General features: G+C 61.1%; 118 protein-coding genes, 4 tRNA genes and 1 pseudogene (1 of these 123 cut by a window edge). 88 read left to right on the top strand and 35 right to left on the bottom strand.

Annotated elements, in window-relative coordinates; translation table 11 throughout:
• The first annotated feature begins 157 nt into the window (after positions 1-157).
• The 3 genes from EJ075_RS29670 (at position 158) to EJ075_RS29660 (ending at position 2745) form a co-directional block, all read left to right on the top strand.
• Positions 158-589, top strand: coding sequence for a CBS domain-containing protein (locus EJ075_RS29670; protein ID WP_023798170.1), 432 nt, complete (start codon positions 158-160; stop codon positions 587-589).
• A gap of 163 nt (positions 590-752) precedes the next feature.
• Positions 753-2252, top strand: a complete 1500-nt coding sequence (gene gatB, locus EJ075_RS29665; RefSeq protein WP_126106755.1) for an Asp-tRNA(Asn)/Glu-tRNA(Gln) amidotransferase subunit GatB — start codon at positions 753-755, stop codon at positions 2250-2252.
• A gap of 4 nt (positions 2253-2256) precedes the next feature.
• The gene (locus EJ075_RS29660; RefSeq protein ID WP_126107510.1) at positions 2257-2745 is read left to right on the top strand and encodes a GNAT family N-acetyltransferase; all 489 of its coding nucleotides are present in this window, start codon (positions 2257-2259) and stop codon (positions 2743-2745) included.
• A 73-nt stretch (positions 2746-2818) separates the two neighbouring features.
• Here EJ075_RS29660 and EJ075_RS29655 read toward each other — a convergent pair whose 3' ends face one another.
• On the bottom strand, positions 2819-4261 hold the full coding sequence (locus EJ075_RS29655; RefSeq protein ID WP_164547219.1) for a glycosyltransferase family 39 protein: 1443 nt from the start codon (positions 4259-4261) through the stop codon (positions 2819-2821).
• A 434-nt stretch (positions 4262-4695) separates the two neighbouring features.
• On the opposite strand from EJ075_RS29655, the gene EJ075_RS29650 reads away from it, so the two are divergent.
• Positions 4696-5148 (top strand): phasin, encoded by a 453-nt coding sequence (locus tag EJ075_RS29650; protein ID WP_126106753.1) that lies wholly within the window; start codon positions 4696-4698, stop codon positions 5146-5148.
• A 5-nt stretch (positions 5149-5153) separates the two neighbouring features.
• On the opposite strand, the gene panC is transcribed toward EJ075_RS29650, so the two are convergent.
• The gene (gene panC, locus EJ075_RS29645; protein WP_126106752.1) at positions 5154-6005 is read right to left on the bottom strand and encodes a pantoate--beta-alanine ligase; all 852 of its coding nucleotides are present in this window, start codon (positions 6003-6005) and stop codon (positions 5154-5156) included.
• Positions 6002-6844 carry a 3-methyl-2-oxobutanoate hydroxymethyltransferase gene (panB, locus tag EJ075_RS29640; protein ID WP_126106751.1) on the bottom strand — a complete coding sequence of 281 codons (843 nt, stop codon included), beginning with the start codon at positions 6842-6844 and terminating at the stop codon, positions 6002-6004. Before panB ends, panC begins: the two co-directional genes overlap by 4 nt.
• A 403-nt stretch (positions 6845-7247) precedes the next feature.
• Here panB and EJ075_RS29635 point away from each other — a divergent pair, with 403 nt between their 5' ends.
• The 5 genes and pseudogenes from EJ075_RS29635 (at position 7248) to EJ075_RS29615 (ending at position 11169) form a co-directional block, all read left to right on the top strand.
• Entirely contained in the window at positions 7248-8222 is a 975-nt protein-coding gene (locus EJ075_RS29635) for an AraC family transcriptional regulator (RefSeq protein ID WP_245458236.1), read from the top strand.
• 203 nt (positions 8223-8425) lie between these two features.
• Positions 8426-9486, top strand: a pseudogene (locus EJ075_RS29630) (dienelactone hydrolase).
• Between the two features lie 144 nt (positions 9487-9630).
• On the top strand, positions 9631-10029 hold the full coding sequence (locus tag EJ075_RS29625; protein WP_126106749.1) for an NADH:ubiquinone oxidoreductase subunit NDUFA12: 399 nt from the start codon (positions 9631-9633) through the stop codon (positions 10027-10029).
• A gap of 316 nt (positions 10030-10345) precedes the next feature.
• Entirely contained in the window at positions 10346-10735 is a 390-nt protein-coding gene (locus EJ075_RS29620; protein ID WP_245458234.1) for a DUF2155 domain-containing protein, read from the top strand.
• Between the two features lie 65 nt (positions 10736-10800).
• On the top strand, positions 10801-11169 hold the full coding sequence (locus EJ075_RS29615; protein WP_126106747.1) for a hypothetical protein: 369 nt from the start codon (positions 10801-10803) through the stop codon (positions 11167-11169).
• 30 nt (positions 11170-11199) lie between these two features.
• On the opposite strand, the gene aat is transcribed toward EJ075_RS29615, so the two are convergent.
• From aat to EJ075_RS29585, 6 genes are all read right to left on the bottom strand, one after another.
• Entirely contained in the window at positions 11200-11817 is a 618-nt protein-coding gene (aat, locus tag EJ075_RS29610) for a leucyl/phenylalanyl-tRNA--protein transferase (RefSeq protein WP_095489490.1), read from the bottom strand.
• 29 nt (positions 11818-11846) lie between these two features.
• Complete coding sequence (gene accC, locus EJ075_RS29605; RefSeq protein ID WP_095489489.1) at positions 11847-13190, bottom strand: acetyl-CoA carboxylase biotin carboxylase subunit; 1344 nt, start codon at positions 13188-13190, stop codon at positions 11847-11849.
• A 19-nt stretch (positions 13191-13209) separates the two neighbouring features.
• Positions 13210-13668, bottom strand: coding sequence for an acetyl-CoA carboxylase biotin carboxyl carrier protein (gene accB / locus EJ075_RS29600; RefSeq protein ID WP_095489488.1), 459 nt, complete (start codon positions 13666-13668; stop codon positions 13210-13212).
• A 26-nt stretch (positions 13669-13694) separates the two neighbouring features.
• Positions 13695-14129, bottom strand: a complete 435-nt coding sequence (gene aroQ, locus EJ075_RS29595) for a type II 3-dehydroquinate dehydratase (RefSeq protein ID WP_126106746.1) — start codon at positions 14127-14129, stop codon at positions 13695-13697.
• Between the two features lie 144 nt (positions 14130-14273).
• Positions 14274-15077, bottom strand: coding sequence for a DsbA family protein (locus tag EJ075_RS29590; protein ID WP_126106745.1), 804 nt, complete (start codon positions 15075-15077; stop codon positions 14274-14276).
• A gap of 73 nt (positions 15078-15150) precedes the next feature.
• Positions 15151-16545 carry a M48 family metalloprotease gene (locus EJ075_RS29585; RefSeq protein ID WP_126106744.1) on the bottom strand — a complete coding sequence of 465 codons (1395 nt, stop codon included), beginning with the start codon at positions 16543-16545 and terminating at the stop codon, positions 15151-15153.
• Between the two features lie 190 nt (positions 16546-16735).
• Here EJ075_RS29585 and EJ075_RS29580 point away from each other — a divergent pair, with 190 nt between their 5' ends.
• Both EJ075_RS29580 and EJ075_RS29575 read left to right on the top strand, forming a co-directional pair.
• Entirely contained in the window at positions 16736-17884 is a 1149-nt protein-coding gene (locus EJ075_RS29580) for an aminotransferase class I/II-fold pyridoxal phosphate-dependent enzyme (protein ID WP_126106743.1), read from the top strand.
• 5 nt (positions 17885-17889) lie between these two features.
• A complete protein-coding gene (locus EJ075_RS29575; RefSeq protein ID WP_164547218.1) occupies positions 17890-18819 on the top strand; it encodes a glutaminase in 930 nt (309 codons plus the stop codon).
• 90 nt (positions 18820-18909) lie between these two features.
• Here the strand turns inward: EJ075_RS29575 and EJ075_RS29570 are convergent, their stop codons facing one another.
• Entirely contained in the window at positions 18910-21855 is a 2946-nt protein-coding gene (locus EJ075_RS29570; protein WP_126106742.1) for a ribonuclease E/G, read from the bottom strand.
• A gap of 674 nt (positions 21856-22529) precedes the next feature.
• Between EJ075_RS29570 and EJ075_RS29565 the strand changes: the two genes are divergently transcribed.
• From EJ075_RS29565 to EJ075_RS29540, 6 genes are all read left to right on the top strand, one after another.
• Positions 22530-23789, top strand: coding sequence for an N-acetylmuramoyl-L-alanine amidase (locus EJ075_RS29565; RefSeq protein WP_126106741.1), 1260 nt, complete (start codon positions 22530-22532; stop codon positions 23787-23789).
• 211 nt (positions 23790-24000) lie between these two features.
• Positions 24001-26457, top strand: a complete 2457-nt coding sequence (locus EJ075_RS29560; RefSeq protein WP_126106740.1) for a penicillin-binding protein 1A — start codon at positions 24001-24003, stop codon at positions 26455-26457.
• Positions 26458-26599: 142 nt separating this feature from the next.
• Positions 26600-27731, top strand: a protein-coding gene (gene prfB, locus EJ075_RS29555; RefSeq protein WP_101954579.1) for a peptide chain release factor 2 whose coding sequence is annotated in 2 segments (ribosomal slippage) — positions 26600-26665 and positions 26667-27731 — 1131 coding nt in all. Because the reading frame shifts where the segments join, the coding sequence is not laid out codon by codon here.
• Between the two features lie 445 nt (positions 27732-28176).
• Entirely contained in the window at positions 28177-28563 is a 387-nt protein-coding gene (locus tag EJ075_RS29550) for a hypothetical protein (RefSeq protein ID WP_126106739.1), read from the top strand.
• Positions 28564-28672: 109 nt separating this feature from the next.
• On the top strand, positions 28673-29041 hold the full coding sequence (locus EJ075_RS29545; protein WP_126106738.1) for a GFA family protein: 369 nt from the start codon (positions 28673-28675) through the stop codon (positions 29039-29041).
• A 279-nt stretch (positions 29042-29320) separates the two neighbouring features.
• The gene (locus EJ075_RS29540; RefSeq protein ID WP_095489478.1) at positions 29321-29971 is read left to right on the top strand and encodes an OmpA family protein; all 651 of its coding nucleotides are present in this window, start codon (positions 29321-29323) and stop codon (positions 29969-29971) included.
• Between the two features lie 107 nt (positions 29972-30078).
• On the opposite strand, the gene EJ075_RS29535 is transcribed toward EJ075_RS29540, so the two are convergent.
• Together EJ075_RS29535 and EJ075_RS29530 are read right to left on the bottom strand one after the other, a co-directional pair.
• A complete protein-coding gene (locus EJ075_RS29535; protein ID WP_126106737.1) occupies positions 30079-30351 on the bottom strand; it encodes a DUF2798 domain-containing protein in 273 nt (90 codons plus the stop codon).
• A 36-nt stretch (positions 30352-30387) separates the two neighbouring features.
• A complete protein-coding gene (locus EJ075_RS29530; protein ID WP_126106736.1) occupies positions 30388-31272 on the bottom strand; it encodes an NmrA/HSCARG family protein in 885 nt (294 codons plus the stop codon).
• A 127-nt stretch (positions 31273-31399) separates the two neighbouring features.
• On the opposite strand from EJ075_RS29530, the gene EJ075_RS29525 reads away from it, so the two are divergent.
• Positions 31400-32293, top strand: coding sequence for a LysR family transcriptional regulator (locus tag EJ075_RS29525; RefSeq protein WP_126106735.1), 894 nt, complete (start codon positions 31400-31402; stop codon positions 32291-32293).
• Positions 32294-32588: 295 nt separating this feature from the next.
• On the opposite strand, the gene EJ075_RS29520 is transcribed toward EJ075_RS29525, so the two are convergent.
• Complete coding sequence (locus EJ075_RS29520) at positions 32589-34229, bottom strand: DEAD/DEAH box helicase (protein ID WP_164547217.1); 1641 nt, start codon at positions 34227-34229, stop codon at positions 32589-32591.
• A 191-nt stretch (positions 34230-34420) separates the two neighbouring features.
• Positions 34421-35194 (bottom strand): NAD kinase, encoded by a 774-nt coding sequence (locus tag EJ075_RS29515; RefSeq protein ID WP_126106734.1) that lies wholly within the window; start codon positions 35192-35194, stop codon positions 34421-34423.
• 253 nt (positions 35195-35447) lie between these two features.
• Between EJ075_RS29515 and EJ075_RS29510 the strand changes: the two genes are divergently transcribed.
• On the top strand, positions 35448-35612 hold the full coding sequence (locus EJ075_RS29510; protein ID WP_245458044.1) for a hypothetical protein: 165 nt from the start codon (positions 35448-35450) through the stop codon (positions 35610-35612).
• Positions 35613-35650: 38 nt separating this feature from the next.
• Here EJ075_RS29510 and EJ075_RS29505 read toward each other — a convergent pair whose 3' ends face one another.
• Genes EJ075_RS29505 through EJ075_RS29485 form a run of 5 tightly spaced genes read right to left on the bottom strand, consistent with a single transcriptional unit; the run spans position 35651 to position 40267 of the window.
• Entirely contained in the window at positions 35651-36412 is a 762-nt protein-coding gene (locus EJ075_RS29505; RefSeq protein ID WP_126106732.1) for an MBL fold metallo-hydrolase, read from the bottom strand.
• A gap of 2 nt (positions 36413-36414) precedes the next feature.
• Positions 36415-37479, bottom strand: coding sequence for an ABC transporter ATP-binding protein (locus EJ075_RS29500; protein WP_126106731.1), 1065 nt, complete (start codon positions 37477-37479; stop codon positions 36415-36417).
• Entirely contained in the window at positions 37476-38258 is a 783-nt protein-coding gene (locus tag EJ075_RS29495) for an ABC transporter permease (RefSeq protein WP_126106730.1), read from the bottom strand. The genes EJ075_RS29500 and EJ075_RS29495 overlap by 4 nt, the downstream gene beginning before the upstream one ends.
• Before the next feature lies 1 nt (position 38259).
• Positions 38260-39147: an ABC transporter permease gene (locus tag EJ075_RS29490; protein WP_126106729.1), complete on the bottom strand. Its 888-nt coding sequence runs from the start codon at positions 39145-39147 to the stop codon at positions 38260-38262.
• Between the two features lie 13 nt (positions 39148-39160).
• Positions 39161-40267, bottom strand: coding sequence for a spermidine/putrescine ABC transporter substrate-binding protein (locus EJ075_RS29485; RefSeq protein ID WP_126106728.1), 1107 nt, complete (start codon positions 40265-40267; stop codon positions 39161-39163).
• 91 nt (positions 40268-40358) lie between these two features.
• Between EJ075_RS29485 and EJ075_RS29480 the strand changes: the two genes are divergently transcribed.
• Both EJ075_RS29480 and EJ075_RS29475 read left to right on the top strand, forming a co-directional pair.
• Positions 40359-40973: a TetR/AcrR family transcriptional regulator gene (locus EJ075_RS29480; RefSeq protein ID WP_126106727.1), complete on the top strand. Its 615-nt coding sequence runs from the start codon at positions 40359-40361 to the stop codon at positions 40971-40973.
• 89 nt (positions 40974-41062) lie between these two features.
• The gene (locus EJ075_RS29475) at positions 41063-41629 is read left to right on the top strand and encodes a DUF2569 family protein (RefSeq protein WP_126106726.1); all 567 of its coding nucleotides are present in this window, start codon (positions 41063-41065) and stop codon (positions 41627-41629) included.
• Between the two features lie 15 nt (positions 41630-41644).
• Here the strand turns inward: EJ075_RS29475 and EJ075_RS29470 are convergent, their stop codons facing one another.
• Positions 41645-41851 (bottom strand): hypothetical protein, encoded by a 207-nt coding sequence (locus EJ075_RS29470; RefSeq protein WP_337125761.1) that lies wholly within the window; start codon positions 41849-41851, stop codon positions 41645-41647.
• 221 nt (positions 41852-42072) lie between these two features.
• A complete protein-coding gene (locus tag EJ075_RS29465; RefSeq protein WP_126106725.1) occupies positions 42073-42318 on the bottom strand; it encodes a hypothetical protein in 246 nt (81 codons plus the stop codon).
• 524 nt (positions 42319-42842) lie between these two features.
• Between EJ075_RS29465 and EJ075_RS29460 the strand changes: the two genes are divergently transcribed.
• Positions 42843-43034 carry a hypothetical protein gene (locus tag EJ075_RS29460; protein WP_126106724.1) on the top strand — a complete coding sequence of 64 codons (192 nt, stop codon included), beginning with the start codon at positions 42843-42845 and terminating at the stop codon, positions 43032-43034.
• A 22-nt stretch (positions 43035-43056) separates the two neighbouring features.
• On the top strand, positions 43057-43248 hold the full coding sequence (locus tag EJ075_RS29455) for an RNA-binding protein (RefSeq protein WP_245458043.1): 192 nt from the start codon (positions 43057-43059) through the stop codon (positions 43246-43248).
• Here the strand turns inward: EJ075_RS29455 and EJ075_RS29450 are convergent, their stop codons facing one another.
• Positions 43249-43629, bottom strand: a complete 381-nt coding sequence (locus EJ075_RS29450; RefSeq protein ID WP_126106722.1) for a hypothetical protein — start codon at positions 43627-43629, stop codon at positions 43249-43251.
• 1040 nt (positions 43630-44669) lie between these two features.
• Between EJ075_RS29450 and EJ075_RS29445 the strand changes: the two genes are divergently transcribed.
• From EJ075_RS29445 to EJ075_RS29435, 3 genes are all read left to right on the top strand, one after another.
• Complete coding sequence (locus tag EJ075_RS29445; RefSeq protein WP_206437585.1) at positions 44670-45560, top strand: DDE-type integrase/transposase/recombinase; 891 nt, start codon at positions 44670-44672, stop codon at positions 45558-45560.
• Positions 45561-45610: 50 nt separating this feature from the next.
• Entirely contained in the window at positions 45611-46306 is a 696-nt protein-coding gene (locus EJ075_RS29440; protein WP_126106721.1) for an NYN domain-containing protein, read from the top strand.
• A gap of 96 nt (positions 46307-46402) precedes the next feature.
• Positions 46403-46636 carry a hypothetical protein gene (locus tag EJ075_RS29435; RefSeq protein WP_126106720.1) on the top strand — a complete coding sequence of 78 codons (234 nt, stop codon included), beginning with the start codon at positions 46403-46405 and terminating at the stop codon, positions 46634-46636.
• A gap of 346 nt (positions 46637-46982) precedes the next feature.
• Here EJ075_RS29435 and EJ075_RS29430 read toward each other — a convergent pair.
• Positions 46983-47058: transfer RNA gene (locus EJ075_RS29430), tRNA-Thr, on the bottom strand.
• Between the two features lie 158 nt (positions 47059-47216).
• On the opposite strand from EJ075_RS29430, the gene EJ075_RS33300 reads away from it, so the two are divergent.
• The 3 genes from EJ075_RS33300 to EJ075_RS29420 all read left to right on the top strand — a co-directional run bounded on the left by EJ075_RS33300 (position 47217) and on the right by EJ075_RS29420 (position 48407).
• A complete protein-coding gene (locus tag EJ075_RS33300) occupies positions 47217-47384 on the top strand; it encodes a hypothetical protein (RefSeq protein ID WP_095489459.1) in 168 nt (55 codons plus the stop codon).
• Between the two features lie 195 nt (positions 47385-47579).
• On the top strand, positions 47580-47885 hold the full coding sequence (locus EJ075_RS29425; RefSeq protein WP_126106719.1) for a BA14K family protein: 306 nt from the start codon (positions 47580-47582) through the stop codon (positions 47883-47885).
• A 165-nt stretch (positions 47886-48050) separates the two neighbouring features.
• Complete coding sequence (locus EJ075_RS29420; RefSeq protein WP_126106718.1) at positions 48051-48407, top strand: hypothetical protein; 357 nt, start codon at positions 48051-48053, stop codon at positions 48405-48407.
• Here the strand turns inward: EJ075_RS29420 and EJ075_RS29415 are convergent.
• Positions 48375-48869: a YbaK/EbsC family protein gene (locus tag EJ075_RS29415; RefSeq protein WP_126106717.1), complete on the bottom strand. Its 495-nt coding sequence runs from the start codon at positions 48867-48869 to the stop codon at positions 48375-48377. The genes EJ075_RS29420 and EJ075_RS29415 overlap by 33 nt on opposite strands.
• A 61-nt stretch (positions 48870-48930) precedes the next feature.
• Positions 48931-49815 carry an HTH-type transcriptional regulator BhcR gene (bhcR, locus tag EJ075_RS29410; RefSeq protein ID WP_126106716.1) on the bottom strand — a complete coding sequence of 295 codons (885 nt, stop codon included), beginning with the start codon at positions 49813-49815 and terminating at the stop codon, positions 48931-48933.
• A gap of 203 nt (positions 49816-50018) precedes the next feature.
• Here bhcR and gcl point away from each other — a divergent pair, with 203 nt between their 5' ends.
• The 3 genes from gcl to EJ075_RS29395 all read left to right on the top strand — a co-directional run bounded on the left by gcl (position 50019) and on the right by EJ075_RS29395 (position 53835).
• A complete protein-coding gene (gene gcl, locus EJ075_RS29405) occupies positions 50019-51800 on the top strand; it encodes a glyoxylate carboligase (RefSeq protein WP_126106715.1) in 1782 nt (593 codons plus the stop codon).
• A 110-nt stretch (positions 51801-51910) separates the two neighbouring features.
• Positions 51911-52708: a hydroxypyruvate isomerase gene (hyi, locus tag EJ075_RS29400; protein WP_126106714.1), complete on the top strand. Its 798-nt coding sequence runs from the start codon at positions 51911-51913 to the stop codon at positions 52706-52708.
• 239 nt (positions 52709-52947) lie between these two features.
• On the top strand, positions 52948-53835 hold the full coding sequence (locus EJ075_RS29395) for a 2-hydroxy-3-oxopropionate reductase (protein ID WP_126106713.1): 888 nt from the start codon (positions 52948-52950) through the stop codon (positions 53833-53835).
• A 79-nt stretch (positions 53836-53914) separates the two neighbouring features.
• On the opposite strand, the gene EJ075_RS29390 is transcribed toward EJ075_RS29395, so the two are convergent.
• Positions 53915-54766 (bottom strand): RNA methyltransferase, encoded by an 852-nt coding sequence (locus tag EJ075_RS29390; protein WP_126106712.1) that lies wholly within the window; start codon positions 54764-54766, stop codon positions 53915-53917.
• A 200-nt stretch (positions 54767-54966) separates the two neighbouring features.
• Here EJ075_RS29390 and EJ075_RS29385 point away from each other — a divergent pair.
• Positions 54967-55051 (top strand) — tRNA-Tyr (locus EJ075_RS29385).
• An 83-nt stretch (positions 55052-55134) separates the two neighbouring features.
• Positions 55135-55208: transfer RNA gene (locus EJ075_RS29380), tRNA-Gly, on the top strand.
• Between the two features lie 145 nt (positions 55209-55353).
• Here the strand turns inward: EJ075_RS29380 and EJ075_RS29375 are convergent.
• Complete coding sequence (locus EJ075_RS29375) at positions 55354-55821, bottom strand: YidB family protein (RefSeq protein WP_126107505.1); 468 nt, start codon at positions 55819-55821, stop codon at positions 55354-55356.
• 158 nt (positions 55822-55979) lie between these two features.
• Between EJ075_RS29375 and EJ075_RS29370 the strand changes: the two genes are divergently transcribed.
• The gene (locus tag EJ075_RS29370) at positions 55980-56237 is read left to right on the top strand and encodes a GlsB/YeaQ/YmgE family stress response membrane protein (protein WP_095489451.1); all 258 of its coding nucleotides are present in this window, start codon (positions 55980-55982) and stop codon (positions 56235-56237) included.
• A 158-nt stretch (positions 56238-56395) separates the two neighbouring features.
• Here EJ075_RS29370 and EJ075_RS29365 read toward each other — a convergent pair whose 3' ends face one another.
• Positions 56396-57067 (bottom strand): N-acetylmuramoyl-L-alanine amidase, encoded by a 672-nt coding sequence (locus EJ075_RS29365; protein WP_245458042.1) that lies wholly within the window; start codon positions 57065-57067, stop codon positions 56396-56398.
• A gap of 240 nt (positions 57068-57307) precedes the next feature.
• On the opposite strand from EJ075_RS29365, the gene EJ075_RS29360 reads away from it, so the two are divergent.
• Positions 57308-58123, top strand: a complete 816-nt coding sequence (locus EJ075_RS29360; protein ID WP_126106711.1) for a sulfotransferase family 2 domain-containing protein — start codon at positions 57308-57310, stop codon at positions 58121-58123.
• Here EJ075_RS29360 and EJ075_RS29355 read toward each other — a convergent pair.
• The 3 genes from EJ075_RS29355 to EJ075_RS29345 all read right to left on the bottom strand — a co-directional run bounded on the left by EJ075_RS29355 (position 58120) and on the right by EJ075_RS29345 (position 60699).
• Positions 58120-58554 (bottom strand): GFA family protein, encoded by a 435-nt coding sequence (locus tag EJ075_RS29355; RefSeq protein WP_126107503.1) that lies wholly within the window; start codon positions 58552-58554, stop codon positions 58120-58122. The genes EJ075_RS29360 and EJ075_RS29355 overlap by 4 nt on opposite strands.
• A 67-nt stretch (positions 58555-58621) precedes the next feature.
• A complete protein-coding gene (locus tag EJ075_RS29350; protein ID WP_126106710.1) occupies positions 58622-59509 on the bottom strand; it encodes a DMT family transporter in 888 nt (295 codons plus the stop codon).
• 68 nt (positions 59510-59577) lie between these two features.
• Complete coding sequence (locus EJ075_RS29345) at positions 59578-60699, bottom strand: glycosyltransferase family 87 protein (protein WP_164547216.1); 1122 nt, start codon at positions 60697-60699, stop codon at positions 59578-59580.
• 358 nt (positions 60700-61057) lie between these two features.
• Between EJ075_RS29345 and tuf (EJ075_RS29340) the strand changes: the two genes are divergently transcribed.
• The 12 genes from tuf (EJ075_RS29340) to rpoC all read left to right on the top strand — a co-directional run bounded on the left by tuf (EJ075_RS29340) (position 61058) and on the right by rpoC (position 77449).
• The gene (gene tuf / locus EJ075_RS29340; RefSeq protein ID WP_126106702.1) at positions 61058-62233 is read left to right on the top strand and encodes an elongation factor Tu; all 1176 of its coding nucleotides are present in this window, start codon (positions 61058-61060) and stop codon (positions 62231-62233) included.
• A 299-nt stretch (positions 62234-62532) separates the two neighbouring features.
• On the top strand, positions 62533-64065 hold the full coding sequence (locus EJ075_RS29335) for a hypothetical protein (RefSeq protein ID WP_245458041.1): 1533 nt from the start codon (positions 62533-62535) through the stop codon (positions 64063-64065).
• Between the two features lie 111 nt (positions 64066-64176).
• A complete protein-coding gene (locus EJ075_RS29330; protein ID WP_126106707.1) occupies positions 64177-64659 on the top strand; it encodes a group II truncated hemoglobin in 483 nt (160 codons plus the stop codon).
• A 162-nt stretch (positions 64660-64821) separates the two neighbouring features.
• Positions 64822-64897, top strand: a tRNA-Trp gene (locus tag EJ075_RS29325).
• 372 nt (positions 64898-65269) lie between these two features.
• The gene (gene secE, locus EJ075_RS29320; RefSeq protein ID WP_029352158.1) at positions 65270-65473 is read left to right on the top strand and encodes a preprotein translocase subunit SecE; all 204 of its coding nucleotides are present in this window, start codon (positions 65270-65272) and stop codon (positions 65471-65473) included.
• Positions 65474-65500: 27 nt separating this feature from the next.
• Positions 65501-66028: a transcription termination/antitermination protein NusG gene (nusG, locus tag EJ075_RS29315; protein WP_006333333.1), complete on the top strand. Its 528-nt coding sequence runs from the start codon at positions 65501-65503 to the stop codon at positions 66026-66028.
• Between the two features lie 172 nt (positions 66029-66200).
• Positions 66201-66629: a 50S ribosomal protein L11 gene (rplK, locus tag EJ075_RS29310; protein ID WP_023798121.1), complete on the top strand. Its 429-nt coding sequence runs from the start codon at positions 66201-66203 to the stop codon at positions 66627-66629.
• 4 nt (positions 66630-66633) lie between these two features.
• Positions 66634-67332 carry a 50S ribosomal protein L1 gene (gene rplA, locus EJ075_RS29305; RefSeq protein ID WP_095488825.1) on the top strand — a complete coding sequence of 233 codons (699 nt, stop codon included), beginning with the start codon at positions 66634-66636 and terminating at the stop codon, positions 67330-67332.
• 395 nt (positions 67333-67727) lie between these two features.
• Positions 67728-68246: a 50S ribosomal protein L10 gene (gene rplJ / locus EJ075_RS29300; protein WP_126106706.1), complete on the top strand. Its 519-nt coding sequence runs from the start codon at positions 67728-67730 to the stop codon at positions 68244-68246.
• A gap of 54 nt (positions 68247-68300) precedes the next feature.
• Positions 68301-68678, top strand: coding sequence for a 50S ribosomal protein L7/L12 (gene rplL / locus EJ075_RS29295; RefSeq protein WP_023680442.1), 378 nt, complete (start codon positions 68301-68303; stop codon positions 68676-68678).
• Between the two features lie 253 nt (positions 68679-68931).
• Positions 68932-73068 carry a DNA-directed RNA polymerase subunit beta gene (gene rpoB / locus EJ075_RS29290; RefSeq protein WP_095488824.1) on the top strand — a complete coding sequence of 1379 codons (4137 nt, stop codon included), beginning with the start codon at positions 68932-68934 and terminating at the stop codon, positions 73066-73068.
• Positions 73069-73252: 184 nt separating this feature from the next.
• A complete protein-coding gene (gene rpoC / locus EJ075_RS29285; protein ID WP_126106705.1) occupies positions 73253-77449 on the top strand; it encodes a DNA-directed RNA polymerase subunit beta' in 4197 nt (1398 codons plus the stop codon).
• A 210-nt stretch (positions 77450-77659) separates the two neighbouring features.
• Here the strand turns inward: rpoC and EJ075_RS29280 are convergent, their stop codons facing one another.
• Together EJ075_RS29280 and EJ075_RS29275 are read right to left on the bottom strand one after the other, a co-directional pair.
• On the bottom strand, positions 77660-78595 hold the full coding sequence (locus EJ075_RS29280; RefSeq protein WP_126106704.1) for a Gfo/Idh/MocA family oxidoreductase: 936 nt from the start codon (positions 78593-78595) through the stop codon (positions 77660-77662).
• Between the two features lie 170 nt (positions 78596-78765).
• Positions 78766-79047, bottom strand: coding sequence for a transcriptional regulator (locus tag EJ075_RS29275; RefSeq protein WP_095488828.1), 282 nt, complete (start codon positions 79045-79047; stop codon positions 78766-78768).
• Between the two features lie 463 nt (positions 79048-79510).
• On the opposite strand from EJ075_RS29275, the gene rpsL reads away from it, so the two are divergent.
• The 38 genes from rpsL to EJ075_RS29085 all read left to right on the top strand — a co-directional run bounded on the left by rpsL (position 79511) and on the right by EJ075_RS29085 (position 106927).
• Positions 79511-79882 (top strand): 30S ribosomal protein S12, encoded by a 372-nt coding sequence (gene rpsL, locus EJ075_RS29270; protein ID WP_006333356.1) that lies wholly within the window; start codon positions 79511-79513, stop codon positions 79880-79882.
• 85 nt (positions 79883-79967) lie between these two features.
• Entirely contained in the window at positions 79968-80438 is a 471-nt protein-coding gene (gene rpsG / locus EJ075_RS29265; protein ID WP_008875664.1) for a 30S ribosomal protein S7, read from the top strand.
• 30 nt (positions 80439-80468) lie between these two features.
• Complete coding sequence (fusA, locus tag EJ075_RS29260) at positions 80469-82559, top strand: elongation factor G (protein WP_126106703.1); 2091 nt, start codon at positions 80469-80471, stop codon at positions 82557-82559.
• 66 nt (positions 82560-82625) lie between these two features.
• Positions 82626-83801 carry an elongation factor Tu gene (gene tuf / locus EJ075_RS29255; RefSeq protein WP_126106702.1) on the top strand — a complete coding sequence of 392 codons (1176 nt, stop codon included), beginning with the start codon at positions 82626-82628 and terminating at the stop codon, positions 83799-83801.
• A 63-nt stretch (positions 83802-83864) separates the two neighbouring features.
• Positions 83865-84173 carry a 30S ribosomal protein S10 gene (gene rpsJ / locus EJ075_RS29250; protein ID WP_006205468.1) on the top strand — a complete coding sequence of 103 codons (309 nt, stop codon included), beginning with the start codon at positions 83865-83867 and terminating at the stop codon, positions 84171-84173.
• A gap of 94 nt (positions 84174-84267) precedes the next feature.
• Positions 84268-85014 carry a 50S ribosomal protein L3 gene (gene rplC / locus EJ075_RS29245; protein WP_126106701.1) on the top strand — a complete coding sequence of 249 codons (747 nt, stop codon included), beginning with the start codon at positions 84268-84270 and terminating at the stop codon, positions 85012-85014.
• Complete coding sequence (gene rplD / locus EJ075_RS29240; RefSeq protein WP_126106700.1) at positions 85014-85634, top strand: 50S ribosomal protein L4; 621 nt, start codon at positions 85014-85016, stop codon at positions 85632-85634. Before rplC ends, rplD begins: the two co-directional genes overlap by 1 nt.
• Complete coding sequence (locus EJ075_RS29235; protein WP_010909275.1) at positions 85631-85924, top strand: 50S ribosomal protein L23; 294 nt, start codon at positions 85631-85633, stop codon at positions 85922-85924. The genes rplD and EJ075_RS29235 overlap by 4 nt, the downstream gene beginning before the upstream one ends.
• Before the next feature lie 22 nt (positions 85925-85946).
• A complete protein-coding gene (gene rplB, locus EJ075_RS29230) occupies positions 85947-86780 on the top strand; it encodes a 50S ribosomal protein L2 (protein ID WP_095488566.1) in 834 nt (277 codons plus the stop codon).
• 16 nt (positions 86781-86796) lie between these two features.
• Positions 86797-87075: a 30S ribosomal protein S19 gene (gene rpsS / locus EJ075_RS29225; RefSeq protein WP_006205463.1), complete on the top strand. Its 279-nt coding sequence runs from the start codon at positions 86797-86799 to the stop codon at positions 87073-87075.
• A 2-nt stretch (positions 87076-87077) separates the two neighbouring features.
• The gene (gene rplV / locus EJ075_RS29220; RefSeq protein WP_006205462.1) at positions 87078-87467 is read left to right on the top strand and encodes a 50S ribosomal protein L22; all 390 of its coding nucleotides are present in this window, start codon (positions 87078-87080) and stop codon (positions 87465-87467) included.
• The gene (rpsC, locus tag EJ075_RS29215; RefSeq protein WP_095488567.1) at positions 87467-88192 is read left to right on the top strand and encodes a 30S ribosomal protein S3; all 726 of its coding nucleotides are present in this window, start codon (positions 87467-87469) and stop codon (positions 88190-88192) included. The genes rplV and rpsC overlap by 1 nt, the downstream gene beginning before the upstream one ends.
• A 27-nt stretch (positions 88193-88219) precedes the next feature.
• A complete protein-coding gene (gene rplP, locus EJ075_RS29210; RefSeq protein WP_023799290.1) occupies positions 88220-88633 on the top strand; it encodes a 50S ribosomal protein L16 in 414 nt (137 codons plus the stop codon).
• Between the two features lie 13 nt (positions 88634-88646).
• Complete coding sequence (gene rpmC, locus EJ075_RS29205) at positions 88647-88847, top strand: 50S ribosomal protein L29 (RefSeq protein WP_006205459.1); 201 nt, start codon at positions 88647-88649, stop codon at positions 88845-88847.
• A gap of 11 nt (positions 88848-88858) precedes the next feature.
• Positions 88859-89098, top strand: a complete 240-nt coding sequence (gene rpsQ, locus EJ075_RS29200) for a 30S ribosomal protein S17 (RefSeq protein WP_023799288.1) — start codon at positions 88859-88861, stop codon at positions 89096-89098.
• A gap of 71 nt (positions 89099-89169) precedes the next feature.
• Positions 89170-89538: a 50S ribosomal protein L14 gene (rplN, locus tag EJ075_RS29195; RefSeq protein WP_006205457.1), complete on the top strand. Its 369-nt coding sequence runs from the start codon at positions 89170-89172 to the stop codon at positions 89536-89538.
• Between the two features lie 12 nt (positions 89539-89550).
• Positions 89551-89865: a 50S ribosomal protein L24 gene (gene rplX, locus EJ075_RS29190; RefSeq protein ID WP_013531428.1), complete on the top strand. Its 315-nt coding sequence runs from the start codon at positions 89551-89553 to the stop codon at positions 89863-89865.
• Positions 89858-90436, top strand: a complete 579-nt coding sequence (rplE, locus tag EJ075_RS29185; RefSeq protein WP_095488568.1) for a 50S ribosomal protein L5 — start codon at positions 89858-89860, stop codon at positions 90434-90436. Before rplX ends, rplE begins: the two co-directional genes overlap by 8 nt.
• A 26-nt stretch (positions 90437-90462) precedes the next feature.
• A complete protein-coding gene (gene rpsN, locus EJ075_RS29180) occupies positions 90463-90768 on the top strand; it encodes a 30S ribosomal protein S14 (RefSeq protein ID WP_029352223.1) in 306 nt (101 codons plus the stop codon).
• A gap of 12 nt (positions 90769-90780) precedes the next feature.
• Entirely contained in the window at positions 90781-91179 is a 399-nt protein-coding gene (gene rpsH / locus EJ075_RS29175; RefSeq protein WP_006205453.1) for a 30S ribosomal protein S8, read from the top strand.
• Between the two features lie 41 nt (positions 91180-91220).
• Positions 91221-91754 carry a 50S ribosomal protein L6 gene (rplF, locus tag EJ075_RS29170; protein ID WP_023799285.1) on the top strand — a complete coding sequence of 178 codons (534 nt, stop codon included), beginning with the start codon at positions 91221-91223 and terminating at the stop codon, positions 91752-91754.
• Positions 91755-91839: 85 nt separating this feature from the next.
• Entirely contained in the window at positions 91840-92199 is a 360-nt protein-coding gene (gene rplR, locus EJ075_RS29165) for a 50S ribosomal protein L18 (protein ID WP_029352225.1), read from the top strand.
• 82 nt (positions 92200-92281) lie between these two features.
• A complete protein-coding gene (rpsE, locus tag EJ075_RS29160; protein WP_006333394.1) occupies positions 92282-92845 on the top strand; it encodes a 30S ribosomal protein S5 in 564 nt (187 codons plus the stop codon).
• Positions 92846-92869: 24 nt separating this feature from the next.
• On the top strand, positions 92870-93067 hold the full coding sequence (gene rpmD / locus EJ075_RS29155; protein WP_006205449.1) for a 50S ribosomal protein L30: 198 nt from the start codon (positions 92870-92872) through the stop codon (positions 93065-93067).
• 22 nt (positions 93068-93089) lie between these two features.
• Positions 93090-93563, top strand: coding sequence for a 50S ribosomal protein L15 (gene rplO / locus EJ075_RS29150; protein WP_126106699.1), 474 nt, complete (start codon positions 93090-93092; stop codon positions 93561-93563).
• 191 nt (positions 93564-93754) lie between these two features.
• Positions 93755-95095: a preprotein translocase subunit SecY gene (secY, locus tag EJ075_RS29145; RefSeq protein WP_095488570.1), complete on the top strand. Its 1341-nt coding sequence runs from the start codon at positions 93755-93757 to the stop codon at positions 95093-95095.
• Complete coding sequence (locus tag EJ075_RS29140; RefSeq protein ID WP_126106698.1) at positions 95092-95700, top strand: adenylate kinase; 609 nt, start codon at positions 95092-95094, stop codon at positions 95698-95700. Before secY ends, EJ075_RS29140 begins: the two co-directional genes overlap by 4 nt.
• A gap of 191 nt (positions 95701-95891) precedes the next feature.
• Entirely contained in the window at positions 95892-96260 is a 369-nt protein-coding gene (rpsM, locus tag EJ075_RS29135) for a 30S ribosomal protein S13 (RefSeq protein WP_029352234.1), read from the top strand.
• A 157-nt stretch (positions 96261-96417) separates the two neighbouring features.
• Entirely contained in the window at positions 96418-96807 is a 390-nt protein-coding gene (rpsK, locus tag EJ075_RS29130; protein ID WP_023799279.1) for a 30S ribosomal protein S11, read from the top strand.
• Positions 96808-96989: 182 nt separating this feature from the next.
• The gene (locus tag EJ075_RS29125) at positions 96990-98000 is read left to right on the top strand and encodes a DNA-directed RNA polymerase subunit alpha (protein ID WP_023799278.1); all 1011 of its coding nucleotides are present in this window, start codon (positions 96990-96992) and stop codon (positions 97998-98000) included.
• A gap of 96 nt (positions 98001-98096) precedes the next feature.
• Positions 98097-98528 (top strand): 50S ribosomal protein L17, encoded by a 432-nt coding sequence (gene rplQ, locus EJ075_RS29120; RefSeq protein ID WP_023799277.1) that lies wholly within the window; start codon positions 98097-98099, stop codon positions 98526-98528.
• 190 nt (positions 98529-98718) lie between these two features.
• Positions 98719-100206 (top strand): DegQ family serine endoprotease, encoded by a 1488-nt coding sequence (locus tag EJ075_RS29115; RefSeq protein ID WP_126106697.1) that lies wholly within the window; start codon positions 98719-98721, stop codon positions 100204-100206.
• A gap of 50 nt (positions 100207-100256) precedes the next feature.
• On the top strand, positions 100257-101567 hold the full coding sequence (locus EJ075_RS29110; RefSeq protein WP_126106696.1) for a replication-associated recombination protein A: 1311 nt from the start codon (positions 100257-100259) through the stop codon (positions 101565-101567).
• An 87-nt stretch (positions 101568-101654) separates the two neighbouring features.
• On the top strand, positions 101655-102032 hold the full coding sequence (gene crcB, locus EJ075_RS29105; protein WP_126106695.1) for a fluoride efflux transporter CrcB: 378 nt from the start codon (positions 101655-101657) through the stop codon (positions 102030-102032).
• Positions 102033-102164: 132 nt separating this feature from the next.
• On the top strand, positions 102165-103145 hold the full coding sequence (locus tag EJ075_RS29100) for an RluA family pseudouridine synthase (RefSeq protein ID WP_126106694.1): 981 nt from the start codon (positions 102165-102167) through the stop codon (positions 103143-103145).
• Between the two features lie 50 nt (positions 103146-103195).
• Positions 103196-104071 (top strand): DMT family transporter, encoded by an 876-nt coding sequence (locus tag EJ075_RS29095; RefSeq protein ID WP_164547328.1) that lies wholly within the window; start codon positions 103196-103198, stop codon positions 104069-104071.
• An 11-nt stretch (positions 104072-104082) separates the two neighbouring features.
• Positions 104083-104874, top strand: coding sequence for an ATP12 family chaperone protein (locus EJ075_RS29090; RefSeq protein WP_126106692.1), 792 nt, complete (start codon positions 104083-104085; stop codon positions 104872-104874).
• A gap of 163 nt (positions 104875-105037) precedes the next feature.
• Positions 105038-106927 carry an MFS transporter gene (locus EJ075_RS29085; protein ID WP_126106691.1) on the top strand — a complete coding sequence of 630 codons (1890 nt, stop codon included), beginning with the start codon at positions 105038-105040 and terminating at the stop codon, positions 106925-106927.
• Positions 106928-107017: 90 nt separating this feature from the next.
• On the opposite strand, the gene EJ075_RS29080 is transcribed toward EJ075_RS29085, so the two are convergent.
• Positions 107018-107212 (bottom strand): DUF2735 domain-containing protein, encoded by a 195-nt coding sequence (locus EJ075_RS29080; protein WP_126106690.1) that lies wholly within the window; start codon positions 107210-107212, stop codon positions 107018-107020.
• A gap of 317 nt (positions 107213-107529) precedes the next feature.
• On the opposite strand from EJ075_RS29080, the gene EJ075_RS29075 reads away from it, so the two are divergent.
• Together EJ075_RS29075 and EJ075_RS29070 are read left to right on the top strand one after the other, a co-directional pair.
• A complete protein-coding gene (locus EJ075_RS29075; RefSeq protein WP_126106689.1) occupies positions 107530-108567 on the top strand; it encodes a glutamine synthetase beta-grasp domain-containing protein in 1038 nt (345 codons plus the stop codon).
• A gap of 339 nt (positions 108568-108906) precedes the next feature.
• Positions 108907-111036 (top strand): P-loop NTPase fold protein, encoded by a 2130-nt coding sequence (locus EJ075_RS29070; protein WP_126106688.1) that lies wholly within the window; start codon positions 108907-108909, stop codon positions 111034-111036.
• A 132-nt stretch (positions 111037-111168) separates the two neighbouring features.
• Here EJ075_RS29070 and glnA read toward each other — a convergent pair whose 3' ends face one another.
• On the bottom strand, positions 111169-111301 hold the final stretch of the coding sequence (gene glnA / locus EJ075_RS29065; RefSeq protein ID WP_095488582.1) for a type I glutamate--ammonia ligase. Its footprint extends 1277 nt past the window's final position; the window shows 133 of its 1410 coding nt (coding positions 1278-1410); its start codon lies beyond the right edge, outside the window — the gene reads right to left on this strand; it ends in the stop codon at positions 111169-111171.

Genomic DNA, 111301 nt, shown 5'->3' with positions numbered 1-111301 from the left:
TACAGCGCCGCGCGTCCTCTTGGACGCGCAAAGGACGCTGTAGAAACTTTGATTTGGCGCATGATCTTTTCCGAAAATCGAGGCCGATTTTCGGGGTCATGCGCAGGAGGAAAGCCGGTCAGGGCAGGAACCGGCAAGTAAAACAGAGGAGGACGCCATGACTGTTAAGGCAATTCTCGAGCAGAAAGGCCATGACGTGTTGACGCTCGGGCCGAACGAAAAGCTGAGCGAGGCCATTCGCATCCTGGCCGAGCACAGGATCGGTGCGCTGGTCATCACCAATGGCGATCACAAGATCGTCGGCATTCTTTCCGAGCGCGACGTCGTGCGGGTCCTCGCCAGGGAAGGAGCCGCCGCACTGGACATCGCGGTGCGTTCGGCGATGACGCCCAAGGTGAAGATTTGCAATGAGAACCACACCGTCAACGAGGTCATGGAGATCATGACCAGTGGCCGTTTCCGCCATCTGCCGGTGGAAAAGGACGGCCTGCTCGACGGCATCGTGTCCATAGGCGACGTGGTCAAGCGGCGCATCGAGGATGTCGAGCGCGAGGCAGCCGAGATCAGGGCCTACATCGCGACGGCCTGAATGCGGCGAGAGCGACGGCGGCGGCGAGACTCGGTGCGAAAGCGCCAGCTTCGGCTTTGCGCTTGTCTCTTTTCGTGGTTTGCACTAGCGAATGACTTTCACGTCCGGCGTGGCGGAATTCACGTTCAGATGTGAATCCGCCACCGAAAGTTCGCAGGCCACTATGACCCTCATCGACACCCGCACGCCAGAAGCCAAACGCTTGATATCAGGCGCCACCGGCGACTGGGAAATCATCATCGGCCTCGAGGTCCACGCGCAGGTGACTTCGCAGGCAAAGCTGTTCTCCGGCGCCTCGACGGCTTTCGGCGCGCCGCCGAACGCCAATGTCAGCCTCGTCGATGCGGCGATGCCGGGCATGCTGCCGGTTATCAACGAGGAATGCGTCAAGCAGGCGATCCGCACCGGCCTCGGGCTGAAGGCCGAGATCAACCACAAATCGGTCTTCGACCGGAAAAACTATTTTTATCCCGACCTGCCGCAGGGCTACCAGATCTCGCAGTTCAAACAGCCGATCGTTGGCGAGGGCAAGGTGATCGTCTCCGTCGGTCCGGACCGGCAGGGCGAGTTCGAGGACATCGAGGTCGGCATAGAGCGCCTGCACCTGGAGCAGGACGCCGGCAAGTCGATGCACGACCAGCATGCTACGATGTCTTACGTTGATCTCAACCGCTCCGGCGTGGCGCTGATGGAGATCGTCTCCAAGCCCGATATGCGCTCCGCCGACGAGGCCAAGGCCTATGTCACCAAGCTGCGCACCATCGTGCGCTATCTCGGCACTTGCGACGGCAATATGGACGAGGGCTCGCTGCGCGCCGACGTCAACGTCTCGGTGCGCCGGCCCGGCGGCGAATTCGGCACGCGCTGCGAGATCAAGAACGTCAACTCGATCCGCTTCATCGGCCAGGCCATCGACTACGAGGCGCGCCGCCAGATCGCCATTCTGGAGGACGGCGGCAAGATCGACCAGGAAACGCGGCTATTCGACCCCAACAAGGGCGAGACGCGCTCGATGCGTTCCAAGGAAGAAGCGCATGACTACCGCTATTTCCCGGATCCCGACCTTCTGCCGCTGGAATTCGACCAAGCCTATGTCGATGCGCTGGCAAAGGATCTGCCTGAACTGCCCGACGCCAAGAAGGCACGGCTGATCTCCTCGCTCGGCCTGTCGACCTACGACGCCTCGATCCTGGTATCGGAAAAGGCGGTTGCCGACTATTTCGAGAAGGTGGCCGCTGGTCGCGATGGCAAGCTTGCCGCCAACTGGGTCATCAACGATTTGCTGGGTGCGTTGAACAAGGCCGGCAAGGGTATTGAAAATGCTCCGGTTTCGCCTGATCAGCTCGGCGCGGTCATCGACCTGATCAAAGAGGGCACTATCTCCGGCAAGATCGCCAAGGATCTGTTCGAGGTCGTCTGGAGCGAGGGCGGCGATCCGCGCCAACTGGTCGAAAGCCGCGGCATGAAGCAGGTCACCGACACCGGCGCCATCGAAAAGGCGGTCGACGAGGTGATATCAGCCAATCCCGACAAGGTCGAGCAGGCGCGCGCCAAGCCGACCATGGCCGGCTGGTTCGTCGGCCAGGTGATGAAGGCGACAGGCGGCAAGGCCAACCCCCAAGCGGTCAACGACCTCGTCAAGGCCAAGCTCGGGATCGAATAGGATGATGTTCGTTCGCACCGCCGGCGAGCGCGATCTTGCCGCGGTCCGCGCGTTGCTGGTCGAAACGTGGCACGCCACCTACGACAACATCTATGGTGCTGCCAAAGTCACCGAGATCACAGACGAATGGCATTCGATCGCCTCGCTCAAGGCGCGGCTGACACGGCCGAACTCCGAATTCCTGGTCGCGGACGACGGCAAGCGCATCGGCGGCATGGCTTTCGCGGCAACCACCAAGGATGCGAAGATCGTCATGCTGAACCAGCTCTACGTGCATCCGGCCTGCCAGCGGCAAGGGATCGGCCAGGCGCTGCTGGAGGAGGTCGAGGCCAGCTTTCCGGAGGCGCGGACGCTGCGTGCCGAAGTGGAAGAGGCAAACGCTCCGGCCGTCGCCTTCTACCGCTCGCAAGGGTTTTTGCCCGCCGGCAACACCACCGACTGCGGCGGTGGCTCAGGGCTGCCGGCGCTGATTTTCGAGAAGACGATCGGCTAGACTTGTCTGCCGGACACGTCGCAGTCGGTTGCGTTTCATGGGCAGCGCCGGTCGATTGCGGGCAGCCACGCCGTCAGTGTTGGCCCTTGAGGACGACAAGATAGCCTCGTTCGACGCGAACGCGGAAAGCGATTTGCTCCGATGTCCCAGGGTCCTTGGATTTGTCGATGACATAGCCGCCAGGATGGGAACGAAGCCATTCCTCGGGATTGTCGGTGCTTTCGAACGGCTTCTGCAATCGGGCAAGGAAGCCGACCTCGTCCTGGTAGTCGAAGGCGACAGCCCAATCCGCATTCTTTCGCTCGTCGATAAAGTTGGCCAGCGGCATGAGATCGTCACGTTTGAAAACGGTCGCTGATGCTACGGCATGGCCGATGCCGAAAATGGCAAGCAGGATGAAGGCCGAGTTTCTGAGCCTCGCTAGTGGGATCTCCGCCATGAAATACCCGAACAGGATGGTCGCAAATGGCAGGATCGGCACCACATAGTGAGGCTGCTTGCCGGATATCGCGCTGAAGACCAGTAAAACCGCGACGAACGAGAACGACAGCAGGCGCAGCGCGCGCAGGTCTGGCGATCTCGTGTCGATTAGGCCACGTATCCGGGCGCCCAGCCTCAGCCGCCATATTTCGGGTATGAAGATCCACGGTATGAGCATGATCGGCATCAGCACGACGTAGAAATAGAACGGCCGGTGATGGGAGTTGTGCAGATTGCCGGTGACACGCCCTGCCGACTGGTTCCAGACAAGGTCGTAGACGAAGTTGCCTTTGGTCAGGATGGTCGCCGGCACTAGCCACATCGCCACCGGGATCAATGCGGCGAGAATTGCCAGGCCTACCCCAGCGAAGAATTTCGGCGTCGCCAGTCCGGCCTGCCGATCGCGCCAGAATGGATGGAGCAGGATGGGGGCGCCGACATGGATGAGCACCACCGGACCTTTCGTCAAGACACCCAGCCCGATGAATAATCCCGCCAGCACGGCGTGCCAGCGGTTGCCGCTCCTGGCAAAGGCAAGCAACGACAAAAGCGCGGCAAGCACGAAGACCGTCAGCAGCATGTCGAACAGGATCAGGGTCGAATAAATGACGAAGACGATGCTTCCCGCGACCAGCCAGGGGACACGGCCTGCGATGTCGTCGCGTCCGGGAAAGAGGGTTTTTGCCAGACGAGTCGTCAGCCAGATGACGAGCGACGAGGCAACGAAGATAACGAGCATCGCGGCAACCCGGCTTACGCCAAAAATGTCCCAGACCAGATCGATAAGCCAGAACAGCAGCGGCGGCTTTTGCAGATAGGGCGCGAAATTCATCGTCGGAACGAAGATCTTTCCGCTCAGATACATCTCCCAGGTGACGCTGAGATATCGCGTTTCATCGACAGGCAGCAGCGGCCGGAAGGCGACCGCGATGCAGATCAATGCAAGCGCGAACAGATAGGGGAGCAGCCGCTCGACAAATGCTGGTATCAAGATTGAGGATCCGCGCCAGAAATCGTTCTCTTTCCAGCCGAGCATGATGCAGCGCTCCTGGAGCGCGCAGGACCGCACCATGATTTTGGCCGAATTGTAACGGAGCCGGCCTGATGCTGCGGATTTTGGGAATCAGCCATGCATCTTTGTCCCAGAAAAGCGTGGCAACGGTGTCACACCCGATCTTCCGCCGTGGCATCTGTTACGGCTCAAGTCCCCCACATCGCCGGGCCGAACCGTGTGTCGGACAGGCGCGCTTGAAGCGGGCCACTGTTTTGCAATTCTTGCCTGAATACTTTCTCAGCTGTCGTCCGCAAAACACGCCCGGTAAGAATTCAGCAGTGGCTAACGCTGAGGCAAAAAAGGCATGGTGCGATGCACAAAAATATTGCAATGCACTGCAGATGCCGTAACGTCAGGTTCCTAAATGAACGAGACGGCTTTTTCTAAAAGGCCGCCCACTGCAAAGGATGGAAACTATGACCAAGACCGCCGACAAAACTGCAGAAATCATCGAGAACGCAGAAGTCCCGACCGAGGTAACCGATCAGTTCCGCGCTGTCGCCGAAAAGGGCGTCGAGCAGTCGAAAGAAGCCTTATCGAAATTGGCGACCGGCGCCGAGGCGACCCAGAAGGCTCTCGAGTCATCCATCGAAACAGCCAAGACCGCTAGCAATGAGCTATCGCTGAAGACGATCGCCGCGCTGCGCGCAAATGCTGAGGCCAGCTTTTCTCACCTCGAAGCCCTGGTTGCCGTGAAATCGCCCTCCGAGTTCATCGAACTGCAGACTGCCTTCTTGCGCAAGCAGGTGGAAAAGACCGTCGAGCAGGGCAAGGAGTTTCAGGCGGCGGCGACGAAAGCCGCCGAAGACGTATCCAAGCCGATCAAAGATGTCTACGAGAAGGCGTTGAAGGATCTCAAGGTCGCCTGATTGGCCTAGGCGGAGGGAGCTTCCACATTATCGATCAGCCTGGTCTTGCCCAACCAGGCGGCCGCGAGCAGGCGTCCGGCACGGTCTCGTCGCCACGGGGCGAGCGTCAGGCTCTCGCGCGCCGCGACATAGTCGACTTTGTCGAAGCCAGCCTTGACGAGCGCGCGGCTGGCCTCGGCGGTCGCGCTGCCTTCGTCACTGCCGGCCGCAAGTGCCACTGCTGCCCGGCGCAAAATGACGTTGAGCTGGCGCGCCACCTCGATCTCGGCCTTGCCCAGATAAGCGTTGCGTGACGACATGGCGAGGCCATGCGCGTCGCGTACCGTTGGCGCGCCGATGATGTCCACCGGCAGATCGAGGTCACGGCAGAGCTGCCTGACGACGCAAAGCTGCTGGTAGTCCTTTTCGCCAAAGACGGCACAGTCGGGCAACGCCTGCAGGAAGAGCTTTGCCACGACCGTGGCGACGCCGTCGAAGAAGGTCGGCCGGAAATCCGATTCCAGCCCAGCGGCCGGCCCACCGACCGAGATCCTCGTGGCGAAGCCGGCCGGATACATCTCCGTAACATCAGGGGTGAAGACGAGTTGTGCGCCGGCCTCGGCCAGCCGGTCGAGATCGCGGGCGAGCTGGCGCGGATATTTGTCGAGGTCTTCGCTCGGCGCGAACTGCGTCGGGTTGACGAAGATCGAGACAACGCAGCGATCGGCCTTTTCGAGCGCGATCTCCACCAGCGAGATATGGCCGTCATGCAGCGCTCCCATGGTCGGCACCATGGCAACGCTGAGGCCATCGCGGCGCCAGTCGCGGATCTGCGCGCGAAGGGCGGCGACGCTGTCGACAACGAGAGGCGTGCTCATGCTTTGTTCTTGTCGGCTGCGGCGGAAAAGACGTGGTCTGGGCCCGGAAAAGTTCGGCTTCGCACCTCCGCTGCATAGCTGGACGCCGCATGCGATATGACGCTGCGCAGGTCGGCATATTGCTTGACGAATTTCGGCACGCGATCGACGGTCAGGCCGACCATGTCGTCGATGACCAGGATCTGGCCGTCGCAGTCGCCGCTGGCGCCGATGCCGATGGTTGGAATGGAAATGTGCCGGGTGATGTCGGCAGCGACGGTCTCGACGGTGCCTTCGATGACCACCGAAAACGCGCCGGCCTTTTCGACCGCGTCCGCGTCGCGATAAAGGGCGGCCATATTCTCCTCGGTCCGGCCCTTGATCCTGTAGCCGCCGTCGCTTTCCACCGATTGCGGCTGCAAGCCGATATGTCCCATGACCGGAATGCCGGCAGCGACGATCGCCGCAATCTGCCGGGCAACTGTGACGCCGCCCTCCAGCTTGACCGCCTGGCAACTGGTTTCGCCAACGACCCGCCGAGCCGAGGCGATTGCCTGCGCCGGCGTTGCCTCATAGCTGCCGGCCGGCATGTCGACCACCACGCAGGCCCTGGCTGAACCCCGCATCACCGCTTGTCCATGGGCGATCATCATCTCAAGCGAGGCGCCCAGCGTGGTCTTGTGGCCATGCAGGACCATGGCGACGCTGTCGCCCACCAGAAGGAGGTCGACATGATCGTCGAGCAGGCGCGCGACGGGATAGGTATAGGCGGTGAGGCAGACGATCGGCACGCCGCCCTTGCGCAGGCGAATGGAGCTGGCACTGATCCGCAGCTCGGGGTCGGATGCGTACGGAGCCAAGCTTCATCTCCCTCAAGACCGGTCAACCATGTACCCGCACGGGGCGCGCAGAGCTTTAGGGAGACGAAACAAACTTGGCAAGCATGCGTCCGGCAGGCGCGAAATCGCTATAAGCGTCGTTCTCGATGAGATGCGCAACGAATTGCCCGGTTGGTTGCGAACCTTCGGCTTCTTCGGCGGGTTCACGCGACAAACCTTCATCTAAAATTTAGGGGCGTCCACCATCACCCACGGCGCAATGAAGAAGCCTCTTACGTGGTAATGGTTGTACATGCCTTCGATACCGCTCCCGTTCGTCATTTCGCTTGTTCTGCTCCTTATCCTCGTGCGGATGATCCGGCAGGGACAAGGAAAGCTCGGGCTGTTTCCGCTGCTCGTGGCCGCCTTCGCAATTCAGGCGACTGTGTCAGGATTGAACTGGAACGTCGGTTGGTATCCGGCACGCTTCGTCCAGCCAATCCTCGCCGCTGTCCTGCCCGCGCTTTCCTTCGCCGCCTTCGATCAGCTTCGTCGCAAGAACCTGGCGAAACCCTCAGACCTGTGGCCGCATTTAATGCCGGCGTGCCTCGTCGCGGTTCTCGTCGCCTTCTGGCGTGCACCAATCGACATTGTTCTTTTCGCGATCGATCTCGGATACGGTCTCGCGCTCTTGCGAGTGGCGCGGCAAGGCCCGAGTGCGCTTGCGGCTGTGCGTCTCAGCGACGAGTGGACCGCGCACAAGGCGCTCGTCGCGGTCGCGCTTCTTCTCGTTATCACCGCCTTTGTCGATGCAACGGTATCGCTTGATCTCCTTTTTGGTGATGGGCGGCAGGCCCAAATGCTCCTGACCGCTGCGAGCGTTCTGTGGCTAGCGGTCGCCGGTTACGCCGCAACGGTCGCGGACGACACTCGCCCTGAAATGGAATTCAAAGCTACAGAGGAGGGTCTCGCATTCGCCACCTTCGAGCAACAGCCTTCACTCTCTTACTCTTCGCCGGTCAGCGAGGATCTTTCCGTGGCGGACGAGGTCGTTATACGCCGGATTGATGCATTGATGGCTGAGCAGCATCTTTATCGCGATCCGGACCTGACGCTGGACCGTGTGGCACGGCGCGCCGGAATACCTGCGCGACAGATTTCTGGAGCGATTAACCGGGTTCATGGCCGCAACGTTTCCCAAGTCGTAAATGAATACCGGGTCAGCGATGCGCAGCGACGGCTGGTCTCGACACGCGATCCGGTGACAGTCGTCATGCTGGAATCGGGTTTTGGCACGAAGTCGAACTTCAACCGCGAGTTCCTGCGCGTCACGGGCATGACACCCAGCGCCTATCGCCGGATCGGTGGCGAAACGTCTGCGGCGCCCGAAACGCAAAACGGGGCACCTGTCGCCTCGTAATCCTGCACCTAGGGGCTGAATTCATCGCGCGAAACGACCTTGATCACGATCTCGGACGTCCAAGATCGCGTTCGAGGGCGAGCCAGCCTGGATTCCGGTCAATCTTGGGGCCTGAACGCTGAAGCTCATTCTTATCGGCAAATATCCGAACTCCGGTACGAGAATTGACAGCGTGACGATGATGACGAGCGCAAGAGGAAACAATGAAGTTCTTGATGAATGTCTTGGCTATGCTTTGGACCGTCGCGTCTTCGACGTTGGTGGTGCAACAGCCAGCCGTCGCCAGCGACAATGTCGGTGTGCGTCAGATTGCGGCTCTCTCCAAAGAGCGCGGGGTCGATCTCGACGTGACCGTTTGGTACCCGGCATCTTCGGGTGGCAAACCGATTATGCTTGGGGAGAGCATGTTTTTTGTGGGAACGCCTGCCATGCTCGATGCCCCAATCTCGGATGGAAAATTTCCTCTCATATTGCTATCCCATGGCGCTGGCCTGGCAGGAAACGCGCAAGCCTTGAGCTGGATTGCGATGCCATTGGCGAAGCAGGGGTTCGTTGTGGCGGCCCCTACCCATCCCGGAAATACAGGCGCAAACCGATCCGCGGTGGAAACGATGAAGCTTTGGCTGAGACCTGCGGATATCACCGAGACCTTGAATGCGATGGACAAAGCCCCTTTTTTCGAAGAGCACCTCGAACATGACAAGGTAGGTACGCTCGGGCTTTCCATGGGCGGAAGCACAGCTTTGGCGATAGCTGGTGCCCGCATCGATGCAAAACGCTTGGCGGGCTATTGCGATACGGACGCGCTCAACCCTTCTCTTTGTGGATGGGTCAGGCAAAGCGGCGTTGATCTTCACACCATGGATTTGACATCGGCCGGCCGCAACAATGAAGATACGCGTATCAGATTTGCAATGGCGATTGATCCTGCACCGTCGATGTCTTCGAATTCAACGGCTTTTCGCAGATCTCAATTCCTGTTGAACTCATAAATCTAGGTCAACCAGGGAAAATCCCTCTGACCGCGCAGGCCGCCAAAATTGCAAAAGCCATCCCAAATGCCACCTATTCCACAATCGGAGATGCGAGCCACTACAGCATGTTTGCCGAATGCAAACCTGGTGCGCCTGAGCTCGCCGAAGCTGAAAGGGTTGGTGATCCGATTTGCATGGATGGCGGAGGCCGCACACGGCGCGAAATCCATACGGAACTGATCAGTATGGTCACCACTGCCTTCAGTCGAGCATTGATGGCAAGCCCTTAAACATCGACTGTCCCGTATGCGTCCGCATCGATAACGGACGTCGGTCTTTTGACAACCATTTGTACGGCACCTTAGGCAAAAGTCTTGCCTTCGCGATGACCTGGCGCCATAAGCAGGCAACGGGCGCCCGCCACGAGGATTTGGATGAAAACTTTCCTTCTGCAGTTTTTCACCTGGTGGAACAGCCAGACGCTGGGAACGCGCTTCCACACCTGGCGCCACGGCAAGAAGGTCGGGCAGGACGAGGCTGGCAACATCTACTACGAGGGTGGCGTCGATTCGGAAGGCCGTACCCGCCGCTGGGTCATCTATCGCGACTATTCGGAAGCCTCGATGATTCCGCCCGGCTGGCATGGCTGGATGCATCACCGCGTCGATGTCGCGCCGCCGAGCGAAAACTATAAGCCACGCGACTGGCAGAAGCCGCATCAGCCGAACCTTACCGGAAGCGGCGCCGCCTATCGCCCCAAGGGCTCGGTGCTCACCAATCAGCACCGCCCGCAGGTGACAGGCGATTACGACGCCTGGACGCCGGGTTCGTAACCGCTCTTCAAGGGCGGATCGGTCCTTTATCGCCACAATTGGCGTTTAGCTGCTTGCTGATCTGACAGCAGCGACTAGCCTTGGGCGCGACAGAATCACCCCGGGCGCAAACCACCGGACCCCTTGCATGAGCATTTTCAGCCGAATCTCGATAGGCGGACTGACGGTGGCCGCCGCCGGTTTTGCCGCTTTTAGCATGGCCGCCGCGCAGACGTTGGAGGTGCCAGCGGACCCGGGGGCGCCGACGGAATTTGAGGCGCCAGTGGACCCGGGGGCGCCGACGGAATTTGAGGCGCCAGTGGACCCGGATGCGCCAATGGACCCGGATGCGACAGTGGCGCCGGCGGCACCGGCTGCACCACAACGCATCACCAATCCCGTCGCCGAATTCGCCGGCATCGACAAGATCACCGGCCGCATCATCACCTTCGATGTCTATATCGACGAGACGGTGCAGTTCGGTGCTTTGCAGGTGACGCCGCGCATCTGCTATTCGCGGCCGCAAACCGAAGAGCCGAAGACCGATTCCTTCGTCGAGGTCGACGAGATCACGCTGGATCGCAAGATCCGCCGCATCTTCACCGGCTGGATGTTTGCCGAAAGTCCCGGCCTCAATGCCGTCGAGCACGCCGTCTACGACGTCTGGCTGAAGGGCTGCAAGCAGAAGTCGGATGTGCCGGCACCCGACGCGGCCAAGACCAACTAGAGCGCTGCGTCCTTTCGGAACTGCCCTGCCAGCCGCGCGTTAGGGCATGTGCGGAGGACGTTCCGATGATGGCCAACCAAGGCGAGCTCCTCGAGCTCGAAAAAGGGTTCTGGACCGGCGACGCAGCCTATTTCAAAGCCAATGCCGACACCGAATGCCTGGTGGCGTTCCCACAGATGGCGCAAACGATGAGCAACACCGATCTGGCCGAAACCGCGACAGACCCGAACCGCTGGCGCGATCTCGACATTGACCTCAAGGGTATCATCGAGCCGGGTAGCGACATTGTCATGCTGACCTATGAGGCCCACGCCACTCGCGAGAATGGCGAGCCTTATGCGGCGCTGGTCAGCACCGGCTATGTCCATCGCGTCAATGGCTGGAAGATGATGTTCCACGCACAGACGCCGCTCGAAGTTGCGGCAAAAGACTGATTGGACGGGTCGTCAGGGAAAGACGGGTCGTCAGGGAAAGAAGACCGCTTCGCCCTTCAGCGCGTCAGCCAGCATCTTTTCGTATCTGCCCCTTGGCACGTCGACCGCGCCGAAGCGTTTGAGGTGCTCGGTGGTGAACTGCGTGTCGAGCAGCGCAAAGTGCCGTTGCTTCAGGCGCTCGACCAGATGCACCAGGCAGACCTTCGACGCGTCCGTTTCCCTGGCGAACATGCTTTCGCCGAAGAACACCCGGCCGAGCGAGACGCCGTAAAGGCCGCCGACCAGCCGACCCTCGCGCCAGGCTTCGACCGAATGGCAATGGCCCATTCGATGAAGTTCGACATAGGCTTCGCGGATCGGCGCATTGATCCAGGTCGACCGGCGCTCCTCGCGCCGCTCGGCGCAGCCATCGATGGTCGCCTCGAAGTCGAAATCGAAACGGATGTCGAACTGCCTTTTCCGGATCGCTTTCCTCAGGCTTTTGGGCGTGTGAAAACCATCGAGAGGGATGATGCCGCGCGTCTCCGGCCGCACCCAGAACACTTCGGGATCGGTGGCGCTTTCGGCCATCGGGAAGACGCCCGAGGCGTAGGCCTTGAGCAACAGGTCGGTCGGTATGCGATAGCCTGGCGCGTAGGGACGGGTCATCGCATCATTATATTCTATAAGTTCACGACCTAATCCTCTTTGGCCAGATATTTTTCCAGCCAGTGGATGTCATACTCGCCATTGGCGATATCGGCATTGCCGACGAGATCACGAAACAGCGGCAGCGTTGTCTTGATGCCGTCGACGACGAATTCGTCGAGCGCCCGCCGCAGCCGCATCATGCATTCGACACGGTTGCGGCCGTGCACGATCAGCTTGCCGATCAGGCTGTCGTAATAGGGCGGGATCTTGTAGCCGGAATAGACGCCGGAATCGACGCGGATGCCGAGGCCGCCCGGCGTGTGGAAATGGGTGATCGTGCCGGGTGACGGGGTGAAGGTGCGCGGATCCTCGGCATTGATGCGGCATTCGATGGCGTGGCCCTGAAAGCGGATATCTTCCTGGCGCACCGAAAGCCCGCCGCCCGAGGCGACGCGGATCTGCTCATGCACGAGGTCGATGCCGGTGATCGCCTCCGTCACCGGATGCTCGACCTGCAGGCGGGTGTTCATCTCGATGAAGTAGAATTCGCCGTTCTCGTAGAGGAATTCGATGGTGCCGGCGCCGGAGTAGCCGAGATCGGCGATAGCCTTGGCACAGACGCCGCCGATATGCGCGCGCTCCTCGGCATTGAGCGCCGGCGAGGGCGCCTCTTCCCAGACCTTCTGGTGGCGCCGCTGCAGCGAACAGTCGCGTTCGCCGAAATGCACGCCGCGGCCAGCACCGTCGCCGAACACTTGCACCTCGATATGGCGCGGCTTTTCGAGATATTTCTCGATGTAGACGGCGTCGTCGCCAAAGGCGGCTCCGGCTTCCGAGCGCGCCGTCTGCAGCGCGACCACAAGATCGGCTTCGCTGCGCGCCACCTTCATGCCGCGTCCGCCGCCACCGGCCGACGCTTTGATGATCACGGGATAGCCGATCTCGGCGGCGATGCGTTTGGCTTCCTTTTCCTCGGTGACCGCACCGTCGGAGCCGGGCACCACCGGAATGCCAAGACGCTTTGCGGTGCGCTTGGCCTCGATCTTGTCGCCCATGATGCGGATGTGGTCGCCGGACGGGCCGATGAAGGTGATGTTGTGCGCGGCGAGGATATCGGCGAATTTGGCATTCTCCGACAGGAAGCCGTAGCCCGGATGCACAGCGTCGGCGCCGGTGATCTCGCAGGCCGCGACGATCTGGTGGATGTTGAGATAGCTGTCGCGCGACGGCGGCGGACCGATGCAGACGCTCTCGTCGGCGAGCCGCACATGCATGGCATCGGCGTCGGCGGTCGAATGCACCACCACTGTCTGGATGCCTAGCTCCTTGCAGGCGCGCAGCACCCTCAGAGCGATTTCGCCGCGATTGGCGATGAGGATTTTCTGGAACATTTCTCGGCTGTTCCCGGCTCTACTCGATCACGACGAGCGGCATGCCATATTCGACCGGCTGCGCATCCTCGAACAGGATCGCCGTCACTGTGCCGGCACGGGGTGAGGGGATCTGGTTCATCGTCTTCATCGCCTCGATGATCAGCAGCGTCTGGCCTTCCTTGACCTGCTGGCCGACCTCGATGAACGCCTTGGCGTCGGGCGACGGCGCCAGATAGGCGGTGCCGACCATCGGCGAGGCGACCGCGTTCTTGGAAATCTCGGCCGCTGCCGCGGCGGTTGCGGCCGCCGGCTGCGCTGCCGGCGGCGCATAGGCGGGCTGCGGTGCGGCGACCGCATGGACGGCCGGCGCCTGTCGCGACACGCGGACCTTCAAGTCGCCCAGCTCGACCTCGATCTCGGTGAGGTTGGTGTCGTTCAGTATGCCCGCCAGGTCGCGGATAAGCTGCTGGTCAACACCGTTCTTCTTTATCGACATTTTCGAGCCTTCTGTTTGTTGGCCGGTCATAGGCGTGCGGCCAGCGCCTGCAGCGCCAGCGTGTAGCCGAGCGGCCCGAACCCGCAGATCATGCCGACGGCGACCGGCGAGACCATGGAGACGTGGCGAAATGATTCCCGCGCATGGATGTTGGAAAGATGAACTTCGGCGACGGGCAATGGCGCGACGGAGCGGATGGCGTCGTGAATGGCGATCGAGGTGTGGCTGTAGGCGCCCGGATTGATGACGATGCCGACAGCCTTGTCGGCGGCTTCCTGTATCCAGTCGACGAGGTCGCCCTCATGGTTCGACTGACGGAAATCGATCTCGAGCCCAAGCGCCGCACCCGCCTGCTTGCAATCGTCAGCGATCGCCGCAAGCGTCTTGCCGCCATAGATGCCTGGCTCGCGCTTGCCGAGCGCGTTGAGGTTGGGACCGTTCAGGACGAAAACCGTTTTCAAAATGCCGACCTTTCCCGCCGCCCGCATCAGCCGGCGCACCGGGCCTCTATACTGGGCTTAGACGCCTGCGAAAAGAGCGCAAGTGGGTTCTTTCGCTGTCCACAACAGGTGGAAAAACGGCTTGCGCCGAAAACCAGCGGTCGATCAGAGTGCGGCCTTGGCCGCCTCGACCTTCTCCGCCAGCACTTCCTGCCCGAGCGCCCCGAATACCACCTCGTTGCCGACCACATAAGAGGGCGTTCCGGTGATGGCCAGCTTGTTGGCAAGGTCATAGGTCTTGGAGAGGGCCTCGGCGATCGACGGGTCCTTCATCTTCTCGCGCAGCGCCGCTTCGTCGGCGCCGAGCGAAAGCGCTACCTTGAGGGCCGCCGCCTCGGTGGCGCGTCCCTGGCCGCCGAGCAGCGCGTTGTGGAACTCGCCGTATTTCTCCGGCATCATCAGGTGGAAGGCCATCGAGACGACGCTCGCCTTCTGCGAATCCGGGCCCAGGATAGGGAACTCCTTGAGCACGAAGCGCAGGTCCGGATCGGCTGTCGTCAGTGCCTGCATGTCCTCCATGGCGCGTTTGCAGTAGCCGCAATTGTAATCGTAGAACTCGACGATGGTGACCTTGCCGTTCGGATTGCCGACGACGCCGTCGAAGGTCGAATTGAAGATCTGGTCCTTGGCATTTTTGATGACGCTGAGGCTGGCAACCTGCTGCGCCTCCTTCTGCTTGGCCTCGAGCGCTTGCTGAGCCTCCAGCAGCACTTCCGGGTTCTTCAAGAGGTAATCGCGGATGATGCCCTCGACTTCGGCCCGGTCAATCTTGGTGTCGGCGGACGCCGCCTGGGCGATCTGCGCGGCATCGGCCTTTGCCGCTTGCGGACTTCCGGTCACGAACCCGAAACCCAGCATGGCGAGAGCGACCGCCACTCCCGTGGTGCCCAGCAGAATTGCCTTGTTCATGGTCCTCGATCCTCTTGCCTGGTTTCCGGCCCCAATTGGTCCGACTATATGTCGCCGCGCACGGCCGGATGGTTCACTTTTTCTTGCCTGATGGTGCGTAGTTTATGATGTCCTGCGCGCGGATCCAGCCCGGCTCGCCGCGCTTCATTTTCATCTGCGCGCGCATTGCGAAGATCTTGGCATCCTTATAGGCGCCGGAATAGAAATGACCTTCGGCGGTCGCAAGGTCGGCGGCCGGGATTTTGCCGAGCTCGCCATAGGCCTGCGCCAGATAGCGATACCCGACCGCGTTTTCCCGGTCGCGCCCGAGGCCTTTGTTGATCTGCACCACCGCTTTCTCCAGGGAATCGGGCGTGCCGACGGCCATCAGCGCCTGGCCGTAGGAGACCGGCAGCAGCCCGGACCTGGCTGGATCGAGGCTGACCGCCTTGGCATAGGCTTCCGCCGCGTCCCTCGGCTTGTTCGCCTTCATCAGGACGTCGCCACGCAATTCCTGGAAATAGGGGTTTTTCGGCTGTGCCTTGATCAGTGCGTTGGTCTTGGCAAGCGCTTTGGCCAGATTGCCATAGAGATAGGCCGTCTGCGCGTCGCCATATTGCGAGGCGAGGCTGCCCGGGTTTTTGCGCATCAGCCGCGATGCGGCAGCCTGGCCTTCCATGTAGGCGGCGATCTTGATGCGCGTCATGTCGTGCCGCTGCTGCAGTGCCGGCGGATCGACCTTGTCGACATAGGGGCTCTGCTTAACCAGCACTTCGAGATTGGCGATGCGTTCCCGCGGCAGCGGATGGCTGATCCGGTAGGGATCGACCTGCGCCCCCGACAGCGAGAGCGCGCTCTGGAAGCGGTCGAAGGTTTTCAGCATGCCCATGCCGGACTGGCCGGTGGCATTGAGATAGGTTATCGCCGAGCGGTCGGCGGTCATCTCCTCGGTGCGCTGATAGGCGAGGATGCTGCGCTGCGCCATCTCGCCGCCGCCAGCCGCAACCCCCATGCCGGCGCCGGCGAGGCCCCGGCTTTTGGTGGTGGCGCCGGCGACGACGGCACCGGCGCCAAGCAGCGTCGCGATGATGGCCATCGTCTTGGCGCGTTCGAGCTGGTTGCGCAATTTCTGCTGGTGCCCGCCGGCAATGTGACCGGCTTCATGGGCGATGACGCCGATGATCTCGTTGGGCGTCTCCGCCGACATCAGGGCACCGGTGTTGATGAACAGACGAGATCCGGCAACGAAAGCGTTGAAACTCTGGTCGTTGACCAGCACGATGTCGACGCCGTCTTCCGGCAGGCCCGCCGCCCTGAAGATCGGCCGCGCATAGTCACGCACCAGCGCCTCGATCTCGGCATCGCGCACCACCGGCACGTTTTGCGCGAAGGCGCTGACCGTGCTGGTCACGGCGACCGTCGCGGCAAGCGAAAGCGTCGCGAAGACGCGCGCTGCCCTGGCAATCGTCGATTTGGGTCGATTCAACATGGCAGGTCCACTGGTAGACGAGCGGGCGGAGGATGAAAAGTCGGCGCCGAAACTTTACTGAACTTGTGATCCTCACATCAATCGGGCATTTGTGCGGCGCGGGACGCCAAAGCTCGGTGCCGGCAGCCGGTAAGTGCCGTCACAAGACCGACCCAGGGCCGACCCAAGGGCCGACAAGGAATGAGGTCAAATGGTTGTATCGCTTTCGCGTCGCGGCGAAGTCGAGCCGTTCCACGCCATGGACGTTCTGGCGGAAGCGAATCGGCTGAAGGCTAAGGGCGTTCCGGTTGTTTCCATGGCCGTTGGCCAGCCGTCCGATCCGGCGCCGGCCGGGGTCAGGGAAGCGGCGGCGAACGCATTGAAGATGGGGCGTATCGGCTACACCGACGCACTGGGTCTTGCGGGCCTGCGCGAGGCAATCGCGCAGCACTATGCGGACCACTACGGGTTTGACGTCTCGCCCGGCCGGATCGCCGTCACCACCGGATCGTCGGCTGCCTTCAACCTGGCCTTTCTGGCGATGTTCGATCCAGGTGATCGTGTCGCCATCGCCGCACCCGGCTATCCGGCCTATCGCAACATCATGGCCGCGCTCGGCATCGAGATCGTCGAGATCGAGCTCGACGGTGATGCCTATCTCCACGCTGAACACCTGAAGGCCGCGCATCGCGAAAAGAAGCTGAAGGGCGTGTTGTTCGCCAGCCCGGCCAATCCGACCGGCGCGATTATCCCCGCCGACGAGCTGTCGGCTCTGGTGACGACGGCGGAAGAGCTCGGCATTGCCGTGATCTCCGACGAGATCTATCACCGGCTGGCTTATGCTGCGCCGGACACCACGGCGCTTGCCTACGGCCGTGACATGACGGTGATCAATTCCTTCTCGAAATATTACTGCATGACCGGTTGGCGCATCGGCTGGATGGTGCTGCCGGAACAATTGGTGCGGCCGGTCGAGCGCATCGCCCAGAGCTTTTACATCTCGCCGCCGGAACTGTCCCAGATCGCCGCGATCGAGGCATTCAAGGCGACTGGGGAATTGGAAGCGGTGAAGGCGCGCTACGCCTGGAATCGCGAGCTTTTGATGAAACGCCTGCCCGAACTCGGCTTTGCGCTGGCGGCACCGATGGATGGCGCCTTCTACGCCTTCTGCGATGTCACCAGGCACACCAACGACAGCATGGCCTTCGCGCGCAAGATGCTGGCCGAGGCGCATGTTGCGGCGACGCCCGGCCGCGATTTCGATCCGCTACAAGGCCATCGAACCATGCGCTTTTCCTATGCCGGCAGCCACGACGAGATGGTCGAGGCGATGGCGCGCATCGAACGCTGGCTGAAGTAGCGCGAATGCCGGACCTTGAACAAGCTTTGACCGAAGTTGCCGCCGAAATGGCGGAGCGCACGGATCGCGGCGATGTCGCGACCTACATTCCGCAACTCGGCAAGGTCGATCCGAAGAAGTTCGGCATTGCCGCCGTGACCAATGACGGTCGCGTGCTGATGGCGGGCGACGCCGATGAGCCGTTTTCAATCCAGAGCATTTCGAAGGTGTTCACGCTGACATTGGCGCTCGGCAATGTCGGCGACGCGCTGTGGCAGCGTGTCGGGCGCGAGCCTTCGGGCAACCCGTTCAACTCGATCGTCCAGCTCGAGCATGAGAACGGCATTCCGCGCAATCCGTTCATCAATGCCGGCGCCATCGTCATTTCCGACATTCTGCTCGCCGGCCACCAGCCGCGCGAGGCGATCGGCGAGATCCTGCGCTTCATCCAGTTCCTGGCCGACGACGAGACCATCATCATCGACCGCGAAGTCGCGGCTTCGGAACGCGCCACTGGTTTTCGCAATTTGGCGCTTGCCAACTACATGAAATCCTTCGGCAATCTCAACCACGCGCCGGACCTGGCGCTGGGCGTCTATTTCCACCATTGCGCCATCGCCATGAGCTGCCGGCAACTGGCTTTGGCCGGCCGCTTCCTCGCCAATGGCGGCAAGAACCCGGCGACCGGCCATTCCGTGGTGTCGGCCGAGCGCGCGCGCCGCATTGGCGCGATGATGCTGACTTGCGGTCATTATGACGGCTCCGGCGATTTCGCCTTTCGCGTCGGCATCCCGGGCAAGAGCGGCGTCGGCGGCGGCATTTTGGCGATCGTGCCGGGCGTGGCCTCGCTCGCCGTCTGGTCGCCCGGCCTCAACGCCAACGGCAATTCCAGGCTTGGGTCGATTGCGCTGGAAAGACTGGCGAAGATGATGAACTGGTCGGTCTTCGCGCCATAGCATTGGGATCTCAGGCAAGAAAAATCCCGCGTCGTCTTTGGACAGCGCGGGATTTTTTTGATCAGGAGATCAGGATAAACGGCTGAAAGCTTAAAAGAAGCCTTTCTTTTGCCACCAGCCGGCACGCTTCGGCTTGTCCTCGGTCTTTGCCTCGTCGGCAACGGTCGAGGACACGATCGGCACAACCGGAGCCTCTACCGGTGCAGGCTTGCGTCGCGATGGGCGGGCCTTCGGCTTTTCGTCGATGGCGGCCACGGCTGTTTCCTCCGAAACAGGCGCCGGAGCCTCGGCGGAGGCTTCCGGCTCGGCAACCGGTGTCTCGGCGACGGCGTCTGCTACAGCCTTCTTCGGCTTGGCGGCGCGGCGCGGCTTCTTCGGCTTCTCGGCGCTCGGCGTGTCGTCGTTGGCCGGAGCAAGGTCCGCAGGCTCTTCGACCGGCGTTGCTGCTACCGGCTCGCTGGAGACGGACTCCAAGACGTCGCCTTCGGGACTGTCAGCCGCCTCGGCAGTGCCTGCATCGACCTCGCCTTCGCCGTCTTCACGGCGATTGCGCTTGCCGCCGCGCTTGCCGCGCCGGCGCTTCTTGCCCTGACTGTCATCCGACCCTTGACCGTCATCCGACGCTTCCACCGCCTCAGTGACGCCGACCTGCTCCTCGTGAGCTGCTTCGGCGCCTTCATCGTTTGTGGCTTCGGAAACGCCATCGGTAGCGGTCGAGAGGGACGCGCCTTCCACAGGGGCGCCGTGCTCACGATCGCGATCCTTGCCACCGCGCCGTCTGCGGCGCTTGCGGCGCTTGCGGTCGCGGCCTTCGCCATCCTCGCTTGGCCTTGGCTGCTGCGGCTGCTGGGCCTGGCGCGGTTGCTCGGCCGGTACAACAGCCTCGTCCTCCTCCTCCTCGATGACGATTTCGTCTGCGGGCTCTTCCGGCTCGACATAGGCGGGCAAGGTGCGCACCTCGACGAAGCCTTCAGGCTTTTCCGCCAACGCGCCGCGGAAGATCGCATAGTGCTGGGCGCCGACCGTGTCGTCGGCTTCGACGGTGATGGTCAGGCCGAAGCGGCTTTCGAGTTCCACCAGCGTGCCGCGCTTGTGGTTGAGCACATAGAGCGCGGTTGCCGCCGGCGTCCGCACCGTGATGTGGCTGCGCGAATCCTTGAGCAGGAATTCCTCGATCGCTCGCACCACCATCAGCGCGACAGACGAATCGGACCTGACATGGCCGGTGCCGCCGCAATGCGGGCAAGGCTTCATCGTCGATTCCAGCACGCTGGCGCGGATGCGCTGGCGCGACATCTCCATCAGGCCGAAATGCGAGATGCGGCCGACCTGGATGCGGGCGCGATCGTTCTTGAGGTGATCCTTCAGCCGCTTCTCGACGGAGCGGTTGTTGCGGTTCTCCTCCATGTCGATGAAGTCGATGACGATCAGGCCGGCGAGATCGCGCAGCCTCAGCTGCCGTGCGACTTCCTCGGCCGCTTCCAGATTGGTGTGAAGCGCCGTGTCCTCGATCGAGTGCTCCTTGGTCGAGCGGCCCGAATTGACGTCAATGGCGACCAGCGCTTCGGTCTGGTTGATGATGATGTAGCCGCCGCTCTTCAGCGTCACCTGCGGCTGCAGCATGCGGTCGAGCTGCGCTTCGATGCCATTGCGCACGAAGATCGGCGTCGTGTCGCGGAACGGCTGCACGACCTTGGCGTGGCTCGGCATCAGCATGCGCATGAAGTCCTTGGCCTCGCGATAGCCCTCTTCGCCGGAGACCTGGATCTCGTCGATGTCCTTGTTGTAGAGGTCGCGCACCGAGCGCTTGATCAGGCTGCCTTCCTCGTAGACCAGGGCAGGGGCCGTGGACTGCAGCGTCAGATTGCGGACGTTTTCCCAAAGCCGCATCAGATATTCGTAGTCGCGCTTGATCTCGGCCTTGGTGCGGCTTTCGCCGGCCGTGCGCAGGATGACGCCCATGCCCTGCGGCACTTCGAGATCGGCGACGACCTCCTTTAGTCGCTTGCGGTCCTGTGCGTTGGTGATCTTGCGCGAGATGCCGCCGCCGCGCGCCGTGTTCGGCATCAGCACCGAATAGCGGCCGGCAAGCGACAGATAGGTGGTGAGCGCCGCGCCCTTGTTGCCGCGCTCTTCCTTCACGACCTGCACCAGAAGGATCTGCCGGCGCTTGATCACTTCCTGGATCTTGTACTGCCGGCGCACCGGCTTGCGGCGATTGCGCGCTTCTTCCAGCGCATCCTCGGCGCCGACCGATTCGACCTCATGATCATCCGAATGCGTAGAGTGCACCTCTTCCAGCATGCCGCGATCATTGTCGGTGGACGTGGCTTCTCCGGTCGTCTCCGCCCGGGGCATGGCTTCGGAAATCACATCCGCTTCGATGCTGGCGGCAATGGAATTGGGTCCGCCTTCCGAAGGCCCAGTCTCATCATGACTCGTCTCATCACGACTCGCCTCATGACTGGCGACCTCGCGATATTCCGAAGTCTCGGGCGCCGTATCCACATTTTCGGAAACGGCATCGACGCTCTCCGCGCCCGCATCTTCGCCGCTCTCATTGGAGCCGTTCTCGCTGGAATCGGCAGAAACGGGGGAATCGACAGAATCGTCGGAATCGGCCGCACCTGCATCACGCTTGTGCTCGCCTCGGTCGCGGCTCTTGCCACCGCGCCGGCGCCCGCGCCGGCCGCGATCGCGGCTCTGGCGGTCGTCGCCTTCGCCGTCCTCATCGTCCTCGTCTTCAGCCTCCTGCGCTTCCGCGCGCAGCAGCGCCTGACGGTCGGCTACCGGAATCTGGTAGTAGTCGGGATGAATTTCACTGAAGGCGAGGAAACCGTGACGGTTGCCGCCATATTCGACAAAGGCTGCCTGAAGCGAGGGTTCGACGCGGGTTACGCGGGCGAGGTAGATATTTCCTTTGAGCTGCTTCTTGTCCTGGGATTCAAAGTCGAATTCTTCAATACGGTTACCGCGAACGACGACAACGCGTGTTTCCTCCGGGTGGGAGGCGTCTATCAGCATCTTGTTGGGCATTATTTCGTTTCCCCCCGGCAGCCGTCAGCCGCAGCTTGCGGGGCAAAGCCCGCCGCTGTGAGTGTGGATGAACATGGGTGCCGGGCAATTGAATGTCCGCCGGCCGCTGCCTTAGCGCCATGGCGGTGCCGCCCGCAGCCATAATGGCGCGGTTTGCTGCGGACCTTTCCATGATTGCGCTTGAAGCCATCGTAACCAGCAGAACCTTTTTGAACCAAAGCCCGGGAAAACCGGACCAGCTTGTTTGCTCGTACAGAGCCGGCGCGGGACAATCCCGGCCGTTTTCCTCACGCAGGCGTTTCCCCCGCCACGGGCTCACACCTGCGAAATTCGTCGCGATCACCTGATACCTTTTTCGCCTGAAGCGAAAGGAGCCGTCGTTCATCTGACCTGTAGCGGGAAGCTGCGGAGAAGGACGGTTCCAGGATTGCAGTGATCCACCATCGCTTTTATGATTTGGCGGGTTGGAAGGCAACCCCGATTTCGGATGCCGGCAAAAAGCGGTTCCGCAACGGAAGCACGGCTTTAAGCCTTTGGATGAAAAGGCTTGGTTAACCTTCTCTGGATACCAATCGTTAATCGAGTTCGCGGCCTAGCCGGCATTTCGACAAGACGCCGACACTCCGACAAGTAAGATTGGGCGCCTGGCGCCAAACCGGAGCGACTGGAAAGAGATGGGACTGGCAGTCTTCACGCACAAGGGCGGTCGTGCCAGAGACGGTCTCTTCCACGCCGCTTGTCTGCTGTTGCTGGTTGTCGCTTGCCTGGCTTCGCCGATTTCCTTTGCTGCCGACGCGCCGCTCGCCGCGACGAGCTACAAAATGGCGGGTGACGCCACCAAGATGCGCATCGTCATATATTTCGATCGCGAGCCCGACGTCAAATGGTTCCTGCTACGCGGCCCCCACCGTCTGGTCGTCGACCTGCCAACCACGAAATTTGCCATCAATGCCAAGGATGTGAAGGCGCGCGGCCTAGTCAGGAGTGTGCGCTACGGCGATCTCGGCAAGGGGGTATCGCGGCTGATCCTCACCAGCAAGGGCCCGTTCGCTATCGACAGGTTCGACGTGCTCAAGAATGAAGATGGCAACGGCTACCGCATCGCCGTCGACATGTCGGCGGCGTCCGCGAGGGAGTTCGACGCCGCCCTTGCCAATCAGGCGCTGACCACCGGCGCCACCGTCTCCCCCGATAAGGGCGGCAGGGTCGGCACCGGGCCGATCTCCAATCCAGGCCATCGCTTCACTGTTGTCATCGATCCAGGCCATGGCGGCATCGACGGCGGCGCCGAGGGCCTGAACGGCACGGTCGAGAAGAACGTCACGCTCGCCTTCGCCACCGAGTTGCGGGCCAGACTTGCCGCAGTCGGCAAGTACGACGTGTTCATGACGCGCGAGACGGACCAATTCCTGCGGTTGGACGACCGCGTGCGCATTGCTCGCCAGCACGAGGCCGATCTGCTCATTTCGATCCACGCCGACACGATCAGGGTCAAGGGCCTTCGCGGCGCAACCGTATACACGGTCTCCGACAAGGCGTCCGATCCCGAAGCGCAGGCGCTCGCCGATCGTGAAAACCTTTCCGACCAATTCGCCGGCATGGAGATCAAGGACGATAACAAGGAAGTGACCGACATTCTGATCGACCTGATTCGCCGCGAGACGCATAGTTTCTCGATGAGTTTCGCCCAGACTTTGGTCGGCCAGCTTTCCACCAGCGTCGGCCTCATCAACAATCCGCAGCGTTCGGCGAGCTTCAAGGTGTTGAAGGCGCCGGATGTCCCCTCCGTGCTGGTCGAGCTCGGCTATCTGTCGAACGCCAAGGATGAGGCGCAACTGCTCAGTGCCGATTGGCGCGGCAAGGCGGCCCAGAGCATAACCAATGCCATCGCCCTGTTCGCTTCAGCCAGGGTCGGAGCAGGAACCGGAGGCTGAGATGCCAGCCGTCGCCCACAACCAGAGGCAGCGTTGCACGACAACAACACCCCGTACTTATTTCCCCGATTCGAGACCGAAATTCCGTGCTGCCGCATTTTCCCCACATGGTGGCGACATGGGTTTTCGATTACTGGTCGGGATCATCTCGAAAGCTTGCGCGAAAGGCGGCTTCGTTTAGGAGATTCCCGAACCAAGGACTGGAGCGGGCATGATTCGTCTCATTGGCTATTTCTTCGGCATCGGCACGGCTCTGGCCCTTTTGGTCGCGGCGGGCGTGGCGATCTATATCAGCCATTTGTCGAAGGATCTGCCCGACTACGAGGTCCTGGCTAAGTATGAACCGCCAGTGACGACCCGCATCCATGCGTCCGATGGTGCGCTGATGGCCGAATATGCGCGCGAGCGCCGCCTGTATTTGCCGATCCAGGCGGTGCCGGATCGTGTCAAGGCGGCCTTCCTGTCTGCCGAGGACAAGAATTTCTACAATCATCCCGGCATCGATATGACCGGCCTTGGCCGCGCAATCATGGTCAATCTGCAGAATTTCGGCTCGGGCAAGCGCCAGGTCGGCGCCTCGACGATCACCCAGCAGGTGGCGAAAAACTTCCTGTTGTCCTCGGACCAGACTTACGAGCGTAAGATCAAGGAGATGATCCTCGCCTTCCGCATCGAGCAGGCCTATTCGAAGGATCGCATTCTCGAGCTCTACCTTAACGAGATTTTCTTCGGACTTGGCGCCTACGGCGTCGCCGGCGCAGCACTCACCTATTTCGACAAGGCGGTGAATGAGCTCACCGTGGCGGAGGCGGCCTACCTGGCGGCTTTGCCGAAGGGCCCCTCCAACTATCACCCGTTCAAATATGCCGACCGCGCCATCGAGCGCCGCAACTGGGTCATCGACCAGATGGTCGGCAACGGCTACGTCACGCCCGAGGAAGGCGCCAAGGCCAAGGCCGAGCCGCTCGGCGTCAAGCCACGCCGCTCCGGCACCTATCTGTTCGCCGGCGAATACTTCACCGAGGAAGTGCGTCGCCAGATCAGCGCGCGCTACGGCGAGAATGCGCTCTACGAGGGCGGCCTGTCGGTCCGTACAACGCTCGATCCCAAGATGCAGCTCATCGCCCGCAAAGCCATGCAGAACGGCCTGATGAAGTTCGACACGCTGCGCGGCTATCGCGGGCCGGTGAAGACCATCAGCGTATCCGGCGACTGGGGCGTGCCTTTGAGCGAAGTCAAGGGACTTGACGACGTGCCCGAATGGTCGCTCGCCGTCGTGCTCGACAGCTCGGAGAGCGGCCTGTCCATCGGCCTTCGGCCGACGCGGCAGATCTCGGGCGAACTCGTCAAGGATCGCATCGAAGGCACCGTCAGCCGCGAGGACATGAGCTTCGCCATGCGTCATGTAGTCGACGGCAAGACCGTCAAGGCCAAGTCGCCGGCGGATGTGCTGAAGCCGGGCGACGTCATCTTCGTGCAGAAGAAAGAGGGTACGGACGGAGCCTATATCCTGCGCCAGGCCCCCGAAGTGGAAGGCGGCTTGATCGCCATGGATCCGCATACCGGCCGTGTTCTGGCCATGGTCGGCGGGTTCTCCTACGCGCAATCCGAATTCAACCGTGCCACGCAGGCCATGCGGCAGCCGGGTTCGTCGTTCAAGCCGATCGTCTATTCGGCCGCCCTCGACAATGGCTATACGCCGGCTTCGGTGATCATGGACGGCCCGATCACCATCAAGAGCGGCAACACGACCTGGACGCCGAAGAACTACGATGGAAGGACAGCTGGCCCGGCGACCTTGCGGTCCGGCATCGAGAGGTCGCGCAATCTGATGACTGTGCGCCTGGCCAACGACATGGGCATGAAGCTGGTCGCGGAATATGCCGAGCGCTTCGGCGTCTATGACCGTCTGGCGCCGTACCTGCCGATGGCGCTGGGTTCGGGCGAGACCACCGTGATGCGCATGGTGTCGGCTTATTCGATCATGGCCAACGGCGGCAAGTCGATCAAGCCGACGCTGATCGACCGCATCCAGGATCGCTACGGCAAGACGGTGTACAGACAGGACGAACGCGGCTGCGAAAATTGCAACGCCGCCGAATGGCAGAACCAGCCTGAGCCGGAACTGGTCGACAATTCCGAGCAGGTGCTCGATCCGATGACCGCCTATCAGATCACCTCGATGATGGAGGGCGTCGTCGAGCGCGGCACCGGCGCCACCGTCGCCGAACTCGGCCGCCACATCGCCGGCAAGACCGGAACGACAAACGACGAGAAGGATACCTGGTTCATCGGCTACACGCCCAATCTCGTTGTCGGGCTTTACATGGGCTACGATCAGCCGAAAGGTCTTGGCAAGGGCGCGACTGGCGGCGGCCTCGCCGCGCCGATCTTCAAGGACGTCATGCGCGTGGCGCTGGACGGCACGCCCAATGTCGATTTCAAGGTCCCCGAAGGCATGAAGCTGATCGCCATCAATCGCAAGACCGGCATGCGCGCCAACCCAGGCGACGCTGGCGCCTTTATCGAAGCCTTCAAGCCGGGCACCGGCCCAGCCGACAGCTACTGGGTAATCGGCATGGATGCGGACGGCTCCAACGCCTCCGGCGGTTCGCTGTCGCCACAGGCCAACCAAGCCATCCAGTCCGGCGGCGGCGGGCTCTATTGACATAGGATATGGCATTCTGGGCCGGCTTTCGAGCCGGCCCATTTCGCTTTACAGGCGGCGGTGCCGTCCCTATGTATCGCGCCAACGCAAGCTCTGTTTAAGCAATAGGGCACCATTTCAACACAGGACAGAACAGCCAGCCATGCGCGCGGAAACGCAGAACATTGTCGACGAAATCAGGCAGGCGATTACCCTGCTGAGGAGGCATCTTTGACTGGGATCAGGCCATAAAGCGGCTTGAATACCTGAACGTGCGTGCCGAGGATTCGAGCCTCTGGAACGAGCCGCTGGAGGCGCAGAAGCTGATGCGTGAGCGCCAGGGCCTCGAGGACGGCATCGCCGCAGTCAAAGGCCTCACCCAGGCGCTGGAAGACAATATCGGCCTGATCGAGCTTGGCGAGGAAGAGGGCGACGAGAGCGTCGTCGCCGAGGCGGAAGCGGCGATCCGCTCGATGCGCGGCGAGGCAAAGGCTCGCCAGATCGAGACGCTGCTTTCGGGCGAGGCGGACGCCAACGACAGCTATCTCGAGGTCCATGCCGGCGCCGGCGGCACCGAAAGCCAGGACTGGGCCTCGATGCTTCTGCGCATGTACACGCGTTGGGCCGAGCGGCGCCGCTTCAAGGTCGAGGTGCTGGAAGTGCATGACGGCGAAGAGGCGGGCATCAAGTCCGCCACGCTGCTGATCAAGGGCCACAATGCCTATGGTTGGCTGAAGACCGAATCCGGCGTCCACCGCCTCGTGCGCATTTCGCCCTATGACAGCAATGCGCGCCGCCACACCTCCTTCGCCAGCGTCTGGGTCTATCCCGTGATCGACGACACGATCGAGATCGACGTTTCCGAATCGGATGTTCGCATCGACACCTATCGTTCGTCCGGATCGGGCGGCCAGCACGTCAACACCACCGATTCGGCGGTCCGCATCACCCATCTCGCCACCGGCATCGCGGTCGCCTGCCAGGCCGAGCGCTCCCAGCACAAGAACAAGGCGAAGGCCTGGGAGATGTTGCGCTCGCGGCTCTACGAGGAAGAGCTGAAGAAGCGCGAGGCGGTGGCGAACGCCACCGAAGCGTCGAAGAGCGATATCGGCTGGGGCCACCAGATCCGCTCCTACGTTCTGCAGCCCTATCAATTGGTGAAGGATCTGCGCACCGGCGTCGAGAGCACAAGCCCGTCGAGCGTGCTGGACGGCGATCTCGACGATTTCATGGAGGCCTCGCTGTCGCAGCGCATCGAGGGCGGCGCCGGCGAAGTGGTGGCCGATATCGACTGAAGCTCCTACGCACCAAAGCAGCAGCAACATCACGCTAGAGTAACAGGCTCTCACTCTAATTGAGCGGTCGCTTTATAGCGTTGTTTTTTCATCGAATTTTTTACAACGACTTCTACTTCGGGGGTTGATGCTGCCGGCCTGCCGGCGCCTAGCCCGGAACCACTGCGAGCTGAATCTCGTTATCTGCGATCCCGTCTGCCGGGGTCGATGAAATCACTCTCGTCGACCCCGGCAGTCTGGTTCCGGCTGCAGATGTCGGCGCTCGGCTTGCACCGCAATTTTCTTGCGCCAACAAAGGAATCAGCCCAGCATTCAAAGGCTGGGGGGAAAAAAGCATTTATGGCCGGACGCGGCGTATCTGCGACCTGACGATCCGGCCACTGGGAAGACACGTTCCGGGAACGGGCAAGCGAAACGCTTGAACTCGTTGATAGGAACTGCGCCCATGCCTGCTTTCACAACCCGACCGGCCTCAGCCGTCAACACGGCGCGCCGCCTCCTGAATTCAATCATCGCGGTGGTGGCTCTGACGGCCGCCACCATCACATTTGCAGCGTCCGCTTTGGCGCACGACGCCAAGCCGACCGCGGCGAAGCCGCAAGGCTGGAGTTACCCATTCTCCTGTTGCTCGGGTTATGATTGCCGCGCGGTCTCGCAGACCTCGATCAGCGAGCGTCCGGAGGGCTACGTCATCAAGGGGACAGGCGAGGTCGTGGCCTACAGCGACACACGGATCAAGAATTCGCCCGATGGCGAATATCACTGGTGCTCGGTCGCCGGCGCCAACGACGGAAAGACCATCTGCCTGTTCGTGCCGCCGTCGTCCTTTTAGGCGCCACGCGTCTGACGCAGGCAAGCGAGTCTGCTGCAGACGGTTGTCAGAAGCGTCTCTTTATGTTGCCTTGCCGCGCGGGCGGCAGGCAATCGGGAGGAAGGCGTTCATGACCATAAAGGCAAGCTGCCACTGCAGGGCGACGACATTCGAGGTCTCGCAAGCGCCGCAGACCGTGACGCAATGCACCTGTTCCTTCTGCTCGAAGCGCGGCTCGTTATGGGCCTACTACACCCCGTCGCAATTCAAGCTCACCAGCCCACTCAAGAATGTCTCATTCTACCAGTGGGGGTCGAAAACGATCAAACACGGTTTCTGCGCCACCTGCGGCTGCGGCACCTTTACCGAAACGCCGGACTGGTCGACTGGCAAGCCGGATTTCGACAATCCGAAGATCAGCGTGAACTCGCGGCTGTTCGACGATTTCGACCTCGATCAGGTCGAGATCGTCGTCATCGACGGCAAGAATCTCTGGTAGCCGATAGTTTCTGGCAGCCAATCAAAATTGCGCAATATCGCGGCAGTGGAATTTGACCGGGAAAAGCCATAGCCAGCCGCGTTCCCGTTCCATTTTTCGCCGCATTTCATGTTACAAGACGTTAGAGCGACGTGCCTCCACTTGGACGCACAAAGTACGCTCTAAGACTTTGAATCTATGCATCGTGCCTTCCGAAATCAATGATTTTCGGGTCGATGCGACGGAAGGGCTGATGCGGCGCGCCGTCGGTGGGACCGCGGACTGGAGAGGGACTACCCAATGAAAAAGACTGTGCTCGTCGCCGTGGCGACGGCTGTACTCGTGAGCGCCTGCACCACCACCGATCCGTATACCGGAGAGCAGAAGGTTTCCAACACTGCGGCCGGCGCCGGCATCGGCGCGCTGGCGGGTGCGGGGCTCGGCCTGCTTGCCGGCGGCAACGATCGCCGTAATGCGCTGATCGGCGCTGGCGTCGGCGCGCTCGCCGGCGGCGCCATCGGCGCCACCATGGATCAGAACGAGGCCGAACTGCGCCGGCAGCTTCAGGGCTCCGGCGTCAGCGTCACCCGCACCGGCGACCAGATCATCCTCAACATGCCGTCCGACATCACCTTCAACGTCGACCAGGATGCGGTGAAGCCCGGCTTCTATCAGGTGTTGAATTCAGTCGCACTTGTGCTGAACAAGTTCCGGCAGACCACGGTCGACGTGTTCGGCCACACCGATTCGACCGGTGGCGACCAACACAATTTCGACCTGTCGCAGCGCCGCGCTTTGGCGGTCGCCAACTATCTGTCCGGGCAGGGCGTCGATTCCCGCCGCTTCGCCGTCACCGGCTTCGGCAAGACGCGTCCAATCGCTTCCAATGCGACGGCCGACGGCCGTGCCCAGAACCGCCGTGTCGAGATACAACTTTCACCGCTCACCTGAGCAAGACAGATAAGAAGACGGCATTGAACATGAGAACGGCCCCGCAAGGGGCCGTTCTTGTTTGCTTTTGCTGAACCGACGAAACGTCGGTGCCTGTCGCTTCGTTTTCAGGGTCGGACCGACTGATCGACAATTGCCGCAACGATCCGGCGCACGATCGGAAGGACAATCAGCAGGCTCGGAAACGCAACAAGCCATGATACGCCCCATGCGTATGACCAGGTCGCTACGAAACCGTTCGTCCAGCCGGCGCCGATCGCCGTCGAAACCGCCGAGATGATGCAGGTCATGAGGATTGAAAGAACGAACGGCATAACCACTGCACTGTAGGAAGGCGGCAGTTTTCTTAGCTTCAACGTCTTGTGCGGTGATGCTTGCATGGAAATCTCCTAGTCAGAAAATGTTTGTGGGCGCGATCAGGCGACCTGTGCCGTTTGCAAGGCTAGTTCTCGGATAAAGCTTCGTAGCGAACGCGGCTCGCGGCCCAAGGCGCAGCGCAACGTCAGGCTGTTTCCGCCGAGACCATATTTGGCGTAGTGTTCATGGACTTTAGCCAGCAGCTGCAATTGGCGGTCATCGTAGGGAAGACGGGTATTCGCCGCCCACTCACCAAAGGTCGGCTCGCCAGCAGAAATGGACCGGCCAAGTTCCTCACTCATCATTGAAACGATCTCTTCCCGGCTATGCATACCGTCCGCGCACAGCTCAAGCGTCGCATAAGACAACCGCGCTTCGGTCAATGCGATCGCTGCCACTTCGGCGACATCGCGGTAATCGACACGCGCCAGCTTTGCTGTCTTTGGAAACGGTTCCGAGAAAACGCCGTCCCTAACGATGGACGGCCAGGCTGCTGCGATGTTCTGCATGAAATTGGCAGGATGCAAAATGGTGTATTCCATGTTCGTCGAGTAGAGAGCATCTTCGACCGGCACCTTGCTCGCATGGTTTTTTAGCCTCGTATTGGTCGGCTGGATCACCGACGAGAAGACGAATTTTTGAACGCCCGCTCGTCCAGCAGCCTCGACCATGGCAACACCCATGGCTGCTTCGTCGGGGGCAAAGGCCGGTCCGATGTGGAAGACGCCGTCGACGCCCTCGACGGCATTTCCGAGGCTCTGAGGGTTGCGCAAATTGCCGGTCACGACCTCGGATGCCCCGAGCCTCCGGGCCTTTTCGGCGTTCGCAGGGTCGCGAATGAGTGCTCGAACAGTGGCATTGCGGCGGATAAGTTCAGGCACGACAAATCCGGCAAATCGGCCTGTTGCGCCCACGACCAGGACGGTTGGATCGGGTGCTCGCATGACAATTCCCTTCGATGAAACCTGCCCTTTCGGGATTTCTTTCAGGGAAATAAAACGTCGCGAACAGCGTTACAATTATTTGGCTTTGCGATAGTTTCTCTCGATTTTCGAGAGAAACGGAGATGTCATGAGCCGGATAGTCGATTTTGAAGCTTTCATGGCAGTCGTCGAGCACGGAAGTTTGACGGCCGCCGCACGCCGGCTGAACCGCTCACTGCAATCGATCAGCCGGTCTTTGGCGACGCTGGAGGAATCCGTCGGGGTCGAGCTTGTACAGAGAACGACGCGCCGTTCGACACCAAGCGAAGCTGGGGCGGCGTTTTTCCACCGCATCAAACCCGCCATCGACGAAATAAACGACGCAAGACTCCAAGCCGCCAACCAACGATCGGAACCATCGGGCATCTTGCGCGTGGGCGCGCCAGTTCTGTTCGGCCCGGATTTCGTAATACCTGTCATCGCCGACTACATGCAGATGCATCCTCAGGTCGAGGTTGACCTCCAGCTCGCCGACGGATTTGTCGACCTTGATGCCGAGGGCCTCGATCTGGCAATACGGATCGGCAATTTGCCGGATTCCAGCTTGCGAGCCAGACGCTTGGGCGCGTTGCGGCGCGTCGTGTTCGGCTCGCCTTCCTACTTTGAACGCCGTGGCCGACCAACGCATCCCTTTGAACTGAGCAAGCACAGTTGCATTGTTCGAACCTCCGACCAGCGTCCAGGCGAATGGATGTTTCAGATCGAGGGGAAACCTCGGGCGTTGAAAGTGGCTGGCAGTTTTCGATCCAATTTGATGGCACCGATCTATGCGGCCGCAGTTCACGGATTGGGTTTGGGCTACTCGCCCCTTTGGCAGATAAGGCATTTGGTGGATGATGGCCGCCTAGAGGTGGTTTTAAGCGACTTCGAGCCGGTGCCGGTGCCGATGCACGCCGTGTGGCCGGAAGGCAGATCATCTTCAGCCAAAGTTCGCACGTTTCTGGATATGTTGCCGTCCCGCCTGGAATTTAAAAATCTGTAGCCACCGGATCAGACAAGACAACGCGGCGCGGTCGACGGCCTCGTGGTCATGGCGGCCGTCGACCCCGCCTAGAGCAATTCCAGGAAAAGTGCGTAGCGGTTTTCCGTCCGGAATTGCGTAAGAACAAATACTTAGAGCGGCTCGGCGATTCTATCAAAAGCTGAACCGCTCTAGACCAGAACCGACACGCTGAGATCCAGCTTTCGCGCCGCCAACCTGAACAAAGCAAATATCAGACATGAAAACGGCCCCGCAAAGGGCCGTTTTCGTTGGCATTTGAGAATTTCTGCTGTGATCAGACCTTGGCCACGATGCGCATGAAGGCGGGCATATCGTCGCCGAAGCCGACGGTCGCATCATTGTCTTCCTGGCGATTGCGGGCAGGGCGATTGCCGTCGCGCTGCGGCCTGGTGTCGCCACGTTCCGGCGCACGCTGTTCGTTGCGATTGCGATCGGGCGAAGCCTTGCGTTCGGGTGAAGCTTGGCGCTCAGATGAAGCTTGGCGTTCGGGGGAAGCTTGGCGCTCGGTATTTTCCGAGCGGATCGCTTCCTTGCGCGCGCGCCGCTCACCGGCATCGGTCACCGCGGTCTCGGCCACCACTGGCTCGCCCGTCGTATCCGGTGCTGCATCTTCGCTTTGCCTGGCGTGGCGTTCGCGCGGTTTGCGTTCGCCCCTGTCCTTGCGGTCGTCGTCCTTGCGACCGGCACGGCGCGGCGCGCCGCGGCCACGGCGGGGAGCGTCGTCCTCTCCACCCTCGCTGGCAACGACCGTCGACAGATCGCCGTCATGCCACTCGATCTTGTTGCCGATCAGCCGTTCGATCGCGTCGATGTATTTCGTGTCGGACTTGGTGGCGATGGTGAAGGATTTGCCCGAGCGTCCGGCGCGGCCGGTGCGGCCGATACGGTGGACATAGTCCTCGGCATGGATCGGCACGTCGTAATTGAAGACGTGGCTGACATCGGGAATGTCGAGGCCGCGCGCGGCAACGTCCGACGCAACGAGGTAGCGCAGTTTGCCGTCACGGAAATTGGCCAGCATCTGCATGCGCGCGCGCTGGTCCATGTCGCCATGCAGCGCGCCGGCGTCGAAATCATATTTCAGCAGCGACCGGAAAAGCTCCGAAACCTCGACCTTGCGGTTGCAGAAGATGATGGCGTTCTTCAGCTCGGCGTCCTCGGCCTTTATCAGATTGCGCAGCGTCTCGCGCTTATCCCAGGGTTTTGAGCCGGATTTCACCAGTCGCTGGATGATGTTGGTCGCGGCCGACGCGGCCTTCGAAACCTCGACGCGCACCGGCGCGTGCAGGAATTTCTCGGTGAGCTTGGTGATCTCAGGCGGCATCGTCGCCGAGAAGAACAGCGTCTGCCTCGTGAACGGGATCATCTCGCAGATGCGCTCGATGTCGGGAATGAAGCCCATGTCGAGCATGCGGTCGGCCTCGTCGATGACGAGGATCTCGACGCCGTTGAGCAGAAGCTTTCCGCGCTCGCGATGGTCGAGCAGGCGGCCGGGCGTCGCGATCAGCACGTCGGCGCCGCGCTCCAGCTTCTTGTCCTGCTCGTCGAAGGACACGCCGCCGATCAACAGCGCGATGTTGAGCTTGTGGTTCTTGCCGTATCTGATGAAATTTTCTTCGACCTGCGCGGCAAGCTCGCGCGTTGGCTCGAGGATCAGTGTGCGCGGCATGCGGGCGCGTGCCCGGCCTTTTTCGAGGCGGGTCAGCATCGGCAGCACGAACGAAGCCGTCTTGCCGGTGCCGGTCTGGGCGATGCCCAAAATATCCTTGCCGAGCAAGGCGTGCGGAATGGCGCCCGCCTGGATCGGCGTCGGCTCGGTGTAGCCGGCATCGGTAACTGCGGAAAGGACCTTCGGCGACAGGCCGAGGTCTGCGAAGGTCAACGCTTCTTGAGCGATCTGGGCGTCTGAGGACAAGTTTGGCTGTCTTTGGCTGGTTCGGGGGCGCAACGTAAGCAGTCGCGGCAAGCGCCGCGCGCCTGCAAGATTGGTATTGCAGGTAGGCGCAAGCCCACGATTTGTCAACAGAAACGGGCGGGGAACGGCATGATTGTGAAGTCGTAACCTTAATCGCGATGCTTAATCGAGCTGTCGGTCGCTGTACCGGCTCAGTAACGGAACTGTTCGGCGAGAATGCGCTCATTCCACGAATGGTTGGGATCGAACAGCAGCGTCGCGGTCGCCGTCGGTGATTCCCTGACCGTGACCGTGGTCACCCCCTTGACCTCGGTGTGGTCGGCGGCGGCATTCACCGGCCGTTTTTCCGGCTCCAGAATTTCAAAGCGCACGACCGCCTTGTTGGAGAGCAGCGCGCCGCGCCAGCGGCGCGGGCGGAACGGACTGACCGGGGTCAGCGCCAGCAGCGGTGCGTCGAGCGGCAGGATCGGCCCGTGCGCGGACAGATTGTAGGCGGTCGAGCCGGCCGGCGTCGCGATCATCACACCGTCACAGTTCAATTCCTCCAGCCGCACTTGCTCGTCCACGGTGATACGGATCTTGGCCGTCTGGTAGGATTGGCGCCACAGCGCAACCTCATTGATCGCCAAGGCCGAAATCGTTTCGCCCTCTGCCGTCACCGCCTGCATCTCCAGCGGACGGATCGTTTCGGCAACGGCCGCCGCGATGCGCCCCGTCAAACCGCTGGCGCGGTATTCGTTCATCAGGAAGCCGATGGTGCCACGGTTCATGCCGTAGACCTTTTTTCCCGTGCTCATCGTGTCGCGCAAGGTCTGCAACAGGAAGCCGTCGCCACCCAGGGCGACGACAATCTCGGCATCCTCGATGGATGCCTGGCCATAGCGCGCCGACAGGCTTTCCAGCGCAGCATTGGCGTCAGCGGTGCCGGACGAGACGAAGGCGAAACGGTTGGCGGCTTTGCTCATGGCTCCCCAATGGCGACCGGTTGCTGGGGCCGCGCCAGCGCCGGGTTAGCATGGGCGGGCAAATCTGCAAAGGCAGGCATGTGCTGAGTTCTACACAGTGCCGGGAAGCGCGCCGGCCAGGCGCTCGCGCATCGTGTCGAGTGACAAGCGAATGTGATGGTTAAGACGGGGATTAAACTCTCGTAAAGCCGGATCGATCATGTTAGCCGGCAGTGGATGGGCGGCGTGGGGGCCAGCCAGTCGGATCAATCTATTGCCGGTAACACGCCTGATCATCATCGTCCTGATGCTGGGAAGTTTTGCTCTTGCCTTTGCCCAACTGGTGCGCCAGTCCGAAGAGACGAGTTTGAGACCCCAACCCACGGCTTCACGCTGCGGCGATGCCGCCGGCACGCCGTGCCCGCAAAGGGCGCTGTGAATTCGCCAAGCACCTCCCGCGATACGTGAGGCCGGTGCCTATCGCGATTGCAGCAGATGGCAGCCGGCTTGCCGCTTTTGTGTGAGATACTCCTCGATAAGCTGGCGATAGCGCACCTTGCCGAAGCTCGGGAAATGACCGCCATGCGCGACCGCGACATCGAGCTCGCGCATCCGTAACAGCGTTTCGACATAGTCGTCGACGGCGGAATGATAGACATCATCGATCAGCGGGCCGTCATAGACGATGTCGCCGGAAAGCAGGATGCCGGTCTTCTTCTCGTAGAGCGCGACGCCGCCGGGCGAATGACCCGGCGTGTGGATCACCTCGAAGGCACGGTCGCCGAGATCGACGACGTCGCCCTGTTCGAGCAGACGGCCTGCCGGCGCCGGCAGGATATGGTAGCGCGCCGTCTCCCAACCCTCTGGCATGCCATCGAACATCTCGTCGGTGGCATAACGGTCGGCGACCGTCCATTCATTGCGCGGATCGGCGAGGATTTCTGCCTCGGCGCGATGCACGCAGCGGTCCGGAAATTCGTGATGGCAGCCGATATGGTCAAAATGGGTGTGGCTCGCCACGCATAGGAGCTTTCGTTCCGTCACCAGCGGCACATGGCGCCTGAGGCTAAAATGGCCGAGGCCGGTGTCGAACAGCAGATCGCGGTCGCGACCGCGCACATGCCAGATGTTGCAGCGGAAGAACGGCTTGATCCACGGCTCGTGGATCAGCGTCACGCCATCGCCCATGCGGATGGTTTCGTACCAGTTCGGAGCATCGATGACGGGAAGCGTGCCCATGTTCAGTCCGTCAGCAGGATGATGTCGCCAGCGTCGCACGAAACCGCAGAGATGTCGCCCGGCTGGACGGCTGATGCGGCAGGGACTTTGGCGATGAAGTGCAGCGCCGGGTCTTTCTCGGAGACAGCAAGCACGCGCTTGAAGCTGCCTTGAAACACCACGTCGCTCACCTTGGCCGTGCCGAGCCTTACAGCGCCGCTGGCCGCGCCGAGGACAAGGTGTTCCGGGCGGATGGCAAGGGCGACAGCTGTGCCGGCCGGCAATGTGCCGGGCAGGGAGAACGAGCCAGTCTGCGTCGCGACAGTGGTTGTTCCGTCCTTCGCCTTCGTCACCGTTCCCGATATCAGCGTGCTTTCGCCCATGAAGGTCGCGGAAAAGCGCGTCGCCGGCCGCGCATAGACGCGCTCTGGCGGTCCTTCGTCCTCGATGCGCCCATCGTTCATCACCACGCAATGGTCGGCCAGCGCCATCGCCTCTTCCTGGTCGTGGGTGACATGGATGAAGGCGGTGCCGACCCGCTTCTGGATCGCTTTTAGCTCGTCCTGCATCTGCCGGCGCAATTTGAGATCGAGCGCGCCGAGCGGTTCGTCGAGCAGCAGCACCGCCGGTTCGATCACCAGCGCTCGCGCCAATGCGACGCGCTGCCGCTGGCCGCCCGACAATTGGTGCGGCTTCTTGTCGAAGGCGGCGGCCAGCCCGACCAGCGCCAACGCCTCGCGCGCCCGCGCGGCACGTGTCGCGGCATCGACGCCTTGCATGCGCAGGCCGAAGCCGACATTGCCGCCGACGCTCATATGCGGAAACAGCGCATAGTCCTGAAACACCGTGGTCGTCGGACGCTTCGCCGGCGGCACGGTGGTGCAGTCCTCGCCGCGGATCAGCACCTTGCCTTCGCTCGGCGTGACGAAACCGCCGAGAATGGAGAGCAGCGTCGTCTTGCCCGAGCCCGACGGCCCGAGCAGGATGGTGTAGCTGCCCGGCTCGATTTGCAGCGACACGTTCTTCAGCACGGTGTGCTGGCCGAAGCGATGCGAAACAGAGCTTATATCGACCAATGGCGCGGTCATGCCGGCTTCCTCCGCAACAGCATCAGTTCGAACAATACCACCAGCACGATTGAGACGGCGAAGACCAGCGAGCCGACGGCGTTGGTCTTGGGATTGAGGCCTGAGCGGAGGAGGTTCCAGATCTCGACGGGCAGCGTGGTGTCGAAGCGCGTCAGCAGGAAGGAGATCACGAACTCGTCCCAGGAGAAGGTCATCGACAGGAAAAACCCGGCGAAGATCGCCGGCGCCATCACCGGCACGGTGATCAGCAGCAGCACCTTCCATTCGGGCGCGCCGAGGTCACGCGCGGCGCGCTCGATGTTGATCTGGTGGTCGCCCATCTGACTGTAGATGATGGCAAAGCACAGCGGCAGGTTGATCACGACATGGCCGATGCCGGCTGCAAGCAGCGATTTTGGCACGCCGGCCCAGTTGAACAGCACCAGCAGTCCCATGCCGATGATAAGATAGCTCACTGTCAACGGCAGCGTGATCAGCCCACGTAGCAGGGCCGAGCCGGGCAAGGCGAAACGTGCAAAGCCCCAGGCAGAAAGGAAACCCAGCGTGACGGCGGCAGCTGAGGAGATGGCCGCCACTAGAAGCGAATTGACCAGCGCCGAGGTCAGCCGTTTGTCGGCGAGCACGGCATCGTACCAGCGCAGCGACGGCCCGGTGAAGGGCGGGATTGGAAACGAAGTCGCCTGCAGCGAAAACAGCACCAGCACGACCACCGGCAGGAAGATGAAGCCATAGATGGCGACGGCATAGAGACCGGAGACGATGCGGATGAGAGCGCGCATCTCAGGCCCGCTCGATCTTCAGCCAGCGGGCGCAGGCGAGATAGGCGACAGTGACGACCGCCATCAGGATGATCGACAGCGCCGAGGCGAGCGGAAAGTCGCCACGCCGGCCGATCTGCATCATCACAAGCTGCGGCATCAAAAGCTCGTTGTTGCCGCCGAGGATCTGCGGCGTGATGTAGTCGCCGATGCACAGCACGAAGGTGAGGAAGGCGCCGACCATGATGCCGGGGAGCGTCAGCGGCAGGATAATGTGCAGGAATGTGCGCACCGGCCCGGCACCGAGATCGGCGGCGGCCTTGCGGTAGCTCGGGCTGAGCTGCTTCAGATTGGCGAAGATCGTCAACGTCAAAAGCATGACGAAGAAATGCACGAAGCCGATGACCGTGGCCAGCCGTGTGTTGGCGAGTTGCACCGGTTCCGTGAACAGGCCGGAGCCGGTCAACGCGCGGTTGATCACGCCGTTCTGCGCCAGCACCAGCAGCCAGGAGTAGGAGCGCACGACATAGGAGGTCCAGAACGGCAGCACCGCCAGCATCAGCGCCAGCCGCTGCCAGCGTTCCGGCACCTGCTCGGCCAGGATCCAGGCGAAGGGATAGGCGAGCAGCACCGAAACCACTGTGACGATGGCGGTGACCTGCAGCGAGTTCACCATCGCCTGCCAATAGGCCGGATTGGCAAAGAACTGGCTGTAGTTGGCGAGCGTAAAGCCACCGCCGTCATGCGCCGTCAGGCTGGAAAACCCCATGGCGATGAAGGGCAGCACGAAGAATAGCAGCGTCCAGCCGAGCGCCGGCGTGACCAGCGCCCAGGGCAGGGCATAGCCCGCCCGGGGCAGGGCACAGCCCGCCCGGGGCAGGGCACGCCCGCTGTTTGTGGCAGCGCTCACGACCGGCGACCGGTCACTGCGCCTGCAGCATTTCGGTCCAGACGTCCTGCATCTTCTTGTCGAGATCGGCGTTCGGCGCCGGGTAGGGCTGGGCGCGGGCGAGGAAATCCGGCTGCTCGTCGAAGCGCAGGATCTTCTTCTGCTCGTCACTCAGCGCCGCCTTGGCATTCGCCGGCATGCCCCAATAGCAGGCGGAGGTGGCAAGCCGCGCCTGGCCTTCAGGGCTCATGATGTACTGGATGAATTTCAGCGCCATGTCCTTGTTTTTGGAATCCTTGAACATCGCCAGCGACTGCGACCACAGTACAGCACCTTCTTTCGGAATCGAGAAGTCGAGGGCAGGGTTCTCCTTGGCCAGTCCGGCCGTCACCCACTCGCCACCGCCGACCAGTATGTCGACCTCGCCGGTCGCCAGCGCCGTCTGGCTGGCGGTCACCTCGCCGACCAGCTTGGCATTGGCTTTCATCTTGAGCAGCTCTTCCTTGACAGCAGGAAGGTCGGCTTCGGTCAGCTCGGCGGTCTTCTTGCCGATCGCCAGTGCTGCCATGCCGATGACCGGCAGGTAATAGTCATAGATGGCGATCTTGCCCTTGTACTTGTCGCCGGTCAGCGCAGCCATCGACTGCATGTCGGCCGGATCCACCTTGGTCTTGTTATAGCCGATCGTGTTGTAGCCGAATTTTTCGGTGATGCCGTAGCGCTTGCCGTCGACCACGGTGGAGCTGTCCATCTTCACCTGCGGGAAGAGGTCGGCGAAGGGCAGCTTGTCTTCCGGCAGAGGCTCGAACAGGCCCTTTTCGACGCCGCGCGGTATGTCGATGCTGTCGATCACCATCACATCCCAGTCGCCGGGCTGCGACTGTTCGACAATCGCCATGCCGGCGCCGGTGCCCTCGAATTCCTTGACATTGACCTTGACGCCATTGGCCTCCTCAAAGGGCTGCAGCAGCGCCGGGTCGGCGTGATCGCACCAGATCAAGGCGTTCAGATCCGCAGCCTGAGCGAGACCGCCCGTCGCCAGCAGCAGCGCTGTCGCAGCACACGCGGCGTGGAGATGGCTCTTCAGAACGGAAAGCGGATTCCTGGTCGTCGGATTTGGGGTCTTTGGATTGATGGACATCGAGTGTTCTCCCTTGCCTTTTTGGCTTCTGGCAAAAAATTGAACCAATTCTAAAATTGAGTCAATTCTGTTTTTATGGCAAATAGCCGATATGAGTGGATTGCGGGCAAGGCAAAAGGCGGACCGGCACCGTCGTATCATCGAGGCGGCGGCGGCGCTTTTCCGTGACACCGGCTATGAAGGCGCCAAGATCGAGACGATCGCGGCGCAGGCCGAAGTGTCGGTCGGCACGATCTACAATTACTATGAGAATAAGGGCGATATCCTGGGCGCCATCGTTTCGATGGAGGTCAACGAGGTGCTCAATGCCGGGCAGGGCGTCGTCGCCAATCCACCGGCCAATGTCGGCGACGCGCTCGACACGCTGCTCGGCATCTACATCGAACACTCGCTGCACTATCTCAGCAAGGAGATGTGGCGGCAGGCGATGGCGATCTCGACGCAACTGCCCGACAGCCCGTTCGGCCAGGCCTATACCGCGCTCGACCGGGCTCTGACCGAACAGATCCGCGCGCTGATCGCGAGACTGCAGGCGGTCGACCTGGTGCGCCGCGATATCGACGGGCAGGCCTTGGGCGAGCTGGTCTTCAACAACATGAACATGATGTTCATCGAGTTCGTGAAGCGCGACAAGGCCAGGATTGCAGAACTGCGCGTGGCGATACGCCGGCAGAACCGCATTCTGGTGACGGCGATCACGGCTTGACCGCAAAGGTGGGCCAGAGCCCAAGTACTACCTTGAATACACACAAAAAGATGATACAACCCAAGACTGCATTGGGGTGGAGAGGGTAAATGGGTTTTTCGTTCTGGCATTGGGCAATACTGTTTTTGCTGATTGGGGTGCCTGTCTTTTTCACTGTCGGGTCTGCGATCAAACCTTCACCGAATCCAGCGAGCCTCGTGGGGTTTGGAGGCTGGCTAGTGCTGCTTGCGATCCTTCAGGCTTTCTCCCCGCTACGCACACTCGTCTCATTGGGCTCATCGAGTGAAGGCTACCGACAGCTCATGACGCTCCCGAATGGCACTTTGGCGGTCTACGGCGAGGTTGCCCTCTTGCTGGCGTTCGTGGTGTTTCAGGTGGTTGTGCTCGTTGCAATGCTGCGGCGGAGTTACCGCTTCAAGCAGCTATTCCTGTACCAGTGGTTTGTAATACCAATCGTATTTATTCTGGACACGGCTTGGATTTCAGCGGTTCTTGGCATTCCGGTGAGCCAGGTGCTTGCCGGAAATGCGCTGATAGCGCCTATAGTGTCTTTAGCCCTGACCGGAATTTGGGTCGCCTACGTCTACAAGTCAGTCAGGGTGAAGAACACGTTCACCAAGACGGGCGCGTCTGGTCAAGTCGTAAGTGTGCCATAGAGCCGATCGGCAATTTTACCGAGCATGCTTGGGCCGTGCGCGCGGAAACGGCACGACGGTCAGTGGCGCCTTGCGGAATTCCGCGATGGCTATTTCCTCGATCAGGGAATCCAGCGCCTCGCTGACGCGTTGGCTCGTTTCATCCATGCCGCAGAGCCGGTTTTGGGCGCACTCCAAGAGCTCGCGCGCAGCGGCGAAGTCGCTTCGCATGACATCACCCATTTGATTTTACCCGCCGCCCGGTCATTGTCGGCGCGCTAAATTGAGCGATTGCTAATATACACAGGGGCATTTTAATCGAATGGCTTTAAATGCCCGGTAGCAGGATGCGAGCGGTACCCATCGCCCTGTTGCATCAGTTGGTTCGATTTTACTGAATTTTTCTGATGGCCTGATGGCCTGATGGCCTGATGGCCCGGGCTTTGCGTTGCAGACCGCGGGGATCAGTCCTGATACGATCTTGGACGGCTTAGAAATTTTCTGGCGGCAGCGATCTGGCGTCGATGCTCGCGAAGGAAAGTCAGGCTGAAACAAATCGAAAAGGCCAGTCCTGAAAGGATTATCGTTGTTTGCGAGGTTGGATCAGGATCGGGAATTATCAGGAAGCGGAAACCGAACGCCAACGCGAGGGCAACAAGGCTGCCATACATGCCACCAATAAAGGGGGCGATCGTGCGTTTCTGCTCCAACAGAGACTCCTATGGTTTCCACTAGGGAATATAAGCGTTGGAACTGATATGCTACGGTCCCAACCTGTGGAAATCGGGGATGAGCAGATATCGACCGCCTTAAGACGTTCTCACAAGAGGCGCTTGCTGGTGCCCCGGACCGCGATAAGGCCCAAATCCAACTTGAGCGTTCCACCAGAATTTGACCAGAAATCAATCGGATAGAAAGGGCCTCTTCCTCTGAAGCAGTTAAGCCCGTGCACCGCTTTGTACCCGAGCGTTGGACCTACTGTTAACCTCGTTTGGCCGCTTTCAGGTGCCGGCGATTTTGATCGGTTCGGGAAACGGGCTCGCAAGTTTCTTCCAGAGCAATGAGTTCCGCCGCGACCGGCCAAGGCCCGCCATCTGCCCGCGCCAGACCCAATTCGGTGCGATTTCCCGGTAGTGTCTCAGTTTGAAATTTGAAATATGCGAAAGCGCCTATTCCGGTTTGCCCGCCAAGGCGGAAACGCCTATATGCTTAGCGGAAAGCATGGGAGATAGTGATGGCGCAACGCATTGCGGTAGAGACGTGCCCCGACAGTGTCGAGGGGCTGAGACAACTTCTCGGCCGTCTCGCAGAAAACGGGCACCGGATCATCAACGTCATCTGGCACCCCGCCGCTACCAATCCCGACGACAGCGCGCCAGCGCAATACGTCATTATCTCGGAATACGAAATTGCCCACAGGACCTAAAGGACAAAAGCGCCCCGCCGACGTGATCGGCAATGCCGTCCGCGTCATGCGTATTGCTACAGGCGAGGAAGCCGAAGACGTGCAGGACGACGGCAAGAGCGCCGCCGCCAAAGAGCTTGGTTCGAAGGGCGGCAAGAAGCGCGCCGCCAACATGACGCCAGAGCGGCGCGCCGAAATCGCGAAGAAAGCCGCCGCTAAGCGGTGGTCAAAATAGCTAGCCTACCCGGACTGGAACTGAGAATATGTTGGTGACTGGTCGGCCATCCTCCCCGATCTTGATATCGATGACACCACTTTTCGAAACGTTTAGGGGAATCGGGAAAGACCCCACGCCGTGAAGTGCTTTTGTCATGGAGAACTTGATTTTCCCGCTGTTCTGTATAACGCCATCTATCAAGATTTCAACGTTTAGGTCGTAGGCCTTGGTTTCGGGAATATCCATCCAGACGACCATGTTCAGAAGCAGATTTGCTGCGCCGCTAAGAACAATATCAGACCCGTACACTCCAATTAAAATCATCTTACCGTTATCTTCTCTGCGAACGTCATCGCAGAGGCATGCGAACTTGAAGACCAACTTTTTTGGCTTTTGCATTATGCGTCTTCGTATTCAACGTGGCCGATTTTCGTTCCTGTTGTAGTTGCCGACGGTTTGGACATAAGCGGCGGTCCCAACCAAGTGGGTTGGGTAAAATTCTGAGCAGGTGCGTCGAATGGGCAAGCGGTGGCGTATTCGGGCTCCAGCCCACCTATCGCGAACAGCAAGTCACTGACCGTGTCCAAGGTCCAGTTCCCCGGCGCTCCAATAAGTCGGCAGACAACATCGGGGCGCTTATCCAGACGGCGCGCAATTTCGGCTTGAGATATGCCGCTCTCCGCGAATGCCTCAAGAACTAGGTCGTGTACCCGGTTTCGGTTTCGCGCTCGGAAATACGACAACGTCCCTACCGGGACGGGTTTCCCGTTTTCGGGTTTAGACAATTTGAAATTTTTCTGAGACGTAGTCACTGACTTGGCTCCCAGTGTGTGGTTGATACGTGCCGAAAAGGCCGCGCCATCTCGCTTTGGCAGTCTGAATGAAGTCGCGCCATTCCTTTGAACCGGGTCCGTTGAGCTGCTCCCGATAGGCCCAAGCTAGAGCTATGAATGTGTTCTGCTCCGAGAAGCTGCCGAGGACGCGGATTCCTGGCTTGGGGTCGCGACTCCTGATGTCCCAAACCTCATCTCGAATGGGGTCTGTCCTAGCCAGGTAGGTGCTTTTTGGCTTTTTGTAGGGGTCTTCTGATATGGCAATTCGGCCATTTTCGACAAAGTAGTCAAGGTCGGCTCGCAGACGAGCAAAACGATCGGTTTTAGCATCGTGCCCCCATGAACCGGGATCTACGACTGCCATTAGCTCAGGGCTAACGAACATATGCCGCACGGTTCGCATCCCATTCAACGATGGCGTCAAGACGAATAAGCGCCCTTCATCCACCCTGTTTGCAATCTCATCGCGTATTGACATATAAGTCAATGGGTCCCCACCGCAATACCCTATCAAACGATATGTGTTTAGGGAGAAAGGGTAAAGCCGCGACTAATTATCTGCAGTACATGCTTGACACTAAGCATAAAAGTTCACATATTAGGGGCATGAACAAGCTGCGTCTCAAAACCCGCGTCCAAATCCTCACCATGCTTTGCGAGGGTTCTTCGATGCGCTCGATCTCCCGCGTTACCGATGTGTCGATCAACACCGTTTCGAAGCTGCTTGTGGATGCCGGCAAGTTTTGCGCCGAACTGCACGACAGCGAAGTGCGCAACGTCACTTCCAAGCGCGTTCAGTGTGATGAAATCTGGTCGTTCGTCGGCGCGAAGGCAAAGAACGTTTCGGCCATGAAGCAGCCGGTTGACGGCGCTGGCGACGTATGGACTTGGACCGCTCTGGACAGCGACAGCAAGCTTATCATTTCCTGGCTGGTCGGCGGTCGCGATGGCGAATATGCGCTGGCCTTCATGGACGACGTTAAGGACCGTCTTGCCAATCGCGTTCAGCTTACGACTGACGGCCATCGCGCCTATCTCAATGCGGTCGAGGAAGCCTTTGGGGCCGACATCGACTATGCGATGCTGATCAAGCAGTACGGCGAGCCGGAAGGCAAGAAGACCTCTCCAGAGCGCCGCTATAGCCCCGCCGTTTGCACTGGCGCGACCAAGACCCGGATCGAAGGCAATCCCGATCCGGTGCATGTCAGCACGTCGCATATCGAGCGCGCCAACCTCACCATGCGCATGGCAAACCGCCGCTTCACGCGCCTCACCAACGCGTTCTCAAAGTTCGAAAACCACGTCCACATGGTCGCGATTTACACGGTTTGGTACAACTTCATCAAAATGCACAAGACGTTGAAAATGACGCCGGCAATGGCTGCTGGAGTATCGCAGACGCTCTGGTCAATGGACGACCTTTGCGTGAAAATGGACGCAATTGCACCTAAGCCGGGCAAGCGCGGCCCTTACCAAAAACGTGAGGCGGTGGCATAAAATGCACACTTTTCGTGTAAATCTTCTTGATCTGTTAAGGCGAACGCTCTATGTCTGACGGCATCAACGCTGTCGGTTTACCGGCAGCCCACGGCGGCCTCGGTGCCGCCGTTTCTTTGCGCGCTGCCGTCTACATAGATGGATTCAATCTTTATCACGCGGTAGATGACCTTGGCGCCCCCCATATTAAGTGGGTGAATTATGACGCTTTGTCTAAGCGAATAATCCGCAGGGATGAGACGCTCGTTCGCATCGTTTGGTGCACCGCTGTCAATACGAAAAACTTAACAAAAATGCTGCGTTGGCGCGAATTTCGAAAAGCCCAATTAAGCGTTGGTGTTGTCTGCGCCGAGGGCCATTTCGTGGAAGAACCGCGACGTTGCCACGATGGGCACAATTACCTTCATCCCACTGAAAAAGCGGGCGATGTGAACTTGGCAATTCATCTCATAAGCGACGCGCACTTGAACCGCTTCGATGTCGCCTATCTTGTCACGGCCGACTCAGACCAAGTCGCTACAGCCAAAATGTTCAGAGAGCGGTTCCCCGAAAAACAAATCGTAAGCGTTGCCCCTCCGGGGCGCTCTCACAGCAAAGAGATTCTGCCTCACGTACACGATACCAGGGCAATTGATCGAGCGACCATCGAAGCCTCCCAATTTGAGGGCGCGGTCCTAATCGTCAACGGCGAAAGGGTGGCAAAACGACCGCCGCAATATGCGCCTCCCGAAATTGATCCTGCCTGAATTTCAAACTGAGACACTACCGATTTCCCGCGTCGGTTGCATCGCAGCCCCAGACACGCTATCATTAGCTTCTTACGTTCCCGGGGGGGAAGGTGGATGAGAATCGTCCATAGGGTCGGTCCAGTTCTAGATCAGGCGATTGCCGCAGTCCTCAACAGGGCCGGCCATGGGGACACCGTTTCGGTCAAAGCAGCATTGAACCAAGTTCGGCAGGATGCACCTGGTTTGGTCGCATCCAACGACGATTTAACCGAAGCTATCCTCGAAGTAGCTGCTGCCCTGGGCCTGTTCGTGGCTTTCGATGAGCGCGATACGTTCAATCCAGCTTAGTTATCCGACGAGTTGCGTTCAAAGCTGAAGGTGACCGTTATGGCAACCCGAGATTTCGATCGTGGCTTCCGAGAATTGTTCGGAAGGCAATCGCCGGAAGTTATATTGGCTTCCTTCCGCCTCTATTTTGACAGCGTCGGGTAAGACGAAATCCTTTTTGCCATCCAGCACCATCGCGACAACAGCCTGCTTCGGCTCAATTGTGGTTTGTCCGAACTGGCACTGGTAGCGTTCCGACCATGAACCGAATACGATGCGGGGTTGGTTCCCCCGTAGGTTCCCCCGGACAAACGATCTGGGATGATCCCAAACCAAGGCCGTTGATTTTATTGTTTATTCGAGTTTCTGGTGCCCCCGGACGGAATCGAACCGCCGACCTTCGGTTTACAAAACCGCTGCTCTACCAGCTGAGCTACAAGGGCACGGCGCTCCGGTTAGCATATTTGTTGCGCCAGTAAAGACAAAACTCTGTTTTCGGTTGCCGGCGAACCCGCCGGAGCGGCCGGCGCGGGCCTCCTGAAAACGGCCAATTCGCTTCCTATATTGATCGAAGGTGCAATCGGATAGGCGAGGGTGCCGCATGATCAGATTTGTCGTCATTGCCCTGGTCGTCGTCGTGGCCTGGATTCTCTTGGTGAAGCTCGTCAAGAATTTGAAGAGCGCCAATGTCGATTGGACCGGCGTCACCACTATCATCGGCTTCATCGCGCTCGCCTTCTGGCTGCGTCATATCACCGGCATGGGCTGAGGCCTCCTCGCCGGGGTGTCGACCGGCGCCGCCTACCGGTCATGATTGCATACTGACTGCGAACCTTGTCAGACTGGTCGATTTTCCTCGTTCGAAAAAATTCAAAAAAATCATCGAACCTTTTTCCTTGCCGCAACGACTGATGGTCAAGAGGCGGATGGATCGCCTCTCACACAACGCAGCAAGGAGATCGTCATGTTCAAGCACACCATCGTTTCCGGCCTCATCGCCACCGCTGTCGCCGCCGCCATGCTGGCCGGCACCGTTCAGCCTTCGGCCGCCCATCACAAGCATCACAACAAGCACCTTGGCATCGGCATTGCCGCCGGCTTCGGCGGCTTCCTGCTCGGCAGCGCGCTCGCCCAGCCGCGCACCGTCTACATCGAGGACCACGGCGGTTCGTGGCACGTCCGGCGCTGTCTAAATCGCTATCAGAGCTACGATCCGTACTCCGACACCTATGTCGGCTACGACGGCTACCGTCACCGCTGCCGGCTTTGAGAGGACAGTTTCAGGCAACCGGAAGAAGGGGCACCCCACTGCCCCTTTTTCAGCTGTCTGGGTTGCAAAATTGAACCCGGCACCGCAACCGGTTCCAGCGAGGGATGTGCAGGGATTTTTCGACATCTTAGTCTGGCGGTGAAGGCACCAGAGGGAGAGGGACGCTTGGACGAGCACGAACCCAAGGAAGAGCAGATTGAGACGGATTTCCGCAACGGCACGATCACCACCGTCGGCATTCTACTGGCTTTCTCGCTGGGCTTCATCACGCATTGGGCCGCCAACCCGCTCCCTTGGGAAATCTATCACCTGGCAGCAGTCGTGCCGATTTTGATAGGCATTGCCTTGCAGATACGAGCGCTGCGGTTGCTGCTCGACACAACGTCTCTACAGCGACGCGTCTATGAACGCGCCACCCGCATCTTCATCGCCGGCCTCATCTTCACCGCATGCGGAGTTGGGTTGGCGAAGCTGCTCGATTTCTACGACTTATCGACCAAGAGCGCGGTGCCCGGAGCCTAGCTCATCCTGACAGATGTCGCACCATTCGGCGCCGGTCAGCGCTGCCATGCGCTCGACGCCTATTTTCACCGCTGCATTGGTTGCGCCGGCCGCTGGCACGACCTGATCGTAGGCGCGCAGCGATATGTCGCAATAGACCGGCAACGGCGAGGCGAGGCCGAAGGGGCAGACGCCGCCAATCGGATGGCCAGTGATTTCGGCCACCTGCTCGGCATCGAGCATGCGCGGCTTGCCGCCGAATGCATCGCGCGATTTGCGATTGTCGATGCGCGCGTCGCCGCGGGCGACGACCAGCATGACCCGGTCACCGACGCGCAGGCAGATGGTCTTGGCGATCTGCCCCGGCTCGACGCCGTGCGCCTCGGCCGCGAGCGCGACGGTCGCCGAGCTTGTCGGCGTTTCGATCACCTCGATGTCGGGGGCATATTCGGCGAAGAAGGCTTTGACGGATTGGAGGCTCATGCGTCTTTCGGGCGTCGGCTGGCGGAAGGTGGACGCAAACTTGGCCGTAGCCGGGCGGCTGTCAAGGTGAGCGCGCAGCGCCAATCTCGAAGAGTGAACCCGGTTCGGCGGCGCGGCTTGGTGAAGAAGGGGGCGGCAGACCACCAATCATCCTGGTTATTTCCGTTGCGGCTTCGTGCACGAGCGGGCCGATCTCAGCCAGCCGCTCCGGCGTCACCCGCACCGTCGGTCCCGAAACCGAAACGCCGCCGATCGGCTCGCCGAACTCGTTGAAGATGGCGGCGGCCACGCAGCGCATGCCTGGGTGCCGCTCCTCGTCGTCGACCGACCAGCCGCGCAGCTTGATCGTCACCAGATCGCGCGCCAGCGCCGAGATGTCGGACAGCGTCTTTTCGGTGAAGCGCTCCAGCCCGGCCCGGCGTAAGATGGCGCCGACGCGCTCCGGCTCGAGATGCGCCAGCACCGCCTTGCCGATGCCCGAGGCATGGAAGGAGCTGCGCGTGCCCGGCCGGAAGAAAGCGCGGATCGCCTGATGCGTCTCGACCTGGCTGACGAAGACGACGCAATCATCCTCGGCGACGCCGAGATTGGCGGTCTCGCCGGTCTTCTCCATCAGTTCCTGCATGACAGTGCGGGCACGGTCGACCAGCTTGCGGCGGCGCAGGAAGGCCGCGCCCATACGATAGGTCTCGACGCCGATCGACCAGAGTTGGTCGGTGCTGTCGAACTCGACCATGCCGTGGTTTTCCAGCGTTGTCAGCATGCGGTAGGCGGTAGACGCGGCGAGGCCGCTCTGCGCGGCGATCTCGCTCAGCGACAGGCCGCTGCCGTCGGCGACGATGGCCAGGATGCGCAGCGCCCGATCGAGCGACTGCACCGAAGCGGCCTCGGACGGACCGTGGAAGGCGCGCGGCCGTCCGCGCTGGCGTTTTTCGGTGGTTTCCATGACGGCATTCTTGCCGATTTCGCGAAATGCGCAATGAAAAAGTTTTTCACGATTCGCATCCGCCGAATCCATGGAAAACGGAAAACAGAATTAAATCAGAGTATAGTAGCTGTTTTCTAGAAATGAAAAAATATTCTGAAAAAATTGAAAAATAGTCGGCCCACTGGCATTCTCAGCCATCAACAAATTCCGTGGAGGCTGAAATGGCCAGGATGCGCGCGGTCGACGCAGCGGTTCTCGTTTTGGAAAAGGAAGGTATTTCCTGCGCCTTCGGCGTACCGGGTGCTGCGATAAACCCGTTCTATTCGGCGCTGAAGGCGAGGGGCACGATCCGCCACATCCTCGCGCGCCATGTCGAGGCGGCGTCGCACATGGCCGAAGGCTTTACCCGCGCCAAATCAGGCAATATCGGCCTGTGCGTCGGCACTTCGGGTCCGGCCGGCACCGACATGATCACCGGGCTCTATTCTGCGGCGGCCGATTCGAGTCCCATCCTGTGCATCACCGGCCAGGCGCCGCGGGCGCGTCTCAACAAGGAGGATTTTCAGGCCGTCGACATCGCCGCCATCGCTGCGCCCGTCGCCAAATGGGCGGTCACCGTCATGGAACCTTATCTCGTGCCGATGGCGCTGCAGAAGGCGTTCCACCTGATGCGCTCGTCGCGGCCGGGGCCGGTTCTCGTTGATCTGCCGGTCGATGTGCAACTGGCCGAGATCGAGTTCGACATCGATGCCTATGAGCCGCTGGTGCCGTTCAAGCCGGCGATGTCGCGCAGCCAGGCGGAGAAGGCGTTGGCGATGCTAAACGCGGCCGAAAGACCGCTGATCGTCGCCGGCGGCGGCATCATCAATGCCGATGCCTCGGACCTGCTGATCGAATTCGCCGAAGTTACCGGCGTGCCTGTTATCCCGACGCTGATGGGCTGGGGCGCGATCCCCGACGACCACCGGCTGATGGCCGGCATGTGCGGGCTGCAGACGTCGCATCGATACGGCAACGCGACGATGCTCGAGGCCGACTTCGTCTTCGGCATCGGCAACCGCTGGGCCAACCGCCACACCGGCTCTGTCGACGTCTACACCAGAGGCAAAAAATTCATCCATGTCGACATCGAGCCCACTCAGATAGGCCGCGTCTTCGCGCCGGATCTCGGTGTCGTGTCGGATGCGGGCGCGGCGCTCAAAATGCTGCTCGACGTCGCCACCGAGTGGAAGACAGCGGGGAAACTGCGCGACTGGTCGGGCTGGGTCAGGGAATGCCAGGGTCGCAAGAAGACGATGAAGCGCAAGACGCATTTCGACCAGGTGCCGCTGAAGCCGCAGCGCGTCTATGAGGAGATGAACAAGGCATTCGGCCGCGATACCACCTATGTCACCACGATCGGGCTTTCGCAGATCGCCGGCGCGCAGTTCCTGCATGTCTACAAGCCGCGCAACTGGATCAATTGCGGCCAGGCCGGCCCGCTTGGCTGGACGCTGCCGGCAGCGCTTGGCGTCCGCGCCGCCGATCCGCAGCGCAACATCGTGGCGCTGTCCGGCGACTATGATTTCCAGTTCATGATCGAGGAACTGGCGGTCGGCGCGCAGCACAAATTGCCTTACATCCATGTCGTCGTGAACAATGCCTATCTCGGCCTGATCCGCCAGGCGCAGCGCGGCTTTTCGATGGATTTCGAGGTCAGCCTCGCCTTCGAGAACGTCAACCGCAAAGACGATCCCGAGGCTGGCTACGGCGTCGATCATGTCGCTGTCGCCGAGGCCATGGGCTGCAAGGCGGTCCGGGTGCGCAGGCCTGAGGAATTCGCCGGCGCCTTCGAGCAGGCGCAGCGCCTGATGAAGGAGCACCAGGTTCCCGTCGTGCTCGAATTCATCCTCGAGCGCGTCACCAACATTTCGATGGGCACCGAAATCGACAAGATCACCGAGTTCGAGGAGCTTGCCGAACATCACAAAGACGCGCCGACCGCGATCGTGATGCTCGATTAGAGCCTGATCCATCCCGCTGGGATGGGGCTCTATCTTCTTGTTTGACCATGATCTTTCCGAAAACCGGTTTTCACTTTTCGGGATCATGGTCTGGAACCGGAGAAAAAAGAATGCCGCGTTTTTCAGCCAATCTCTCGATGCTCTTTGGCGAGCACGATTTCCTCGACCGCTTCGATGCCGCCGCCCGCGCCGGCTTCAAAGGCGTCGAATATATCGGTCCTTATGACCATGCGCCGGAGGTGGTTGCCGCGAGGCTCAGGAAGAACGGCCTGACCCAGGTGCTGTTCAACCTGCCGGCCGGCGATTGGGCCAAGGGCGAGCGCGGCATCGCCGTGTTGCCGGATCGCGTTCCCGAGTTCCGGCAAGGCGTCGCCAAGGCGATCACCTACGCGCATGCGCTGGGTTGCGAACAGGTCAACTGCCTCGCCGGCATTGCGCCGCAAGGCGTCGAGCGTTCGATGCTGGAAGATGTCTTCGTCGAAAACCTGGCTTTCGCGGCGGAGAAGCTGGAGCAGGCCGGCATCAGGCTGTTGATCGAGCCGATCAACACGCTCGATATTCCAGGCTTCTTCCTGAATTATTCGGATCAGGCGTTGGCGCTCATCGACCGCGTCGGCTCGAAGAACCTGTTCCTGCAATACGACATCTATCACATGCAGATCATGGAGGGGGATCTCGCCCGCACCATCGAGGCAAACCTCGGCCGCATCGCGCATATCCAGCTTGCGGACAATCCCGGCCGTCATGAGCCGGGGACGGGCGAGATCAATTTTCCCTTTCTGTACAACCACATCGACCGCATTGGTTATTCCGGCTGGATCGGCGCGGAGTACAAGCCGAAGGCGGGGACGGAAGCCGGACTCGGATGGTTCCGGAACTTGGCCGGGCAGGGAAGTGCGGCGGCTTAGCGACCGGGGAGGTAGCGATTGAGGTCGCATTCCTTCGCGCCCCCCTCTGGCCTGCCGGCCATCTCCCCCACGGGTGGGGAGATTGGCAGCTTCGGCGCCTCGCTCACTCCTGCAACCTTGGAGATTGGCGAAGGCGGCGGTGACATCCAATCTCCCTCCTTGTGGGGGAGATGGCCGGCAGGCCAGAGGGGGGCGCGAAGGAACGCGGCCTCAACAAGGAAACACGACGGAGAAAATGAATGGAAACCATCGGTTTCATAGGCCTCGGCATCATGGGCGCGCCGATGGCGGGGCATCTGCTCGACGCGGGCTACGCGGTCGTCGCCAGCGACCACCGCTCGAAACCGCCGGCCGATCTCGTCGCCAAGGGTCTGAAGACCGTCTCCGGCCACAACGCCGTGGCGAAGACGGCCGACATCATCATCACCATGGTGCCGGACACGCCTGAGGTGGCCGATGTGCTGTTCGGCGACAACGGCGTCGCCTCGGGCCTGACCGGGGGCAGACTGGTTATCGACATGAGCTCGATCTCGCCGATCGAGACCAAGGTTTTTGCCAAGAAGATCAACGGTCTCGGCTGCGACTATCTCGACGCTCCGGTGTCAGGCGGCGAGGTCGGCGCCAAGGCCGCATCGCTGACCATCATGGTCGGCGGCGAGGAAAAGGCCTTCGAGCGCGCCAGGCCGGTGTTCGAGAAAATGGGCAAGAACATCACGCTGGTCGGGCCGAACGGCGTTGGCCAGATCACCAAGGTCGCCAACCAGATCGTCGTTGCGCTGACCATTGAAGCGGTCGCCGAAGCCCTTGTTTTCGCTTTAAAAGCCGGTGCCGACCCGGCCAAGGTCCGGCAGGCGCTAATGGGCGGACTGGCCGCCTCGCGCATCCTCGAAGTGCATGGTGAGCGCATGATCAAGCGCAGCTTCGCCCCGGGCTTTCGCATCGAACTGCACCAGAAGGATCTTAATCTCGCTCTGGAAGGCGCCAAGGCGCTCGGCGTGGCGCTGCCCAATACCTCCACCACGCAGCAATTGTTCAACTCCTGTGCGGCCAATGGTGGCGCCAAGGAGGATCATTCGGCGCTGGTCAAGGCGCTGGAGCGGATGGCGGGGCATGGGTTAGGGCAGTAGGGCAGTAGGGCAGTAGGGCAGTAGGGCAGTAGGGTGGATCCACTCTGAGCGAAACATACTGCCTTATTGCCCTATTCCCTTACTGCCCTAAAAACTTCCTCGCCGCATAAAGGCTCACCGCCGCAGCATTCGACACGTTGAGCGAGCGGATGGCGCCGGGCATGTCGAGCCGGGCGAGCGTCGTCACCGTCTCGCGCGTCTTCTGGCGCAGGCCCTTGCCTTCGGCGCCCAGCACCAATGCGATCTTTTCTCCCGAAAAACTCTTTTCGAGTTCCGCCGGCCCGTCCGAATCGAGGCCGATGGTCTGGAAGCCGGCCTCGTGCAACTGGCCGAGCGCGTCGGCGAGGTTCTTCACTTCGATCTGGTCGATATGCTCCAGTGCGCCGGAGGCCGATTTCGCCAGCACGCCGGATTCATGCGGGCTGTGGCGCGCCGTGGTGATCAGCGCGCCGGCGCCGAAGGCGACTGCCGAGCGCAAGATCGCACCGACATTGTGCGGGTCGGTGACCTGGTCGAGCACCAGCACCAGCGTCGTATCGCCGAGCGCATCGAGGCGCTTGGGCTTCAGCGGCTCGGCTTCGATCAGCACACCTTGATGGACGGCATCGGAGCCGGTGACCTTGTCGATATCCTTCGGTTCGACCAGCTCTGCCTTGAAGGGCAGGGCGGCGAGGTCGGCGATCGCCAGCCGCTCGGCGGCATTGCGCGTCACCAGCATCTTCCTGATCCGCCGGCGCGGATTGTCGAGTGCTGCCCGCACCGTATGCAGGCCGTAGAGCCTCACCAGGTCGTCCGCGGCGGTCTCACCCGGCGGCACCGGCTGGCGCGGCCTGAACGCCGGCGCGCCGCCGCTCTTCTCGTCTCGATGCGCACGGCGCAGCTTGGCGTAGTGGGTGTCTTTTGGGGTCTTGGGCTTGTTGTCGTTGCTCATGGCCGGTTCTATAGCCGTGTCGTTTGCGTATGGATACAGCCGCCGAACCTGCTTGTCGGGCGAGGCATCAAATTCAGCGCGTTTTGCCGGGATGTTGCGGTTGACAGTTTTGGGCGCTGCCGCCATAAGGCGCTTCGCGAAGGGCTGCTACGGCGGTTGCGACGCGTCGATGCCTCGTTGCATGGCTCCGGCGGCAGACTGGAGAGGTGCCCGAGTGGTTAAAGGGGACGGACTGTAAATCCGTTGGCTATGCCTACGTTGGTTCAAATCCAACCCTCTCCACCACTGCCGGCCCGGAAGCCCTGAAACGCGGAAGCATCGGATCGAAAAGTGCATAGCGGTTTTCGGCCGATGCCTAACTGAAAGGCGCGGGTATAGCTCAGTGGTAGAGCAGCAGCCTTCCAAGCTGAATATGCGGGTTCGATTCCCGCTACCCGCTCCAGATTTCCATTCGCTGCTCCGTCGGGGTTCGCGCATGATCCAGAACCAAAGGTCAGCGCAAGGTTGAAACGCTTTGCGGTCGGGACCGTCCGCAATTGAAATTCAAGGTGTTGGAGCTTCGTAGCGCGTCCAAGGGGCGCGGCGACCTAGCTGCTGAATTTGCTGAATATCGACGCGAGCTGATTCTGTTGCGGCACCTGTCCGTTCGGCGTCATTTGGTCGACGAGACCCGGCAAAGCCGCGGACAATTGCTTGAGCAAGTCCTGCTCGTTCAGCCCTGTCCTTTGCGCGATCTCGCGAATGACCTGCGGGCCCAACGCATTGCCCAGATCGTTGGCCTGGATGGGCTGGTTCTGCCCGGTGCCGACCCACGAATCGGCGGCATTGCCGTGGCCGGCGTCTTTCAGCTTATCGAGCAGGCCGCCCAGTCCGCCGAGCAAGCCACCGTCGGCGGATGCGGTTGTATCAGGCGGCACGGGGGCGGGGCTTTGGGCCGGATCGGTCTGGGCGGAACTTCCACCGCTCAGCATTTTTCCAACCAGCAGCGCACCGAGCGCGATCATCAGCGGCTTGGCGACGTTACCGCCGGGAACGGCATTGTCAAACAGTCCCATTGTGGATCTCCATGTCAATGTTGCCCGTCCCATCTCCACAATGACCCATTCGGGTCGAATTTCAAGCTGGTTGAGCTTTCCGTAATCATGAATTTCAAGTTGGCTTGAGCTTTGCTTAATAATGTGGAAGTAATCGGCTGCGGGGAATGGAGAGGAAAATGTCAATATTAAGCTGGATCATCCTTGGCGTCATAGCCGGCTTTATAGGCAGCAAGATCGTCAACAAGAGCGGGCAGGGCCTTGTTCTTGATATCATACTCGGGATCGTCGGCGCTGTTGTCGGCGGCCTGATCTTCAGCGCCTTTGGCGCGTCAGGCGTTACCGGCCTCAACATCTACAGCCTGATCGTCGCCGTGCTGGGATCGGTGGTCGTTCTGTGGGCCTATCACCAGTTCACCGGGAACCGGGCTCTTTAGAGATTAAAGGCCGACAGGCAAGGCGGCCTCGGCGGGCCGCCTGACGTGTTCTGGCCGGCCGCTTTCGGTCCATCCGATATCGCGGCTTTCCGCTCTGGGAAGCCGCGACTTCTCGTCCAATTACCCGTGCGACGGTGCGGCGCGGGCGCTGAAACGTCCTACCTGATCCTTTTGAGGATTTCTCGGACCAGCGTGTTGAAGCCAGCTTCGAGCCCTCTGGCCAGGATTGGCCACAATTCATCGAGCAGACGCCTGAAGGCAGTCTCGAGAGCCGCGTCACGGCCGCTTCTGACGGGCAGGTCGGGCATCGACCCCATCGCTGCCATGACCTGCTGGCGCAGCCGGTCGCCGCAAGCCCTCGCGCCGACGACCGTCGGGTCAAAGGGCAGGCGGCTAACATCCCATTTTCCGCGTTGCTCGATGCCGAGATTGCGCTCGACCTCGGCGTGCGAAAGAACCGTTTTGGGCGTGACCTTGATGCGATAGTATTTGCAAAGCGCGGCGACGACAACGATCAGCGCATCCCACTGCGTCCTCGTCATCGGGTATTGGCCGGCATTGAATGGTCTTTCCTCCGCCCCGGCCATGCAGCACAGGGAAACCCCGATCGAGCCGCTGTTGCAGTTGAGGGTGTGAGCTGCGTATCCCGATTTCACCCTGCCGGAATTGAGCGTGATGGAAGGCCGGCCCCTGACGAGGCCGCCATTCCCCTCGACCAGGATATGATAGGCGTCCTTGTCGGTCTCGCCTGCCGAATGCGAGCCTGCCGTCCAATGGCAAATGACCCGCTTCATCGGAACGTTGGGCATCCAGTCCGGCGGCAATGCCACGGAAAATCCCCGCAACAAATCTGGCAAACGCGATCACTATAGTTTCTTTGACAGAGAATGCGAAAACGAAACGATAATTTGGTTGAGCGTTTCTAACGTTCGGCGCTTTTGCACTTGTCGCCTGGGGCAGGATACCGGGCTGCGGCCCGCTTGTCCCTGGCTAGAGGCAAGCGGGCAACTCTGATAGGGAATTTCCGGCACGGATTTGGGCGGGATGGGCGATGTCGGGCGCAGTCGGCAATGGCGATTGAAATAAAAGAACTCGCGATCACCTATTATCCCATTCCGAAGAGTGGCAGCAGCAGCGTCAAATATGCGCTTATGGCGCTCGACGGAAAGGAAGGCTCGCTCTCCGGGTTCGACCCCGACAATGACGTTCACGGCCATTTGGCGACAAACTACGTCGACCCTTTCTTTCCCACATATGACGGACACAAGGGCCGGTTCACGATCATCCGCGATCCCCTGGAGCGGCTTCTCTCCGCCTATTCCAGCCGGATCTCCGACACTGGGGTTCTGACCAGACCGGACGTGGATAAGGAGAAGCTTGAAAGGCTCGGCATTCCGGTCGATCCGGACTTCGATACGTTCATTTTCAACATCGAGAAATACTGCGCCTGCTCCTGGGAGATCCAGTTCCACGTGGCGTCGCCGCGCTATTTTACCGGCTGCAGCCTGTTCCTCTTCGAACATGTCTTCAAATTCGAGCAGATGGACAGAGTGGAGGCGTTTCTATCCTCTGTAAGCGGACGGGTATTCGACCTGCCACGGCTGCAGGTCGGCGGCAGGAAAATCAGCCCTTCGGACCTGTCGCCGGCGGCGTTGGCCAAGGCGATGCGGTTTTGCCGCTACGACTATGGGTTTCTCGTCGACTACTACGATCCGCAAAAATGGGGAGGCATTCCTGAAGGCGATGCCGATGATCCCTCGACGCTGCATGTTTTCGGCGATCCGGGAGCCTTGCGCGATGGCCGGATCATCTATCCCCGAACACCGCGCAATCTCTTTCACTTCATGTCCAAGCGCTCGCTTATCGAGCCGAGGATAATTCTCTAGCTGCCGGTCTGTGCCGGCTGTCCGTCAGCACCTTCGGCGTTCACCACATGCTCTTCGAATTGGGGCAGGTCGTCGGTGATTGCGAACCACTTCGCCTTGGAGCCGACAAAGATGTGATGCGTCGGGCGGATAGCCGGCTCGTCGACGAGGGTTCCCATGGCGACGTGCACGAAAGCGCCGTCGCGGACGACCGAATAGAGCAATGAGCCGCAGGTCTTGCAATGGGTGTCATGGACGGTCTCCTCGCCGAAGATCAGGAGATTGTCCTCGCCTTTGGTCAGGCTCAGCCTCTCACGCTCGATGCCGGCAAACGGCTTGAAGGCGGAACCGGTGGTGCGCCGGCAGTTCGAGCAGTGGCAATTCGCAGCGTAGATGAACTCGTCGGCCACCGCGTATTGCACGGCGCCGCACAGGCACTTCCCGGCAAGCATGCGGTTGCCGGCATTCTCCTGGCTTGTCACAGTCTCTTCTCCATTTTAGCGGTGACCACTGCTTGAATTAGGCGACCACGGTCAGCCGGCGCCGGCGCTCGTCGAGCGACACGATGGTCAGCCCGCTGGCCACCACCAGAAGAATGCCGCTGATCGCCAGCGCGTTCGGGAATTGCTGGAACACCACCAGACCCGAAATGACCGCCCAAACCGTGAAGCAGTAGTAGAACGGCGCCACCACGCCGGTTGGCCCGACGCGATAGGCCATGAAGATGAAGAAGTGGCCGAAGATCAGGAACAATCCGGCACCGGCCATCAGCAGCAGATGATGCGTCTCGGGCATCACCCAACGCTCCGACACCAAATGCGCGACGCCTGAGCCGACCAGCACCACCACCACCGCGGAAATAGCCACGATCATTCCAGGCACATCGGCGGCGACCCGCCGCCCGGCGAGATCGCGCGCGGCGGCGAATGCCGCATTGCCGAGCGCCAGCAAAGCGTAGACCGAGATACCCTGCATGGTCGGCTGCGCCACCATCACCGCTCCGATGAAGCCGAGCCCGATCAGCGCCATGCGCAACCCTCCGATCCGTTCGCGGAACAGGACAGAGGAGCCAATCAGCATAAGCAGAGGAGTGATCTGCCCCAAGGCGGTCGAATCGGCGATCTGCATGTTGGCGAGCGCCACCACGTAGCAAAGGATTGCCGCCAGCTCGAACAGGTTTCTCCGCAACACTCTTCTTTCGAGGATCAGCGGGATCTGCTTGGCGTAGCCCAGCGCAAACAGCAACGGGATGCCCCACAGCGTCGCCGCCGTCCCGCGCAGAAACAGCACCTCATAGGGTGGCAGCCCCACCGTTGCCAGCTTCATCATCGTGTCGTTGACGACATAGGAGCCGGTCGAGAGGATCATGAACAGCGGGCCGCGGATGGCGATCGGAATGAAATGCATTGGATCAGGAAATCAGACCTGGTCAATGGCGGCAATGGGCGCCAACGTGCAAGGGAGCAGGATTTGCTTCAGTTCGCGCGGGCCATTCCGGCCCGCGAAACCGCCGGACGTATCGGGACGGCATAGACCTGCAATGCACGGCCGATCACCAGGCTGAGCACGAGCAGCGCCGAGAAGAACGCGGTGGGAGCGTATTGCGAGGGACCGCAGCCGACCAGAATGCCTGCAGCGATCACGACGGCGCTCTCTTTCGCCGAAAAGCCTGTTTTCCCCAGAAACACCAGCGGAACGGCGAGGGCTACGAAATCGTAGATGAACGCGTACGGCGAGCCGAGGATCGTCGCCGTCGCGAGAGCTGCTGCCTTGACATGGAAAGCTCCTTTTTGAAGCCATATCCAGATGATGCCGGCGCTCAGGGCTGCGATGAGAAAACCCTGCGCGACCCATGCGGCCGTCAGGCTTCCGCCAAGCGCGCGGACAAAGCCGTAGAGGCTTTGGAGCTTTGAAAAATCGGCCTTGCCGTCGACGAGGATCATCCCGTTTATCTTGGCGGCGGTGTCAAAGAAGTCGGACCAGATCTGCGTGCCGAAAACGGCGATGGAAAGCACGGCCATTGCGGTGGCGGAAATGGTGGTCCATCCGATGACCCGCCAATAGCCTCCAGCGATGAGGGCAACGGGTATGATCAGACCGAACTGCGGCTTGTAGGTAAGCAGGCCGAAGAAGAGGCCGGCGAGCGCCGGGCGTTTTTCAATCGATGCGATAGCTGCGCCAAGCAGGGCGGCGGTGACGAAGCCGTTTTGCCCGACCGCTGTGTTCCAAAGCACGGGAGGCCAGGCCATGGCTGCCAGAACCGCAAGGCGTGTCTCCCCGATCAGCCGTATGGCAAAGGCATAGAAAGTTATCCCGAATGCCATCCACGAAACCAACGCGGCGGGATAAGACACCAGCGCCAATGCTGCGGTCACCAGCAGGAAAGTTGGAGGATATTGCCAGGAATAATAGCCATTGAAAACGGCGCCGCTTTCAGCGGACGAGATGCTCTTGTGTATTTCCAAGTTATAGGCATCGGCTGCGTGGCCTTGCAGAACAAACTTGCCAGCGCCCCAAAATGCCAGGAAATCGGTGGCGATTGGCTGTCCGTTCGCGTCGAACAGCCAATCGCCAATCAATACCGCGATGACAAGCACGCAGAGATAGGCAAATATCAAGCCGCAGACGGCGAGATAGATAAGACGTTGCAGGTTTTTTCCTGCCGTGAAGTCGGCTATCCGCATGGTGCCCGTTTGCCCGCGCCGCAAGGTGCCCGGGCGTTATCTTGCCCCCGTTTTCATTAAGAGTTTGTGTCGCGACTGGCCGCGGTGGTGTCCGTCTTACATTTGCGTCGCCTCATTCCCATATCGGCGTCACATCCCTGAAATCGGATCATGGGTTCGGGATCGAGTGAAAATGCGTTCGGCCACAAGGCACTTGTGTTTTTCGGCCGTAGTCGCTAATCGCCCCGCATTCGACTGAACTGAAGGTCCAGGCCGTCCAAGGAAAGAGACTATGGCAAAAGGTAAATTCGAGCGTACAAAGCCTCATGTGAACATTGGCACGATTGGCCACGTCGATCATGGCAAGACGTCGTTGACGGCGGCGATCACCAAGTATTTTGGCGAATACAAGCGCTACGACCAGATTGATGCGGCGCCTGAAGAGAAGGCGCGCGGCATCACCATCTCGACGGCGCATGTCGAATACGAGACGGCTGCCCGCCACTACGCCCATGTCGACTGCCCCGGCCACGCCGACTATGTGAAGAACATGATCACCGGCGCTGCGCAGATGGACGGCGCGATCCTGGTTGTGTCGGCCGCCGACGGCCCGATGCCGCAGACCCGCGAGCACATCCTGCTGGCCCGTCAGGTCGGCGTGCCGTCGATCGTGGTGTTTTTGAACAAGGTCGACCAAGTCGACGACGCCGAGCTGCTCGAGCTGGTCGAGCTCGAGGTGCGTGAGCTGTTGACCAAGAACGAGTTCCCCGGCGACGACATTCCGATCGTCAAGGGCTCGGCGCTTGCGGCTCTGGAAGATTCCGACAAGAAGATCGGCGAGGACGCGATCCGCGAATTGATGGCTGCGGTCGACGACTACATCCCGACGCCGGTTCGTCCGCTGGACAAGCCGTTCCTGATGCCGATCGAGGACGTGTTCTCGATCTCGGGCCGCGGCACGGTTGTGACCGGTCGCGTCGAGCGCGGCGTGGTCAAGGTCGGCGAGGAGCTGGAGATCATCGGCATCCGTCCGACGACCAAGACGACCTGCACCGGCGTCGAGATGTTCCGCAAGCTGCTCGACCAGGGCCAGGCCGGCGACAACATCGGCGCGCTGCTGCGCGGTGTCGACCGTGAAGGTGTCGAGCGCGGCCAGGTTCTGGCCAAGCCGGGCACGGTCAAGCCGCACAAGAAGTTCGTGGCCGAAGCCTACATCCTGACCAAGGACGAAGGTGGCCGTCACACGCCGTTCTTCACCAACTACCGTCCGCAGTTTTATTTCCGCACGACCGACGTGACCGGCATCGTGTCGCTGCCGGAAGGCACCGAGATGGTGATGCCGGGCGACAACATCACGGTCGATGTCGAGCTGATCGTGCCGATCGCCATGGAAGAGAAGCTGCGCTTCGCCATCCGTGAAGGCGGCCGCACCGTCGGTGCCGGCATCGTCGTCACCATCAAAGAGTAATCGACGCCGGCGTTGCCGGTCAGATCGAGTGCGAAAGGGCAGTCCTCGGGCTGCCCTTTCGCTTTTTGGGGCACCGCCGACATGCGCCTGCGCAGTCGTCCCAAAACCTGTTGCAAGCCTTCAAACCTTAACTAGTATAGGTTGCATCGCGGGGGCTTGCCCAAATGGTTCCATGGCACCGTTTGAATGGCCAGACATGGTGGACGCTGGGGGTGATCTGCCTGGCGTCGTTCCTTGTCATGGGACACGCTGCCTTCGCGGCGAATACAAAAAAATCTGCGCCGGATCTTGGTCCGACGATGCGGTTTGTCGTCGTCCGCAGCAGCGCGCCTGGTTGCGAGCCGACCTGCCCGGAATGGATATCGGCTGAAGGCTCGATAGAAGCCGGCACACCGGCCCTGTTCAAACGCACGCTCAAAGCACTCGGCCGCCGAAAACTGCCTGTTGTCGTGGACTCTCCCGGCGGCAACGTCGAAGCGGCGCTGGCGCTTGGCCGGCTTCTCCGCAAGAACAAACTCGATATCGCGGTCGGCAAAACCCGGTTCACCGGTTGCCAGCCCGAAGCCAAGGACTGCAACGAGAACGATGCCAAGGGCGCTCGCTATTTCGGCAATGCCTATGCCAGCGGCGCCATCTGCAATTCCGCTTGCCCGCTGATGTTTGCCGGCGGCATCAGGCGCGTGGTCGGGCAATGGGCCTATCTCGGCGTCCATCAGATCACCACGACTTACATCCAGACGAAATTGCAGTACCGGACCACCTATCGCGTGGTGAGAGGCAAGAAGAAGGTCCTCAGCAAGAAGATCGTCGGCCGCAAAAACGCCGGCAGCTACAAGACCTACGAGATGAGCAAGTCGGTGGAGAAAAGACTGGCGTCCTATCTGAAGGAAATGGGCGTCGGCCAAGGCGTTCTTGAGACGATGAAGAACACACCGGCCAGCACCATCCAGCAACTGGCCCCCTACGACATGCTGCAGACGAAGCTCGTCACCAGCCTGGATGCCGTCGACCTGCTGACCGCGGCAACCCTGTGCAATACCGATCCGGTGGCCGCGAACTGCAGGGAAATACCGGCGCCGGCCGGCGATGTGGTGGCATACGCCAAGCCCGCTCCCGCCGCGTCGGTCGAACCCAAAACCGTGCAGCAGGCCGATGTTGGCGATATGCGCTTCGTTCTGGTTCGAGGCAGAAGTTTTCTCTGCGATCCCAATTGTCCCGAATGGATCTCCGCGGAAGGCACGATTAGCGCTCAGACGCCGGAACGGCTGCGCCAACTGCTGGATACGATCGGCAATCGGCGACTGCCCGTGGTGGTCAACTCGCCGGGAGGTGACGTGCTTGGCGCTCTGGCCGCCGGAAGGCTGATCCGAGAACGCAAGCTCGACGTGGCGGTTGCGCGGACCGACTTCATTGGATGCGAGCCGGACAAAGCGGATTGCACCGCCGAAGATGGCGTCTATATCGGGCTCACAATCGATGCGAGCGGGGAGTGTGGCGCGGCCTGTCCGATCATGCTTGCCGGTGGTGTCAGGCGCCTTGTCGGCCCTCGCGCGCAATTGACCGTGGATTCCACGGGGTTGGAGCAGCAGGTCAAAACCTATCTCAAGGACATGGCGGTCGGACCCGGTCTGCTGGTGGCGATCCGGTCGGTGCCGGCTTCGCGCGATCGGCAGCTCGAACCCGACATGATGTTGAAAGTCGGGCTGACGACCGGGCTTGAATCGGTTGACGAATTTACCGGTCCGACCATCTGCAAATCGGAGCCAATGCCGGAGAATTGTCGCGTGGTTCCGACGTCCGAGGTTCAGGCTGACGCGCCGGTCAAGTTGTAAGGTGCAGGCACCGCAGCCGGCCCAAGCTGGCCATCGAGGCAGGTTGAGCAACGTTCGATAGTTCCGCTATCGTCCGAAGCAAGTGACTGTCCCGCCAGTCGAGGATCGAGAATGAGCCAGGATATCCCGACATTGTTCGAATGGGCCGGCGGCACCGAAGCGCTGAATCGCCTGACCCAAACCTTCTATGACAAGGTGTCTAGGGATTCCATCGTCGGCCCGGTGTTCAAAAACATGTCGCCGGACCATCCTGCGCACGTCGCGGCCTTCATCGGCGAGGTCTTTGGTGGACCGAAGACCTACAGCGAGGAGCATGGCGGCCACCGCGAGATGGTGATTCACCATCTCGGCAAGCACCTGAGCGAAGAACAGCGCCGCCGCTGGATCAATCTTCTCGCTGACGCTGCCGACGAGATCGGGCTGCCCGACGATCCGGAATTCCGCTCGGCTTTCATGGCCTATGTCGAATGGGGATCGCGGCTGGCGAAGATGAACTCCAACCTTGGCGAGACCTGCGATCCCGAGACCGAGCCGATGCCGGCCTGGGGCTGGGGCGTGCCCGGCGGGCCGTACAAGCCGCCTTCTGGAAATTGACTAGAGCGCGGTGGTCGGCTTGATCGTGAGCAATCAAAGGATCAGGGGAAATGGCCGGGAGGACGCTTGGATTTCCGCAGATGAAGGGAGGGCAGTACGCACCCTCTTTACAGCGCGCGCGGAAGCTTTTAGGAAGCGCCTGCTGCGCCGACATGCGCACGTACGGGCATAGCTCAGTTGGTAGAGCGGCGGTCTCCAAAACCGCAGGTCGTAGGTTCGAGCCCTGCTGCCCGTGCCATTTTTCGAAATGGCCATTTCATGAAAATTGTCTGGTCTTCCACGCATCGGTCCTTTGAAAATCGCGCGGTGACTTGCCATATAGGCTGTCTTGAGGCATAAGAGGCCATAGCCGGGACGGGACGACTGGATGGTTCCGAGGCGGCGTTTGGTCATAAAGCGGACACTTGCCACTTGCGTGGATCAAGAATCGGTTTTATGTAGACGAAACAGACACGCGACGCGTGGAGCTGGGAAGCCGGCTTTACGCGTCCGATTTGCATGGGCGAAATGATTGCGCTGATTCGGCGCGAACACGGGACTCAGGCGGCACATCCCGGCCAGCGGGATCATCCAGGAGATCCGGTCAACGGGTCTCGAAGACAGGCGGCACATGGCTTCGAAAACCACAAATCCTTTCGTCTTTCTCCAGCAGGTTCGCTCGGAGACCGCCAAGGTGACTTGGCCGTCACGGCGCGAAACGATGATTTCGACGGTGATGGTCCTGGCGTTCGCTGTGATCGCGATGATCTTTTTCTTTACCGCCGATCAGCTCATGGGCCTCGCGGTCGAGCAGATTCTGGGCATTGGACGCTAAGTCCGGCGATTACGGAGAAGTCTTGAGATGACTGCGCGGTGGTACATCGTCCACGCCTATTCGAACTTTGAAAAAAAGGTCGCCGAGGACATCGAGAACAAGGCCAAGCAGAAAGGCCTGTCCGCTGACATCGAGCAGATCGTCGTGCCGACCGAGAAGGTCGTCGAGATCCGGCGCGGCCGCAAGGTCGATGCCGAGCGCAAGTTCTTCCCGGGCTACGTGCTCCTGAAGGCCAATCTGACCGACGCGGTGTTCTCGCTCGTGAAGAACACGCCGAAGGTCACCGGCTTCCTGGGTGACTCGAAGCCGGTGCCGATCACCGAGGCCGAGGCCCAGCGCATCCTGAACCAGGTGCAGGAAGGCGTCGAGCGGCCGAAGCCGTCGGTCACTTTCGAGATCGGCGAGGCGATCCGCGTCTCGGACGGTCCGTTCGCATCGTTCAACGGTTTCGTCCAGGAAGTGGACGAGGAGCGGGCGCGGCTCAAGGTGGAAGTTTCGATCTTCGGGCGCGCCGTGCCGGTCGATCTCGAATTCGGACAGGTCGAAAAGGGCTGATCCGAAATCCTTGTCGCCCATTCGGCGGTGAGGGGAGGCGGCGTGGAAATCGCGGCCAACACAGGTGGGAGGCGAATGCGGCTTTAGCCGGCCACAGGAACCGCACCACCAGACTGCAACCGCCGGTGTTGCCCACATAGTGGGGCCGGCATGAGATGAAGGCAGGAAAGAGATGGCTAAGAAAATTGCAGGCCAGCTCAAGCTCCAGGTTTCCGCGGGTTCGGCTACGCCGTCGCCCCCGATCGGACCGGCGCTTGGTCAGCGCGGCATCAACATCATGGAGTTCTGCAAGGCGTTCAACGCGCAGACCCAGGAAATGGAAAAGGGATCGCCGGTTCCGGTCGTGATCACCTATTACCAGGACAAGTCGTTCACCTTCGTCATGAAGACGCCGCCGGTGAGCTACTTCCTGAAGAAGGCCGCAAACCTGAAGTCGGGCTCGAAGGAGCCGGGCAAGGTCAAGGCCGGCACGATCGGCCGCGACAAGGTGCGCGCCATCGCCGAGCAGAAGATGAAGGATCTGAACGCAACCGATATCGAGGGGGCCATGCGCATGGTCGAGGGCTCCGCCCGCTCGATGGGTCTGGAAGTGGTGGGCTGAGATCATGGCAAAGATTGCAAAGCGTGTATCGAAGACCCGCGAAGGCATCGATCCCAACAAGGCCTATGCCTTGGGTGATGCGCTGAAGCTGCTCAAGGACCGGTCCTCGGTGAAGTTCGACGAGACCGTTGAAGTCGCGATGAACCTGGGTGTTGACCCGCGCCATGCCGACCAGATGGTCCGTGGCGTGGTCAATTTGCCGAACGGCACCGGCCGTACCGTCCGCGTCGCCGTTTTCGCGCGTGGTGACAAGGCCGAGGAAGCCAAGGCGGCCGGCGCCGATATCGTTGGCGCCGAGGATCTGGTCGACATCGTCCAGAAGGGCACGATCGACTTCGATCGCTGCATCGCCACGCCGGACATGATGCCGCTGGTCGGCCGCCTGGGCAAGGTGCTCGGCCCGCGCGGCATGATGCCGAACCCGAAGGTCGGCACCGTCACCACTGACGTCACCGCCGCCGTCAAGGCGTCGAAGGGCGGCGCCGTCGAGTTCCGCGTCGAGAAGGCCGGCATCGTGCATGGCGGCGTCGGCAAGATCTCGTTCGACGTCAAGGCGCTGGAAGAGAACGTCCGCGCGTTCGCCGACGCAGTGAACAAGGCGAAGCCGGCTGGCGCCAAGGGCAACTACGTCAAGAAGGTGTCGGTCACCTCGACGATGGGCCCGGGCCTCAAGCTCGACGTCTCGACGCTGGCAGCGTCCTGATACGACCTATTTGGATCGGCCGCTAAAGGGCCGATCCGCAAACAGAATTCCGGGCCTCCGATTATCTTGGCGGTCCGGTACCGGAAGTCGAAAGGCTTCCGGACATCCTGTCCGAGATTGCGGGCGGCCCCAAGCCTTAGTTCAAGGGGGGCCTTAATTCATGTGGGCCTGCATGAGACGGGTGAAGACCGGACAACGGAGCGACTGCTCCAATGAAAGGTTCGAACCGTGTTTGCCTTTTGTCTGCGCACCATTCGGCTTGCCGGCTGGTGTGGCGAAAGGGGGCAGGATCCTCGAGCGTCGTTCGGGAGATCCGTTACTGGATGGCCCGGCCGGCAAAAGGCAACCCGACGCCTGTCCTCGTGAAAAGGGCAGGGGTCAACTGGAGATAGGCAGTGGACAGAGCGGAAAAACGCGAACTCGTCACGGGCCTGAATGAAGCGTTTTTGGGCGCAGGTTCAGTCGTCGTGGCCCACTACGCCGGTATCACCGTCGCGCAAATGAACGACCTTCGGTCGAAAATGCGTGTCGCCGGTGGCACCGTCAAAGTCGCGAAGAACCGTCTCGCCAAAATCGCTCTTCAGGGCACGGACTCCGCATCGATCATCGACCTGTTCAAGGGACAGACGCTGATCGCCTATTCGGAGGATCCGATTGCGGCGCCGAAGGTCGCGTCCGATTTCGCCAAGGGAAATGACAAGCTCGTCATTCTCGGTGGCGCAATGGGCACCACCTCGCTCAACGCCGACGGTGTGAAGGCACTCGCCACACTTCCGTCGCTCGATGAGCTGCGCGGCAGGCTGGTTGGCATGATCGCCACGCCGGCAACCCGGATCGCCCAGATCGTCAATGCGCCTGCGGCTTCGGTCGCGCGTGTCATCGGCGCTTACGCCCGGAAGGACGAGGCGGCATGAGGCCGTTCCTCGCTATCACAAACACACGTTCGAACCTTATGAAGGAATATTGCAATGGCTGATCTGGCAAAGATCGTAGACGACCTTTCGAAGCTGACCGTCCTTGAGGCGGCCGAGCTGTCGAAGCTTCTGGAAGAAAAGTGGGGCGTTTCCGCAGCTGCTCCGGTGGCGGTTGCCGCCGCTGGCGGTGCTGCGGCCGCAGCTGCTCCGGTCGAGGAAAAGACGGAATTCGACGTCGTCCTCACCGAGGCGGGTGCTCAGAAGATCAACGTCATCAAGGAAGTTCGCGCCATCACTGGTCTTGGCCTCAAGGAAGCCAAGGACCTGGTCGAGGCGGCTCCGAAGCCGGTCAAGGAAGCTGTTTCCAAGGCCGACGCGGACAAGTTCAAGGCCCAGCTGGAAGCAGCCGGCGCCAAGGTCGAACTGAAGTAAGCGTTTGATATTGGCGGGCGGCTTCGCGCCGTCCGCCACTCCCTTGGCGCGAAGGGAGGCTGCGTAACGCGAAGAGTACGAAAACCTCTTTCCTGAGGGCCGTAAACCGGCCTTCAGGAAACGGGTTTTCTCCCGTTTTGGCCGGCCACCGACAGGTGGCGGGTGAACAAATTGAAGGCCGCCGCCGAGGTGGCCGAGAATGCAAGGCGAGCCGCGGCGAGGCTCGCCCCGAGAATCGAGCTAAGGAGCGACGATGGCCCAGACACAAACTTTCAATGGCCGCAGACGCGTACGCAAATTCTTCGGAAAGATCCCGGAAGTTGCGGAGATGCCGAACCTGATCGAGGTTCAGAAGGCATCCTATGACCAGTTCCTGATGGTGGAGGAGCCCAAGGGCGGGCGTCCTGACGAGGGACTGCAGGCGGTTTTCAGGTCGGTCTTCCCGATCTCCGACTTTTCCGGCTCCTCGATGCTGGAATTCGTGAAGTACGAGTTCGAAGGACCGAAATTCGACGTTGACGAATGCCGTCAGCGCGACCTTACCTACGCCGCGCCACTCAAGGTGACGCTGCGCCTCATCGTGTTCGATATCGACGAGGATACCGGCGCCAAGTCGATCAAGGACATCAAGGAGCAGGACGTCTACATGGGCGACATGCCGCTCATGACCTTGAACGGCACCTTCATCGTCAACGGCACCGAGCGCGTCATCGTCTCGCAGATGCACCGTTCGCCGGGCGTCTTCTTCGACCATGACAAGGGCAAGTCGCACTCGTCCGGCAAGCTGTTGTTTGCCGCGCGCGTCATCCCCTATCGCGGCTCGTGGCTCGACATCGAATTCGACTCGAAGGACGTCGTGCACGCCCGCATCGACCGCCGCCGCAAGATTCCGGTGACGTCGCTGTTGATGGCGCTCGGCATGGACGGCGAGGAGATCCTGTCGACCTTCTACAACAAGATCACCTACAAGCGCGCCGGCGACCATTGGCGTATCCCGTTCAACGTCGAGCGTTTCCGCGGCCTCAAGGCCGTTGGCGACCTGGTCGATGCAGACACCAACGAGGTCGTCGTCGAGGCCGGCAAGAAGATCACTGCCCGCCAGGCCAGGGCGCTCGGCGAAAAGGGTCTCAAGGCGATCAAGGCAACCGACGAGGATCTGCTCGGCAACTACCTTGCCGAGGACATCGTCAACTACGCGACCGGCGAGATTTTCCTCGAAGCCGGCGACGAGATCGATGAAAAGACGCTGAAAGTGCTTCTCAGCGCCGGCGATGATGAGATCAAGGTTCTCGACATCGACCACGTCAATGTCGGCGCCTATATCCGCAACACGCTCAACGTCGACAAGAACGAGAGCCGCCAAGACGCGCTGTTCGACATCTACCGTGTCATGCGCCCCGGCGAGCCGCCGACGCTCGAGACCGCCGAAGCCATGTTCAACTCGCTGTTCTTTGACAGCGAGCGCTATGATTTGTCGGCCGTCGGCCGCGTCAAGATGAACATGCGCCTCGAGCTCAAGGCCGAGGATACCGTGCGCGTGCTGCGCAAGGACGACATCCTGGCCGTGGTCAGGACGCTGGTCGAACTGCGCGACGGCAAGGGCGAGATCGACGACATCGACAATCTCGGCAATCGCCGCGTGCGCTCGGTCGGCGAGCTGATGGAGAACCAGTACCGCGTCGGGCTGCTGCGCATGGAGCGCGCGATCAAGGAACGCATGTCCTCGATCGAGATCGACACGGTGATGCCGCAGGACCTGATCAACGCCAAGCCGGCGGCTGCCGCCGTGCGCGAGTTCTTCGGCTCCTCGCAGCTGTCGCAGTTCATGGACCAGACCAACCCGCTGTCGGAGATCACCCACAAGCGCCGTCTCTCGGCGCTTGGACCTGGTGGTCTGACCCGCGAGCGCGCCGGCTTCGAGGTGCGCGACGTGCACCCGACGCATTACGGACGCATCTGCCCGATCGAGACGCCGGAAGGCCCGAACATCGGTCTGATCAACTCGCTGGCCACCTTCGCGCGCGTCAACAAGTACGGCTTCATCGAGAGCCCGTACCGCAAGATCGTCAACGGCAAGCTGACCAATGAGGTCGTCTACCTGTCGGCGATGGAAGAGGCCAAGCATCACGTTGCTCAGGCCAATGCCGAGCTCGACAAGAATGGTGGTTTCGTCGACGAATTCGTCATTTGCCGCAACGCCGGCGAAGTGATGATGGCGCCGCGCGAAAACGTCGATCTGATGGACGTGTCGCCGAAGCAGATGGTGTCGGTGGCCGCGGCCCTGATCCCGTTCCTCGAGAACGACGACGCCAACCGCGCCCTGATGGGCTCGAACATGCAGCGTCAGGCCGTGCCGCTGGTGCGCGCCGAAGCGCCGTTTGTCGGCACCGGCATGGAGCCGATCGTCGCCCGTGACTCGGGCGCCGCCATCGGCGCCCGCCGCGGCGGCATCGTCGACCAGGTGGACGCGACGCGTATCGTCATCCGCGCTACGGAAGATCTCGATCCCGGCAAGTCGGGCGTCGACATCTACCGGCTGATGAAGTTCCAGCGTTCGAACCAGAACACCTGCATCAACCAGCGCCCGCTGGTGCGTATGGGTGACCGGGTCAACAAGGGCGACATCATCGCCGACGGTCCGTCGACCGAGCTCGGCGATCTGGCGCTCGGCCGCAACGTGCTGGTCGCGTTCATGCCGTGGAATGGCTACAACTATGAGGACTCGATCCTCTTGTCCGAGCGCATCGTCGCCGACGACGTCTTCACCTCGATCCACATCGAGGAGTTCGAGGTCATGGCGCGCGACACCAAGCTCGGGCCGGAGGAAATCACGCGCGACATTCCCAACGTCTCGGAAGAAGCGCTGAAGAACCTCGATGAGGCCGGCATCGTCTATATCGGTGCGGAAGTGCAGCCGGGCGACATCCTGGTCGGCAAGATCACGCCGAAGGGCGAAAGCCCGATGACGCCGGAAGAAAAGCTTCTGCGCGCCATCTTCGGTGAAAAGGCATCGGACGTGCGTGACACTTCCATGCGCATGCCGCCCGGAACCTTCGGCACCGTCGTCGAAGTGCGTGTCTTCAACCGCCACGGTGTGGAGAAGGACGAGCGCGCCATGGCGATCGAACGCGAGGAGATCGAACGCCTCGCCAAGGACCGCGACGACGAGCAGGCGATCCTCGACCGCAACGTCTATTCGCGCCTTTCCGACGTTCTCGTTGGCAAGGAAGCGATAGCCGGGCCGAAGGGCTTCAAGAAGGGCTCGAAACTGTCGAAGGACACGCTCGACGAGTATCCGCGTTCGCAGTGGTGGCAGTTTGCGGTGGAGAACGAAAAGCTCCAGAGCGAACTGGAAGCCCTGCGTGGCCAGTACGACGATTCCAAGAAGGCGCTCGAGCAGCGCTTCATGGACAAGGTCGAGAAGGTACAGCGCGGCGACGAGATGCCTCCCGGCGTCATGAAGATGGTCAAGGTCTTCGTGGCCGTGAAGCGCAAGATGCAGCCCGGCGACAAGATGGCCGGCCGACACGGCAACAAGGGTGTCGTGTCGCGGATCGTTCCGGTCGAGGACATGCCGTTCCTCGAGGACGGCACGCATGCCGATATCGTGCTCAACCCGCTAGGTGTGCCGAGCCGCATGAATGTCGGCCAGATCCTGGAGACGCATCTGGGCTGGGCTTGCGCCGGAATGGGCAGGAAGATCGGCGATCTGATCGACGCCTATAAGACAGCCGGCGACATCAAGCCGCTGCGCAAGACGCTCGAGAGCTTCATGCCGGCCAACGACCGCAATGAGCCGATCCGCGAATACGACGACGAGAGCATCGTTCGCCTCAGCGAGCAGATGCGTCGCGGCGTCTCCATCGCGACACCGGTGTTCGACGGTGCGCACGAGGCCGACATCAACATCATGCTGGAGCAGGCGGGCCTGCACACCAGCGGTCAGTCGCAGCTCTATGACGGACGCACCGGCGAGCCGTTCGATCGCAAGGTGACGATGGGCTACATATATATGCTCAAGCTTCACCATCTTGTGGACGACAAGATCCACGCGCGTTCGATCGGGCCGTACTCGCTCGTTACCCAGCAGCCGCTGGGCGGCAAGGCGCAGTTCGGTGGCCAGCGCTTCGGCGAGATGGAGGTCTGGGCGCTCGAAGCGTACGGCGCCGCCTACACGCTGCAGGAGATGCTGACGGTGAAGTCGGATGACGTCGCCGGCCGCACCAAGGTCTACGAGGCGATCGTCAGAGGCGACGATACGTTCGAGGCCGGCATTCCCGAGAGCTTCAACGTTCTCGTCAAGGAAATGCGGTCTCTGGGCCTCAATGTCGAGCTGGAGAACACCAAGCTGGACGACAACCCGGTTCGGCTGCCCGACGCGGCCGAGTGAGCAAGACGTCCGGTCGCGGCTCCCGCGACCGGACGCCGAGCATGATCCCGAAAAGTGGTTACCGGTTTTCGGCCAAGATCATGCTCAAACAAGAAGTTTCTTCGGCCGGTGGCCGACAAGTCGGCGGGCGTTTGGCCCGCGCTAGATGCAAGGGGTTTTCGAGGACCCCGAAAAGGAGAACGGCATGAACCAAGAGGTCATGAATCTCTTCAATCCCCAGGCGCCTGCGCAGGTGTTCGATTCCATCCGGATCTCGCTCGCCAGCCCTGAGAAGATTCTGTCCTGGTCGTTCGGCGAGATCAAGAAGCCGGAGACCATCAACTACCGCACCTTCAAGCCGGAGCGCGACGGCCTGTTCTGCGCGCGCATTTTTGGTCCGATCAAGGACTACGAATGCCTGTGCGGCAAGTACAAGCGCATGAAGTACAAGGGCGTTATCTGCGAGAAGTGCGGCGTCGAAGTCACGCTGTCGCGCGTCCGTCGCGAGCGCATGGGCCATATCGAGCTGGCCGCGCCCGTCGCCCATATCTGGTTCCTGAAGTCGCTGCCGTCGCGTATCGGCACGCTGCTCGACATGACGCTGAAGGATATTGAGCGCGTTCTCTACTTCGAGAACTACATCGTCACCGAGCCCGGCCTCACCGCGTTGAAGGAGCACCAGCTCCTCAGCGAGGAAGAGTACATGATGGCCGTCGACGAATATGGCGAGGATAGCTTCACCGCCATGATCGGCGCCGAGGCCATCCACGACCTTCTGGCCGGCATGGACCTGGAGAAGATCGCCGGCGACCTGCGTTCGGAGCTGGCTTCGACCTCGTCCGAGCTGAAGCAGAAGAAGTATCTGAAGCGGCTCAAGGTCGTCGAGAACTTCATGGAGTCCGGCAACCGTCCGGAATGGATGATCATGAAGGTGGTTCCGGTGATCCCGCCGGACCTGCGCCCGCTGGTCCCGCTGGACGGCGGCCGTTTCGCCACGTCCGATCTCAACGATCTCTATCGCCGCGTCATCAACCGCAACAACCGCCTGAAGCGGCTGATCGAGCTGCGCGCCCCCGGCATCATCGTGCGCAATGAAAAGCGCATGCTGCAGGAAGCCGTCGACGCGCTGTTCGACAACGGCCGTCGCGGCCGCGTTATCACCGGCGCCAACAAGCGCCCGCTGAAGTCGCTGTCCGACATGCTCAAGGGCAAGCAGGGCCGGTTCCGCCAGAACCTGCTCGGCAAGCGCGTCGACTATTCCGGCCGCTCGGTCATCGTGACCGGCCCGGAGCTCAAGCTGCACCAGTGCGGCCTGCCGAAGAAGATGGCGCTCGAACTGTTCAAGCCCTTCATCTATGCCCGTCTCGACGCCAAGGGTTACTCGTCGACTGTCAAGCAGGCGAAGAAGCTGGTCGAGAAGGAGCGTCCGGAGGTCTGGGATATCCTCGACGAGGTCATCCGCGAGCATCCGGTGCTCTTGAACCGTGCGCCGACGCTGCACCGCCTCGGCATCCAGGCATTCGAGCCGATCCTGATCGAAGGCAAGGCGATCCAGCTTCACCCGCTGGTCTGCACGGCCTTCAACGCCGACTTCGACGGCGACCAGATGGCGGTTCACGTGCCGCTGTCGCTGGAAGCACAGCTTGAAGCCCGCGTGCTGATGATGTCGACCAACAACATCCTGCACCCGGCTTCCGGCGCGCCGATCATCGTGCCGTCGCAGGACATGGTTCTAGGTCTCTACTATCTCTCGATCGTCAATCAGAACGAGCCGGGCGAGGGCATGGTGTTTGCCGACATGGGCGAACTCCAGCATGCGCTCGAGACCAAGGCGGTGACGTTGCATTCCAAGATCAAGGGTCGTTTCCGCACGGTCGATGCCGAAGGCAAAGTCGTGTCGAAGATCCATGACACCACGCCTGGCCGCATGATCATCGGCGAACTGCTGCCGAAGAATGTCAACGTGCCTTACGAGACCGCCAACCAGGAGATGACCAAGAAGAACATCTCCAAGATGATCGACACCGTCTACCGCCATTGCGGTCAGAAGGAGACGGTCATTTTCTGCGACCGCATCATGGCCCTCGGCTTCAGCCACGCCTGCCGCGCCGGCATTTCGTTCGGCAAGGACGACATGCTGATCCCGGATGCCAAGATCAAGCTGGTCTCCGATACCGAGGCTTTGGCCAAGGAATACGAGCAGCAGTACAATGACGGCCTGATCACGCAGGGCGAGAAGTACAACAAGGTCGTCGACGCCTGGGCCAAGTGCTCGGAAAAGGTCGCCGACGAGATGATGGCCCGCATCAAGGCGGTCGAGTTCGAGGACAATGGCCGTCAAAAGCCGATGAACTCGATCTACATGATGTCGCACTCCGGTGCGCGCGGCTCGCCCACCCAGATGCGCCAGCTTGCCGGTATGCGCGGCCTGATGGCCAAGCCTAGCGGTGAGATCATCGAGACGCCGATCATCTCGAACTTCAAGGAAGGCCTGACCGTGCTCGAGTACTTCAACTCGACCCACGGCGCCCGCAAGGGTCTGGCCGACACCGCCTTGAAGACGGCGAACTCGGGCTACCTCACCCGTCGTCTGGTCGACGTGGCGCAGGACTGCATCGTCAACTCCGTCGACTGCGGCACCGACAAGGGCCTCACCATGCAGCCGATCGTCGATGCCGGCCAGGTCGTCGCCTCCGTCGGCCAGCGCGTTCTCGGCCGCACGTCGCTCGACGACATCACTCATCCGGTCACGGGTGAGGTTCTGGTCAAGGCCGGAACGCTGATGGACGAACGCGACGTCGAAGAGATCGAAAAGGCCGGCGTCCAGTCGGTCCGCATCCGCTCGGCGCTGACCTGCGACGTCAGGGTCGGTGTCTGCGCGGTCTGCTACGGACGCGATCTGGCCCGCGGCACCCCGGTCAACCAGGGCGAGGCTGTCGGCGTCATCGCCGCGCAGTCGATCGGCGAGCCGGGCACCCAGCTCACCATGCGTACCTTCCACATGGGCGGTACTGCGCAGGTGGTGGATAGCTCGTTCCTTGAAGCCTCCTATGAGGGCAAGGTCGAGATCCGCAACCGCAACGTGGTGCGCAACTCCGACGGCCAGCAGATGGTCATGGGCCGCAACATGGCGGTGCTGATCCTCGACGAAGCCGGCAAGGAGCGTGCCACGCACCGCCTCACCTATGGTTCGCGCATCTTCGTGGACGATGGCGACAAGGTGAAGCGCGGCCAGCGCGTTGCCGAGTGGGATCCCTATACCCGCCCGATCCTCACCGAGATCGAGGGCAAGGTGGCGTTCGAGGATCTGGTCGACGGCATTTCCGTTCAGGAAACGGCCGACGAATCGACCGGCATCACCAAGCGCGAGGTCATCGACTGGCGTTCGACGCCACGCGGCAACGACCTCAAGCCGGCGATCGTCGTCCAGGATGCCAAGGGCAAGGTCGGCAAACTGTCGAAGGGCGGCGACGCCCGCTTCCTGCTCTCGGTCGAGGCCATTCTTTCGGTCGAGCCGGGTGCGCAGGTTCGCCCCGGCGACGTGCTGGCGCGTATCCCGATGGAAAGCGCCAAGACCAAGGACATCACCGGCGGTCTGCCGCGTGTTGCCGAACTGTTCGAGGCACGCCGTCCGAAGGATCACGCCATCATCGCCGAGATCGACGGCACGATCCGCTTCGGCCGCGACTACAAGAACAAGCGCCGCATCATCATCGAGCCACATGACTCGACGCTTGAGCCGGTCGAATACCTGATCCCGAAGGGCAAGCCGTTCCATCTCCAGGACGGCGACGTCATCGAGAAGGGCGACTACATCCTCGACGGCAATCCGGCGCCGCACGACATCCTGGCGATCAAGGGCGTGGAGGCGCTTGCGTCCTACCTCGTCAACGAGATCCAGGAGGTCTACCGCCTGCAGGGCGTGTCGATCAACGACAAGCACATCGAGGTGATCGTTCGCCAGATGCTGCAGAAGGTCGAGATCACCGTCCAGGGCGACTCGACCTACATTCCGGGCGACCACGTCGACGTGATCGAGCTGGAAGAGGTCAACGAGCGCCTGGTCGAGGACGGCAAGAAGCCGGCCGAAGGCCAGCCGGTGCTCTTGGGCATCACCAAGGCCTCGCTGCAGACGCCGTCCTTCATCTCGGCCGCCTCCTTCCAGGAGACGACCAGGGTGCTGACCGAAGCGGCGGTTGCCGGCAAGACCGACATGCTGCAGGGGCTGAAGGAAAACGTCATCGTCGGCCGGCTGATCCCGGCCGGCACCGGCGGCACGATGAGCCAGATCCGGCGCATCGCCACCTCGCGCGACGAGTTGATCATCGACGAGCGCCGCAGGGCGTCAGGCGTCGAGGTCGCCGAACCGATGTTGACCGACATGGTCAACGCCGCGCAGTAAGCGCGGCGGCACAGATCTCAGGCAACAAAGCCGCCGGGGCAACCCGGCGGCTTTTTTGTTTGTTGCGTTGAAGCGTATGTCGATGGTGACGGAATGGGAGTAATGCGATAGCCCTGCCGTTCACGGGGAGAAGGTGGCGGCAGCCAGATGAGGGGCGGCGCAACGTTTGCAAGATGGTCAGGACCGGAGCGATGGTCGCTCCTTACAGCTTCAGTCGAAAAACGCTTCCACTACATTGCGCTTGCCGAGCATGAAGGCGTCGGCGACATGCTGCAGCGGGGCGAGATCGACATCGGAGACGCCGGCGCGCACGATCTCGGCGAAACGCCTGTAGAGCATCGGATATTCGGCTTCCGGCTCGTCGTGAACGACGCGGCCGTCGACCTCGAGTTTTGATCCGCCGCCCGAAAGCACCATCGCGCCCTTGTCCGTCTCGGCCAGAATGTCCCAGCTTTGCGGGCCGGTCTGGCGCCAGTCGAGCTCCATCGTCACCGGCAATCCACCAGAGGTGCGGAAGGCGATATGGGCGGCGATCGGGGCGGCGCGGTTTTCGGGAAAATCGAGAATTGCCGAGGTGATGAACATCGCCGGCAATATGTGGGTCGCGATCGACAGCGCGTTGATGCCGGGATCGAAGACGCCGAAGCCGCCTGGGGCCCAGATCCAGTCCTGATTCGGGTGCCAGCGGCGCACGTCTTCCTTCCAGTTGATGGCTGCCGATCTGATCTGGGTCGAGCCGAGGAATGCACGCGCGGCTTCCACCGCCGGCGCATAGCGCGAATGCCAACTGGCGAACAGCGAGACGCCGTTCGCGACCGCTAGCGCCTTCAAATCCTCGACCTCGCTGACCGTGGCGCCGGGCGGCTTTTCCAGGAAGACATGCTTTTTCGCTTCGAGCGCGGTCCGTGCGGCATCATAGCGGAACTGCGGCGGCATGCAGAGCGATACGGCATCGAGCTCCGGCACAGCGTCGAGCATCGCCTCGATGGTTGGGAAATTCGGGATGTCTTCCACCTTGCCGTGCCGGCTGGCGGCAGCGGCGAGGCGATAGGCCTGGTCCTTTGCCAAGGCCGGCAGGTGCTGGTCGCGGACGATCTTTCCCACCCCGACGATGCCGAGCTTGATGGGGTTGCTGTTCGAGGACATGGGAGACTCCGCGGATTGGATGCGCTTGGCTGTCAGCAGCGAATGGTTCTTAGCAGAGAACCGATGCCGGGCAAGTCTCGGCGGAGTCGGACATGACGGTCCCAGGCGAGGGCAGGTACAGCCGCCATTGCCTCTCGTTCAGACTGGCCCTGCTTCAGACTGGCCCTGCTTCAGGCCGGAACGTCGAAGGTGACGATCGACACTTCGCCTTCGAGCGCGCCCTGATAGGCCGACAGGTGCGGCTCTTCGTCGGGCACGCCGTCCAGGTCGCCTATCTGGTCGAGCTCCGCCTCGGCGTAACCTTCGGCCGAGAGCGATTCGAGCGCCCGGCGCACCGCCGAATCGTCGTCGGGCGCGACCAGCATGAGGTGGACGCCTTCCGGCTTGCCGCCCTTCCTTTTCCATGCGCGGCCGGTGATGATGGTGACCGGGCGCTCATCATTGTCGTTCACGGGCTGATTCCTCCGGGCGAGGGGATTTGCGCTATTCATGCCGCCTTTTTCGCATGAAGCATGGCCGCGCAACAGCCGAAAGCCGGTCACTTTCTTCCTTCCTCTTGCAAAATGACGAAAGAAAATTACATGCGCCTTTCGCATGGCTGCCAAGCCTTGGTTTCAGCGTAATATTTGGCGCTCCGGGGTTGACGGGCAACAGGCTTGCGAGTAGAAGCCGGCCAGTCAGAACCGATGTGAGGCTCTCCCTTCCGAAGCGACACGCTTTGGAGTTTGCCTCAAACAGGGTTCGTTTTACGAGCGAAAAGACATTTCCGGCGTGCATGAAGCGGCTTCCGCTTCCTCTGCCATTTGTTCGGGCAAGACCGCGAGGCGCGGTTTGTGGCCCGAATTTGCGTATGGAAATGACGCTTTGAGCGGCCCTGACCGGGCGAGACACGGAATTGAGAGACAAGAGGGTTTAATGCCTACCGTCAACCAGCTGATCCGCAAGCCGCGCATTGCGCCGGTGAAGCGCAACAAGGTCCCGGCCATGCAGCAGAACCCGCAGAAGCGGGGCGTCTGCACGCGCGTCTACACAACGACGCCGAAGAAGCCGAACTCGGCGCTGCGCAAGGTCGCCAAGATCCGCCTGACCAATGGTTTTGAAGTGATCGGCTACATCCCCGGCGAAGGCCACAACCTTCAGGAACACTCGGTGGTGATGATCCGCGGCGGCCGCGTCAAGGATCTTCCGGGCGTCCGCTACCATATCATCCGCGGCGTGCTCGACACGCAGGGTGTGAAGAACCGCAAGCAGCGCCGTTCGAAGTACGGCGCCAAGCGTCCGAAGTGACCGAAGCGTAGCCAAGGTCATCCCGGACGGCGCCAGGCGACGATCCGGGATCCAGGCCACCACGCAGAATTGAGGCAGAGAAAAAATGTCCCGTCGTCACAGTGCAGAAAAGCGTGAGATCAACCCGGACCCGAAGTTCGGTGATCTGATCGTCACCAAGTTCATGAATGCCGTCATGTATGACGGCAAGAAGTCGGTTGCCGAGACCATCGTCTACGGTGCGCTCGACCAGGTCCAGTCCAAGACCAAGCAGGAGCCGGTCACCGTCTTCCATCAGGCGCTCGACAATGTAGCGCCGCATGTGGAAGTGCGTTCGCGCCGCGTCGGTGGTGCCACCTACCAGGTTCCGGTCGACGTGCGCCCCGAGCGCCGTCAGGCGCTGGCCATCCGCTGGCTGATCGCTGCGGCCCGCAACCGCAACGAGACCACTATGGTCGACCGCCTCTCCGGCGAGCTGATGGACGCGGCCAACAACCGCGGCACCGCCGTGAAGAAGCGTGAAGACACCCACAAAATGGCAGAAGCCAACCGCGCCTTCGCGCACTACCGCTGGTAAAGCGCGAACGAGACTGAAGAGGCACCTCCCATGGCCCGCGAATATAAAATCGAAGACTACCGCAATTTCGGTATCATGGCGCATATCGACGCCGGCAAGACGACGACCACCGAGCGCGTCCTCTACTACACGGGCAAGTCGCACAAGATCGGCGAAGTCCATGACGGCGCTGCCACCATGGATTGGATGGAGCAGGAGCAGGAGCGCGGCATCACCATCACGTCCGCCGCGACCACGACCTTCTGGAAGGCTCGTGACGGCAAGATGCATCGCTTCAATATCATCGACACCCCCGGCCACGTCGACTTCACCATCGAGGTCGAGCGTTCGCTGCGTGTGCTCGACGGCGCCATCGCGCTGCTCGACGCCAATGCCGGTGTCGAGCCGCAGACGGAGACCGTCTGGCGCCAGGCCGACAAGTACCGCGTGCCGCGCATGATCTTCTGCAACAAGATGGACAAGATCGGCGCTGATTTTTACCGCTCGGTCGAGATGATCGGTTCGCGCCTCGGCGCACATGCCGTCGTCATGCAGTTGCCGATCGGCGCCGAGACCGAGTTCAAGGGCGTCGTCGACCTCGTCGAGATGAACGCGCTGGTCTGGCGTGACGAAACGCTGGGCGCCGCCTGGGACGTCGTCGAGATCCCGGAAGACCTCAAGGCTCGTGCCGAAGAATACCGTGAGAAGATGATCGAGGCCGCCGTCGAAATGGACGAGACGGCGCTTGAGAATTACCTCGAAGGCAAGATGCCGAGCAATGACGAGATCCGCGCGCTGATCCGCAAGGGCACCATTGCGGTGAAATTCTATCCGATGTTCTGTGGCTCGGCCTTCAAGAACAAAGGCGTGCAGCCGCTGCTCGACGCCGTCGTCGAATACCTGCCGTCGCCGGCCGATGTTCCGGCCATCAAGGGCGTCGACGCCAAGACCGATGCCGAGATCGAGCGTCATGCCGACGACAACGAGCCGCTGTCGATGCTCGCCTTCAAGATCATGAACGACCCGTTCGTCGGTTCGCTCACCTTTGCCCGCATCTATTCGGGCAAGCTCACCAAGGGCATTTCGGTCGACAACACGGTCAAGGGCAAGAAAGAGCGCATCGGCCGCATGCTGCAGATGCATGCGAACTCGCGCGCCGACGTCGAAGAGGCTTTTGCTGGTGATATCGTCGCACTGGCTGGTCTCAAGGACACGACCACGGGCGACACGCTCAGTGATCCGCTGCATCCGGTCATCCTCGAGCGCATGGAATTCCCCGATCCGGTCATCCAGATCGCTATTGAGCCGAAGACCAAGAACGACCAGGAAAAGATGGGCCTCGCCCTTCACCGCCTGGCCGCCGAGGATCCGTCCTTCCGCGTCAAGACCGACGAGGAAAGCGGCCAGACGATCATTTCCGGCATGGGCGAACTTCACCTCGACATCATCGTCGACCGCATGCGTCGCGAGTTCAAGGTCGAGGCCAATGTCGGCGCGCCGCAGGTGGCCTATCGCGAGACGATTACCCGCAGCCAAGAACAGGACTACACGCACAAGAAGCAGACCGGCGGTACCGGTCAGTTCGCCCGCGTCAAGATCCTCTTCGAGCCGAATCCGGAAAGCAGCGAATTCCAGTTCGAAACCAAGATCGTCGGCGGCGCTGTGCCGAAGGAATACATCCCCGGCGTCGAAAAGGGCATCAACAGCGTCATGACGTCGGGCCCGTTCGCCGGCTTCCCGATGATCGGCGTCAAGGCGACGCTGATCGATGGTGCCTACCACGATGTGGACTCCAGCGTTCTGGCCTTCGAAATCGCTGGCCGTGCCTGCTTCCGTGAAGCGGCGCCCAGGCTTGGTGTGCAGTTGCTCGAGCCGATCATGAAGGTCGAAGTGGTGACGCCGGAAGATTATGTCGGCAGCGTCATCGGCGATTTGAACGGCCGTCGCGGCCAGATCCAGGGCCAGGAAGCCCGTGGTGTGGCGGTGGTTATCAACGCGATGGTGCCGCTCGCCAACATGTTCAAATACGTCGACAATTTGCGCTCGATGAGCCAGGGCCGCGCGGCCTACACGATGCAGTTCGATCACTACGAGCCGGTGCCGACCGCGGTCGCTCAGGAAGTCCAGAAGAAATACGCGTAACCCGGGCGGGTTGCAGCGCTAACTTAATTCAAAGCCCGCACGGGCGAGCAGGAATGGAGACATCACATGGCAAAAGGTAAATTCGAGCGTACAAAGCCTCATGTGAACATTGGCACGATTGGCCACGTCGATCATGGCAAGACGTCGTTGACGGCGGCGATCACCAAGTATTTTGGCGAATACAAGCGCTACGACCAGATTGATGCGGCGCCTGAAGAGAAGGCGCGCGGCATCACCATCTCGACGGCGCATGTCGAATACGAGACGGCTGCCCGCCACTACGCCCATGTCGACTGCCCCGGCCACGCCGACTATGTGAAGAACATGATCACCGGCGCTGCGCAGATGGACGGCGCGATCCTGGTTGTGTCGGCCGCCGACGGCCCGATGCCGCAGACCCGCGAGCACATCCTGCTGGCCCGTCAGGTCGGCGTGCCGTCGATCGTGGTGTTTTTGAACAAGGTCGACCAAGTCGACGACGCCGAGCTGCTCGAGCTGGTCGAGCTCGAGGTGCGTGAGCTGTTGACCAAGAACGAGTTCCCCGGCGACGACATTCCGATCGTCAAGGGCTCGGCGCTTGCGGCTCTGGAAGATTCCGACAAGAAGATCGGCGAGGACGCGATCCGCGAATTGATGGCTGCGGTCGACGACTACATCCCGACGCCGGTTCGTCCGCTGGACAAGCCGTTCCTGATGCCGATCGAGGACGTGTTCTCGATCTCGGGCCGCGGCACGGTTGTGACCGGCCGCGTCGAGCGCGGCGTGGTCAAGGTCGGCGAGGAGCTCGAGATCATCGGCATCCGTCCGACGACCAAGACGACTTGCACCGGCGTCGAGATGTTCCGCAAGCTGCTCGACCAGGGCCAGGCCGGCGACAACATCGGCGCGCTGCTGCGCGGTGTCGACCGTGAAGGTGTCGAGCGCGGCCAGGTTCTGGCCAAGCCCGGCACGGTCAAGCCGCACAAGAAGTTCGTGGCCGAAGCCTACATCCTGACCAAGGACGAGGGTGGCCGTCACACGCCGTTCTTCACCAACTACCGTCCGCAGTTCTATTTCCGCACGACCGACGTGACCGGCATCGTGTCGCTGCCGGAAGGCACCGAGATGGTGATGCCGGGCGACAACATCACGGTCGATGTCGAGTTGATCGTGCCGATCGCCATGGAAGAGAAGCTGCGCTTCGCCATCCGTGAAGGCGGCCGCACCGTCGGTGCCGGCATCGTCGTCACCATCAAAGAATAATTTGGACTTAAACCGATCTGTCGCGGGCGCTGCCCGCGCCGCGCCAGAACAAGGAAGTGACGCATGAACGGACAGAATATCCGCATCCGCCTGAAGGCGTTTGATCACCGGGTGCTCGACGCCTCAACACGGGAAATCGTGTCGACGGCCAAGCGCACCGGTGCCAACGTCCGCGGCCCCATTCCGCTGCCGACGCGGATCGAAAAGTTCACGGTCAACCGGTCGCCTCACGTCGACAAGAAGAGCCGCGAGCAGTTCGAGATGCGCACGCACAAGCGTTTGCTCGATATCGTCGATCCAACCCCGCAGACGGTCGACGCTTTGATGAAGCTCGATCTTGCCGCCGGTGTCGACGTCGAGATCAAGCTCTAAGGAACCAGAGGGGCGGGGCAACCCGCAACTCTGAAGGAACAAGAGGCGTGGAGGGGCGACAGCCCCGACAGGGAACTCTAAAGGAATTGAACCGATGCGTTCAGGTGTGATTGCAAAGAAGGTGGGAATGACCCGCATCTACAACGATGCCGGGGAACATGTTCCCGTCACTGTTCTCCAGATGGAGAACTGCCAGGTCGTGGCGCAGCGCACGCAGGAGAAGAACGGCTATACCGCCGTCCAGCTCGGCGTTGGCCTTGCCAAGGTGAAGAATACGTCGAAGGCGATGCGCGGCCATTTCGCGACCGCTTCCGTCGAGCCGAAGGCCAAGGTTGCCGAATTCCGCGTCTCCGCCGACAACATGATCGATGTCGGCGCCGAGATCACCGTCGATCATTTCGTCGCCGGCCAGAAGGTCGATGTGACGGGGACCACGATCGGTAAGGGTTTTCAGGGCGTCATCAAGCGGCACCACATGGGCGGCGGCCGCGCGACCCACGGCAACTCGGTCTCGCACCGTACCCACGGCTCGACCGGCCAGCGCCAGGACCCGGGCAAGGTGTTCAAGGGCAAGCATATGGCTGGCCACATGGGTGACACCCGCGTCACAACGCAGAATGTCGAAGTCGTCTCGACTGACGCCGATCGCGGCCTGATCCTGATCCGCGGCGCGGTTCCCGGTTCGAAGGGCGCCTGGATCCTGGTCCGCGATGCGGCCAAGATTGCGCTGCCGGCCAATGCGCCGAAGCCTGCCGCAATCCGCGCTGTTGCAACCAATGATGCCGCCAAGAACGATGCCCCGGCCACAGTAGATGCCCCGGCCACAGAGGGAGCGGAATAATGGACCTCAAGATCACAACGCTTGGCGGCAAGGACGCCGGCAAGGTGAAACTCTCCGAGGAGATTTTCGGCCTTGATCCGCGCGAGGACATCCTGCAGCGCGTCGTGCGCTGGCAGCTTGCCAAGAAGCAGCAGGGCACGCACAAGACCAAGGGTCGCGCCGAGATCGCTCGGACCGGCGCCAAGATGTACAAGCAGAAGGGTACGGGCCGCGCCCGTCACCATTCGGCACGCGCTCCGCAGTTCCGCGGCGGCGGCAAGGCCCACGGTCCGGTCGTCCGCAGCCACGAGCACGATTTGCCGAAGAAGGTGCGTGCGCTGGGCCTCAAGCATGCTCTTTCGGCCAAGGCCAAGAGCGCATCGCTCATCATCATCGACGAGTTGATGATGACTGAGGCCAAGACCAAGGCGCTGATCGCGAATTTCGCGACGCTGGGCCTGTCCAACGCCCTGCTGATCGGCGGCGCCGAGCTCGATAAGAACTTCAAGCTGGCGGCGACGAACATCCCGAACATCGACGTGCTGCCCATCCAGGGCATCAACGTCTACGACATTCTGCGCCGCGGCACGCTGGTCCTCTCGAAGGCCGCCGTCGAGGCTCTCGAGGAGCGCTTCAAATGACCGACCTTCGTCACTACGACGTGATCGTCTCGCCGGCGATCACCGAAAAGTCGACCATGGCTTCCGAGCAAAACCAGGTCGTCTTCAACGTCGCCAAGAAGGCGTCGAAGCCGGAAATCAAGGCCGCCGTCGAAGCGCTGTTCGGCGTCAAGGTGATGGCCGTGAACACGCTTGTCCGCAAGGGCAAGATCAAGCGCTTCCGCGGCACGATCGGCCGCCAGAGCGACGTCAAGAAGGCGATTGTGACGCTGGCCGACGGCCAGTCGATCGACGTCGCGACGGGTCTCTGAGCAAGACCGCGAGGACAGAAACATGGCACTGAAAAAATTCAACCCGATAACGCCGAGCACCCGCCAGCTGGTCATCGTCGATCGCTCGGGCCTCTATAAGGGCAAGCCTGTCAAGGGCCTGACCGAAGGCCTGACCAAGTCGGGCGGCCGCAACAATTACGGCCGCATCACGGCCCGCTTCATCGGCGGCGGTCACAAGCGTACGTACCGCATCATCGATTTCAAGCGCCGCAAGTTCGACGTTGTCGGCACGGTCGAGCGTATCGAATACGATCCGAACCGCAGCGCCTTCATCGCGCTGATCAAGTATGACGATGGCGAGCTGTCCTACATCATTGCCCCGCAGCGCCTTGCTGCCGGCGACAAGATCGTGGCCGGCGAAGCGGTCGACGTGAAGCCGGGCAATGCGATGCCGCTGGCCTCGATGCCGGTCGGCACGATCGTCCACAACATCGAGCTGAAGCCAGGCAAGGGCGCCCAGGTTGCCCGTTCGGCTGGTGGCTATGCCCAGCTCGTCGGCCGTGACCAGGGCATGGCGATCCTGCGCCTGAATTCGGGTGAGCAGCGTGTCGTCCACGGCTCGTGCATGGCCACTGTCGGCGCCGTGTCCAACCCGGACCACGGCAACATCAATGACGGCAAGGCAGGCCGCACGGTGTGGCGGGGAAAACGTCCGCACAACCGCGGCGTGACCATGAACCCGGTCGACCATCCGCATGGCGGCGGCGAAGGCCGCACCTCGGGTGGCCGCCATCCGGTTTCGCCTTGGGGCAAGCCGACCAAGGGCAAGAAGACGCGGTCCAATAAGGCGACCGACAAGTTCATCCTGCGCTCGCGCCATCAGCGCAAGAGCTAAGAAGAGGTAACGCCAAGTGACTCGTTCGATTTGGAAAGGCCCCTTCATTGACGGCTACCTTCTCAAGAAGGTGGACAAGGTTCGTGAAGGTGGTCGCAATGAGGTGATCAAGATGTGGAGCCGTCGCTCCACCATCCTGCCGCAGTTCGTCGGCTTCACCTTCGGTGTCTACAACGGCCAGAAGCACGTTCCCGTTTCGGTGAACGAGGACATGGTCGGCCACAAGTTCGGTGAATTCGCTCCGACCCGGACCTATTACGGTCACGGCGCGGATAAGAAGGCGAAGAGGAAATAATCATGGGCAAGGCCAAAGCTCCGCGCAGGCTTGCTGACAACGAAGCGCGCGCCGTGTTGCGCACGATCCGTATCAGCCCGCAGAAGCTGAACCTCGTTGCCGCGCTGATCCGCGGCAAGAAGGTCGCGACAGCGCTTTCCGATCTCGAATTCTCGGCCAAGCGGATTTCCGGCACGGTCAAGAAGACGCTGGAATCGGCAATCGCCAACGCGGAAAACAACCACGACCTCGATGTCGATGCGCTGATCGTGGCGGAAGCCTATGTCGGCAAGTCGATCGTCATGAAGCGGTTCCATGCCCGTGGCCGTGGTCGCGCCAGCCGTATCGAGAAGCCGTTCTCGCACCTCACGATCGTCGTTCGTGAAGTCGAAGAAAAAGGGGAGGCCGCATAATGGGCCAGAAAGTCAATCCGATCGGTCTGCGTCTCGGCATCAACCGCACCTGGGATTCGCGCTGGTTCGCGAACACCGGCGAGTATGGCAAGCTGCTGCATGAGGACATCAAGATCCGCAAATATCTTGAGAAGGAACTCAAGCAGGCTGCGATTTCGAAGGTCGTGATCGAGCGTCCGCACAAGAAGTGCCGCGTCACCATCCATGCGGCGCGTCCGGGCCTGATCATTGGCAAGAAGGGCGCCGACATCGAGAAGCTTCGCAAGAAGCTGATGGAGATGACGAAGTCCGAGACGCATTTGAACATCGTCGAAGTGCGCAAGCCCGAGATCGATGCGACGCTGGTCGCCCAGTCGATCGCCCAGCAGCTCGAGCGTCGTATCGCGTTCCGCCGCGCCATGAAGCGCGCCGTGCAGTCGGCGATGCGCCTCGGTGCCGAAGGCATCCGCATCAACTGCGCCGGCCGTCTCGGCGGCGCCGAGATCGCGCGCATGGAATGGTACCGCGAAGGTCGCGTGCCGCTGCATACGCTGCGCGCCGACGTCGACTACGGCACGGCCGAAGCGCACACGGCTTACGGCATCTGCGGCGTCAAGGTCTGGGTGTTCAAGGGCGAAATCCTCGAGCACGACCCGATGGCTTCGGAGCGCCGTGCGACCGAGGGCGATCATGCGCATGGCGGTGGTGGTGAGCGCGAACGCGGTCGCCGTCGCGAAAACGCCTGAGACAGTTGAGAATTTGGAGTTAGAACGATGCTGCAGCCAAAGCGCACAAAGTTCCGCAAGCAGTTCAAGGGCCGTATCCACGGTGCCGCCAAGGGTGGCACCAATCTGGATTTCGGCGGTTTCGGGCTGAAGGCGCTTGAGCCGAACCGCGTCACCGCGCGTGAGATCGAGGCGGCCCGCCGCGCGATCACCCGCGAAATGAAGCGCGCCGGCCGCGTCTGGATCCGTATCTTCCCGGACGTGCCGGTGACGTCGAAGCCGACCGAAGTCCGCATGGGCAAGGGCAAGGGCGCGGTCGACTACTGGGCGGCGCGCGTCAAGCCAGGCCGCATCATGTTCGAGATCGACGGCGTCAATGAGGAAACCGCCCGTGAGGCGCTGCGTCTCGGCGCGGCCAAGCTCTCGGTCAGGACGCGCTTCGTACAGCGCATCGCAGAATAAGGACGGGCTGATCATGAAAGCCGAAGACATCCGGACCAAGACCCAGGACCAGCTGACCGACGATCTGGCCAGCCTGAAGAAGGAGCAGTTCAACCTGCGCTTCCAGAAGGCCACCGGCCAGCTAGAGAAGACCGCGCGCGTGAGGCAGGTCCGCAAGGACATTGCGCGTATCAAGACCATCGCTGCGGAAAAGTCCGCGGCTAAGAAGGCTTAAGGACGAAAACCATGCCAAAGCGCATTCTGCAGGGCACCGTCGTCAGCGACAAAAACGAGAAGACGGTTGTCGTCAAGGTCGAACGGCGCTTCACGCATCCCGTGATGAAGAAGACCGTGCGCATGACCAAGAAGTACAAGGCGCACGACGAAAACAACGCCCACAAGGTCGGCGATCAGGTGTTTATCCAGGAATCGAAGCCGATTTCCAAGGACAAGCGCTGGACCGTAGTGTCTTCGGACCAGGCGTAAACAACGAATTTTGGACAGACCGGGGAGGGGCTTTGAGCCCGTCCCGTTAGAAGAGAAGAAGGCGGCCAGTCATGATTCAGATGCAAACAAACCTCGACGTCGCGGATAATTCCGGCGCCCGTCGTGTCATGTGCATCAAGGTGCTGGGCGGCTCGAAGCGGAAATACGCTTCCGTGGGCGACATCATCGTGGTGTCGATCAAGGAAGCCATCCCGCGCGGCCGCGTCAAGAAGGGCGATGTGATGAAGGCGGTCGTGGTTCGCACGGCCAAGGACATCCGCCGCCCGGACGGCAGCGTGATCCGTTTCGACAAGAACGCGGCCGTTCTCGTCGACAACAAGAAAGAGCCGATCGGCACGCGTATCTTCGGACCGGTTCCGCGCGAACTCCGCGCCAAGAACCACATGAAGATCATCTCGCTCGCGCCTGAAGTGCTGTAAGGAGCCGGACCAATGCAGAAGATTAGAAAAGGCGACAAGGTCGTCGTGCTGGCCGGCAAGGACAAGGGCCGTTCGGGCGAAGTCCTCTCGGTACAGCCGAAGGAAGACACCGCGCTGGTGCGCGGCGTCAACATGATCCGTCGTCACCAGAAGCAGTCCCAGTCCCAAGAGGGCGGGATCATCACCAAGGAAGCGCCGATCCAGCTGTCGAACATCGCGCTGGCCGACCCCAAGGATGGCAAGCCGACCCGCGTCGGTTTCATCTTCCAGAAGGACGGCAAGAAGGTGCGCGTCGCCAAGCGCTCGGGAGAAGTCATCAATGGCTAAGTCTCAAACCAAGCAGGCGACTGCCCAGAACACGCCGCGCCTCAAGCAGGTCTACAACGAGACCATTCGCAAGGCGCTGCAGGAGCAGTTCGGCTACGAGAACGAGATGCAGGTTCCGCGCATCGACAAGATCGTGCTGAACATGGGCGTCGGCGAAGCGACCGGCGATTCGAAGAAGCCTTCGATCGCGGCCGAGGATCTTGCGATGATCGCCGGCCAGAAGGCCGTCGTCACCCACGCCCGCAATTCGATCGCCGGCTTCAAGGTCCGCGAAAAGATGCCGATCGGCGCCAAGGTCACGCTGCGCAAGGAACGCATGTACGAGTTCCTCGACCGCCTCGTGAACATCGCGCTGCCGCGCGTCCGCGACTTCCGCGGACTCAATCCGAAGAGCTTCGATGGCCGTGGCAACTATGCCATGGGCATCAAGGAACACATCGTGTTCCCGGAGATCAACTACGACAAGGTTGATCAGATCTGGGGCATGGACGTCATCGTTTGTACGACTGCGAAGACGGACGACGAAGCCAGGGCATTGCTCAAGGCCTTCAACTTCCCCTTCCGCCAGTAACGGCAGCGAGAAAAGGAAAAATCTGAATGGCAAAGACCAGCTCAGTCGAGAAGAACAACAGGCGCCGCAAGCTTGTGGACCAGTACGCTGCCAAGCGTAAGGCCCTCAAGGCGATCATCATGGATCAGTCCAAGCCGATGGAAGAGCGCTTTCGCGCTCAGCTGAAGCTTGCGGCACTGCCGCGCAACTCGGCCAAGATCCGCATCCGCAACCGCTGCGAAGTCACCGGACGTCCGCGTGCTTACTATCGCAAGCTCAAAGTATCGCGCATCGCGCTTCGTGATCTCGGCAACAACGGCCAGATCCCGGGCCTGGTCAAGTCGAGCTGGTAAGGAGGACATAACATGTCATTGAGCGATCCTCTCGGCGATATGCTGACCCGCATCCGCAACGCCTATGGCCGCAAGAAGTCGAGCGTTTCGACGCCGGCCTCGCGCCTGCGTACCCGCGTCCTCGACGTGCTGAAGGCGGAAGGCTATATCCGCGACTACAGCCAGACCGACTTCGACAACGGCAAGTCCGAAATCGAGATCGAGCTGAAGTATTTCGACGGTGCGCCGGTCGTGCGCGAAATCGCCCGCGTCTCGAAGCCGGGCCGTCGCGTCTACGTTTCGGCGAAGTCGATCCCGCACGTCGCCAACGGCCTCGGCATCGCCATCCTTTCGACGCCGAAGGGCGTGATGGCCGACCACGAAGCGCGTGAACAGAATGTCGGCGGGGAAATCCTCTGCCAGATATTCTAATCTGGCTGACCTGAAACAAGAGAAGTGACGAGGACAACAAAATGTCTCGTATTGGAAAGAAACCCGTTTCGCTGCCGCAGGGCGTGACCGCGACCGTCGACGGCCAGACCGTCACGGCGAAGGGCCCCAAGGGTGAGCTGAAGTTCGTGGTGAACGACGAAGTGCTGGTCAAGATGGAAGGCAGCGAGATCGCTGTCCAGCCGCGCGACCAGACCAAGACCGCCCGCTCCAAATGGGGCATGTCGCGCACGCAGATCGTCAACATCCTGCAGGGCGTCAAGGACGGTTTTGAAAAGAAGCTCGAGATCACCGGCGTCGGCTATCGCGCCGCCATGCAGGGCAAGAACCTGCAGTTGGCGCTCGGCTTCAGCCATGACGTCGTCTACGAAACGCCGCAGGACATCACGATCACCGTGCCGAAGCCGACGGAAATCACCGTGACCGGCATCGACAAGCAGAAGGTCGGCCAGGTTGCTGCCGAGATCCGCGAATATCGCGGTCCCGAGCCGTACAAGGGTAAGGGCGTTCGTTACGCTGGCGAGAAGATCGTCCGCAAGGAAGGCAAGAAGAAGTAATTTCAACGCCGCGGGGAGCGGTCGCGGGAGGCTTGTCCTACCGCACAGGGTTGCCCCCGTTTTTTGAAGGCAAGGAACTGATATCATGGGCTCGAAAGAATCCACCCAACGCCGCGCTCAGCGCGTCCGCCGCCAGATCAAGAAGGTCGCAGGCGAGCGTCCGCGCCTGTCGGTCCACCGCACGTCGAAGAACATCTACGTGCAGGTCATCGACGACGCCAAGGGCCACACCATCGCTGCTGCCTCGACGCTGGAGAAGGACCTCAAGGGTTCGCTCAAGACCGGTGCCGACACTGCCGCCGCAGTGGCAATCGGCAAGCTGATTGCCGAGCGCGCTTCGAAGGCCGGCGTCAAGGAAGTCGTCTTCGACCGCGGACCGTACATCTATCACGGCCGCGTCAAGGCACTGGCCGAGGCTGCCCGTGAAGGCGGCTTGAGCTTCTAAAAAGTTTCGCCCCCGGCAACCCCACAGAGGGAACCGGATATCATCATCAACCGTGCTTCCGGAAAAAAACAAGGAACAGGATATGGCACAGGAACGTAGGGATGGCGGCCGCGGCCGTGATCGCGAAGAGCGCGACGACGGCATGGTGGACAAGCTCGTCCACATCAACCGCGTCGCCAAGGTCGTCAAGGGCGGCCGGCGCTTCGGTTTTGCAGCACTCGTCGTCGTCGGCGACCAGAAGGGCCGCGTCGGCTTCGGTCATGGCAAGGCGCGCGAAGTGCCTGAGGCGATCCGCAAGGCGACCGAATCGGCCAAGCGCGACATGATCTTCGTGCCGCTGCGCTCGGGCCGTACGCTGCACCACGACGTCGAGGGACGCTGGGGTGCCGGACGCGTTCTGCTGCGCGCTGCCAAGCAGGGTACCGGCATCATCGCCGGCGGCCCGATGCGCGCCGTCTTCGAGACGCTCGGCATGCATGACGTGGTCGCCAAGTCGATGGGTTCGTCGAACCCGTACAACATGGTTCGCGCCACCTTCGACGCGCTGAAGAGCCAGATGCATCCCAAGGATGTGGCCGCGGCGCGCGGCATCAAGTATTCGACGCTTCAGGCCCGCCGCGGCACCGCCGTTGCGGCCGAAGAATAGTCGATCTGACCAGGGATTTTGACCATGGCCAAGAAAGCAACCAAGACCATCACCGTCGAGCAGATCGGTTCGCCGATCCGCCGGCCGAAGGAGCAGCGCGCGACGCTGGTCGGCCTCGGCCTCAACAAGATGCACAAGCAGCGCACGCTGGAGGATACACCCTCCGTGCGCGGCATGATCGCTGCCGTCCAGCATCTCGTCCGCGTCGTGGACGAGGGCTGAGCCAGAGCGCAGGAGAACTCAGATGAAACTCAACGATCTGCGTGACAAGGACGGCGCGACGCATTCCAAGAAGCGTCTCGGCCGCGGCATCGGTTCCGGCTCGGGCAAGACCGCCGGTCGCGGCGTCAAGGGCCAGAAGGCGCGCTCCGGCGTCGCCATCAACGGCTTCGAGGGCGGCCAGATGCCGCTCTACCGGCGCCTGCCGAAGCGTGGCTTCAACAACATCTTCGCCAAGAGCTTCACTGTCGTGTCGCTGGCCCGCATCCAGGCCGCGCTCGACGCCAAGAAGCTCGACGCCAAGGCGACCGTGACGGCCGAAGCGCTGGTCGCTGCCGGCGTCATCCGCCGCGTCAAGGATGGCGTACGCATCCTCTCCGACGGCGACATCAAGTCGAAGCTCGCCTTCGACGTGGCCGGCGCCTCCAAGGCTGCCATCGAGAAGATCGAAAAGGCCGGCGGTTCGGTGAAGCTGCCGGAAAAGGCAGCCGCCGAGTAACGTCGATTTGAAGCGCGATCGGCAAGAGTGGGATACGTTTCGCTTTTGATTGCGCTTTGATCCGACCAATATGGCGGCCGCGTCAACGCGGCCGCTTGCATGTTTGCAGTCCGGAGCTTATCTCGTGAGCTTCGGTGACACGCGCCGCCTGAGTTGCGGGCCATCGAGCGTGACCAAGCGGAGAATCAGGCATGGCTTCGGCTGCTGAACAACTAGCCTCGAATCTGAATTTCTCGGCCTTCGCCAAGGCGGAGGATCTGAAGAAGCGCATCTGGTTCACCATCGGTGCGCTGCTCGTCTACCGCCTCGGCACCTATATCCCACTGCCCGGCATCAATCCCGACGCTTTCGCCCAAGCCTTCTCGTCGCAGAGCAAGGGCGTGCTCGGCATGTTCAACATGTTCGCCGGCGGCGCCGTGGAGCGCATGGCGATCTTTGCCCTCGGCATCATGCCCTACATCTCCGCTTCCATCATCATGCAGCTGATGACCTCCGTCATCCCGTCTCTGGAAGCGCTGAAGAAGGAAGGCGAGCAGGGCCGCAAGGTCATCAACCAGTACACGCGCTACGGCACCGTGCTTTTGGCACTGGTCCAGGCCTATGGCATTTCTGTCGGACTGGAAGGCGGCAACGGCATCGTCAGCGATCCAGGCATGTTCTTCCGCGTCTCGACGGTCATCACGCTGGTCGGCGGCACCATGTTCCTGATGTGGCTCGGCGAGCAGATCACCGCCCGCGGCATCGGCAACGGCATTTCGCTGATCATCTTTTCCGGCATCGTCGCGGGCCTGCCGCAAGCCATCTCCGGTACGCTGGAACTTGGCCGCACCGGCGCGCTGTCGACCGGCCTAATCCTGGCGATCATCGTTCTCGCCGTCGTCGTCATCGCGCTGATCGTGTTCTTCGAACGTGCCCAGCGACGCTTGCTGATCCAGTATCCGAAGCGCCAGGTCGGCAACCGCATGTTCCAGGGCGACACCTCGCACCTGCCGCTCAAGCTCAACACGGCCGGCGTCATTCCGCCGATCTTCGCCTCTTCGCTGCTGTTGCTGCCGGCGACGGTCGCAGGCTTCTCGCAGACGACCAACATGCCTGCCTGGGCCAGCACCGTCCTGGCGGCTCTCGGCCATGGCCAGCCGCTCTACATGGCGTTCTACGCGGCGATGATCGTGTTTTTCGCCTTCTTCTATACGGCGATCGTCTTCAACCCGAAGGACACCGCCGACCAGCTCAAGAAGCATTCGGGTTTCATTCCGGGCTATCGTCCGGGCGAGCGCACCGCCGATTACATCGACTATGTTCTCACCCGCATCACCGTCGTCGGCGCCATCTATCTGGTGCTGGTGTGTCTGCTGCCCGAGTTCCTGATTTCAGCGACTGGCGTACCATTCTACCTCGGTGGCACATCGCTTCTGATCGTGGTCAGTGTAACGCTCGATACGGTGGCGCAGATTCAGGGTCACCTGATCGCGCACCAGTATGAGGGCCTGATCAAGAAGTCGAAGCTGCGCGGGGGGAAAAAGGCCAGATGAGGTTGATATTGCTTGGACCGCCAGGGGCGGGCAAGGGGACGCAAGCACAAAGACTGGTAGAAAAATACGGCATACCCCAACTCTCCACGGGCGATATGCTGCGCGCTGCTGTCCAGGCCGGCACCGAAGTCGGCAAGCGCGCCAAGGCGGTGATGGACGCGGGCGAACTGGTCTCCGACGCCATCGTCAACGCCATCGTGGCCGAGCGCATCGATCAGGCCGATTGCGCCGGGGGATTCATCCTTGACGGATACCCGCGAACCTTGGTGCAAGCGGACGCGGTTGAATCGATGCTCTCGGATCGCGGCCTCACGCTCGACGCTGTCGTCGAACTTGTCGTCGACGACAAGGCACTGGTTGGTCGAATCGGCAAGCGCGCCGAAGAGGCCAAGGCCGCCGGTCTGCCGGTACGCAAAGACGACAATCCGGCGGTGTTCGAAGAACGCCTGCGGGAGTACTACAAGAAAACGTCGCCGCTGATCGGCTACTACTATGCCAAGGGCAAGCTGAGAGGTGTCGACGGCATGGCCGACATCGATGCGGTGACGCAACAGATCGAAGTGGTGCTCGCGACTGCGACCCAAGGGACGGCAAACGGAAAATAAACGATTACGCTTGACTGAAGCGGCTCGCTGGGGTATGGCGGCCCGTCTTCCTATCAGGCATGAGGCTTGCTTGCCCGCAAGGGCAAGGCAGCCGCTTTGAACTGGAAACTCCCGCATGGGCCGGCCTCCACCGGACGCGGGGCAACTTTGATAGCGCCGGCTTGTCCGGCCCACATGGAGAAGAGAAGAACATGGCTCGTATAGCCGGCGTTAACATTCCGACCAACAAGCGCGTCGTCATTGCGCTTCAGTACATTCACGGCATTGGCAAGAACTTCGCCCAGGAGATCGTCGACAAGGTCGGCATCCCGGCCGAGCGCCGCGTCAACCAGCTGACCGACGCGGAAGTGCTGCAAATCCGCGAGACGATCGACCGCGACTATCAGGTCGAGGGCGACCTGCGCCGCGAAGTATCGATGAACATCAAGCGGCTCATGGACCTCGGCTGCTACCGCGGCCTGCGTCATCGCCGCTCGCTGCCGGTTCGCGGCCAGCGCACGCACACCAATGCGCGCACCCGCAAGGGGCCGGCCAAGTCGATCGCCGGCAAGAAGAAGTAATTTAGGGGAATATGGGAGTAGGGCAGTAGGGCAGTATGTAATGCGGCGCGGTTCGTCTGCGGCCAGACATACTCCCCTACTGCCCTATTCCCTACTCCCTTAGCAAGGTGGAGCCGCTGGCATTACGGCGGTGTAGAGATCAACTGAAAGGACCATCATGGCCAAGGAAGCCACACGTGTTCGCCGTCGCGAACGCAAGAATATCTCGTCGGGCGTTGCCCACGTCAACTCGACCTTCAACAACACGATGATCACCATCACCGACGCGCAGGGCAATTCGATTGCCTGGTCGTCGGCGGGAGCCCAGGGCTTCAAGGGGTCTCGTAAGTCGACTCCGTTCGCTGCCCAGATGGCTGCCGAAGACGTCGCCAAGAAGGCCCAGGAACACGGCATGCGCATGCTCGAGGTCGAGGTCTGCGGACCCGGCTCCGGTCGTGAATCGGCGCTGCGCGCGCTGCAGGCAGCCGGCTTCACCATCACCTCGATCCGTGACGTGACGCCGATCCCACACAATGGCTGCCGTCCGCGCAAGAAGCGCCGCGTCTAATGCATGTCGCCCAAAAGTGCGCAGCGGTTTTGGGGCAACGACATGCATAAAAACACAGACCTAAAGCGCGACGCGCTTTAGGAAATTACCGAACGCCGCGCGAACGCCAATAGCGTTCCTCCACGGCATTCCAGGTCGCCCGCCACGATTGGATGGTGGCGGGTCAACGGAAGGAAAGTATTATGATCCAGAAAAATTGGCAGGAACTGATCAAGCCGAACAAGATCGAGTTTTCGTCGAAGAAGAAGACGCTGACCACGCTGGTCGCCGAGCCGCTCGAGCGCGGCTTTGGTCTCACCCTCGGCAATGCGCTGCGTCGCGTGCTTCTGTCTTCGCTGCGCGGCGCGGCTGTGACCGCCGTGCAGATCGACGGCGTTCTGCATGAATTCTCGTCCATCGCCGGCGTGCGCGAGGACGTGACTGACATCGTCTTGAACATCAAGGAAATCGCCATCCGCATGGAAGGCGACGGCCCCAAGCGCATGGTCGTGCGCAAGCAGGGACCGGGCGCCGTTCTCGCCGGCGACATCCAGACGGTCGGCGACGTCGAGATCCTCAATCCCGACCACGTCATCTGCACGCTGGACGAGGGCGCTGAAATCCGCATGGAGTTCACCGTTGATACCGGCAAAGGCTACGTTCCGGCCGACCGCAATCGCGCCGAAGACGCGCCGATCGGCCTCATCCCGGTCGACAGCCTCTACTCGCCGGTCAAGAAGGTCTCCTACAAGGTCGAGAACACCCGCGAGGGCCAGGTTCTCGACTACGACAAGCTGACCATGACGATCGACACCGACGGTTCGATCTCGGGCGAGGACGCGGTGGCTTTCGCCGCCCGCATCCTGCAGGATCAGCTTGGCCTGTTCGTCAATTTCGACGAGCCGCAGAAGGAAGTCGCCGCCGAACAGGTGACCGAGCTTGCCTTCAACCCGGCGCTGCTCAAGAAGGTCGACGAGCTCGAGCTTTCGGTGCGGTCGGCCAACTGCCTGAAGAACGACAACATCGTCTATATCGGCGACCTGATCCAGAAGACCGAAGCCGAGATGCTGCGCACCCCGAACTTCGGCCGCAAGTCGCTGAACGAGATCAAGGAAGTCCTGGCGGCGATGGGCCTGCACCTCGGCATGGAAGTGCCGGATTGGCCGCCGGAAAACATCGAAGACCTCGCCAAGCGTTACGAAGATCAATATTAAGCTTGATCCCGAAAAGTTGCAGACTTTTCGGATAAGATCATGCGGCTAACCAACTGAGGCTGTGGCCTCTTGAACCCGGAATGAAGGAGAAGAGCCATGCGCCACGGATTTAAAGGCCGCCGGTTCGCCCGCAGCATAAGCCATCGCAAGTCAATGTTTGCCAACCTCGCCGTATCGCTGATCGAGCATGAGCAGATCCTCACCACATTGCCGAAGGCGAAGGATCTGCGTCCGATCGTCGAGAAGCTGGTGACGCTCGGCAAGCGCGGCGATCTGCATGCCCGCCGCCAGGTGATTGCCCAGATCGGCAATGAAGGCGTCGTCAAGCGCCTGTTCGACACGATCGCGCCGCGCTACGCCACCCGCAACGGCGGCTATCTGCGCATCATGAAGGCGGGCTTCCGCCACGGTGACAATGCAGCGATGGCGGTCATCGAGTTCGTCGATCGCGACACCTCGGCCAAGGGCGCGGGCGACCGTGCCCGCATCGAGGCCGAAGGCACCGACGAGGAAGCCGCAGCTGCATAAGCTTCGGTTTCCTGAGTGAGTTTAAGGGGCCTGCGGGCCCCTTTTCGCATTCCGGAGGCGGCAGGGAGCATTTGCTGCGATTTCCTGACTCAGCTCATGCCTTTCCGCCAAAAATAATTCGATTTCATCGCCTTAGCCTTTCATTTTGCACAATCGTCGGGACAATGGCGCCCGACCCGGAGGATTCGGAATGCGCATAAAACGGCTGTCCCTTGTTCTACTCTGCGCCTTGATGGCGCTGGCAGTCGTGCCGGCCGCCAGGCAGGCGCTGGCGCAGGATACCAAAGCCGATCCCGGCCTGTCCGATGTGCTGACCGACCTGCTGCGCGGCGCCGAAGGCGAAAATGCCACCTCCGGTCCAGACAAGCGCGTGCCATTCGGCCGCGAGGAGGTGCAACTGTCCTTCGCGCCGCTGGTCAAGCAGACGGCGCCGGCCGTGGTCAATGTCTATGCCTCGCAGACGGCCAGGATGAGATCGCCCTTCGACGGCGATCCGTTCTTCGAAGAGTTCTTCGGCCGTTCGCAGCCGCGTGCGCAGTCCTCGCTCGGCTCCGGCGTGCTGGTCGATCCGACGGGCATAGTGGTCACCAATTTCCACGTCATCAAGGATGCCGATCAGGTCAAGGTCGCCACCGCGGACGGGCGTGAATTCGACAGCAAGGTGCTGCTCAAGGACGAGACGCTTGACCTCGCCGTGCTCAAGATCTCCGCCGACAAGCCATTTCCGGTCGTCGCCATCGGTGATTCCGACGCGCTCGAGGTTGGCGACCTGTTGCTGGCCATCGGCAATCCCTTCGGTGTCGGCCAGACCACAACCAGCGGCATCGTTTCGGCGCTTGCCCGCAGCCACATCGGCGTTTCCGATTCCAGTTTCTTCATCCAGACCGACGCCGCGATCAATCCCGGCAACTCCGGCGGTGCGCTGATCAACATGGGCGGCCAGCTGGTCGGCATCAACACGGCGATCTACAGCCGCAGCGGCGGCTCGATCGGCATCGGCTTTGCTATTCCCTCCAACATGGTTCGCGCTTTTGCCGATGCGGCCAAGGCCGGACGCGACTTCTTCGAACGGCCCTATATCGGCGCCGAATTCGAGCGCGTGACGCCGCAGATCGCCGAATCGCTCGGCATGGAGACCTCGACCGGCGCGCTGGTCTCGTCTGTCGAAGCAGCAGGGCCGGCGGCCACAGCGGGGCTCAAGGCCGGCGACGTCGTGCTGTCGCTCAACGGCACGCCGGTCGAGAGTATCGAGGCGCTGGATTACCGGATGGCGACGCTGTCGATCGGCACCAGTGCCAGCTTCGCCGTGCTGAGCAAAGGCCAGCAAGCGACGATGGACATCGCGCTGGAGCGCGCGCCGGAAGGTACAAAGCTCGCGGAAGTGACGCTGCGCGGCCGCAGCCCATTTTCCGGTGCCAAGGTTGCTGAACTGTCGCCTCGGCTCGCCCAGCGGCTCGGCATGCGCACGGATGCCAAGGGCGTTACCGTGATCGACATCAATCGCGGTTCGCCCGCAGCCGGTTTCGGCTTCCAGCCGGGCGACATCGTTCGCGAGGTCAATGGCTTGACCATCGATACCGCAGCGACCCTGGAACAGGCATCCATGCAGGAGACTCGCTGGTGGCGCTTTACCGTCGAGCGCGGCGGGCAGATACTGCGCCAGGTGTTGCGTTACTAAGCCCGAACTCGATCCTTCGGACGAGATCGCGCTCCAACGAAAAGAAGTGCATGGCCGATCTGTTCAGTGTCGATGAACCGGAAAAAGCGCCGCCCGGCAGGCCGCTGGCCGACCGACTGCGCCCGAAGAACCTTGCCGAGGTCGTTGGCCAGGAGCATCTGACCGGGCCCGACGGCGCACTGACGCGGCTCATCGGATCAGGCTCGCTCGGCTCGATGATCTTCTGGGGGCCGCCGGGGACGGGCAAGACTACCGTCGCGCGGTTGCTTGCCGGCGAAACCAGCCTTGCCTTCGAACAGATATCGGCGGTGTTTTCCGGCGTCGCCGATTTGAAAAAAGTGTTCGAGACGGCGAAGCTGCGTCGCACCAATGGCCGCCAGACGCTGCTTTTCGTCGACGAGATCCATCGCTTCAACCGCGCCCAGCAGGACAGTTTTCTGCCTGTGATGGAAGACGGCACCGTCGTGCTGGTTGGCGCCACCACCGAGAATCCGTCCTTCGAGCTGAATGCCGCGCTGTTGTCCCGCGCCCGCGTGCTGGTCTTCCATTCGCTCGGTGAGGACAGCATCGCCAAGCTGCTGGCGCGGGCGGAGGAGACCGAGGGCAGGGGGCTGCCGCTCGACGACGAGGCGAGGGCAATGCTCATCCGCATGAGCGATGGCGATGGCCGCGCGGCGCTGACGCTGGCCGAAGAGGTCTGGCGCGCCGCCAAATCAGGCGAGGTGTTCGGCGCCGAAGGCCTGCAGCGCATCGTCCAGCGCCGCGCGCCGATCTACGACAAGGGCCAGGACGGCCACTACAATCTGATCTCGGCGCTGCACAAATCGGTGCGCGGCTCCGACCCGGACGCCGCCCTCTATTATCTCGCCCGCATGTTCGACGCCGGCGAGGATCCGCTCTATCTCGGCCGCCGGCTGGTGCGCATGGCGATGGAGGATATCGGGCTGGCCGACCCGCAGGCGCTGGTCATCGCCAATGCCGCCAAGGATGCCTACGACTATCTGGGCTCGCCAGAGGGCGAGCTCGCCTTTGCCGAGGCCACCGTCTATCTCGCCAGCGCGCCCAAATCCAACGCTGTCTACACCGCCTTCAAGGCCGCCACGCAGGCGGCGAAGGAGTTCGGCTCGCTGCTGCCGCCCAAACACATCCTCAACGCGCCGACCAAGCTGATGAAGGAAGAAGACTACGGCGCGGGCTATCGTTACGACCACGACGAGCCGGACGCTTTTTCCGGACAGGATTATTTTCCGGAAAAGATGGGCCGCCACACATTTTATGATCCGCCCGAGCGCGGTTTCGAGCGTGATATCAGGAAACGGCTCGACTATTGGGCGAAGCTGCGCAGTGAGCGGGAAAAGTAGACCCGCACAGTTTTTCCATTCGGGACGGCGCCGCATGCTGAGCAGCAGGGATTGACCGAGCCCGCCCTGTAAGGGCAGTACACGGCGATGATCAATCTCCTCCTCGTTGCCGCGGGTGGCGCTATTGGTGCGGGGCTGCGCCACGTCACCAATTTCGTTGCGCTGCGTCTTGTCGGCCCGAGTTTTCCCTGGGGCACGATGGCGATCAATATCGTCGGCTCCTTTGCCATGGGCCTGTTCATCGCGACCCTGGCGCGGCGCTACGGCGGATCGAACGAGCTTCGGCTGTTCGTTGCCACCGGCATCCTCGGCGGTTTCACCACCTTCTCCGCCTTTTCGCTCGATTTCGCGACGCTGTGGGAGCGTGGAGCGACGCTGCCGGCGTTCGGATATGCCCTTGCCAGCCTCATTGGCGCGATCATTGCCCTGTTTCTGGGTCTTTGGCTCGCAAGAAGCCTGCCTTAATGCTATTGCCCCCGCTTGCAGCACCGCGCGTCCCTTAGGACGCGCAAGGACGCTGTAGCATTTTGATTTTGCGCACGACCCTTTCCGAAAATCGATTTCAGGTCATGCGCTAGAAACGGGTAAAACGAGACAATGGCAGGCGTAGAACAGATCACGGTGGAGGCCGGCGAGGCGGGCATGCGGCTCGACCGCTGGTTCAAGACCCATTTTCCGGGCCTTGGCTTCGGCCATCTGCAAAAACTGCTGCGCTCCGGCCAGATCCGTGTCGATGGCGGCAGGGTGAAAGCCGATACCCGCGTCGAGCCCGGCCAGATGGTTCGCATCCCGCCGCTCGAAGTGGACAAGAAAGGCGAGAGCCCGCTCACCGGTCACTCGATCCGCAACCAGGGCGACGCCGACGTTCTGGCCAAGATGCTGATCCATGAAGATCCGAAAGTCTTCGTCTTCAACAAGCCGGCCGGCCTCGCCGTCCAGGGTGGCTCGGGCGTCACCCGCAATGTCGACGACATGCTGGAAGCCTGGCGCAGCCAGAAAGGCGAGAAACCGCGTCTGGTGCATCGGCTCGACCGCGACACGTCCGGCGTGCTGGTCGTCGCTCGCACCAGGCTCGCCGCCATGAAGCTCGCCGAGGCGTTCCGGGCGCGTGAGACCAAGAAGACCTACTGGGCGCTGGTCAAGGGCGTGCCGCCGAAACGCGAGGACAAGATCTCGACCTGGCTGATCAAGGAGCCGACACCGGACGGCGACCGCGTGCGCGTCGCAAAACATGGCGAAAAGGGCGCCGACCATGCCGTGTCCTACTACCGCATCATCGAGCAGGCGGCGCAGACGATGACCTGGCTGGAGATGGAGCCCTATACCGGCCGCACCCACCAGCTTCGCGTCCATGCCGCACACATCGGCTGCCCGATCATCGGCGATCCCAAATATTTCGAGGCCGACACCAATTGGGATTTTCCCGGCGGCATGCAGAACCGCTTGCATCTGCACGCGCGCCGCATCGTCATTCCGCATCCCGACAAGGGTTTTATCGACGTCACCGCACCGATGCCGCCGCATATGCGCCAGAGCTGGAACCTGATCGGCTTCGATGACGCGAGCGCGGAGGACTAGAGCCTGTGGGTATTGCCACCGATACGCTCGACCGCCGCGACACGGTCGACATGGCGGCCGCCGCCATCATGGTCGGGCTGACCTTTTCCTGGGGGCTGAACTATGTCGCCGCCAAGATCTCCTATGCCGGCTACGATCCCGTTTTCCTGTCGATCGCACGGTCGGTCATTGGCGGGCTATGCGTTCTCGTCTGGTGCCGCTGGCGCGGCATTGTGCTTTTTGCCCGCGACGGAACGCTTGTCGCGGGTATTCTGGCGGGCGCGCTTTTTGGTCTCGAATTCCTGTTTCTCTATGTCGGGCTCGAACAGACGACCGTCGCGCGCAACACCTTGCTGGTCAATACCATGCCGTTCTGGGTGCTGGTCGGCGGGCATTTCCTGCTGGGCGAACGCATCACCGTGCGCCGGCTCGTCGGCCTTCTGCTGGCTTTCGCCGGATTGGTCGCGGTGTTCTCCGACCAGTTGAGCGCCGATAATGGCGCGACATTGACCGGTGACCTGCTCAGCCTCGGCGCCGGCATTCTCTGGGCCTTGACCTACATCGTCATCAAGCGGACGAAATTGGCGGAAACGAGCGCCGAGAAATTGCTGCTCTACCAACTGGCCGGCGCTGCCGTGGTAGGCGCCTTGGTGCTGCCTTTCGCCGGGCCGCCCGTCCGCGACTTCGCCGCCTTGCCGACCTTGGCCCTGCTTTTCCAGGCGGTCTACATCGTTGCCTTCACCTATGTGCTGTGGTTCTGGCTGATCAGGCGCTATCCGGCATCGGGCCTGTCGAGCTTCACCTTCCTGTCGCCGGTGTTCGGCGTTCTGTGCGGCGCCATCTTCTTGAACGAGTCGCTGACCATCCGTATTTTCCTGGCACTCGGCCTCATCGCAGCCGGCCTGATCATTGTGAACCGGCCGGCCCGAAAACAGATCCCCGGATGAAAGGCTCCGGCATGCGCGATATCCTCAACGACCTCGAAGCGGGAAAGCACCTTTCCGATCCGGACCCGGTGCGCCGTGCCCAGATCCAGATGAAGACGCACCTGCCGAAACGCTTCTACAAAGCCGTTTCGGTCGCACCAGCCGAAGATGGTTTTGCCGTTCATCTCGATGGCAAGCCGGTCCGCACGCCGGGCAAGGCGCTGCTGGTGCTGCCGTCCGAAAAAGCGGCCGCTCTGGTCGCCGACGAGTTCGCTGCGCAAGGTGAGACCATCGACCCGGTGGCGATGCCGATCATGCGTCTGGTCAATACGGCCATCGACGGCGTCGCCAGCGACCCGCAAGCGGTGCTGGAGGACATCCTGCGCTTCGCCTCGTCCGATCTGCTCTGCTATCGCGCCGACGCTCCACAAGGGCTGGTCGACCGGCAGAACGAACATTGGGATCCCATCATCGATTGGGCGCGGAGCGCGCTCGGTGCCCGGTTTCACCTCGCCGAAGGGGTGATCCATGTCGAGCAGCCGCGTGAGAGCATCGCGGTGCTCGGTGTTCATCTTGCCCAGCGTGCCGACCCGCTTCGGCTGGCGGCCATCCACGTCATGACATCGCTGACGGGATCGGCCCTGCTGGCGCTGGCCGTCGATTTCGGCGAGATCGACGGCGACGCAGCCTGGGCTGCCGGCCATGTCGACGAGGATTGGCAGGCCGAGCACTGGGGCCATGACGCGGAAGCTGTCGCGCGCCGCTCGGCCCGGAAGCGCGACATGATGGCCGCCGTCGGCCTGCTCGAGGCGCTCAAGGGCTGACCGCAATCGCTCCGCATTGAACCAAAGTCATAATCCCAAAGACGGTCTGCCTCTGGGCGGCGCTTTCTGTCATTTCTTGCGGCGGTAGCTGCGCGAGTTCGTGTCCAGAGGCACGACATCGCGCAGCATCAAGCACAGCGAGATATCACGGGAGGACGAATTCATGGTAATGGCAGCGACCGCCGGCAGAGCAAGCCGCGGCATGACGCGGGAAGAGAAGAAAGTCATCTTCGCTTCCTCACTCGGCACCGTTTTCGAATGGTATGATTTTTATCTCTATGGCGCGTTGGCGGCCGCGATCGGTGCGGCATTCTTCGCCTCTTATCCAGAGGCGACGCGCAACATTTTTACGCTGCTGGTTTTCGCCGCCGGCTTCCTCGTACGCCCGTTCGGCGCGCTGGTGTTCGGCCGCATCGGCGATCTGGTCGGCCGCAAATACACGTTCCTTGTCACCATCATGATCATGGGCCTTTCGACTTTCCTGGTCGGCCTGCTGCCGGGTTCGGCGAGCTGGGGCATTGCGGCGCCCATTATCCTGATTGCGCTGCGCATGCTGCAGGGCCTGGCGCTCGGCGGTGAATATGGTGGCGCGGCGACCTATGTCGCCGAGCATGCTCCCGACGACCGCCGTGGCTTCTACACGTCGTGGATCCAGACGACGGCGACGCTCGGCCTGTTCCTGTCGCTGATCGTCATCCTGATCGTGCAGAATTCGCTGAGCAAGGAGGATTTCGCGGCCTGGGGCTGGCGTATCCCATTCCTGCTGTCAGCCATCTTGCTCGGCATATCGGTCTGGATTCGCCTGTCACTTGCCGAATCGCCGACCTTCCAGCGCATGAAGGACGAGGGCAAGGGCTCCAAGGCACCGCTGACGGAAGCCTTCGGACAGTGGAAGAATGCCAAGATCGCACTGCTCGCGCTGCTCGGCCTCACCGCCGGCCAGGCCGTGGTCTGGTACAACGGCCAGTTCTACGCGCTGTTCTTCTTGGCGAATGTGCTCAAGGTCGATCCTCAGTCGGTCAACATCATGATCGCCATCGCTCTGGCGCTCGGCACGATCTTCTTCGTCGTATTCGGCTGGCTCTCCGACAAGATTGGCCGCAAGCCGATCATCATGGCGGGCCTGGCGCTGGCGATCGTCACCACCTTTCCGCTGTTCAAGGCGCTGACCTGGGCAGCCAACCCGGCGCTCGCCACTGCGCAGCAAAACACCCGTGCCACGATTACCGCTGCGCCTGGCGACTGCAAGTTCCAGTTCAATCCGACCGGAACGCGCAAGCCTCTCACGTCGTGCGATATTGCGACGGACTTCCTTGCCAAGAGCTCCGTGCCCTATGACATTGTCACGACAGCGGCACCGGGGACCGCGGCCAGTGTCAAGATCGGCACCGAAACGGTGGCGTCCTATGATGCCGTGGCAGCCGCTGACAAGGCAACGTCAAGCGACGCTGCCTTCAAGAAGGCAATCAACATTGCGTTGCAGGACGGCGGCTATCCGCTCAAGCGTGCTGCGGCCAAGGTCGCCGACCAGAAGCTTGACGCCTTCGTCACGGCCAATCCGGAACTGAAGCTCGACGCCGCCGCAATCCGCGCCGGCGACAAGACGACGGTTGCGGTCGACCAGGCGATTAAGGACAAGCTGCTGACGGCCGATGAGGCTGCGGCGGGAGCGCCCGAGATCACCGTCTACAACGTCCCGGAAGCAGGCGCTTTTGCGATGTTTGCCGACCCTGCACAGGTCAGCTGGGCAAAGGTCATCGGCATCCTGTTCATCCTGGTCCTTTACGTGACCATGGTCTACGGACCGATCGCCGCGATCCTGGTCGAGATGTTCCCGACACGCATCCGCTACACCGGCATGTCATTGCCCTATCACATCGGCAATGGCTGGTTCGGAGGCCTGCTGCCAGCAACGGTGTTCGCGCTCAGCGCCTACAAGGGCGACATCTATTACGGCCTCTGGTATCCGGTGGTGATCGCGGCGATGTCGCTGATCATCGGTATGATTTTCGTCAAGGATACGCTGGGAACGAACTTGCACGCCAAGACCTGATCCTGGCCTGACGGCGAAAATGAAAAGCCCGGCGCGAGTGATCGCGCCGGGCTTTTCAATTCGTCGGAAGCGAGGCGGAAGGAAAGGCCTTTAGCTCTTCCGCTCCTGTTTCTCTTCCTCGATGGCCGCTTCGTGATACCAGCCGCTTCCGAAATCCGTACGGTTGCGCAATGAAGCAAGTTCTGCCGCGAACTTAGCCTTTCCGCTTAAATTTGAGGCAGAAGCGCGCGCTGCCACCGGGAACATCAGAATCTTGGCCGACTGACGGGCAGGGGTGATTTCCATTGTCGGTCTCCTTTCTTCTGCAGAGCCTTGCCGATTCAATCTTTCCCGAAGATAGGTTCTGCAATCCAGTTAGGCAATATGATTATAAAAAGATCAGCAACTGCCTATTATTTATACAAAACATGCTTGTGATTGATCCGGACGCATTGCGATGGCGACGCAACGAATTTGTCGGGATGCAGCGTCAGTTTTGTCGCATCCTTTGCCGGTGAAAATGGCACACGAATTGCTTTTTAATAATCCGGCAGGTCGGCTGCAGGGTGGCTGGCACGCCGGCGCCGTCCAAGGTTCGGTGATCAAAGCAACGAGAGGCTAGAATGACGAAATACAAGCTCGAGTACATTTGGCTCGATGGATACACCCCGGTTCCCAACCTTCGCGGAAAGACGCAGATCAAGGAATATGCCGAGTTCCCGACGCTCGACCAGCTTCCGCTGTGGGGCTTCGACGGTTCTTCGACCATGCAGGCCGAGGGCCACTCGTCCGACTGCGTGCTGAAGCCGGTCGCCATCTATCCGGATCCCGCGCGCACCAATGGCGTGCTCGTCATGTGCGAAGTCATGATGCCGGATGGCGTGACGCCGCATGCATCCAACAAGCGCGCCACCATCCTCGACGACGAGGGCGCCTGGTTCGGCTTCGAGCAGGAGTATTTCTTCTACAAGGACGGCCGCCCGCTCGGCTTCCCCGAAAGTGGCTATCCTGCGCCGCAAGGCCCGTACTACACCGGCGTCGGCTACAGCAATGTCGGCAGCGTCGCCAGGCAGATCGTCGAGGAGCATCTCGACCTCTGCCTTGCCGCCGGCATCAACCATGAAGGCATCAACGCCGAGGTCGCCAAGGGCCAGTGGGAATTCCAGATTTTCGGCAAGGGCTCCAAGAAGGCCGCCGACCAGATGTGGATGGCCCGCTACCTGATGCAGCGCCTCACCGAGAAATACGGCATCGACATCGAATACCACTGCAAGCCGCTCGGCGACACCGACTGGAATGGCTCCGGCATGCACGCCAATTTCTCGACCGCCCATATGCGCGAAGTCGGCGGCAAGGCCTATTTCGAGGCGCTGATGGCCGCCTTCGACAAAAACCTGATGGACCACATCGCTGTCTATGGCCCTGACAACGACAAGCGTTTGACCGGCAAGCATGAGACCGCGCCGTGGAACAGGTTCAGCTATGGCATCGCCGACCGCGGCGCCTCGATCCGAGTGCCGCATTCCTTCATCAACAACGGCTATAAGGGTTATCTCGAGGATCGCCGCCCGAACTCGCAGGGCGACCCCTACCAGATCGCTTCCCAGATCCTGAAGACGATCGCCAGCGTGGATACGGCGGAGAAGAAGGCCGCGGCCTGAGCATTCCTCACGGCGTAGACGCCAGCGTCTGCGCCGTGATGTGGCTCTGTCATGTCGGCGGTGCTGGTGGCTGGCTCTTAGGACAAATGACATGAAAAAAACCCCGGCGTCGCGATGCCGGGGTTTTTCTTTGACTCTTCGGTCCGTTCAGACCGAATAGGATATATCAGATTGCGTTCGCGTCAATTACAGTAGTAAAATCAAAAGGGTAAGCGACGGCCCGAACCACCTGTCTCCCAACGTTCCGAGCCAGCCAGACGACGGCATTTGCGCGGCTTGGTAAGCGTCGTTGGAACACAGTAGATTCAGTTGCGACTCGATTGGGGAGGGGCAACGAAGATGGCTCAGGAACTCGACAGACCTATTCAAGATAAGCGCGGCGATCGACTCGGCAGGGGACCTTTTGTCGAGCAACTGACTAACGCACTCGTAGACAAGAACACCGAAAAATCGTCCGGTTTGATCGTATCGTTGATCGGCGCATGGGGGAGTGGTAAGTCGAGCACCTTAAATCTGTTGGAGAACGACGTAAGGGTTCGCTATCCGAATTCAATTGTTCTTCGTTTCGATCCTTGGCTTATTGCGAATAGAGACGATTTGGTTCGGCAATTTTTGTCTGACCTCGGTAAGATTTTAGAGAAAGATGACGGTCCATCTGCGAAGGCAGCACAGGCAGCCGGAAAGCTTTTGTCTGACTACGACGGTGTGATCAGCGCCGGCATCGAGGCAACCAGTTTGCTCCCAATTCCGGGTCTACCGTACCTGCTCAAAGTCGGCAAAAGCGCGCTCACAAAGACAGATAAAACGCTTCACCAATTGAAGGCTGACATCACTAAAGAGATGGAGGGAATCTCTTATCCGATTGTCGTCTTGATTGATGAGGTCGATCGGCTGGACGACGGGGAGGTTCTGGAGATTATGCGGCTTGTCAAAGCCGTCGCCGACTTCCCAAACGTATCCTACCTGATTGCCTATGACATCGACCGGGTAGTCGAAGCGTTGGGTGCAAGCGCGCGAAATGCTGACGACGCGAGCCAGCGCGGACGCTCCTACCTCGAAAAAATCGTTCAGCACCAAGTGTTTCTTCCGGCATTGTTCGAAGCCGAACTAGTTGAAATGTTTCGTGCGGAGGTTAAAGCCGTTGTCGGTGACTACCAGTTGCCTGCTTCACGGTCCTCCGACGAACCGTATGCCACGGTCGAAAACGCGATCTTCCCGAACCTCATTCGAACGCCACGCGATTTGAAGCGGTGTATCGGCATATTCCGCGCGCTGTACTTGATGGTTGGCGATGAGGTGAGTTGGATCGATCTTCTTGGCTACGCGACTCTTCTGGCAAAATCACCGAGTCTCACTGAGCGTATCAAGAACGACCCCATATTCTTTTCGTCGGACTTCACGCGCGGAGGGACATCATTTCTCCGATACGGGATCGATGGACCTAGCCCGGCAGAACAGTTAGGTGAGTTGTTGGGCGAGCGCCATGAAAAGCGTCCCGACATAAAGCTATTGCACGCATTGTTCCCGCGCTTCTTGGAAAGACAGCGGCCTAGCGACGATCACAGTCGCATTGAGCACTACCGCGCCCTTAGCTTCCTGATCCGCCAAGGGACGCCGCCCGGAGCGTTGCCGATAAATAACGTTCGGGAGTTGTTTTCTAAGACCAATGTTGAGATTGGCGCTTACTGCGATACTGCTGTGCAGGCCGGGCAATTCGACGACCTGAACTACATCCTATCGTATCACTATCGAAACTTCGATAATTGCGCACATACCTCCTTCTGGGCGTCATTAGCAGGATGGTGCCGCAAACCAGATGCGACCATTCCGACATCGCATGATCCCCGAGTCGGCTATTTAGAAATTATCGAGAGTACCTTTTCCTCTGCCGTATCGAGGTCTCAGCCGCTTGCTGAAAGCGCAGTCGAGATCGTTTTTGGAGCAAGCTCGATCGGGAATTTCGAGTTCGCCTCGCGGCTTTTGCGCAATCAAGTTTGGGCACATGGCCTATTTGGCAAAAAACCAAGGTCAGATTTCACAAAGATCGGTGATGCCAAGCGATGGGAGGAGATCTGCCTAAGACTCGGAAAGGACTGGAAGCAGAGGCACCTTGAGACCGATTGGTTTTTTCAAAACTGGAAGGAGTCGCCGGTCTGGTTCCTCTTGAACGTTGACCTCTGGGATGACGCTTGCCGTCAGCGGCTCGATAAACTGACCGAGGACGAGGTCGCCTTCGAAGCGTTGGTTATGATGGTCTTCGGTAGACATTATTTAGTCGAAAAATCCGGAGTTGAATCGTTGATCGGCTGGGACAGTTTTAAGCGGAAGTTCGACCGGCTGGAAGCAGGTCTAGCAAAAGGACACCTTTTGCCGCCAGACGTAACCGATGCCGTGGATAAGGTGAAAGATCGACTCGACAGCGGGAAACCCACAGAGTCCCTTTTCAAAAACCAGACAGATGAGGCGTAGGAGCAGTGTCGTGTAGATCGCTGCTGAGCTTGATGTTCTGGCAGTCAACAATTCAGGGTGGATGGGGCACTTTGTTGAGAAGTCTGGACCCCTTGTGGCCACAAGGAGTCCAGAGATTCTAAGGTATTCCGCTCAGACCGAATAATACATGTCGTACTCGACCGGATGCGGGGTCATTTCGAAGCGCATCACTTCGGCCATCTTGAGCTCGATATAGCTGTCGATCTGGTCGTCGTCGAACACGCCGCCGGCCTTCAGGAAGCCG

Source organism: Mesorhizobium sp. M6A.T.Cr.TU.016.01.1.1, from assembly GCF_003952585.1.
Taxonomy (GTDB): Bacteria; Pseudomonadota; Alphaproteobacteria; order Rhizobiales; family Rhizobiaceae; genus Mesorhizobium; species Mesorhizobium mediterraneum.
The sequence above is the reverse complement of the archived record's forward strand: the minus strand, read 5'-3'. Positions and strand labels throughout refer to the sequence as shown.

Excerpts from the sequence above, each read along its gene's own strand:
- rpmC (WP_006205459.1), top strand. The coding sequence starts at position 88,647 with ATGAAAGCCGAAGACATCCGGACCAAGACCCAGGACCAGCTGACCGAC.
- EJ075_RS29590 (WP_126106745.1), bottom strand. The coding sequence starts at position 15,077 with ATGAACAAGGCAATTCTGCTGGGCACCACGGGAGTGGCGGTCGCTCTC.
- EJ075_RS29425 (WP_126106719.1), top strand. The coding sequence starts at position 47,580 with ATGTTCAAGCACACCATCGTTTCCGGCCTCATCGCCACCGCTGTCGCC.
- EJ075_RS29115 (WP_126106697.1), top strand. The coding sequence starts at position 98,719 with ATGCGCATAAAACGGCTGTCCCTTGTTCTACTCTGCGCCTTGATGGCG.
- EJ075_RS29485 (WP_126106728.1), bottom strand. The coding sequence starts at position 40,267 with ATGTCCATCAATCCAAAGACCCCAAATCCGACGACCAGGAATCCGCTT.
- rpsC (WP_095488567.1), top strand. The coding sequence starts at position 87,467 with ATGGGCCAGAAAGTCAATCCGATCGGTCTGCGTCTCGGCATCAACCGC.
- EJ075_RS29615 (WP_126106747.1), top strand. The coding sequence starts at position 10,801 with ATGATGGCCAACCAAGGCGAGCTCCTCGAGCTCGAAAAAGGGTTCTGG.
- EJ075_RS29660 (WP_126107510.1), top strand. The coding sequence starts at position 2,257 with ATGTTCGTTCGCACCGCCGGCGAGCGCGATCTTGCCGCGGTCCGCGCG.
- rplN (WP_006205457.1), top strand. The coding sequence starts at position 89,170 with ATGATTCAGATGCAAACAAACCTCGACGTCGCGGATAATTCCGGCGCC.
- bhcR (WP_126106716.1), bottom strand. The coding sequence starts at position 49,815 with ATGGAAACCACCGAAAAACGCCAGCGCGGACGGCCGCGCGCCTTCCAC.
- EJ075_RS29525 (WP_126106735.1), top strand. The coding sequence starts at position 31,400 with ATGAGCCGGATAGTCGATTTTGAAGCTTTCATGGCAGTCGTCGAGCAC.
- rplC (WP_126106701.1), top strand. The coding sequence starts at position 84,268 with ATGCGTTCAGGTGTGATTGCAAAGAAGGTGGGAATGACCCGCATCTAC.
- EJ075_RS29565 (WP_126106741.1), top strand. The coding sequence starts at position 22,530 with ATGGGACTGGCAGTCTTCACGCACAAGGGCGGTCGTGCCAGAGACGGT.
- hyi (WP_126106714.1), top strand. The coding sequence starts at position 51,911 with ATGCCGCGTTTTTCAGCCAATCTCTCGATGCTCTTTGGCGAGCACGAT.
- EJ075_RS29085 (WP_126106691.1), top strand. The coding sequence starts at position 105,038 with ATGGTAATGGCAGCGACCGCCGGCAGAGCAAGCCGCGGCATGACGCGG.
- accC (WP_095489489.1), bottom strand. The coding sequence starts at position 13,190 with ATGTTCCAGAAAATCCTCATCGCCAATCGCGGCGAAATCGCTCTGAGG.
- rplK (WP_023798121.1), top strand. The coding sequence starts at position 66,201 with ATGGCTAAGAAAATTGCAGGCCAGCTCAAGCTCCAGGTTTCCGCGGGT.
- EJ075_RS29545 (WP_126106738.1), top strand. The coding sequence starts at position 28,673 with ATGACCATAAAGGCAAGCTGCCACTGCAGGGCGACGACATTCGAGGTC.
- aat (WP_095489490.1), bottom strand. The coding sequence starts at position 11,817 with ATGACCCGTCCCTACGCGCCAGGCTATCGCATACCGACCGACCTGTTG.
- secE (WP_029352158.1), top strand. The coding sequence starts at position 65,270 with ATGGCTTCGAAAACCACAAATCCTTTCGTCTTTCTCCAGCAGGTTCGC.
- rplX (WP_013531428.1), top strand. The coding sequence starts at position 89,551 with ATGCAGAAGATTAGAAAAGGCGACAAGGTCGTCGTGCTGGCCGGCAAG.
- rplQ (WP_023799277.1), top strand. The coding sequence starts at position 98,097 with ATGCGCCACGGATTTAAAGGCCGCCGGTTCGCCCGCAGCATAAGCCAT.
- EJ075_RS29435 (WP_126106720.1), top strand. The coding sequence starts at position 46,403 with ATGAGAATCGTCCATAGGGTCGGTCCAGTTCTAGATCAGGCGATTGCC.
- EJ075_RS29110 (WP_126106696.1), top strand. The coding sequence starts at position 100,257 with ATGGCCGATCTGTTCAGTGTCGATGAACCGGAAAAAGCGCCGCCCGGC.
- EJ075_RS29580 (WP_126106743.1), top strand. The coding sequence starts at position 16,736 with ATGGTTGTATCGCTTTCGCGTCGCGGCGAAGTCGAGCCGTTCCACGCC.
- rplD (WP_126106700.1), top strand. The coding sequence starts at position 85,014 with ATGGACCTCAAGATCACAACGCTTGGCGGCAAGGACGCCGGCAAGGTG.
- EJ075_RS29460 (WP_126106724.1), top strand. The coding sequence starts at position 42,843 with ATGGCGCAACGCATTGCGGTAGAGACGTGCCCCGACAGTGTCGAGGGG.
- EJ075_RS29470 (WP_337125761.1), bottom strand. The coding sequence starts at position 41,851 with ATGGGTGATGTCATGCGAAGCGACTTCGCCGCTGCGCGCGAGCTCTTG.
- gatB (WP_126106755.1), top strand. The coding sequence starts at position 753 with ATGACCCTCATCGACACCCGCACGCCAGAAGCCAAACGCTTGATATCA.
- EJ075_RS29500 (WP_126106731.1), bottom strand. The coding sequence starts at position 37,479 with ATGACCGCGCCATTGGTCGATATAAGCTCTGTTTCGCATCGCTTCGGC.
- EJ075_RS29505 (WP_126106732.1), bottom strand. The coding sequence starts at position 36,412 with ATGGGCACGCTTCCCGTCATCGATGCTCCGAACTGGTACGAAACCATC.
- EJ075_RS29620 (WP_245458234.1), top strand. The coding sequence starts at position 10,346 with ATGGACCCGGATGCGACAGTGGCGCCGGCGGCACCGGCTGCACCACAA.
- rpsQ (WP_023799288.1), top strand. The coding sequence starts at position 88,859 with ATGCCAAAGCGCATTCTGCAGGGCACCGTCGTCAGCGACAAAAACGAG.
- EJ075_RS29450 (WP_126106722.1), bottom strand. The coding sequence starts at position 43,629 with ATGCAAAAGCCAAAAAAGTTGGTCTTCAAGTTCGCATGCCTCTGCGAT.
- rplL (WP_023680442.1), top strand. The coding sequence starts at position 68,301 with ATGGCTGATCTGGCAAAGATCGTAGACGACCTTTCGAAGCTGACCGTC.
- EJ075_RS29080 (WP_126106690.1), bottom strand. The coding sequence starts at position 107,212 with ATGGAAATCACCCCTGCCCGTCAGTCGGCCAAGATTCTGATGTTCCCG.
- rpsG (WP_008875664.1), top strand. The coding sequence starts at position 79,968 with ATGTCCCGTCGTCACAGTGCAGAAAAGCGTGAGATCAACCCGGACCCG.
- EJ075_RS29280 (WP_126106704.1), bottom strand. The coding sequence starts at position 78,595 with ATGTCCTCGAACAGCAACCCCATCAAGCTCGGCATCGTCGGGGTGGGA.
- EJ075_RS29445 (WP_206437585.1), top strand. The coding sequence starts at position 44,670 with ATGAACAAGCTGCGTCTCAAAACCCGCGTCCAAATCCTCACCATGCTT.
- rpsL (WP_006333356.1), top strand. The coding sequence starts at position 79,511 with ATGCCTACCGTCAACCAGCTGATCCGCAAGCCGCGCATTGCGCCGGTG.
- rpoC (WP_126106705.1), top strand. The coding sequence starts at position 73,253 with ATGAACCAAGAGGTCATGAATCTCTTCAATCCCCAGGCGCCTGCGCAG.
- accB (WP_095489488.1), bottom strand. The coding sequence starts at position 13,668 with ATGTCGATAAAGAAGAACGGTGTTGACCAGCAGCTTATCCGCGACCTG.
- EJ075_RS29655 (WP_164547219.1), bottom strand. The coding sequence starts at position 4,261 with ATGCTCGGCTGGAAAGAGAACGATTTCTGGCGCGGATCCTCAATCTTG.
- rpsN (WP_029352223.1), top strand. The coding sequence starts at position 90,463 with ATGGCAAAGACCAGCTCAGTCGAGAAGAACAACAGGCGCCGCAAGCTT.
- EJ075_RS29480 (WP_126106727.1), top strand. The coding sequence starts at position 40,359 with ATGAGTGGATTGCGGGCAAGGCAAAAGGCGGACCGGCACCGTCGTATC.
- EJ075_RS29335 (WP_245458041.1), top strand. The coding sequence starts at position 62,533 with ATGCGGTTTGTCGTCGTCCGCAGCAGCGCGCCTGGTTGCGAGCCGACC.
- rpsJ (WP_006205468.1), top strand. The coding sequence starts at position 83,865 with ATGAACGGACAGAATATCCGCATCCGCCTGAAGGCGTTTGATCACCGG.
- EJ075_RS29330 (WP_126106707.1), top strand. The coding sequence starts at position 64,177 with ATGAGCCAGGATATCCCGACATTGTTCGAATGGGCCGGCGGCACCGAA.
- EJ075_RS29670 (WP_023798170.1), top strand. The coding sequence starts at position 158 with ATGACTGTTAAGGCAATTCTCGAGCAGAAAGGCCATGACGTGTTGACG.
- EJ075_RS29090 (WP_126106692.1), top strand. The coding sequence starts at position 104,083 with ATGCGCGATATCCTCAACGACCTCGAAGCGGGAAAGCACCTTTCCGAT.
- EJ075_RS29650 (WP_126106753.1), top strand. The coding sequence starts at position 4,696 with ATGACCAAGACCGCCGACAAAACTGCAGAAATCATCGAGAACGCAGAA.
- EJ075_RS29360 (WP_126106711.1), top strand. The coding sequence starts at position 57,308 with ATGGCGATTGAAATAAAAGAACTCGCGATCACCTATTATCCCATTCCG.
- secY (WP_095488570.1), top strand. The coding sequence starts at position 93,755 with ATGGCTTCGGCTGCTGAACAACTAGCCTCGAATCTGAATTTCTCGGCC.
- rplA (WP_095488825.1), top strand. The coding sequence starts at position 66,634 with ATGGCAAAGATTGCAAAGCGTGTATCGAAGACCCGCGAAGGCATCGAT.
- EJ075_RS29070 (WP_126106688.1), top strand. The coding sequence starts at position 108,907 with ATGGCTCAGGAACTCGACAGACCTATTCAAGATAAGCGCGGCGATCGA.
- rplB (WP_095488566.1), top strand. The coding sequence starts at position 85,947 with ATGGCACTGAAAAAATTCAACCCGATAACGCCGAGCACCCGCCAGCTG.
- rpsK (WP_023799279.1), top strand. The coding sequence starts at position 96,418 with ATGGCCAAGGAAGCCACACGTGTTCGCCGTCGCGAACGCAAGAATATC.
- EJ075_RS33300 (WP_095489459.1), top strand. The coding sequence starts at position 47,217 with ATGATCAGATTTGTCGTCATTGCCCTGGTCGTCGTCGTGGCCTGGATT.
- rpsE (WP_006333394.1), top strand. The coding sequence starts at position 92,282 with ATGGCACAGGAACGTAGGGATGGCGGCCGCGGCCGTGATCGCGAAGAG.
- rplV (WP_006205462.1), top strand. The coding sequence starts at position 87,078 with ATGGGCAAGGCCAAAGCTCCGCGCAGGCTTGCTGACAACGAAGCGCGC.
- rpsH (WP_006205453.1), top strand. The coding sequence starts at position 90,781 with ATGTCATTGAGCGATCCTCTCGGCGATATGCTGACCCGCATCCGCAAC.
- EJ075_RS29570 (WP_126106742.1), bottom strand. The coding sequence starts at position 21,855 with ATGCCCAACAAGATGCTGATAGACGCCTCCCACCCGGAGGAAACACGC.
- gcl (WP_126106715.1), top strand. The coding sequence starts at position 50,019 with ATGGCCAGGATGCGCGCGGTCGACGCAGCGGTTCTCGTTTTGGAAAAG.
- EJ075_RS29515 (WP_126106734.1), bottom strand. The coding sequence starts at position 35,194 with ATGAGCAAAGCCGCCAACCGTTTCGCCTTCGTCTCGTCCGGCACCGCT.
- EJ075_RS29560 (WP_126106740.1), top strand. The coding sequence starts at position 24,001 with ATGATTCGTCTCATTGGCTATTTCTTCGGCATCGGCACGGCTCTGGCC.
- EJ075_RS29440 (WP_126106721.1), top strand. The coding sequence starts at position 45,611 with ATGTCTGACGGCATCAACGCTGTCGGTTTACCGGCAGCCCACGGCGGC.
- fusA (WP_126106703.1), top strand. The coding sequence starts at position 80,469 with ATGGCCCGCGAATATAAAATCGAAGACTACCGCAATTTCGGTATCATG.
- rplO (WP_126106699.1), top strand. The coding sequence starts at position 93,090 with ATGAAACTCAACGATCTGCGTGACAAGGACGGCGCGACGCATTCCAAG.
- nusG (WP_006333333.1), top strand. The coding sequence starts at position 65,501 with ATGACTGCGCGGTGGTACATCGTCCACGCCTATTCGAACTTTGAAAAA.
- rplR (WP_029352225.1), top strand. The coding sequence starts at position 91,840 with ATGGGCTCGAAAGAATCCACCCAACGCCGCGCTCAGCGCGTCCGCCGC.
- rpmD (WP_006205449.1), top strand. The coding sequence starts at position 92,870 with ATGGCCAAGAAAGCAACCAAGACCATCACCGTCGAGCAGATCGGTTCG.
- EJ075_RS29395 (WP_126106713.1), top strand. The coding sequence starts at position 52,948 with ATGGAAACCATCGGTTTCATAGGCCTCGGCATCATGGGCGCGCCGATG.
- rpoB (WP_095488824.1), top strand. The coding sequence starts at position 68,932 with ATGGCCCAGACACAAACTTTCAATGGCCGCAGACGCGTACGCAAATTC.
- EJ075_RS29625 (WP_126106749.1), top strand. The coding sequence starts at position 9,631 with ATGAAAACTTTCCTTCTGCAGTTTTTCACCTGGTGGAACAGCCAGACG.
- EJ075_RS29585 (WP_126106744.1), bottom strand. The coding sequence starts at position 16,545 with ATGTTGAATCGACCCAAATCGACGATTGCCAGGGCAGCGCGCGTCTTC.
- EJ075_RS29530 (WP_126106736.1), bottom strand. The coding sequence starts at position 31,272 with ATGCGAGCACCCGATCCAACCGTCCTGGTCGTGGGCGCAACAGGCCGA.
- EJ075_RS29140 (WP_126106698.1), top strand. The coding sequence starts at position 95,092 with ATGAGGTTGATATTGCTTGGACCGCCAGGGGCGGGCAAGGGGACGCAA.
- tuf (WP_126106702.1), top strand. The coding sequence starts at position 82,626 with ATGGCAAAAGGTAAATTCGAGCGTACAAAGCCTCATGTGAACATTGGC.
- EJ075_RS29475 (WP_126106726.1), top strand. The coding sequence starts at position 41,063 with ATGGGTTTTTCGTTCTGGCATTGGGCAATACTGTTTTTGCTGATTGGG.
- EJ075_RS29125 (WP_023799278.1), top strand. The coding sequence starts at position 96,990 with ATGATCCAGAAAAATTGGCAGGAACTGATCAAGCCGAACAAGATCGAG.
- EJ075_RS29235 (WP_010909275.1), top strand. The coding sequence starts at position 85,631 with ATGACCGACCTTCGTCACTACGACGTGATCGTCTCGCCGGCGATCACC.
- EJ075_RS29100 (WP_126106694.1), top strand. The coding sequence starts at position 102,165 with ATGGCAGGCGTAGAACAGATCACGGTGGAGGCCGGCGAGGCGGGCATG.
- EJ075_RS29375 (WP_126107505.1), bottom strand. The coding sequence starts at position 55,821 with ATGGGACTGTTTGACAATGCCGTTCCCGGCGGTAACGTCGCCAAGCCG.
- EJ075_RS29075 (WP_126106689.1), top strand. The coding sequence starts at position 107,530 with ATGACGAAATACAAGCTCGAGTACATTTGGCTCGATGGATACACCCCG.
- EJ075_RS29370 (WP_095489451.1), top strand. The coding sequence starts at position 55,980 with ATGTCAATATTAAGCTGGATCATCCTTGGCGTCATAGCCGGCTTTATA.
- EJ075_RS29390 (WP_126106712.1), bottom strand. The coding sequence starts at position 54,766 with ATGAGCAACGACAACAAGCCCAAGACCCCAAAAGACACCCACTACGCC.
- crcB (WP_126106695.1), top strand. The coding sequence starts at position 101,655 with ATGATCAATCTCCTCCTCGTTGCCGCGGGTGGCGCTATTGGTGCGGGG.
- panC (WP_126106752.1), bottom strand. The coding sequence starts at position 6,005 with ATGAGCACGCCTCTCGTTGTCGACAGCGTCGCCGCCCTTCGCGCGCAG.
- EJ075_RS29535 (WP_126106737.1), bottom strand. The coding sequence starts at position 30,351 with ATGCAAGCATCACCGCACAAGACGTTGAAGCTAAGAAAACTGCCGCCT.
- EJ075_RS29415 (WP_126106717.1), bottom strand. The coding sequence starts at position 48,869 with ATGAGCCTCCAATCCGTCAAAGCCTTCTTCGCCGAATATGCCCCCGAC.
- rplE (WP_095488568.1), top strand. The coding sequence starts at position 89,858 with ATGGCTAAGTCTCAAACCAAGCAGGCGACTGCCCAGAACACGCCGCGC.
- EJ075_RS29550 (WP_126106739.1), top strand. The coding sequence starts at position 28,177 with ATGCCTGCTTTCACAACCCGACCGGCCTCAGCCGTCAACACGGCGCGC.
- rplF (WP_023799285.1), top strand. The coding sequence starts at position 91,221 with ATGTCTCGTATTGGAAAGAAACCCGTTTCGCTGCCGCAGGGCGTGACC.
- rplP (WP_023799290.1), top strand. The coding sequence starts at position 88,220 with ATGCTGCAGCCAAAGCGCACAAAGTTCCGCAAGCAGTTCAAGGGCCGT.
- tuf (WP_126106702.1), top strand. The coding sequence starts at position 61,058 with ATGGCAAAAGGTAAATTCGAGCGTACAAAGCCTCATGTGAACATTGGC.
- EJ075_RS29355 (WP_126107503.1), bottom strand. The coding sequence starts at position 58,554 with ATGCTTGCCGGGAAGTGCCTGTGCGGCGCCGTGCAATACGCGGTGGCC.
- EJ075_RS29350 (WP_126106710.1), bottom strand. The coding sequence starts at position 59,509 with ATGCATTTCATTCCGATCGCCATCCGCGGCCCGCTGTTCATGATCCTC.
- rpsM (WP_029352234.1), top strand. The coding sequence starts at position 95,892 with ATGGCTCGTATAGCCGGCGTTAACATTCCGACCAACAAGCGCGTCGTC.
- EJ075_RS29575 (WP_164547218.1), top strand. The coding sequence starts at position 17,890 with ATGCCGGACCTTGAACAAGCTTTGACCGAAGTTGCCGCCGAAATGGCG.
- EJ075_RS29495 (WP_126106730.1), bottom strand. The coding sequence starts at position 38,258 with ATGCGCGCTCTCATCCGCATCGTCTCCGGTCTCTATGCCGTCGCCATC.
- EJ075_RS29095 (WP_164547328.1), top strand. The coding sequence starts at position 103,196 with ATGGCGGCCGCCGCCATCATGGTCGGGCTGACCTTTTCCTGGGGGCTG.
- EJ075_RS29540 (WP_095489478.1), top strand. The coding sequence starts at position 29,321 with ATGAAAAAGACTGTGCTCGTCGCCGTGGCGACGGCTGTACTCGTGAGC.